Below are 112437 nucleotides of genomic sequence, written 5' to 3'. Positions count from 1 at the left end.
CGCGCTCTCAGCTTTACCCGTGCTCACATCAACATCCTCTCAACAGATCTCATTTGCCGAAGGTCCCGGCCCACTTGCGAGCCGTGCCCTCGTCGTAGGGGCGACTGAACCCGCAACTCCACGCGGCCTGCTCGCCGCCGAGTAGCTGACCACTGACCAGCAGCCGACTGCCGACCTCGAAGTAGAGCCCGGCCTCGGACATGTTCTTCGCCCACTGCGGATCAACCGGTCCCGGCACCAGGACCCGCACCTGGTCCGCAGTGCCAGCCTTGTACCAGTGGTTCACCTTGAAGGTCACCATCGTGTAGCCCCGGCGGATGAACAGACTATGCCCGGCCGACGGCTCCTCGATTGCCAGCACTGTTCCGTCGAAGGCGAAGGCCTGTTTCCTCAGCCACTCGCCTTCAGGCGCAGCCACGCAGGACTCAGCTCCACCACCCCGATAGCTGGGCGTGGGCCCAGTCGGTACGGCCGGTACGGTCGGCGCGCTCGGCTGGTTGCCTGCGACCGGTGGTGCGTCCTGCTCCGGACCCAACACGACTGCCCCGACCACAGCAACCACTGCCACCGCAGCCCCCACGCCCAAAGCCACCAAAGGCACGCGGCGCCTCGGCCGCAAGGGTCCAGCAACTGCTTCTCGTACCGCGGTCTGGGCACGGGCCAGGGTCTCCGCGCTAGGGGGCGGTACTTCGCCTGCTTTGGTCAGTGTGTCCAGGTAGTCGGTCATGAGTCGGCTCCAAGTTTGTGGTTGGTGTTCTCGTCCACTACTTGGGTCGAGTCACCTAGCCGTTCGTCCATTCGTTGCCGTGCGCGGTGGAGGCGGGAGCGGGCTGTCCCTGCAGGGATACCGAGCACCTGGCCGGCCTCTGATGGGGTTAGCTGCTCCCAGGCGACCAGGAGGAGTAGTTCGCGCTCTACTGCAGGTAGTGAGCGCAGGGCCTCTCGTAGGGCTGGGACCAGGGCAGCGGCGTCCAGGCGGGCGTCTACTGCGGCTGTTTCGTCTGTAGGGCGGTCAGCTCGGGTCAGTACGGTCCGTAGGCGGTGGCGTCGGTAGTAACTGTGCAGTACGTGCCGTGCGATCCCGAAGAGCCAGCCGCGCACACTGCCCAGCTCGGGGTCGAAGCTGCTCCGCCCGCTGAAGGCCGCCAGCCACACGTCGGCCAGTAGGTCGTCCGCGACCTCTGACGTCGAACGCCGGCTCAGGTAGGCATGCAGGTCAGCGCTGTGCAGCTCCACCAGCCTCTCGAAGTCCATCCCGTCCCCTCCTGAGCCGCCCGCCGCGGACCGCTCGCCTGTACTTCGCACGAGGAGGCTGGAGCGTTCGCGGCTACTTGGCCTCGCTGCGAGCCGCCAGGCTGAGGAACCGGGCCGCCAGGGCCTCTCCCCCGGATGGGTGGCGCGACACCACCATCACGGTGTCGTCGCCGGCGATGGTGCCGAGTACGTCATCCAGTCCCACGTGGTCGATCGCCGACGCGAAGTACTGGGCCGCACCCGGCGGGGTTCGCAGGATCACCAGGTTGGCGCTGCCCTCGGCCGAGACGAGCAGCTCGGATGCCACCCGGCCCAGCCGCGCCTCGAAGGCTGCGGCCTCCCCGGCTCGCGGCGAACGGTCGCCGCCTTCACCCGGTACGGCGTACACGAGCTGGCCGGCCGAGTCGCGGACCTTGACCGCGCCGATCTCCACCAGGTCACGCGACAGGGTGGCCTGGCCGACGACGAGTCCGGCGTCGGCGAGCAGGTCGGCCAGTTCGGTCTGCGAGCGGACCGGTTGCCGGCCGAGCAGGTCGACGATCCGCTGCTGGCGCGCGGTCTTGGTGGTCGGTACGGCCAGATTCATGAGCTGAAGTTCCTTGCCAGCAGCCACGACAGCAGCGCCTTCTGCGCATGCAGCCGATTCTCTGCCTCGTCCCAGACGACGGACTGCGGCCCGTCGAGCACCGCCGCCTCGATCTCCTTGCCCCGGTACGCCGGCAAGCAATGCAACACGATCGCGTCGTCAGCAGCCTTCGACACCAGCGCCTCCGTCACCGAGAACGGTACAAATGGCGCCTCCCGCACTGCCGCCTCGGCCTCCTGGCCCATCGAGACCCAGGTATCGGTGGCAATCACATCCGCCCCCGCCACAGCCTCCGACGGATCGGAGGTCCACGAAGCAGAACCGCCGGTGACGAGACCGATCTCAGAAGCCTTCGCAAGCACCGCGGCATCGGGCTGGTACCCCGCCGGCGAGGCGATGACGACGTGCATCCCTGCCGTCACCCCACCGAGCAAGTAGGAGTGAGCCATGTTGTTGAAGCCGTCACCGAAGAAGACGAGCTTGAGCCCTGCCGTCCGGCCCTTGTGCTGCCGGACGGTCAGCAGATCGGCCAGGATCTGACACGGGTGGAACTCGTCGGTCAGCGCGTTGATCACCGGCGCCCGCGACGCAGCCGCCATCTCCTCGATCCGGGTCTGCCCCGAGGTCCGCCAGACGATCGCGCCCACCTGCCGGTCGAGCACCCGTGCGGTGTCCGCGATCGGCTCACCACGACCCATCTGCGACGACTGCGCGTCGATGATCAGCGGCACCCCGCCCAACTCGGCGATACCGACCGCGAAGGAGATCCGGGTCCGGGTCGAGGACTTGTCGAAGATCACCGCGACGGTCTGCGGACCGGCCAACGGCTTGTGCCCGTACCGATCCGTCGCCAACTGCTGAGCCAGCGTCAGGACCTCGTCCTGCTCGGCCGGGCTGAGATCGTCGTCCCGCAGGAAGTGCCTGGTCACACGACCTCCACCTGGTCGAGCAGCGTGGGGAGCGCTGCGATGAAGCTGTCGGCATCAGCCTTGCTCAGGATGTACGGCGGTGCCAGCCGCAACGCGTCGGGGATCGGGTTGTTGATGATGAACCCGGCCTCCAGCGCAAGCGCGGCGATCTGGTCCGACACCGGCGCCGTCAGCTCGATCGCGAGCAGCAGCCCGCGGCCGCGGACCCCGGCGATCAGCGGGTGCCCGAGCGCCTCGACCGACGAGGCGAGATGGTTGCCGATGGCACTGACATTGGCGAGCAGGCCGTCCCGCTCGATCACCGTCAGCACGGCCAGCCCGGCGATCGCGGCGACCGGGTTGCCGCCGAAGGTCGTACCGTGGTTGCCCGGCTGCAGGAGGTCAGCAGCTGCGCCGAACCCGAGGCAGGCGCCGATCGGGATGCCCGCGCCGAGCCCCTTCGCCACCGTGACGATGTCGGGCGAGATCCCGTCGGCCTGAAAAGCGAACCAGTCCCCCGTCCGTCCCACGCCGGTCTGGATCTCGTCGATCCAGAGCAGCGCGCCGTGCTCGGAGGTGATCCGGCGTGCCTCGGCGAGATAGCCGGGTGGCGGTACGACGACGCCGTTCTCGCCCTGGATCGGTTCGAGCACCACGGCAGCGGTCTCGTCGTCGACAGCGGCGGCGAGCGCGGCCACATCGCCGTACGGGACGAAGGTGACGTCACCCGGCAGCGGCGCGAACTGCTCCCGGTACGCCGGTTTCCAGGTGATCGCGAGCGCGCCCATCGTCCGGCCGTGGAACGCGCCGACCGTCGAGACGATCTTGGTCCGGCCGGTCTTGCGGGTGATCTTGAAGGCCGCCTCGTTCGCCTCGGTCCCCGAGTTGGTGAAGAAGACCTTGCCGGGGGCGTCGAAAAGCGACAGCAGCTTCTCCGCCAGGGCGACCTGCGGTGCCGAGGCGAAGAAGTTGGAGACGTGCCCCAGCGTCGCGAGTTGGCTGGTGACGGCCGAGACGACGAACGGATGCGCGTGGCCGAGGCAGTTCACCGCGAGCCCGCCGAGCAGGTCGAGGTACTTCTTGCCGTCGGCATCCCACAGGTAGGCGCCTTCGCCGCGGACCAGCACCCGCTTGGGAGCGCCGAAGGTGTTCATCATGGACTGCGAGTAGCGCTCGGCGAGGGCACTCTGCGTGCCGTCGACGGTGAGCAGTTCGGTCATGACGGAATCACCTGGGTCCCACTTCCGGCGTCGGTGAAGATCTCGAGCAACAGCGAGTGCGGCACCCGGCCGTCGATGACGGTCGCCCGGGAGACGCCGGACTGGACCGCGCGCAGGCAGGCCTCCATCTTCGGCACCATCCCCGACGCCAGCGACGGCAGCAGCTCGGCCAGCTCGGCGGCGTCGATCTGGGTGATGATCTCCTCGCTCTCCGGCCAGTTCCGGTAGAGGCCGGCGACATCGGTCAGTACGACGAGCTTCGACGCGCCCAGCGCGACCGCCAGGGCCGAGGCCGCGGTGTCGGCGTTCACGTTGTGCGCCAGCCCGTCCTCGTCCGGCGCGATCGTGGACACGACCGGGATCCGGCCGGCGTCGATCAGGTCGATGACCGCCTCGGGCCGGACGTCGACGACGTCGCCGACCAGGCCGATGTCGACCGACTCGCCGTCGATCATCGCGCCCCGCCGCTCCGCGGTGAACAGGCCCGCGTCCTCGCCGGACATGCCGACGGCGAACGGTCCGTGCGCGTTCAGCAGTCCGACGAGTTCGCGGCCGACCTTGCCCACCAGGACCATGCCGACCACGTCCATCGCCTCGGGCGTCGTCACCCGCAACCCGCCGCGGAACTCGCTGTCGATGCCGAGCCGCTGCAGCATGTCGCTGATCTGCGGTCCGCCGCCGTGCACGACGACCACCCGTACGCCGCAATGCCGCAGGAACACGATGTCGGAAGCGAACGCCTGCTTCAGCTCGTCGTCGACCATGGCGTTGCCGCCGTACTTGACCACGATCGTCTTGCCGTGGAACTCCTTCAGCCAGGGCAGCGCCTCGGTCAGCACGGCAGCCTTCTCGACCGCGTGCGCCTGGCTGGTCTCGATCAAACGTGTCGTCATGGTCATGAGGAGTACGCCGAGTTCTCTTCTACGTACGCGTGCGACAAATCCGTCGTCAGCACGGTCGCCGAAGCACTGCCCGCGTGCAGGTCGATCACGACGTCGATCTCCAGTCCGCTCAGGTCGGCCTCGGACCGGTCGACGCCCTTGCCGCCGGCGATGCAGATCGCGGCGCCGTTCAAGGTGATGTCGAGCAGCGCCGGGTCGAAGGCGGTCGGCGCGTTGCCGACGGCCATCGCGATCCGGCCCCAGTTCGGGTCGGAGGCGAAGAAGGCGGTCTTGCAGAGGTTGTCCTCGGCAACGATCTTGGCGGCGGCGACCGCCTCGGCCTCGGTGGCCGCGTTCTGCACGGTGATGCTGACGTGCTTGGTGACGCCCTCGGCATCGGCCTGCAGCTGCTTGACCAGATCCGCGGCGAGCGCGGTGAGGGCCGCCTCGAACTCGTCGGCCGGGACCTTGATGCCGGACGCGCCCGAGCTGAGCAGCAGGACGGTGTCGTTGGTCGACGTGCCGCCGTCCACGTCCAGCCGGTTGAAGGTCTTGCCGACCGCGTTCCGCAGTACGTGGTCGAGGTGCGGCTGGTCGACGATCGCGTCGGTGGTGATGACGGAGAGCATGGTCGCCATGTTCGGCGCGCACATACCGGCGCCCTTGGCGAAGCCGCCGATGCTCCAGCCGTCCGCGTGCTTGAGCACGGCCTGTTTCGGGACGTTGTCCGTCGTCATCACCGCGGTCGCGGCGGACAGGCTGTGCCCAGGCGTGTCGCCCAAGGCATCGACCACGGACTTGAGACCGGGCAGCAGCTTGTCCATCGGCAGCCGCTCGCCGATCAGGCCGGTCGAGCAGACACCGATCTCGCCCGCGCCGACCCCGAGGATCGTCGCCAGCTCCTCGGCGGTCTTGTGGGTGTCCTGGAAGCCTTCCGGCCCGGTGCAGGCGTTGGCGCCGCCGGAGTTGAGCACGACAGCCTTGAGCTTGCCCGCGGTCAGCACTTGCTGCGACCACAGGACCGGCGCGGCCTTCACTTTGTTCGTGGTGAAGACGCCCGCGGCACCGTCGTACGGGCCGTCGTTGACGACCACGGTGAGGTCCGGCTTGCCGGCGGGCTTGATGCCCGCGATCACCCCGGCCGCGCGGAAGCCGGCCGGCGCGGTGACTCCGGCGCTCCGCTCGACTTGGTGCTGCACGGTTGAGGTCACGGGGCTACTCCTACGAGGGGAAGGGCCAGCGTCTCGTCGAGACCGGCGGCCAGGTTCATGCACTGCACGGCGGCGCCGGCAGTGCCCTTGGTGAGGTTGTCCATCGCGGCCACGATCACAGCGCGGCCGGTCCGCTGGTCCAGCGTGACCTGCAGCTGGACGGTGTTCGCGCCGAGCGTCGCCTGCGTCTGCGGCCACTGGCCTTCCGGCATCAGGTACACGAACGGCTCGTCCTTGTAGGCCTCTTCATAAGCCTGGCGAAGGCTCTCGGCCGTGGTGCCCTCGGTGACCGGCGCACTGCAGGTGGCGAGGATGCCGCGAGCCATCGGCGCAAGTACCGGCGTGAAGGAAACTGAGACGGCCGCGTCGGTGACGGCGCCGAGGTTCTGCTCGATCTCCGGCGTGTGCCGGTGGACGCCGCCGACGCCGTACGCCGCGGCCGAACCCATCACCTCCGCGCCATGCAGATTCGGCTTCGGCGCCTTGCCCGCTCCCGACGTCCCGCTCACCGCGACCACCACCAGTTGGCCCGGGTCGACAAGACCGCCCTGTACTGCGGGGAGCAGGGCAAGGGTCGAAACGGTGGGATAACACCCCGGTACTGCGACCCGGTTCGTCCCGCGGAGCTTCTCCCGTTGACCGGGCAGCTCAGGCAGACCGTAGGGCCAGTGACCGGCGTGCTTGCCACCGTAGAACTCCACCCACGCCTCCGCCTCGACCAACCGGAAGTCCGCGCCGCAGTCGATCACGGTGACGTCCTCGCCGAGCTGCTCGGCGATTTCGGCGGACTGCCCGTGTGGAAGGGCCAGGAACACCACGTCGTGACCCGCCAGCGTCTCCGCTGAGGTCTCGACCAGGATGCGCCCGGCCAGGGGCAGGAGGTGTGGGTGGTGGACGCCCAGCGCGGTACCGGCGCTGCCGCCCGCCGTGAGTGCGCCGATCTCGACTTCTGGATGCACCGAGAGCAGCCTCAGCAGCTCTCCCCCGGCGTACCCACTGGCTCCAGCCACCGCGACCGTCAAACTCATGTGAATGAGTATGTCAGATACCGCATGATTATCCAACCCTGAAGATCGGTAGTTCCACTCAAGCGCACTCCCGCCGGGATCGCCAGGATCATCCGTATGAACAGTGACCGACCGTCAGCGGTGCGCGAAGCGCAGGACGCCGAGGATCGCCGGGCGTCGAACAGCTACCTGGTCTTCCTCGGCTGGATCGGCATTCAGCTGGCCGGGTATGCACTGCTGGTGCTGTCGGCCTCCGATGTGAGCCCGATGGGCTGCACCGGGCTCTGCTTCAGCCCGCGGGGCACGCTGATGGTGATCGGGATGGCGTTCGTCGCACCGGTGGTCCTCGGCCAGGTGGCCATGGGGTTGCTGCTCACGGTCGTCTACAACCGCAAGCGGATGACCTCGCTGGCGACCGGCAGCCTGTCCTTCTTCGCCACCTTCGTGGTCGCACTCTTCATCGCCGGCTGCTTCCTGCAGGCCAATCGCTGACCTGCATGTCACAAACGACCTGGCGCCGCGTGTCCGGAGGGGTGACACGATAAGCGACCAGGAAGGAGTACCGCGCGCTGTGAAGATCAGTAGATTCACTCAGGTGCTGGGACGGTCCGGCGGCCACGATCGTTTGTATGCAGACCGAGTCCAAGACCAAGCAGATGTCGTCCGGCTATCTGGTGTTCCTCGGGTGGGTCGGAGTGGAGCTGGCTGGATATGCCCTGCTGGCGCTGCTCGCTTCCGACGAGCCGCCGGCCACCTGCAGCGGGCTGTGCTTCACCGACCGGGGGCTGATTCTGTTGCTCGGGATGATGTTCGGGGTGCTGACCTTGGGTGTTCAGCTGGTAGTTGGGGCGCCGCTGACCAGGATGTACGGTCGGCGCGGGATGCGGCCTCGCGGGGCCGGCAGCGCCGCCTTCTTCACGACTTTCGGGGTGATCGCGCTGGTACTCGGTGTTCTGTCGGTGGCGAACCTGTCTCATATGTGAGGTCGGCGTGAGTGGTGACGAGGAGTTGGCGGCGGAGTTCGACGAGCATCGGGCGGTGCTGGTCGGGGCGGCGTACCGGGTGGTCGGGAGTGTGGTCGACGCGGAGGACGTCGTCCAGGAGACGTGGTTGCGGTGGTCGGCCGCGGATCGGGAGGACGTGCGGGATGTCCGGGCGTACCTGATCCGGATCACGTCGCGGCTCGCGCTCAATCGGTTGCGGCAGCAGAAGACGCGGCGGGAGCAGTACGTCGGTCCTTGGCTGCCCGAGCCGATTCTGTCGACCCGCGAGGCGGACGACCCGGCTGTCGTGGCGGAGGTCGCCGACTCGGTGTCGATGGCGATGCTCGTCGTACTGGAGACGCTGTCGCCGTTGGAGCGGGCTGCGTTCGTACTGCGGGAGGTGTTCGATCTGCCGTTCGGCGAGATCGCGGGGACGCTCGGGCGGTCCGAGGCGGCGGTACGGCAGTTGGCTCATCGGGCGCGGGAGCACGTACACGCTCGGCAGCCTCGGCATCAGGTCGACAAGGCTCGGCACGTCGAGGTGACCAACCAGTTCCTGTCGGCCGCCTGGTCAGGTGATCTCGACGGGATGGTCGCGCTGCTCGCACCGGATGTCGTGCTGGTCGCCGATGGCGGCGGCAAGAAGCAGGCCGCGATCCGGCCGCTGCGCGACCCGAACAAGATCTCCCGGTGGACGATCGCGCTGCTCGCGCCCGGTCAGCCGGCGCGCGATCTGGTGGTGCGGCTGATGGAGCTCAACGGCGAGAGCGCGTTCGTCTTCTACGACGGCGACGAGGTCGACAGCGCCGGCTTCTTCGACTTCGACGAAACCGGCCGGATCAGCCAGATCTACGTCGTCCGCAACCCCGACAAACTCACCCACGTCCCCCGCCTCAGCGAACTGCCTGACTGAGCCGGTCGAGCGCACCCTGACCGGCTTGGGGAGGATCTTGTCCGGGACCGGGGAGGGCTGTACCCCAGTTCCGGGGTATTTTCCTCCCCACTCGGGCCCGGGGCAGGGGGGTCCGGTTAGCGGAGGTGGGTGGCGATGGTGCGGGCGCAGGCGAGGGATTCGGCGGCGCCGGTGTCGACCTCGAGGTCGTAGACGACGCCTTCGTGGACGGAGATCGCCTGCAGCTCCGCCATCCCGCCGGTGCGGTCGCCTCGGGCGATCTCGCGGCCGGCGGCGATTTCGGGGGCGCAGTGGACTCCTACCCAGAGGACTTCGAGGCCGTCGAGCTGTGAGCGCACTCGGGCCTGGGAGGCGGCGCCGCTCAGGAAGACGTCGTCGAGGATGATTCGGGCGCCGGCTCGGGCCATTGCGGCGATGCCGGTCATCCAGGCGGCTTCCAGCTCGCGGAAGCCGGCACCTACCTCCACCTCGCCGTGGTCACCGAAGGCGATCCCCGAGCCGGAGTCGAGCAGCCCGGGCGGCAGCGCGTCGACCAGGTCGTCGACGCCGAGGCTGATCCATGGCTGCGGCAGGACGGCCTTCAGGCAGCGCGCGATTCCGGTCTTTCCCGAGCTGGACCCGCCGTTCAAAACGATGACTTGAGTGGACACCTCAGCGATTCTGCCAGTTAGGCTTCTGCAAGTCAGTCGCATTTAGGAGGCAGCGGTGGAGTACAGAGTGATCGACCCCGAGGCCGTTTCGGACCCGGAGCTGCGCGCCGATCTGCTGGATACCTGGATCGCCGCCACCGACGCGGGCGGCAGCGTCGGGTTCACCGCGCCGGCGCCGGTGCACCTGGTCGCCGAGACGCTCGACCTCGCGCTCGAACGAGTTGCCGCGGGCAAGGACCTGCTCGGCGTCCTGCACAACGGCGACCGGTACGTCGGCATGGGACTGCTCGTCGGCAAGGACAGCGCCCTCAACCTCCACTGGCGCACCGTGCTGCGAGTCATGGTGCACCCGAAGTACCAGGGCGGTGGCGCCGGCTCCCTGCTGATGAACGGGCTGCGGCAGTCCGCGGTAGAGCTCGGGCTGGAGCAGTTGCAGCTGACCATCCGCGACGGGAACAGCCTGGAGGAGTTCTACGGCAAGCTCGGCTACCGGGTCGTCGGCAGCCACCCCCGCGCAGTACGGGTCGCCGCTGACGACTACCGCGACGAACTGATGCTGGTCACCGATCTCTAGCGGCGATGCCGGGCCCCGCCTCCCAGTGACGGGACCCGGCGGTTCCCCACTATTTTTGGCGGCCCCGGCGGGCTATGCCCAGCAAGGTGATACCCATGCCGACCAGCAACAGGGCCAGCGTGAGGAGCAGGACCGACGGGCCACCGGTGTCCGGTAGTGCGGTCCTGTCCAGGCCGGCCTGCGCGGCAAGCTGAGCCCCGATGGTCACCTTCACCTGCGAGTCCACTGTCACGCCATCCGTGTCAGTGACCCGGTACGACTGCTTCGCCGTACCGATGAAGCCCCGCTCCGGAACGAGCCTGATCGTCCCGTCGGTACCGACCGTCCACTTGCCGACGTCCGGTACGACCACCCGCTTCCCACAGGTGGCCGGCCCGGTGGCCAGGCAGACACTGCCCGGGTCCCAGGCCGCGCCCTGAGTCGCAGCGTCGTTCAGGAGGGGGTTGACGACCACCGGGTTGCCAGGGCTGCCGGTACCGCTGTCCGGGATGGCCTTCGACGCGCTGGGAGCACCCACGGTGATCTCCAGGCGTGCCGTGTCCGACGTCCCGTTCGCATCGGTCACCCGATAGGTGAGCGATCTGGTGGTACCGGCGAAGCCCTTCACCGGGGTGTATCCGACGGTGCCGTCCGGCCGGGCGGTGAAGCCGCCCTCGTCCGGGATCGTCACCGAAGTCTTGTCCTTGCCGTCCGCCGGGTCGCGCAGCACGACCGATGAGACGACCAGGGGCGCCGACGGATCGCCGGCCTTGTCATTGCCGAGCACCGGCACGCTGACCCCTTGTCCGTACTGCGTAGTCGCGCTGTCGTCGACCGCGACCGGCCGGACCGGCAGCACCGTCACCGAGACCGTCGAGCGGGCCGCGTTGCGGTCGCTGTCCTTCACCTCGTACGCCGCCGGCCGCGCGCTGCCCACAAAGGTCTTGATCGGAGTGAACGTCACCTTGCCACCGGCCACCGCGTAGGTGCCTTGCGCAGGGATCGTCACCTTGTCGACAAGGTTGCCCGAGGCATCGACCAGGAGCAGCGTGGCCGGATCGAGGGTCGCGCCGGCGCCGGGCTTGTCGTTGGCCAGCGGGTCGAAGGTGACCGCGACGTGCTGCTTGGTCTTCGCCACATCGGGCAGGGCCACCGGCTTCGCGCCGACGGTCACGGTGAGGGTCGCAGTACCGGCGCTGCCGTTCTCGTCGCTGACCTGGTACGTCACCGGCGTCGTCTGCCCGACCCAACCGCCCCGGGGCAGCAGGCGGATGCCGCCGTCCGGCTGGACCGTGTAGGTGCCTTGGCCTTCGACGCGCAGGCTCGTCACCGGGTCGCCGGTCGCGAAGTCGATCAGCCGGACGCTGGCCGGGACGAGAGGTGCGGTGGGGTCGCCGGGCTTGTCGTTGGTCAGTACGGGCACGGTGATCGGGGTGTCGAAGGCGGTCGCGGCCGTATCGTTCGCCGGATCGGGGGTGATCGGGTCGACCGTGACGGTGACCGTCGACATCGCCTTGTTCTTGGCTGTGTCCGCTACTTGGTACGCGATCGAACTCGGGCCGCTGAAGGCCGGCACCGGGTCGAAGGAGAGCTTGCCGGTGACCGGGTCGACCTTGTACGTGCCCTGGCCGCTGATCGTCGCGGTCTTGGTCCAGGCCTTGCCGTCGTAGAGCTGGACCGACGTCTTCTCGAGTTCGGCCTGGGTGCCAGGCTGGTCGTTGGCCAGTGGGTCGAGTTGGGTGTCGACGTTCTGCTTCGTGGTACCGGTGTCTGGTTTGGCCTGTGGTCCCTTGCCGACGGTGATGAAGAGCAGTCCGTCGGCCGGGGTGCCGTTGGTGTCGCTGACCCGGTAGGTCGCGGGCGTGGTCAGGCCCTGGAAGTCCTTGACCGGCGCGAACGTGATCGAGCCGTCGGGCTTGGCGGTGTAGGTGCCCTCGCCGGCTTGGGTGACAGTCTGCTGGTACTTCGTCGGGTCGGCCGGGTCCTGCAGCAACAGACTCTTGGGCACCAGCGGGGCGCTCGGGTCGCCGGGCTTGTCGTTGGTCAGCACGTTCAGCGTGATCGGCTGGTTGAACGGGGTGATCGCCGAGTCGTCGACGGTGAACGGCTGGATGCCGGTGACCTCGACCCCGAGCGTCGACGACGCCGTGTTGTGCTGCGAGTCGGTGACCTTGTACTGGACGAAGCTGGTGTGTCCGTCGAAGGCCGGGTCGGGGTCGAACTGGACCGCGCCGCTCTTCTGTACCTCGTAGGTGCCCTGGCCGGGGACGGTCAGCTTCTTCGTGAAGACGGCCGGCTTCGTCGCGGGCAGTTCTGGCGAGGCGATGACCACCGAGCCCGGGTCGAGCTTGGCGCCCGTGCCGGGTTCGTCGTTGGCGAGCACGTCGATCGTGACGGTGACGTTCTGAAGGGTGGAGGCGCTGTCGGGTTGGGCGACGGGCGGGAGGCCGACGGTGATCCACACGGTTGCTTGGGTGGTGGTCCCGTTGTCGTCGGCGACTTGGTACGTCAGCGCAGTACCGGGTCCGCTGAATCCGGCGACCGGCTCGAACACGACGACGCCGGCTCGCGCGGTGTAGACGCCTTCTTCCTTGACCGTCACCGTCGGCTTGAACAGTCCGTCCGCCGGATCTTTGAGTTGCAGGCTGCCGACGACGAGCGGCGCGCTCAGGTCGCCGGGCTTGTCGTTGGCGAGCACCTTGACCGTCGCCGTGACGCCGTACGGCGTGGTCGCGGTGTCGTCCTCGGCCTTGGGGACGATCGGCGTCACAGCGATCGTGATCGTCGAGCGAGTCGCCTGATCGAACCAGTCCGACACCCGGTACGTCAGCGTGGTCGCCGTACCGGTGAAGGCCGGGAGCGGATCGAAGCCGACCGTGCCGTCGGGATTCACGTGGTAGGTGCCCTGGTCAGCGACCGTGACGACCTTCTTCAGCGAGCCGTCGGCCGGGTCGATCAGTACGACGCTCAGCGGGTCGAGGCCGGTGCCTTGCCCGGACTCGTCGTTGGCGAGCGGGTCGATGGTGACCGGGTCGTCCTGCTTGGTGGTCGCGGTGTCCGGCTTCGCGGTCGGTGGCGGCGGTTTGGCGACGGTGACCGTGATCGTGGCCGTCGCGAGGGTGCCGTTGACGTCCGAGACGGTGTAGGTGAGCGCGGTCGCGACGCCGGTGTACGTCGGCAGCGGGTCGAACTGCACGTCGCCGTCGGCCACCACCTTGAAGGTCGCCTCGCCGTCGACGACGACGGTGGTCTTCGGTTGGTGCGTCATCGGGTCGATCAGCCTCACGCTGCTCGGCACCAGCGGCACGGCGGGGTCGCCGGCGCTGTCGTTCGCGAGCACATCCACGGTCACGTTCTGGTCGTACGCCGTACTGGCGGTGTCGTCCGTCGCGTCCGGCTGGACCTTGGTGATCTCGAGGGTCAGCGTCGCCTTGCCGATCGCGCCGTTGCCGTCGGCCACCTGGTAGGTGATCGGGGTGGCGTGGCCACTGAAGCTGGGGACCGATTCGAACAGCACTCGGCCGTCCGGCTTGACCGTGTACTTGCCCTGGCCGGCGACGACGATGCTGGTGGCCGGGTCGCCGGCGGCTGTTGCTGTCGGCATCGGCAGCGGGGTGGCGGGGGCTGGCGGCTTGGAAGGGGTCGACCGGGTTGCGGTGATCGTGGCCGGAGTCGGCGGGATCAGGCGGACAGTGCCCGGTACGAGCGCTGAGCCGGTCGGGCCGGGCTTGTCGTTGCCGAGGACCGGGACGAAGATCGAGCCGCCTTGGAGAAGTACGGCCTGGTCGGGGTTGGCGACGGGCGGGCCGGGTGCGTCGACCGAGACCGTGAGCTGGGCGCGGGCGGGGGTGCCGTTCTTGTCGAGCACTTGGTAGGTCAGCGGGGTCGTGACGCCCTGGAAACCCTGGGCGGACTCGAAGGCGACCTTGCCGTCGGACACCGTGTAGGCGCCCTGGTTCGGCACCGTGACCTGGTCGACGAGTTTGCCCGCCGGATCGACCAGCTTGAGGGTCTGTGGGTTGAGCGGGGCCTCGGGTGAGCCGGGCAGGTCGTTGTCGAGGACCGGGATCACGACGTTGGTGTCGAAGGGGGTGGTGACCGAGTCGCCGAGCGCCTTCGGGGTGATCGGGGTGACGGTGACCGCGATCGTCGACTCGGCGACCTGGCCGGTGCTGTCGGTGACCCGGTAGCCGAGGGTCGTCGCGACGCCGGTGAACTGGGGCAGCGGCAGGAAGTCGACGGTGCCGTTGGGCTTCACGACGTACGTGCCTTCGCCGGGGACGATCACCTTCTTCTTGAAGGTGTCGGCGGCTGCTGTGGTGAAGGCTGCATCGGCCGGGTCGCGCAGGACCACCGAACTGGGGTCGAGGGTGACGCCTGGTGCGGGGCGGTCGTTGGCCAGCGGGGCCAAGGGGATGCTGACGTTCTGCTGGGTGGTGGCTTTGTCGGGGACGGCTACCGGCTTCGCGGGGAGCGCGACTGTGACGGTCAGTTTTGCGGTGGCGGTGGTGCCGTTGGTGTCGGCGATTCGGTAGGTGACCGGTTTGCCTTGGCCGACGAAACCGGGGACGGGCTCGAAGGCGATGGTGCCGTCGGGCTTGGCGACGTACTTGCCTTGGGCCACGACGTTGATCATGACGCCGCACTTGCCTGCTTCTTCGAGGCAGAGCGAGCCGGGTTTGAGGGGGCTGGCCGGGTCTCCGGGGCGGTCGTTGCTCAGGACGTCGGTGGTGAGGTCCTCGTTGTAGGGCGTGGTCGCGGTGTCGTCCAGTGCGATCGGTGGGGGTGGGGGCGCGATCGCCAGGGAGTAGTCCTCTACCTCGCCGCTGTCGGCGGGGCCGGTGGGCTTCTCGACCTGGGTTGTTGTGTAGCCCGTGCGGATGCGGACGTACGTAGTACCGGCGGTTGGTTTGTCGAAGGCTGACCAGGTCAGGGTCACGGCGCTCTGGCCTGGGGTGAAGGTGGCGCAGGCTCGCTCGGTGGGGTCGAACTTTCCGTCCTTGTCGAGGTCCAGCCAGCCGCAGACCTTGCCGGGCCTGCTTGCTCCGGTGAGGGCGACTGTGGCGGCGTAGTCCTTGGCTGTGGTTGCCAGCGGTTTGAGGGTTGTGCCGTCGTCGGCCTGGTCTTGGGTTTTCGGGCCGGCGGTGCCGTTGGCGGTTGCCGCATTGTCTTCGGTCGCGTCGTCGCCGAGGCGGAGGTCGGTGAGGACCGACCAGGCTGCGCCGTACGAGGTGGGCGCGTCGCCGAAGTCCTCACCGGTGGAGGCGACGATCGAGAACGCGTCGGCGGAGGACGGTGTGTTGAACGCGGGGAGCTTGGCGTTCTTGGTGAAGACGGCGGTGAGGTCGAAGGTGATCGACTTGGCGACGCCGTTGACCTTGACCGAACCGCAGGCGGCGGTGGCGGCCGCGTCGGGGCCTTCGCCGGTGTCGGTGTTGATGCAGTTCGGGCCTGCGTCGGGGTTGAGCGCGGTGATCGTGTCGCTGCTGACGGCGAGGTTGTTGCCTTGCCCGACCTTTGTCAGGCTGAGACCGGCGGTCGTGAGTCTGAGGACCGAGTGCAGCTCGGACTGGCCGCTGGTCCGGCCGTTGGTGGTCTCGGTGGCCGCGCCGCCGAGGCCGGCGAGGTGGAGGATCGGGTCGCGGACGGGCTGCGAGAAGGTGACCGTGAGGGTGCCGCGGCTGCTGCAGGTGCCGATCGCGGCGCAGGTGCCGGTGTTGACGAGGATGTCCTGGGCGGGTGTCGTGCGCGCGATGACCGGTTCGTACGTCTTGGCGGTACTGCCACGGACGCCCGCGGTGGTTGCGTCGAGCAACTCGGTCTGGCCGGTGACGGTGATCGACTGGGTGAGCCCGGACCCGGGCATCGTCGCGGTCGCCGTGTTGCCCTGGGCAAAGGGGGCCGTCGGCACCTGGTACGCCGCGGCTGGACTCAGCGCGGTCGTTGCGACGACAGCAAGACTGAGCGAGACGCCGGTGAGGACGACCGGCAGGCGCCGGTGTGCCGGCGATCGGCGGATGGCGGGCCGGTGGCCGGTCCTCGTCATACCCACGCCCTCCCGAGCACTCACGTTTCCGCATGCGTCGGCCTCGGGGCGAGCGGGCCAGCGTAGAGCTAACGCGCTACGCCAGTCCGATGTTACGCGGGATCAGCCAGTGAGTTCGTAGATCCGGACGTGCTGCCAGGAGTGTCGGAGTACCGCAAGCTTGCCGAGGTCCGGCGACACGGGTCCGCCGAACAGATCGGCGTACACCCAGCGCACGTGGTACTGGTCGCGCAGCTTGCGCAGTACGTCGGCAGTCGGCTCGTAGATCGCCTGATTCGTCAGCTCGACGCGGTCCGGCCAGGGCGACGGCTGCTGGTTGTACCGCAGCCCACCGTCACCGTGGTGGGCCATCGCTTGCGACGTGTAGCCCCAGCCTTCGAGGAACGTCCGGCGCCCGGCGATCCCGCTGACGATGTACCCACGCGCATCACACCCCGGCCCTTGCTTGCCCGCCGGGCGACACCAGGTGTTGCTGACGACAACATCCGTCGTCTTGGAGTTCTTCGCCAGCCAGAGCGCGGCGGCTTCCTCGTCCGGATAGACCCACCAGGTAGCCGACGTAAACGTCTGCGCCTGCTTCCCGCCGTTCAAATGCAGATTCTGCTCGAAGGTCCGCGCCGACGGCACCACCAACAACGTCAGCAGCACCAACAACCCACCGAGCCCAGCCACCCGCGGCACCCGCTTCACCAGCAACAACCACACAAACATCAACGCGGCGGTAACTGCGACCACAACAAGCAGCGGCCGGGCGACAAGCGCGACCCGGCGCAGCTGCGAGCCGCTGGGCAGGGCGTCGGTGGTGAGGAGAATGAAGGCGAAGAGTGCACCAAGAAGCACCCCGGCCACGGCAATCCACAGGAGCACCCGGCGCCGCCCCGCCGGTGCACATGACCTGGTGATGGTTGCGGCTAGCCAGCCTGTGGCTGCGAGGCTGAAGGGGACTGCGGAGTGGACGAAGTAGGCCTCGGAGATTGAGGGGTGGTCTACGAGGAGGAAGCCGGCCCAGCCTGCGATCAGGGCTCCGAGCAAGAACCAGGCGATGGGGTCTAGGCGGAGGGTGCGGTTAGCCAGGAGGGCGTAGCCGGTGGCGGCTAGGAGTTGGCCTGTTAGTAGGAGGGCGCACAGGACTAGTACGCCGGCGATGGAGAGTAGGTGGCCGGAGGTTAGGGCGGGGAGGATGAGGCCGCCTTCGCCTGCGGGGGTGGTGTCGCGGGTGGCTGCTGCGTAGCCGCCTTGGGTTTTCAGGACTGCGAGGAACTGGAGTCCTGAGCCGCTGGTGCTGCCGGCGACGGTGACCATCGTGCCGATGGCGGCGGCGACCAGTAGGGAACCGGCGGCTAGGAAGCGGGGTGGTAGGCGGCGGTCGCGGATCAGGAGGAAGAGGGCGGGGAGGCCTACCGCGCCTACCAGGATCGGCAGAGTGGTTGGTTTGGAGCCGCCGCCGACTACCGCGACGGTGAAGGCCAGTAACCACAGGCCCTTGCTGGATTCGCCTTTGAAGAGCAGGTGGATCAGGAAGACGGCTGCCGCGGTACCGGCGACCATGCCGAAGGTTTGGGACGGGCTGAGCAGGCTGAGCGGCGGCGACAGATTTACAGCGGTGTCGATGAAGAGGAACAGTTGCGGGCCGGCCAGCGCGACAGCGGCCAGTACGCCGGTCCACCACGCGCGACTGACCGTCCTGGCCAGCGTGGCGCACACCAGCAGCGCGACGAGCAGTTGCGGCAGCAACCACAACCGGTAGAGCACGATGATCGGTGAGAGCTTGGTGATGTCCACCGCCGCCGCCATGTCGGCATTGGCGAACCAGTGGTACTCCAGCGACTCCCCCGACACCTGCGGCAGCTGCGGCGGTACGGAGCGAGTCAGCTCGTTCAGCATCGACAGGTGGTACAGCAGGTCTTGGTAGTACGACGTGCCGTCCGGCGGCGCCGGGTGGTACTTCATCGCCCCGAGCACTGCCCCGCCGAGCAGTACGGTCGAGGCGATCACCATCCCCCACGTCCACAGCAACGGCAGCGGCTTGGGGTCGTGGATCCGCCAGTACTTCCTGAGCCGCGGCACGGCGGCGAAGGCGACGAGCACGAGCGCCGGCCAGATCATCAGCACGCGTTGCCAGCCCAGCGCGGTGAAGATCGCCCAGCCGGCCAGCTGGTACGTCGCTCCGACGGCTGACCCGAGTCCGAAGTCCTCCGCCCAGTTGCCCGTACTCCGCCAGAGCGCGCGCAGGATCAGGATCCCCGGCAACGCGACCGCCAGAGCGAAGTACAGGCTGTACTTCGCGATCGGCATGACCGGGACGTCGAGGGAGATCAGCGCGAGAACCGTGACGACATACGGAATCAGCCACGGCGCCAGCCGCGGCAGGAAACGCGTCATCTAGCAGAGACCTCATCCAGTGGCTTGTCGATGGTCTCGTGGCCGGGGTCTTCGAGGCTGTCGTAGCCGACAAGGAACTGTGGGCGCCGCTGGCTCGACTGGAACAGGCGGGCGACGTACTCCCCCAGCAGCCCGAGGCACAGCAGCTGGATGGCGCCGATGACGCTGACGGCGAGCACGGTCGACGTCCAACCGGGAACGCTGTTGCCGGACAGCTTGATCACCAGCGCGCCGACCGCGAACATCCCGGACAGCACACCGCCGAGCAACCCGAACCATGTCGCCAGCCGCAGTGGCGCCGCCGAGAACGCGGTCACGCTGTCGAACGCCAGCCGGAACATCTTCGACCAGTTGTACTTCGTCACGCCCGCCGCCCGCTCCGCCCGGACATACGGGACCTCCGCACTCGGAAAGCCGAGCCACGGGATCACCAACCGGAAGACCCGGCCGTCCTCGGGCAGCGAGTTGACCGCGTCGATCACCCGCCGCGAGACGAGCCGGAAGTCCGCCGCGTCGAACGGAATGTCCTTGCCCACCAGGCGACACATCAGCCGGTAATACATCCGCGCCGTCGTCCGCTTCGGCCACGAGTCGCTCGAACGGTCGGAGCGCACGCCGTACACGACGTCGACGTCCTTGTCCCGGGCCGTCGCGAGCAGCTCGGCGATCACCTCGGGCGGATCCTGCAGATCGGCGTCGATGGTGACCAGGTACTTCCCCCTGGCGCGACGGAACCCGGCCGACTGGGCGGCCTGGTGGCCGGAGTTGCGGAGCAGCCGGACGACTCGGAGCTGATGCCAGTCGACCGCCGCTTCGAGCAGCATCGAGGCGGTCGCGTCCCGGCTGCCGTCGTCGACGACGAGCACCTCGTAGCTGATACCGAGGCCGTCCAGCAGGGGGCGCATCCGCTCGAAGAAGATCGGCAGCACCTCTTCCTCGTCGTACATCGGCACGACGACGGAGAGTTCGGGATCCGGCATGTCCGGTGGTCCTCCACGACTGATCTGGCTGAGCCCCGTTCGGGCGGATCGGGCGGCCGGGTGGAAAGTACAGGGGCCGAAACTAGCAGGTCACACCCCGCGGCCACCCATCCCCGTCCGCCTCGCACCGGGCGCGAGGCCGACGCCCAGCCCATCAATCCGCCCCGGTTGGCCCATCGTTGTCCTCAGCACACGCTCGTGCCGCTCCCTGGACTCGACTTGGGCTGGCGATTGATGGGCTGGCGGTCCGCACCCATCACTCCCCGGGTGGTGGGGGCGAGCCGACGTGAGGACGAGCGGTAGGCGGGGCGAGGCGGCCGGTCAGCTGGGTGGGGAGACGGCGGTGGCGCCGGTGCGGCGGGGGTCGCCTACTGCGAGGAGGCCTTCGGTGGGGTCCCAGAAGGCTGCGGCTACGCCGCCGAAGTACATGGAGTGGGGTGGCATCGGGCGGGTGGGGAGGTTTGTGGCGAAGCCGGAGACGGCGAGGTCGTCCTCGTAGTCGACGACGATGTCTTCGCGGACGCGGACGTGCAGGCGGGGGTACTCGACTGCCTCTTCGAGCGACAGGCCGCCGTGGGTGTAGAGCGCATAGACCTGGGCGATCGCGGTCGGGATCCGGTCGGAGCCGGGTGAGCTGATCGCCAGGACGGCGCCATCGCTGTCTCGGCGGGCGACGCTCGGGGCCATGTTGGAGGTGAGCCGGGTGCCGGGGGCGAGGCTGTGGGGGCCGCCGTGCACGAGTTCTTGTTCGCCGAGGGCGTTGTTGAGCCAGATGCCGGTACCGGGGGTCATCACGCCGGAGCCGTAGCCGGACGAGACGGTGATCGCGCAGGCGTCGCCCTCGTCGTCGACCACGGAGACTGTCGCAGTACTGGGTGAGCTGATCGCCCGCAGATCACCGGCGTTCGCGAGGTCGAGCAGCTTCTGGCCTTCGAGCTGGCGAACGTCTTCCTCGTCGAGCTCGGCCAGCCGGCGACCGAGCACCGCATGCTGTACCTCGATCAGCCGCTCGAGCTCGGCTGGATTCCAAGCACCCTGGCCCGGTACTCCGTCGAGCAGCGCGAGGATCGCGGCCGCCGCGACTCCGCCGACGGCCGGTGGTGGGTTGGTCGCCAGCCGCCAGCCGTTCTGGCGGATCATCAGGGCCGGGCGGACGATCGCCTCGTACGCCGCGAGGTCCGCCGCCGTCAGGATGCCGTCGTTGTCGGCCATGTCGCGGACCAGCAGCTCCGCGAGCGCGCCGGTGTAAAGCGTCTCCGCGCCTTCGCTGGCGATCAGCTCGAGCGCCTCGGCCAGCTCGGGGATCACGACGGTACTGCCCGCCTTGATCACCACGCCGTCGTCGTCATGCACGACGCCGTGGCTCGGTTGATGCCAGCCGAAGATGATCTCGTGGGTGTACCCGAGGTAGTACCCGGAGGTCCGGCTGAGCGAGAACCCGTTGCGCGCGACCTCGATCGCCGGCCGGACCACCTCACTCCAAGGCGCCTTCCCAGACCGCTCGTGCGCAAGCGCCAGCGCCTTCATCCCACCCGGCGTCGCCACGGACCCATGCCCGACAGTGGTCGTCGTACCACCGCCGTACTCCGTGGTGATGTCCCAAACCCCCTGGCCGAACTTGTGCTCCGGCAACCCACGCCCAGGCATCTCCACCCAGCCGTCGATCGTGACCGCGTCGCCACCCTTCACCTGCAAGGTGACAAACCCACCCGAGGCCGGCGACACCACCCCGATCTCATTGACCATCGTCACCAAGGTCGCGGCGATAGCAGCATCAACCGCATTGCCACCCTCGGCAGCCAACCGCACACCCGCATCAGCAGCAGCCTTGTTGGGCGCCGCCACCGCAACCCGCGGATGCCCGCTCATCGTGCACCACCCGCGCGCAGACCTCGTGCGACATTCGCCTTTCCGTCCGCCCTGTCCTCCGCTGGGACGGCGGAAGACAGCGCGGTGGAGTCGCCGATGGACTGCGCGGCCGGGGGCATCGGGGGGTCAGCCGACTCGCTGGACCGCGCCGAAGCGGTCGACGGTCACCTGGACGGCTGCTTGGCGGGCGGCGCTTACTTCGGTTTCGGTGAGGGTTCGGTCGTGGGCGCGGAAGCGGAGGGCGAAGGCGAGCGACTTCTTGCCTTCGCCGATCTGCTCGCCGGTGTAGAGGTCGAAGAGCCGGATCGACTCCAGCAGCTCCCCCGCACCTTCGACCAGCGCCGCCTCGACGTCCGCCGCGGCGACCTCGGCCCCGACGATCAGCGCGACGTCTTCCTTCGCGACCGGGTACGACGAGAACGGGTGCGCCGTCACCGACGCCGGAGCCGCGGCCATCAAAGCGTCGAGATCCAACTCGACCGCACCGGACCGGGCCGGCAGCCCGAACGCCTGACACACCTTCGGGTGCAGCTCACCGGCATGACCGATGACCTTGCCACCGACCGACACCTCGGCACACCGACCCGGATGCCACGGCGCCAGCTCGACGTTCCGCAGTACCGGCTCGACACCGACGACAGCGGCAACCGACCGAGCAACCTGTACCGCGTCCGCCCAGCTCGCGGGCCGGCCCTTGCCCCACCAACCGGTCGGCGTGCGCAAACCGGTCAGCACGACGCCGAGGTGGAGCGGCTGACTCGGCAGCGCGTCGTACAGCGCCTGGATCTCCGCATCGCTGGGACGCTGCGCGACAGACGGCAGCGGCGCGGGCTTCGATTCCGGCCGGGGCAGGAACACCAGCCCGGTCTGGAAGATCGCCAGATCAGTAGCACCGCGACCGACGTTGCGCTCGGCCGTCCGGAGCAGGGTCGGCAGCAACATCGTCTGCATCGACGGCTCTTCGTCCGAGATCGGGTTGGCCAACTTCACCGTCGTACGCCGGACGTCGTCAGCAGGCAGCCCCATCGCATCGAAGTCTGCGTCGCCCGTGAACGGGTAGGACACAACCTCGGTCAGCCCCGCCCCAACCAGCGCAGTAGCGATCCGCCGCCGACGCTGCTGCGAGGCGGTCAGCCCCTTGCCGCCCGGCGCCTTCGGCAGTACGGACGGAACGTTGTCGAACCCGAACAGCCGAATGACCTCTTCGGCGTAGTCGTTGGGGTCCCGCAGATCCGGCCGCCACGACGGCGGCGTCAGCATGAGCAACGACCCGCCGGTGCCCGCACCGGTTGTCGCGGCGCCTGCGTTTGCTTCGGCGGTGCTTGCGTCGCCGATGGCGAGGGGGGCGCCGCTCAGCGCGACCGCCTCGGCGAGCATGCTCGCCCCAGCGGCGGTGCCGGCCGTGCCGCTTTCGTTGCCTTCGACAACTTCGCAGCCCACCGCGCGGAGGTGGCGGATCGTCTCCTCCAGCGAGATCGGTGCGCCGGCGACCCGGGCCGCGTGGTCGGCGCGGATCGTCACGCGCTTGGGCAGCAGGTGGGTGTCGATGACGGTTTCGTCGGGCTGGATGGTGCCGCCGGCAAGCTCGGCCAGCAGGTCGGCGACGCGTTGGGCTGCGTACCGGGGAAGCTGCGGGTCGACCTCGCGCTCGAAGCGGCGGGAGGCCTCGGAGGAGAGTTTGTGGCGGCGCGACGAGCGGGCGATCACGATCGGGTCGAAGTGCGCCGCCTCGATCACGACGTCGGTGGTCGACGCGGAGATCTCGGTGGACGCGCCACCCATCACGCCGGCGATACCGATCGGGCCGGAGTCGTCGGTGATCAGCAGGTCCTCGGCGTCCAGCTCGCGGGTCTGATCGTCGAGCGTCATCAGCTTCTCGCCGGCCGCTGCCCGGCGTACGACGATCTCGCCGGTCAGCCGGGCCTTGTCGTAGCCGTGGATCGGCTGACCCAGCTCGAGCATCACGTAGTTGGTGACGTCGACGCCGATCGAGATCGGGCGCATGCCCGACATGACGAGCCGCTGCTGCAGCCAGCGCGGCGACGGTGCCGTCGGGTCGATACCGGTGACCGTGCGCGTCACGAAGACGCTGCAGGCCTCAGCGTCGTCGACCCGCACCGGGTAGCCCCCGGATTGCGTGCCGGTGACGGTCAGCGCGGCCGGGTCCGTCAGCTCAACGCCGTACGCCGTGGCTGCCTCGCGCGCGACTCCACGGATCGACAGGCAGTACCCGCGGTCCGGGGTGACCGCGATGTCGAGCACGTCGTCGCGCAGGCCGAGCAGCTCGATCGCGTCGGTACCGACCTCGGCCTCGCCCGGCTCCAGTACGACGATGCCGCCCGTGCCGTCGTCGCCCAGACCGAGCTCCGACGACGAGCAGATCATCCCGCTGGACACGTGCCCATAGGTCTTGCGCGCGGAGATCGCGAACCCGCCCGGCAGCACGGCACCCGGGAGTACGACGACGACCAGGTCGCCGACCTCGAAGTTGCTCGCGCCGCAGACGACCCATTGCGGCTCGTCGTTGCCGATGTCGAGCGAGCACCAGCGGACGGTCTTGCCGTTCTTCTGCGGTTCCGGCTCGTAGCTGAGCACCTTGCCGACGACGAGCGGACCGGTCAGGCCGCCGCCCGCCTCGTCGACGGTCTCCACCTCGAGGCCGGCCCGGACCAGCTTCTCGCCGACGTCGCGACCGGTGACGCCGGCCGGCAGCTCGACGTACTCACGAAGCCATGACAGTGGGACCCGCATCAGATCTCCATCCCGAACTGGCGGCTGAACCGCACATCACCCTCGACCATGTCCCGCATGTCCTCGACGCCGTTGCGGAACATCAACGTCCGCTCCAGCCCCATTCCGAACGCGAATCCGGAGTACCGGTCGGTGTCGATCCCGCAGGCCTGCAGCACGCGCGGGTTCACGACACCGCAGCCGCCCCACTCGATCCAGCCCTCGCTGCCACACGTCCGGCACGGGCGGTCGGGGTTGCCGACCGACGCGCCGCGGCAGACGAAGCACTTGAGGTCGACCTCGGCCGACGGCTCGGTGAACGGGAAGAAGTTCGGCCGCAGGCGCGCTTCGAGCCCCTCGCCGAACATCGAGACGACGAAGTGGTCGAGGGTGCCCTTGAGGTGCGCGAGCGTGATGCCTTCGTCCACGACCAGGCCCTCGACCTGGTAGAAGACCGGCGTGTGGGTCGCGTCGAGCTCGTCGGTGCGGAACACCCGGCCGGGGCAGATCACGTAGATCGGCGGCTTGCGGGTGAGCATGGATCGCGCCTGGACGGGCGAGGTGTGCGTACGAAGTACCGTGCCGGAACCGGGCGGGTCGATGAAGAACGTGTCCTGCATCTGCCGGGCCGGGTGGTCGGGCTGGAAGTTCAGCGCGTCGAAGTTCAGCCACTCGGCCTCGACCTCGGGTCCCTCGGCGACGTCCCAGCCGAGCGCGGTGAACACGTCCGCGACCTGCTCGGAGATCAGGCTCAGCGGGTGCCGCGCGCCGAGCTCCGGGCTGTGCCACGGCAGCGTCACGTCGACGCGCTCGGTGGCGAGCATCCGCTCCTCGTGCTCAGCCTCCAGTACGGCGAGCCGGCCCGCGAACGCGTCGTTGATCGCCTTCCGAGCCGACCCGATCCGCTGCCCGGCCTCCTTGCGCCCCTGCGGCGGCAGCGCACCGATCTCCCGGTTGGCCAGCGCGATCGGCGACCGCTCGCCGAGGTGAGCGACCTTCGCCTCCTGCAGCGCGCTCAGATCCCCCGCCTTCGCGAAGGCGTCCAGAGCCTCATCGCGCGTCCGTTCGACCTCGTCGGCATGCAAGGGTGTGACCTCGACGGGGTCATAATTCTGGTTCGGACCGGACATGGCTCTCTTCCCGGGGTAGCTGATACCTGAAACTGCTCAAAGCAGTCTAGGAACCCCAAGCCCCCGAGCGTGAATCGGTCGTCCACAACCACTCCCCCGCAGCCTCGGGAATTACTGGTGGAGGCCGAACCAGGGTCCTTTGGCGCGTTCTCGGTGTAGGACTTCCTGGTCGCCTGGGTTGGCTACTTGGGCGGTCAGGTCGGTGGCGCGGGCCAGTTCGAGTCGGGCGGCTTCGAATGAGCCGGTGGCGGCTAGGGAACGGGCTAGGGCTTCTCGGGCGAAGGGTTCGTCCCAGTCGGCCATCAAGGTGGGGTGGGCCAGGACCAGGGAGAGGCAGCGTTGGGCGTGTTCCAGGCCTAGGGCGGCGCGGCCTATGCGGAGGGCTGCTCTTGCGATCATGTACTCGCCTCGGGCGTGGTTGGCCTCGTTGCCGGCTTCCAGCCAGTGCAGGCAGGCGGCGTACGCGCCGTAGAGGAGGCGCTCCTGGTCGGCCAGGGGGCTGGTTTCGTCGATCTGGTCCATCAGGTCCCAGGTCTCGTTGTTGAGTTCTACGCCGAAGTAGCGGTGGAGTTCGCGGCCTTCGACCAGTTCGGAGGCGACCTTCTCCATCAGTTCGGGCCAGCTGGGCATGCCGTGTTCGCGGGCGATGGTGAGCTGGGCGTCGCGCAAGGTGAAGGTGCCCGGGTCGACTGCGTTTCCCCGGTACTCCGGGTGGTGCGCCCGGACTCGGGCGATCGCGTCCGGGCGGGCCTTGGCGACGGCCTTGCGGAGGTCCTTCGCGCGGGTGCGGAGCTGGCTCAGGCTCGCCTTGGCGGGCAGTTCGGTGGTCATCGACTGATCCTTCCGGGCAGCCTGCTCCGCTGAACCAGGCCGTCCCGAAGGGTTCGTCGGCCATCGCTCACAACCACATGATCCCAGGTGCACTCGGTGCTTGCCGCGGAGAAGAGGCGCCCTGGCGCGCGCTGCGGCCTACGCTGACACGCCTTGCTCCTCCGCGTCAATCTGCACCGGGTCGGTACGCCGGCGAGGCAGCACGACCAGAGCCACCACGGCACCAGCAGCGGCGCCCACCAACCCAACCGTCATGGCGATGGACATCGCGTCGGTGAAGGCAGTGCGGGCGGCCGAAGCGAAGCCTGGGCCGAGTGCGAAGGTTTCGGCGATGGAGCTTCGAGCGGTGGCAGGGATCGAGTCTGGGAGGGCTGCTGTGTACGCCGCCGCCAGCACACTCCCCAGTACGGCGACTGACAACGCCGCCCCCGTCTGCTGCACGGTGTCGTTCATCGCCGACCCGACGCCACGATGCTCCGCCGGTACCGCCTGCATGAGCAGCGTGTACGCCGCCGGCCCGGCCAGCCCGCCGCCGACCCCCATCACCAGCAGTCCCACGATCAGCAACCCGTACCCCGTCGAAGCGCTGATCTGCGTCAGGATCCCGAAGCTCACCGCGATCACCGCGAGCCCGATCACGATCAGCGTCCGGTCAGCCAGCTTCTTGCCCAGCGTGGCCCCCAACCCGTTGAACACCGTCGCGGCCACGGCGTACGGAATCAGCGCCAACCCGGCCTTCAGCGGGCTGTACCCGAGTACGAACTGCAGGTACTGCGTCAACGCCAGCAGCAACCCACCCGCGGTGAACGACAGCAGCACGATCGAGAAGCTCGTCCCACTGAAGTTGCGATCCCGGAAGAGCCCCAGCGGCACCATCGGATGCGCACTCCGCTTCTCCCACAAGGCAAAACCGAGCAGCCCCACGACCCCTGCCGACAACCCACCCAGCACCCGGGCAGAACCGAACCCAGCCGAAGGAATCGAGATGATCGCCCAAACCACAGCGCCCATCCCGACGATCGAGAGCAAAGCACCGACCGGATCCACGGCCCGCGCCGGACCGCGCGACTCAGGAACGAAGGCCAGCGTCCCCACGATCGCGACCACCGCGATCGGCACGTTCAGCCAGAAGATCGAACCCCACCAGAAATGGTTCAGCAGTACGCCGCCAACGGTCGGCCCGGCCACCACCCCGAGCATCGCGACCGCCGACCAGCCGGCCATCGCCTTCCGCTGCTCCTCCGGCGGGAACACGGTGAACAGCAGCGACAACGTGCTCGGCATCAGCAGCGATCCCCCGACGCCCATCAGCCCGCGGCAAGCGATCAACTGCCAGGGACTCCCGGCAAAAGTAGCGAGTAGCGACGCCGCCCCGAAGAGCACCAGACCGACCAGGAGCAATTTCCGCCGCCCGAACCGGTCGGACAGGCTTCCGGCCGTCAGCAGCAGCCCGGCGAACGCCAGGATGTAGGCGTCGATCACCCATTGGATGTCGGCCGGCGTCGCGCCCAGATCGCGCATCAGCGACGGGATCGCCAGGTTGAGCACGGTGTTGTCGACCACCAGAACCATCAGGCTCAGGCAGAGAATCAGCAGGATCCACCAGCGGCGCGGGTGTCCCGGAGCGGTTGACTCGAACGCTGTACTAGTCACTCGCACACTGTACGACAGACTCGTACGCCGTACCAGCGCGAGCTAGGATCACCCCATGGACTCGATCTGGACCCGCGAACGGCCGGCCCCCGCACGCGAGACGCTCAGCCGGGCCCAGATCGTCCAAGCCGCGGTCACCCTGCTCGACGCCGAAGGGCTCCAAGGCCTGAGCATGCGCAAGCTCGCGGCCAGGCTCGACTCAGGCGCGACCAGCCTCTACTGGCACGTCCAGACCAAGGACGACCTGATCGAGCTGGTCATCGACGAGGTCTACGGCGAGGTCGACCTGCCGGAACCCGAGCTGGCCGGCTGGCGTCCCGGCGCGATCCTGTTCGCCCACAGCCTCCGCGCGGCGATCATGCACCACACCTGGCTACCCGAGGTCATCTACACCCGGCCGAGCCTCGGCCCCAAGGCGATGTCACTCGGCGAGCGTGGACGGGTGCTGTTCGGCGCCGCCGGATTCGCCGACCGTGAGATCGACTACGCGATGGGCGCGGTGATGTCGTACGTGATCGGCGCCGCCCGCCGGGCCGGCGACATGATGCAGAACGAAGCCTTCGCCTTCGGCCTCGACAGCCTGCTCGACGGCCTCGACGCCCGCCTGAAGAAGTAGGTCGCCTGAAGAAGCAGGCGGCTAGCCCAGGTAGATCGGGTTGGTCCAGGCCCGGCCGCCGGTGGCATCCTCGATGGTGATGCGGCAGTGCCTGCCGCGGAAGAGCGCGAGTGGGAGCGAGCAGTCGGTCAGATCGGTGCCCTGGGCAACCTCTGCGCCGGGGTGGCCGCCGCTCAGCAGGATCTTCGTCGCGGGTGAGCAGTGGACCAGGACCACATCGCCTTCGATCCGTACGTCATACAGCTCGGGGCCGGTGCTGGAGTAGAAGTGGCCGGCCTTCAGCGCGGTCAGGAGTGCGTCCGGCTCGCGAGCTTCCGCGCGAACCTGGACCCAGGCCTGACACGGCGGCGGGTCCTGTGGTTGGAGGTGCGCGTCGTCGGCGGCGTACGTCGTGAGTCGGTGGCCGCGGTTCAGCAGAACGTCCGTGAGGTGCCAGCTGTCGCCACGGTTCTCCCGATCGGCGAGGGCGTTGTAGACCTCGACCGAGTGAGCCGCGTCCAGGCTCTCGGCGTCGGCTGCCGACAGCAGCGAGGCCGACGGATGCGCCATCCCGATGAACGCCCCGGCCGCCCGGGCCCGGCGCGCGAGCGATGGCCCCGTCTCCGCCTTCCCCGGCGGCTCGAAATCCAGCGGGAGGCCGACCGCCACGATGTGCCAGGACTGTCCCGCCTCGGTACGGGGCGCGTGCAACTCGGCGCCGATCAGCGTGGTGAATCCCTCCGACCGCAACATCCGCGTGTCAGTCACCGGGAAGCCGTACTCCGGCCGGAAGTGGTCGGTGATCGCCACGAAGTCGTAGCCGGCGTCGCGGTAGACGCGCGCGGTCTCGGCCGGCGACAGCGCTCCGTCGGAAACGTTCGAGTGGGTATGCAGATTCCCCCGCCAGAACCGTCCCGGGAGCCCGAACGGCAGCCCGGTCATCGACGCTGGGCGCGGGCGGAGGCGTACAGGCAGACGGCCGCCGCCGTCGCCAGGTTGAGGGATTCGGCTCGGCCGTAGATCGGCACCTTCACCGAGCGGTCGACGATGGCGTCGAAACCGTCGGGCAGGCCGTGCGCCTCGTTGCCGAACAGCCAGACGGACGGTTTGGCCAGCGTGCCGTCGTCGATGCACTCATCGAGGTCGGAGGAGCCGTAGCCGTCGGCGGCCAGGACCTGCAGGCCTTGGTCCCGCCAGGACTTGGCGGCCGTGACGATGTCGGCTTCGACCGTGATCGGCAGGTGGAAGAGGCTTCCGACGCTGGCCCGGACGGCCTTCGGGTTGTGTGGGTCGACCGACTCGGCCGACAGTACGACGGCATCCGCGCCGGCCGCGTCCGCCGTACGGATCAGCGTGCCGACGTTGCCGGGGTCGCGGACCTGGACGCCGACCGCGACCAGCCGCGCTGTGCTCAGTACGGCGTCGGACAGCGGTACGTCGACCAGCTGGCAGACCGCGACAACGCCTTGCGACGTGACGGTCTCGCTCAACGCCTCGATCGCGGCGCGGTTGACGTCGTACCACGGGACGTCAGCGATCTGGGCGAGATCGCGCAGATCGCGATGGCGGGTGGCGACGTCGGGCTCGGCGTACACCTCGACCACCAGTTCGCGGTGCTCGAGCGCCTCGCGGACGGCCTGGGGTCCTTCGGCCAGGAAGCGGCCGGTCTTGCGGCGGAACGCGCGAGTGGCGAGCCTCCGGGCCTGTTTGATCCGCACGGATTGCGCGGTCAGCAGACCTGGGCTCGCCACTCGGGGTGCTATCGGAGGGATGACGCGGCTCAGGCCGCGGCGTCGCTCTTGGCGTTGACGTCGGCCGGCAGAGCAGCCTTCGCCAGCGCGACCAGCGCCGAGAACGCCGGCGCGTCGTTGACGGCCAGGTCGGCGAGGATCTTGCGGTCGACCTCGATCTCGGCCAGGCGAAGACCCTGGATGAGACGGTTGTAGGTCAGGCCTTCGGCGCGGGCCGCGGCGTTGATCCGCTGGATCCACAGCTTGCGGAAGTCACCCTTGCGCGCCTTGCGGTCACGGTAGGCGTAGACGAGCGAGTGGGTGACCTGCTCCTTGGCCTTGCGGTACAGCCGCGAGCGCTGGCCGCGGTAACCGCTGGCCTGCTCGAGGACGACGCGACGCTTCTTGTGGGCGTTGACTGCCCGCTTCACGCGTGCCATGAGGTGTTACTCCTTGTATCTGCGCCGAGAAGGTGGTCCACCCGGCGGGGGTGTTCGGGGTGGGAAGGACTTCAGATGCCGAGCAGCTTCTTGGCCTTCTTGACGTGCGACGAAGCAACCTCAACGGTGCCCGACAGGCGGCGCTTGCGCTTGGTCGACTTCGCCTCGGCGAGGTGACGCTTGCCGGTCTGCTCGCGACGCAGCTTGCCCGAACCGGTCACCCGGACGCGCTTCTTCATCCCCGAGTGGGTCTTCATCTTCGGCATGGCTATGTACTCCTGGTTTTCTTCGTTGACTCGATCGGGGGTGAAGGCTCCGGTCTCGCGACCGGAGCGTCGTGTCACTCCGGGTCGAGGTTGTCTGCCGGACCCTTCGGCTTCTTGGTGGCGCCGGCGGCCTTCTCGGCCTCGTAGGCCTTCAGCTGCTCGGCTCGCTCCAGCCGCTCGGCCTCGAGCTCGGCCTCGTGCTCGGCCTGCTTCTTGGCCTTCTCGGCTTCCACGTCCACGCGCGCCTCGGACTTCTTCTTGTGCGGTCCGAGCACCATGATCATGTTCCGGCCGTCCTGACGCGGCGACGACTCGACGAAGCCGAGCTCGCTGACGTCCTCGGCCAGCCGCTGCAGCAGCCGGAACCCCAGCTCGGGGCGGGACTGCTCACGACCGCGGAACATGATGGTGATCTTGACCTTGTCACCGGCACGGAGGAAGCGGACGACGTGACCCTTTTTGGTCTCGTAGTCGTGCGGGTCGATCTTCGGCCGCAGCTTCATCTCTTTGATGACGGTGTTGGTCTGGTTCCGGCGAGACTCGCGCGCCTTCTGCGCGGTCTCGTACTTGTACTTGCCGAAATCCATCAGCTTGCAGACCGGCGGGCGTGCCGTGGCCGCAACCTCGACCAGGTCGAGATCGGCTTCCTGTGCCAACCGAAGTGCGTCCTCGATCCGGACGATGCCTACCTGCTCACCGTTCGGTCCGACCAGGCGCACCTCAGGAACGCGGATGCGCTCGTTGACGCGCAGTTCAATGGTGATGGGTCCTCCTGGGTTGTTCGTTTACTGGGTACCACCTCGTGTCCGCACCGGGGCCGGAACAGCAAAAAGGCCCTCGTGCGTCCACACGAAGGCCCAATTCCCAGATCGACGGCTCCGCAACCCCGTTGCCGGGAAGACGAGCCGTACAATTCGCCGCGATTCCCCGGCCGGAGCCTTGGAACCTCGACGTGACCGGGACCCGCCGACTCTTCGTCGACTGGGTGGGAGGTGGCCCTCCGCTTAGACTCGAACCGTTGGCAGTCCTTGAGTATTCCGCTCAGGGGTCACCGTCGGACCGGGTCGGTCGCCATGTAAGAGTAACAGCATGAGCGACCAAGTCTCCACTCCGCCTGCAACCACCCCCGAACCGCCCGCTGAGGAGCAGTCCACGGTGGATCCGTTGTCGACGGTATCGCGGGACATCGCCGAGGTGCCGAGCGTGGAGATCATCTCGACCGCCGCCCTGCACCTGATGAGCGCCGCCGCGGTCCACCTCGGCCTGGCCGAGGACCTGCCCGAGCACCGCGATCTCGACGAGGCCCGGTCCCTGATCGACTCGCTGGCCGGCCTGCTCGACGCGGCAGCGCCGTCGCTGGGCCACCACCACGCAGCTCCCCTGCGCGACGGCCTCCGCTCGCTGCAGCTGGCCTTCCAGGAGGCCTCGACCATCCCCGACGAGCCCGGCGCGGGCCCCGGCGAGAAGTACACCGGCGCCGTCCACCCGGCCGCCGCTTCCCGCCCGCAGTACACCCGCCCCCTCCCGATCGAGGATGTGCCGACCGACAGGTAGTGCACTCCGATACGCCGTACACAGGCTGACCGCCCACGCTCAAGTGCACTACCGCGCGTCGAGGACGTCCTGTCGATCGGCACGGAAGGCTAGTGCGGGCGCACCTGGGAGAAGAAGTCGAGGATGCCCTGCGGACTGTCGGGCGCGAAGGAGATCGCCAGGTTGTCGGCCGACCCCTGGGCAGCCGACTCGCTGCGCGGGAACAGATCCGCCTCGTACTCCGCCAGCGCCGTCTCCTGATCGGCATTGCGGGCGATCGCTTCGGCCAGCTCCGCACCGTCGAGCATCGCGAGGTTGGCGCCCTCACCGGCGAAGGGCGACATCACGTGAGCAGCGTCGCCGAGCAGCGTGACTCCAGGAACCCGATCCCAGCGATGACCGATCGGCAGCGCGTGGATCGGGCGGCCGACCAACTCCGTGTCCGCCTCAGTGACCAGCGCACGCAGGTCATCGCTCCAGCCTTCGAAGTTCTCCAGCAGGGTGAGCTTGGCTTTCTCCGTGTCCGTGAAGTCGATCGCGGTCGACCAGTCGGCCGGGACCATCAGCGCGGAGTAGATGTGCAGCGACCCGTCGGTCTCGCGGTGAGCGAGGAAGCCACGGCTGTCACCGAGCGCCATCATCATGCCCGGGCCGACCAGTGCGGCAGCCGCCGGATGACGCTCGTCGGCCTCTTCGAGGCTGAACTCGACAAAGGACAAACCGGTGTAGACAGGCACGGCATCCGACACCAGCGGCCGCACCCGCGACCAGGCGCCGTCCGCACCGATCAGCAGGTCGGTGGTGAAACTGTTGCCATCGGCAAGCGTCACTTCATGTCGTCCGTCGCCGAGCGCCCGCACCCCGGTCGCCTTCGCGCCCCAATGCACCGCCTCAGAAGGCAGCGAGTCGAGCAGCAGGTCTCGCAGGTCGCGCCGGTTGATCTCGGGGCGATCGCCCGCATCACCCTCGTCGGCGTCATCGTCGCTGGCAAGCCGGACGGTGCCCTGGCTGTCGAGGATGCGCATCGCCTGCCCGCCTTGATGAACAAGCGTGCGGAACTCGTCGTACAGGCCGGCCGCTCGCAGTGCTGCTTGGCCGGACTCGACATGCATGTCGAGCATGCCGCCCTGGCCGCGGGCAGTGGCCGAGGCGTCCAGGTCGAAGACAGCGGACTCGATGCCGTTGACGTGCAGGACACGGGCGAGCGTGAGCCCGCCGAGTCCCGCGCCGATGATCGCGATCGGGTAGTGGGTGGTCATGTCAGTCTCCTTCGGGTCGCGGGGTGGCGAGCACCCCGTTGATCAGTACGCGGAATCCCCAGCTGAGCCGCGCCTCACCAGGACCGCTCAACAAGTCATCACCATGAGCCGCCAAGTGCGGCCTGTTCTCCGACGCCCGCAGTGCCCGCACCAGCGGCCCGGCGTCGGCCTCGGGTGGGCCCTGACGCGGATCGGTCGGCGCATGCTCAGCAGCCGACGAGGTGGCGAAGTGGAGCAGGATGTCCACGCCCCAGGCTGCCTGCGCTTGCGGCACCCCACCCTCTGCGAGCAGTGCGAGCACCCCTTCGAGCAGGTCGAGGTAGTGCTCCCCCGCAGGCCGAGCCACCAGAGCCGCCTGCGCCAGACCCGGGTACTCGAAGAGCACGCCGGCGTACGACGTCAGCACCTGCTCCAACCGCTCCCGCCAATCCCCCGCAGCCGTCACCGGCTCCAGATCGACAACACCGAGCAGCTCATCCAGTACTGCGGCATGCAACTCAGCCGTATTGCGCACGTAGACGTAAAGCGACGCCGCCCCCGTGTCGAGCTCGTGCGCCAACCGCCGCATGGTCACCCGGCCAAGCCCCTCGGCTCGGACCAGCTCCACAGCCGTCGCCACAATCCCGTCCCGCGTCAATGCCGGCTTGGCAGGTCGCTCCCGCCGGCTCTTCGATTCGCTGCTCATGTCTTCGACCATACACGAACATGTTCGTAACGAACATGTTCGTCAGGTCACAAAAGCAAGCCCGCGCCGGGGAAAGGAGGCTCGGCGCGGGCTTGCTGGTCACTGGATCAGGCGAAGACCTTCACTTCGTAGATGCGGGCGGCGGGGTCGGTGCCTTGGGTGGGAGTGGTGATGTTGAGGCGGACGTAGCGGGCCGAGACGCCGGCCACCGAATGCGTGGTGACGCCAGCGGTGTTGTTGGTGACGGTGGCCCGAGTGGTCCAGGTGGAGCCGTCCGGGGACGTCTGCAGGGTGAAGCCTCGGGTGTTGTAGGAGGCGGACTCGCCGCCGGCCGAGGCGTGCGAGATCTCGACGGACCCGAGCGCTTGTGAAGTACCGAGGTCCACCTGCAGGAACTTGGTCGCGACCAGGGAGCAGAACTTGTCGGAATTGCCGCCGGAGACGCTGCCGTTGAAGGCCTTGGCGGGGCCCTCGGTGGAGGCACAGGAAGCCGAGCCGGTGGCCGGCTTGTTGAGGGCCAGGTTCGCCGGGCCGCCGGTGCCGCCCGCCATCGCCGACGTCATCTCGCGCGCCCATTGCCACGGTGCCGAAGTACCGCCCGGGTCGGAGTTGAAGTACTCCCAACCATCGACACCGCCGAAGGTCGGGTACTTCGCGACGAGCGCGGCAAGGGTGCTCTTCAGCGTCGGCAACGCGACGTACCCACCGCAGTTGGCCGAGTTCGTCACCACGCCCGCGACCACCTTCGACGCCGGGATCAGGCCGCGGTTGATGATGTTGTCGTAGCCGGTGGTGTTGGCCATCGAGCCCCAGCCGCAGTAGAACTGCGCGTTGTACCAGTCGATCTTGGCGCCGCGATCGCGTTCCAGCGTCTCGTAGTTGAAGCCCGACAGGTTGCCGCCACCGGTCAGCGCCGGCGCGACCGGCGCCAGCGTGATGATGAAGCCGGTGCCGAAGTCGGTGGTCAGCTGGTCGATCAGCCGGTTGATGCCGGCCTGCGACATGCTCTCCTCGACGTCCAGGTCGAGACCGTCCAGCCCGTACGTCGTGACCAGGTTCTTCAGCCTCGGGTAGTACGTATTGAAGTCGGTGTCGAGCCGCTGGAAGCTTCCTTGCGCCGCGCCGCCGACGAAGGCCGAGACCTTGACGCCGGCCGCCTGCATCGCGTGCAGGTCGGCCCACATCTGGGTGAACTTCGCGGCCTCGGGCGGATCGTCGTTGAGGTGCACGACGTCCGGGTCGAGGTGGATCGCCCCGACCAGGACGTTCGTGACGCCGGTGTTGTTGTCGGTCAGCGCCTTCGGCGAGACGTAGACGCCGTTGACGTACTGGGTCTGGTAGTAGACGACGACCCGCTTGCTGTCGGCCGTCGTACCGGCCTGGGCCGTGCCGGTCGACAGCACGGCTGCACCGAGCAGCACCGCAGTCGCCAAACTGATTGCCTTACGCAACATGTCGAGCTCCTTGCAATGGGCGGATTGCAAACAGTGGAACTAACCCTTCACGGCGCCCTCCTCGACGCCCTTGAAGAAGAAGCGCTGCAGGGTCGCGAACACGATCACGATCGGGATGAACGCGATCATCGTGCCCGCGGCGATCAGCCGGGGGTTGTTGCTGAAGGTGCCGGACAGGTACTGCAGCCCGACGGTCAGCGTGTACTTGTCCGGATCGGTCAGCACGATCAGCGGCCAGAGGAAGTCGTCCCAGGCGCCGATGAAGGAGAAGATCGCCACCACGCTGAGGGTTCCGCGCACACTCGGCAGCGCGATGTAGACGAACCGCTGCCAGACGTTCGCGCCGTCCACCACCGCCGCCTGGTCCACCTCGAGCGGCAGCGACCGGAACGCGTTGTACATCAGCAGCACGTTCAGCGCGCCGATCATGCCGGGCAGCGCCACCCCGAACAGGGTGTTGGCCAGTCCGAGCTCCCGCACGGTGACGTACTGCGAAATGATCGTCACCTCGCCCGGCAGCACCAGCGTCGCCAGGAACAGCCCGAGCACGATCTTGCGGAACCGGAACTCCAGCCGGGACAGCGCGAAGCCGGCCAGCGACGACCCGACGATGTTGCCGCCGATCACCAGGACCGCGACCTCGATCGAGTTGCGCATGTAGTTCCACACCGGGATGGTGTCGGCCACCTCGCCGTAGTGCGCCAGCGTCGGCTGGGACGGCAGCAACCGCGGGATCCGGGTGTAGATGTCCTCCCCCGAGCCCTTCAGCGAGGTGGACAGCTGCCACAGGAACGGCCCGATCGTGATGAGCAGCACGAACACCAGCAACAGGTACCGGACGACCTTCTCGGCCGGCGACAACGAGTTGAAGCTGAACGTCCCCCGCTTCCGCTTGCGCGGCGGCGTACCGGAGGAGTCCGGCACGGCGATCGGGCGCACAGGGTCGGTCACCGTGGTCATCGGGCCTCCCGGTCTGGACTGAGGAGCGAAGCGACAAGGGACGACCGGGAGTTCAGCCCCATGACCCGCCGAGCCGGAGGCGAGGCCAAAAGCACCGTGCTCATGAGTCGGCCGCCTTTCGGTTCATCCGGGCCAGTACGAGCATCGGTACGACGGTGACGAAGAACAGCACGATCGACAGGGCGGACGCGTAGCCGAGGTTGCCCTCGAAGCCCTGGCTGTACTGCTGGATCAGCATCACCACCGAGTTGTCCCGGCCGCCCGGACCGCCCTTGCCGCCGGACAGGATGAACAGCTCGGAGAAGACCCGCAGGGCCGACACCGAGATCAGGATCGAGATCAGCACCATCGTTCCCCGGACACCGGGAATCGTCACGTTGAGGAACCGGCGGAAGGCCGACGCGCCGTCGACCGCGGCGGCCTCGTGCAGCTCACGGCCGACGTTCCCGAGCGCGGCCAGGTAGATGATCATGTAGTACCCGAGCCCCTTCCAGATCGTCAGACTGATTGCACTGAGCAACAAAAGCCACTGGTCGGACAGGAACGGCAGCGGCCCGGAGATCACGCCGAGCTTCTCGGCCAGGCCGTTGACCAGGCCGCGGTCGTCCAGGATCCACTGCCAGATCAGCGCCACCACCACGGCCGAGGCCACCACCGGGGTGTAGAAGGCGGTCCGGAAGAAGGTGATCCCGGGCAGCTTCTTCTCCACCAGCACGGCGAGCAGCAGCGGCAGGATGGTCAGGAACGGCAGGCAGACCACCATGTAGATGACGCTGTTCAGCAGCGCCCAGCGCAACTGCTCGTCGTGCAGCAGGGCCTCGAAGTTCTTCAGCCCGACGAAGGTGCCGCCGCCGATCGGCTTGGCGTTGGTGAACGACAAGATGACGGTGTTGATCGACGGCCAGAGGTTGAACACCAGCAACCAGGCGAGTGCCGGGATCACCAGCACCCACGGCGTGAACCAGCGGTGGTAGCGCATCGATCAGGACGCGAGCAGCTGGTTGGCCTTCGCCACCGCCGCGTCGAGAGCCTGCTGGGACGTCACCTTGCCGGAGATGGCCAGCGAGATCTGCTGGTTGATGAAGTCGTTGGTCGCCCCGCTGATCACGGCCGGCTGCAGCGACTTGGCCTTGGCCAGCGACTCGAACGCGAGCACCTTGGCGTCCGACTCCGGGGTCCCGTCGCTCTTGGAGAAGTACGGGTCGTTCGCCGAGGCCTTGGTGGACGGGAAGATGTTGACGATCTTCGCGAACGCGGCCTGGTTCTCGGCGTTGGTGACGAACCGGGCCAGCGCGATCGCGGCCGCCTGGTTCTTGGTCTTGGCCGAGACGGACAGACCCTGGACGTACAGCGGCGGGGTGTCCAGCGCCGGCGACGCGACGATCTTGCCCTTCAGCGACGGGTTGTCCTTCTGCATGTCGACGATCGCGTTGCCACCGCCGGTGGTCCAGGCGACCTTGTTCTGGGTGAAGAGCTTGGAGTTGCCCAGGTACTCCTGGGTCAGGATGTCGCGCGGCAGGTAGCCGGCCTTGTAGGCGGCGGCGTACTTGTCCAGTAGCGCGACGGCCTCCGGGGTGTTGAAGGTGAACTTCTTGCCGTCGTCCGACAGCACCTTGACGCCGGCGTTGGTGAAGTCGCCGATGCCGGGCAGCCGGCTCATCATGTACTCCTTGCCGCCCGACTTGTCGTGCATCACCTTGGCCGCGGCGAGCAGTTCGTCGAAGGTCTTCGGCGGGTTCTTCGCGTCCAGCCCGACGGCCGCGAACTTGGTCGCGTTCCAGTAGTCGATGTCGGTGTTCAGGTACCACGGGTAGCCGAAGGTGCCGCTCTGCCCCTGGTACTGGTACGCCTGTACGCCGCCCTCGACGTACTCCTCGGCGATCTTCGGGTCGGCCGCGCCGACGTCGAGCAGCATCGACTGCTTGGCCAGCGGCAGCGCGAAGTCCGGCGGCAGGTTGACGACGTCGGGCAGATCGCCGGCCGAGGCCTGGCTCAGCACCTTCTTGTCGTAGCCGTCACCGGGCTGGTCGAGCCAGGTCACCTTGGTGCCCGGGTACTTCGCCTCGAAGGCCTTGATCACGCCTTCGACGTACGAGGTGAACTTCGGCTTGAGGGCCCAGGTCTGGAAGCTGACATCACCCGTCACCTGGGCGTTCGCGTCAACGGTGGGCTTGCTCCCGGACGACGTGTCGTCGGAGGAACCGAGGCCACAACCAGCAAGAGTGAGGGCCGCGACGGCAAGAGCTGCCACCCCGGTCAGACGACGACTACGCATGGAATTCTCCTGAGGTGATAAACCGGTATAGCTCCTGCACTATCCACATCGTAGAATCCGCTGTCAAGGGGACACTGAGGTAAGGGAGGCTCCCGATGGCACGACCGACGATCGCGGACATCGCCGACAAGGCGGGCGTGTCCAAGGGCGCGGTCTCGTTCGCGCTGAACGGGCGGCCCGGGGTGAGCGACGCGACCCGGGCACGGATCCTGCAGATCGCCGAGCAGATGAGCTGGCGCCCGCACAGCGCCGCCCGCGCGCTCGGCGCCTCCCGGGTGGACTCCGTCGGGCTGGTGATCGCCCGGCCGGCCCGCACGCTCGGCGTCGAGCCGTTCTTCGCCCACCTGCTCTCCGGCCTGCAGTCCGGGCTGTCCACGCACTCGATCTCACTGCAGTTGCTGATCGTCGAGAACACCGAGGCCGAGATCGAGGTCTACAAACGCTGGGCCTCCGAGCACCGCGTCGACGGCGTGATCCTGGTCGACCTGACCGTTCGCGACCCGCGGATCGACGCCCTGCGCGCGCTGGAACTGCCCGCGGTGGTGATCGGCGGCCGCGGCGGCAAGGGCGCGCTCGCCTCCGTCTGGGCCGACGACCGGGACGCGATGCTCTCGATCGTCGAGTACCTGGCCGCGCTCGGCCACCGCCGGATCGCCCACGTGGCCGGTACGCCGAACTTCCAGCACACCCAGCGCCGGATCCGGGCCGTCCGCGACGCCGCGCCGCGCCTGGGCCTGATCGACGCCCCGTCGTTGACCACCGACTTCAGCGACGCCGAGGGTGCCGCCACCACGCGCAAACTGCTCTCCCAGGCGGACCGCCCGACCGCGATCGTCTACGACAGCGACGTGATGGCCGTGGCCGGCCTGGGGGTCGCGATGGAGATGGGCGTCTCCGTCCCCGGCGACCTGTCGATCGTCGCCTTCGACGACTCGATCCTGACCCAGCTGATGCATCCGGCGCTGACCGCGCTGTCCCGCGACACCTTCGAATTCGGCCGCCAGGCGGCCGAGGTGCTACTCGAAGTGATCGCCCATCCCGCCAACGTGATCAACCTGCGCACCGCCGACCCGGTGCTGACGGTTCGCGAGTCCACCGCCCCACCCAGCTCCTGAGCGCGTGGCTGGCGGTTTTTGCTAAACCGATTTAGCATCCTTCTCATGCTCTCGGATCCCGCCACGCCCCGGTTCGGCGCGAACTACGTCCCGTCGTCGGGGTGGTTCTACAGCTGGCTCGACTACGACCCGGCGGCGGTCCGCCGGGACTTCGCCGATCTGGCCGGGCTCGGCCTCGACCACGTCCGGGTGTTCCCGATCTGGCCGTGGATCCAGCCGAACCGGGCGATCATCCGCGAGCGCGCGATCGACGACCTGCTCGACCTGATCGACGCCGCCGCCGAGCACGGCCTGACGGTCGCGGTCGACCTGATCCAGGGACACCTGTCCAGCTTCGACTTCCTGCCGTCCTGGGTGCTCACCTGGCACAGGAGCAGCCTGTTCGAGAGCGAGACGGTGCGCGACGGACTGACCGCGTACGTCGATGCCGTCGCGCGCGCGGTGGCCACCAAGCCCAACGTCTTCGCGATCACCCTGGGCAACGAGGTCAACAACCTCTGGCCGGACAGCTCGACGACGCCGGAGGCCTCGACGCGCTGGGCCCACGATCTGCTGCTGACGCTGCGGAAGGCCGCGCCCGACGTCCTCGCGCTGCACTCGGTCTTCGACGACGCCTGGTACAAGCCGGACCACCCGTTCCTCCCAGCCGACGTCGTCGACCTGGGTGATCTGAGCACCGTCCACTCGTGGGTTTTCAACGGGGTCTCACGGGTGGACGGCCCGCTCGGTCCGGCGACGCTGACGCATGCCGACTACCTGGTCGAGCTCGCGGCCGCCACCTCGCTGGACAGCTCCCGACCCGTGTGGTTGCAGGAGATCGGCGTACCGGGTCCGGACATCCCGGTCGACCTGCAGGCGGAGTTCACGCGCCGTACGGTCGAGCTGGTCGTCCACAATCCGGCGCTGTGGGGTGTCACTTGGTGGTCCTCGCACGACATCGACCGGCGGCTGCTCGATTTTCCGGATCGTGAGTACGACCTGGGCCTGTTCACGGTCGACCACCAGCGCAAGCCGGCTGCGCAGGCATTGGCCGACGTCATCGCGGAGGTGCGCGCGAACGGCGTACGGGCTCAACCAGCCACCACCTTGATGAGCCCGCTCAACCCACGCACCGAACCAGGGCGCCGCGGCGAGCTCGCGCCCGGCAGCGACTTCCACCGCAGCTGGGTCGAAGCCCGCACAACCGGACCGGTCCGCATCGCCTTCCCCACCTGACCCTGTTCAAGCCCGCCGGTCGATCAGGGCCTGGATGCCGTCGAGGATTCGGTCGAGGCCGAAGTCGAAGTCGTCGTCGAGGGTGTCCTCGTACTCCTGGTTCGTGTACATCGCCAGGAGGCGGTCGTAGCCGGCTGCCTGTAGGCGGGGCACCAGGAATTGGCCGACCGCCATCGACTCGACCGGAGCCGAATCGCTTGCGCCCAGTTGGCGGGCGAGGTTGGCGTAGCTGCGTGCGTAGCCGTCGAAGAGGACCGCGCAGCCGAGGGCGTCATGCTGGCTCAGGCCGGTGTCTTCCATCACCGCCAGCAGCGTCTCCACCCAGTGCAGCAGGTTGGGTGTGACGGGGGCGCCGCGGATGGGGACGTCGAGCAGCCATGGACGTTCGGCGTACCGGTCGACCTGGGCCTTGACCCAGGCGCGGGCTCCGGCGCGCCAGCCGGGCGCGGCGGCGATGTGCTCCGGCGCGCGGCCCCACGCCTTCTCCGCGACGAGGACGATCAGCTCGTCCTTGGAGGAGAGGTAGCGGTACATCGCGTTGGTGGAGACGCCGAGGTGGGCCGCGATCTTCTGCAGCGAGATGGCCTCGAAACCCTGCGCGTCGCCGAACTCGATCCCGGTGGCGACGATCTGGTCGACCGACAGCGCCGGCTTCGGGCCGCGGCGCTGGACCGGGTGCACGCCCCAGGACAGGGCAAGGCCGGGCGGTAGCTGCGCCGGCTCGTCTGTCATACCCCCATCCTTCCGCACCCGGGCGCGGGACGCAGGAAGGTCTGGCACCCGGCGCGTAGGGGGCCTGACACCACCGCCGGAACGGGTTCCAAGACCATCCAAGTGAAACTGTTCAGTCCCTACGCTGTTTTCCATGAACACACTCAACGCAACCCTCGGCCCGCTGGTCTCGCCCGACGAGCTGGAGCTCAGTCACACCGACAAGCAGGCGGCGCACGCCAAGATCGAGAGCGCCGCCCGGCAAGGAATCCTGTCCGCGCAGCAGGCTGCCGACCGGCACCGGCTGCTGAACGCATCCCACCGGCGCGGCGAGCTGCGCGAAGTACTGGCCGGTCTGCACGACGCGGTACCGCCGACCGGGCTGACCCTCGCGCTGCGGATCGCGGCGGTCGGCTGGCTCGCGGTCTGCGTGATCCAGTTCGTCATCTGGGTCGTGCTCGCCGCCTTCGGACACCTCGACTGGCCGTGGTGGCTGTGGTCCGACGTGGGTCTCGGGCTCGCGGTCGGGGTGTTGTGGTGGTCGAACGAGTCGTACCACCGCAAGTCCCGGCTCGATCCCCAGACTGCTCGATGAACGCGCCGGTTCAGCTCAGCGAAGTACAGAAGGTGTATGGCTCCGGGCCCGGCGCGGTGACCGCGCTGGGCGGGGTGAGCTACTCCTTTGCCCAAGGCACCTTCACCGCGGTGATGGGTCCATCCGGTTCCGGCAAGAGCACGTTGCTGCATTGTGCAGCCGGGCTGGACGAGCCCAGCTCGGGCGAGGTGCACCTGGCCGGTACGCCGTTGCGCGGCCTCGACGAGACCGCGTTGACCGAGCTCCGGCGTGAGCATGTCGCCTTCGTGTTCCAAGCGTTCAACCTGATGCCGGCGCTGACCGTGCGCCAGAACATCATCCTGCCGCAGACGCTGGCTGGGCGGACACCGGACGAGGCGTGGGTGACCGAGGTCATCAAGCGGGTCGGGCTCAGTGAGCGGACTCGGCACCGGCCGAGTGAGCTGTCAGGTGGTCAGCAGCAGCGGGTCGCGATCGCTCGGGCGCTGGCTGGGTCGGCGGCGATCACCTTCGCGGATGAGCCGACGGGTGCCCTCGACACCCAGACCGCGCTCGAAGTACTCACGCTGCTCCGCGACCAGGCCCGCGCCTCCGGCCAGACGATCGTGATGGTCACCCATGACCCGGTCGCCGCCTCGTACGCCGACAACGTCGTCTTCCTTGTCGACGGCCACATCGTCTCCGAGTCCCCCGTACCCACGGCCGAAAGCGTCGCGGCGGAACTCGCCAAGCTGTCCCGCCTTGCCCGCCGAGGCGCCGCCGCTGCCGCTGCCGGCGAGTCGACTCCGGGGGTGCTGACATGATCCGGCTCGCTCTGTCCAGCCTGCGGTTTCGTGCCGCGGCCTTCCTCGCGATCTTCGTCGCCGTGCTGCTGGGTAGCTCGCTGATGTCGGCGGCAGGCGGGCTGCTCGAGACTGGACTGCGACTCAGCGCAGCGCCACAACGCCTAGCCGGTGCGCCGATCATCGTCACCGGCCGCCCGGCCTACCACCCGCCGAACGGCTCGGGGTCCGTCGCGTACCCCGAACGCCACGGCGTCGACCCAGCTCTGGTCGCCAAGCTGGCAAACACTCCTGGCGTCGCCAAGGCGATCCCCGATGTCTCCTTCCCCGCTGTCGTTGCCCAGGACAAGGACAACGGAAGGAAAGCGGAGGAGGAAGGCGGCGGCAAGGTCGCCGAGGTGGGCAACGGCGCCGCCGCTGAGCTGGATGGCAGCGATGGCGCGGGGCTGGGCGGGCATGCCTGGGGCTCGGCGGCGCTTACGCCGTACAAACTGATCGCCGGTGCGGCGCCAGCGACCGGGCAGGTCGTCCTCGACAACCGGCTGGCGCATGGCGCCAAGCCGGGTGACAAGGTGCGCGTCATCGTCAGCGGTACGGCCCGCGAGTTCGTCCTCGCCGGGGTGGCCTCGCCGCAGCACGAGGTCGACGTACCGTCCATCTTCTTCGCCGCGGCTGACGCCGCTGCAGCCGGCGCCAGTCGCCAGGCCCTGTCCGTTCCGGCTCGCGTTGACGCTATCGGCGTCTTTCCGGCTGCCGGTACTTCGGTGCCTGAGCTGGTCAAGCGGTTGGAGCTGCCCGAGGGGGTGTCCGCGCTGACTGCGGATGATCGGGGTGCGGCCGAGTTCGCGGGGATTGCGACGAGTTTGCCGCTCATCATCTTGTCGGGCGTGTTCGGTGGCATGGTCGCGGTGGTGATGGCGCTGGTGGTGTCGGCGACGATCGGGTTGTCGGTGCGGCAGCGGCGGCGGGAGTTGGCGTTGTTGCGGGCGAGCGGGGCGACGCCTGGGCAGGTGCACAAGATGGTCGTCGCCGAGACGATGCTGGTGGCGGTCGTCGCGCTGATCGGTGGGTTGCTGCTAGGGCGCACGATGGGTCGGTGGATCTTCGGGACGCTGAGCGGGAACGGCGTCGTACCGGCTGCTCTGCGGTTTGACCAGGGCCCGCTGCCGTTCGCGGGGGCTGCCGTGCTGACGCTCGTGATTCTGCGACTCACGGTTGGGTTCGCGGCTGGGCGGGCTGCCCGGATCAGGCCGATTCAGGCGCTGACGGAGGCTGCGGTACCGCCGGTGGTGATCGGTCGGGTGCGGCTGATCATCGGGGCGGTGTTCGCCGCGGCGACGGTCGGGGTCGGGATGTCGACGATCTTCATGAGTCCGACGAACGCCGCCGCGATCGGTGGGCCGGCCGTGCTCACCGGGTCGATCGCGGTCGCCGTGCTCGGTCCGTTGGTGATTCGCGCGATGCTCACCGATCGGATCACGGCGTTCCTCGAGCGGCGGGCGGGGACGAACGGCGTACTGGCCGCGATCAATCTGCGGGTGAGGGCCGTGCAGTTCGCGGCGATCCTGGTGCCGATCACGCTGGCCACGGCGATTGCGCTGGGCAACATCTACTCGCAGACAACCCAGCAGAAGGCGGCTGTCGAGGCGTACACGGACAATCTGATCGCCGATACCGTCATCACGAGTGCGGTGGGCGGGATTCCGGCCGGGATGTTCGATCAGGTGCGGAGTGCTCCGGGGGTGACGGCGGCGTCGGAGCTGGTGCGGAGCAAGGGGTGGATCGAGGAGCCGTACGACACCACTCACACGAGCGATCCGTGGCCGTTGCTCGGGCTGAACGGGCCTGTTTACAAGGGAAAGGTTCGGGCTGGTTCGCTGGATCAGCTGACCGGTGACACGGTTGCGCTGCCGCCGGGTGCGGCCAGGCATTTGAAGGTCGGCGTCGGGGATCAGATCGGTGTGCGGCTGGGCGACGATGCGCTGGTCAAGGTGAGGATCGTGGCGCTGGTCGAGGGGACTTCGGGGTATGAGTCGATTCTGTTGCCGTCGGCGCTGTTGGCGGCGCATACGACGGCTGGGTTGCCATCGCAGATCCTGCTGAAGACGTCTCAGCCTGTCGATGTGGGTGCATGGCCGGGGACGACCGTTGGTGGGCGGGCGTTGCTCTCCGCGGAGTACGACGCCGGGCTCGGGGTCGACGCTTGGATCGCCTATCTGCTGGCGGCGATCGCGATTGCGTATACGGCAATCGCTTCGATCAACACGATTGCTGTCGCGGTGCTGGATCGGCGGCGGGAGTTCGGGTTGCAGCGGCTGACCGGGTCGACGCGCAAGCAGGTGTCGAAGATGCTCTACCTCGAGAACCTGGTGATCGCTGCTCTGGGCCTGGTGCTCGGCTTGGTCGCCGCCTGCTTCAGCGTCTTCCCGATCGCGATCGCAACCCGAGGCTGGCCGATCCCCTCCGGTCCCATCTGGGTCCTCCTCGGCTGGGTCGTCCTCGTCCTGCTCCTGGTCGTGCCAGTCACCGGCATCGCCGCCCGCCTGGCCATGCGCCCCAAGCCCATGGACGCCGTCAACTCGCCGGCCGGGTGACCCTGGGAGCCGCTCCAGCCGGTGACTTCAGTCGCCGGTGGAGATCCAGCCGTAGCCGCCGTCTTCCAGTCTGACCACCTGGAGGCCGGCGGCTATCCGGCGTACGTCGTCGGTCTCGATCACCGCTGGAGCGGGGCCAGCCACGTCGAGCACGATCGCGGCGGCCCCTTCCTGGATCGCGGCGGTCGCGACCAGCTGCGCCAGAGCGGGCATCGGCCGCGCCTCCGGACTCCAGAGCTTCAGGCTCTCGGTACTCGTGAACGCCAGCAACGCGTTCCGCCCGTCCTGCCCTTTCAGCAGCGCGACAGCCATGTCCGACGTCTTGTCATGCGCCAGCCCACGCTCGTCGTACTCGACCTCCCCCAGCATCGCCACCACCGGCACCAGCAACCGAGCCTTGGTCAACGCCGCCAGAACCGCCCCCTGATCCCGCCGGACCAGCGCCTCGCTGAGCGCAGCATCAGCTGAGCCGTCATCATCATCGAACCCGGTGAAGGCAAGCTTGCGTTCTGGTTGCACGGGTCTCATTGTCCGCTCAGCCTCCCCGGAGCACGGTTTCAGGGTGGTGTCAGGGCTGTTCCCCCCTTGGTTCGCGGCGTTCCTGTGCGAGCCTGGGTATGTGCCTGACTTCAACGATCTGACGCTGCTGCCGTTCTGTGCCGGCCTCACGCTGCTCGGCCTGATCGGTTCGTGGGCCGCCTGGCGGCGCCGCGGACTCGCTTCGGGCGTCCGCGGCGTGGCTTGGTCGCTGCTCCCGGTCTCGCTGTACCTGACCGGGCTGCTCGAGCTGATCTGGGACGTGGTGAAGTCCGTGAGCAGCTGGGTCACGCACCTGATCTTCTCCCCCACTGTGTGGGCCGGCGTGGCGCTGTTCGGCGTCTCGGTCGTGCTCTACGTCGTCTCCGGCTTGGCCAAGGGCCGGGGTGGGAACAGGGAGAAGGCACCCAAGCCCCAGTCGGCCACCCGGCCGGCCTCTGACGCGATCGGTGAACTGACCGCCGGCGGCCCCGCCCCGGCCACCGCCGCGGGGCCCGCCAAGACCCCCAAACCGGCCAAGGCCCCCAAGGCGGCGAAGGGTCAGGATTCGTCGGAGTTCGACGAGATCGAGGACATCCTGAAACGCCATGGAATCAACTAATCGCCTGACCAGCGACCCCCTGACCACCCATCCGGTGACCATCGACAGCCTGCTCGACCATGTCCAGGCGGCCCCCGCCCGGCTCGGCAAGACCCGGCTGATCAGCATCGACGGCCCGGCCGGATCCGGCAAGAGCACCCTGGCCGACCGCTTCGCCGCGCGTGCGGAGGCGCGCGGCCTGCGAACCACGGTGCTCCACATGGACGACCTGTACGCCGGCTGGGACGGCGCAGTACAGGGTTTCGCCCTCCTGCGAGACCACGTGCTCACCCGTCTGGCCGACGGCCGCGAGGGACGGTACCGGCGCTACGACTGGGCTGCCGGAGCGTACGCGGAGCTGCACCTCGTGCCGGCGACTGTCGAGCTCCTGATCGTCGAAGGCGTCACCTCCTGCGACCGCGACGCCGACACCTGGCAATCGCTGAAGATCTGGATCGAGACGACCAACGAGGTCCGCCTCGACCGTGGCATCGAGCGCGACGGCGAAGCCCTCCGTGACCAGTGGCTCGACTGGATGCGCTGGGAACGCGACCACTTCGCCACCGAGAACACCCGCACCCGCGCCAACCTGATCGTCGACGGCGACCCCACCCTGCCCCACGACCCGGACCTCGAACTCATCACCAAATCCGTCAACCTCCCCCACGACTCAGCCGCGTCCTGAGCACACTTTGTGTCCCACCTGAGCATCCAGCGGCCACCAATTCGCTCAGGTCGAGCACAAAGTGGCTCGGCCAGTAGGCGAGGATGGGCGCATGAGCGTTCTGCCGTCGGGTGAGCAATGGACCATTCGCGCCGGGGAGTACTCCGGGACCGTCGTGAGCGTGGGAGGTGGGTTGCGGGGGCTCTCGTACGCCGGACGCGAAGTCCTACTCGGCTACCCCGAGGACCAACCCGCCCGAGCAGGCATCGGCCAGCACCTGATCCCGTGGCCGAACCGGATCACCGACGGGAAGTACACGTTCCAGGGCGTCGACCAGCAGCTGTACCTGACCGAGCCGGCCCGGAGCAACGCGATCCACGGCCTGACCCGCTGGGCCAACTGGGAGCGGGTCGACGACGGCAGTGACGAGTCACTCGTCAAGGCCGGTTACCGGTTGCACGGGCAGCCGGGGTACCCGCACCAGCTCGACCTGACCCTCACCTACCAGCTCGACGCGACCAACGGTCTGACCGTCACGGCCCGCGCGGTCAACGTGGGCGCCGGCGACGCGCCGTACGGTTATGGCACCCATCCGTACCTCACCGTCGGGCGGCAGATCGACGAGTGCGAGCTCGAGTTCACGGCCGCGGACTGGCTAGAGGTCACCCCCGACCGGCTGAGCCCGATCGGACTCGCGCCGGTCGCCGGCTCGCAGTACGACTTCGGCCAGGCTCGCCGACTCCGGGACCTGGACATCGACAACGCCTTCACCAACCTGCCGACCCCTTGGGAAGTCCGGCTCACCGACCCCGCCACCGGCAACTCGGCCCGCCTGACCAGCGATACCAAGTGGATGCAGCTCTACACGGCCAACGCGATCGGCCGCGTCGGTCTGGCCGTAGAACCCATGACCTGCCCACCCGACGCCTTCATCACCGGTACCGACCTGGTCGTGCTCGAACCTGGTGACGAACACACCACCAGGTTCACCGTCAGCAGCTGAACGGGCCTACTTGGTTTCGTAGTACATCTCGTCCACGCTGTCCTCGGAGTGGCGGCAGTAGATTCTCGAGGCCGGGTTGTCGGGCACCGATCCGTTGCCCCAGACCCAGGGACCGTAGGACGTGTACCAGCCGCTGCCGACGACGCCGGAGGGGCCGCTTCGAAATGTCTAGAAATCAGGAGCCGGCTCCGTGCGAGCGGGCCACGGCCGCCAGCTCCTTGGCGGCCCGGCTTGCCCGGGCGCCTTCGGAGGCTTGGACCGCGAGGATGCCCAGGCGGTTGCCCTCGGTGTCGAAGAGCTGCAGCCAGGGGTCGCCCGAGCGGAACCGCAACGCCTTCACGTCCTGCCACGAGTACCGGTAGGTGCGGAAGACGTTGCGCACCCGCAGGCTGTCCTCGTACGCCGTGACGCGAACCGTCGCCATCCGGTACAGCAGGTAGAGCACCGTGCCGAAGAACGCGAGCAAGGTGAGCTGCTGGAAGAGGCTGAAGGTGTCGCGGGACTCGGGCGACAGCCGGAACCAGATCACCCCGAAGACGGCGACGATCGACAGTCCCATCACGCCGGCCATCACGGCGATGGCCCACGGATGGAACGTCCACAGCGCCTTGGCCGCCGGCGCCTTCGGGGTCATCGCGCTCAGATCCGGCAGGCGTGGATGTCGGTGGTCAGAATCGCGCGCGCCCCGACCTCCCAGAGCTGGTCCATGATCCGCTGTGCGTCGGCTCGGAGCACCATCACCCGGACGGCGACCCAGCCTTCCCGATGAAGCGGCGAGACCGTCGGCGACTCCAGGCCCGGCGCGACCGCGTTGGCGGCCTCGACGGCTTCGGCGCGGATGTCGTAGTCCATCATCACGTAGTTGCGCGCGACCAGGACGCCTTCCAGCCGGCGGACGAGCTGCTCCAGGCCGGCCGGCTGCTCGACACCGTGGCGGCGGATCAGCACGGCCTCGGACTTGAGGATGACGTCGCCGAACACCTCGAGGCCGGCCTGGCGGAGCGTCGTACCGGTCTCGACCACGTCGGCGATCACGTCGGCCACGCCGAGCTGTACGGCGGACTCGACCGCGCCGTCGAGCTTGATCACGGACGCCTCGACGCCGTTCTCGGCCAGGTGGTCGCCGAGGATGCCGGCGAAGCTGGTGGCGATCCGCTTGCCCTGCAGGTCCTTGACCGACTGCGCCACGCCCGGTCGGCCGGCGAACCGGAAGGTCGAGCCGCCGAAGCCGAGCTCGAGGATGGTGTCGGCGTCGGCGTGCGAGTCGAGCACCAGGTCGCGGCCGGAGATACCGACGTCGAGGGTGCCCTCACCGACGTACACGGCGATGTCGCGCGGGCGCAGGTAGTAGAACTCGACGCCGTTGTCCGGGTCGGTCAGCGAGAGGTCCTTGGTGGTCCGGCGCTGCCGGTAGCCCGCCTCGGACAGGATGGAGGTGGCGGCTTCGCTCAGCGAGCCTTTGTTGGGTACTGCGACGCGCAGCATGACTTGGGCCAATCTGTGGGAGGTGAACCGGCTCTGTGGGTGCTCCTACAGATGTCGGTACACGTCGTCGAGGCTCAGGCCGAGCGCATGCATCATCACCTGCGCGTGGTAGAGCAGCTGGCTCAGCTCCTCCGCGGCCCGCTCCTTGCCCTCGTGCTCGGCGGCCATCCAGGACTCGGCGGCCTCCTCGACCAGCTTCTTCCCGATCGCGTGCACGCCGGCATCCAGCGCCGCCACCGTCCCGGATCCCTCCGGCCGGCTCACCGCCTTCTCGCCCAACTCGGCGAACAACTCATCAAAGGTCTTCATCGCCCCTCCACCCTAAAGGTCGCCACCCGAGAGGTTGCGATCAGGTCTCGCTCCCCGGACTTCCCGGTACTACGGGACGCCGGTCTGCCCGACGATGGCGACATGAGAATCCGCGCCCTGGGCGTCACCCCCGGCTCCTTGCCGCCTGGCCAGCTGAACGCGATCACCGATGTACCCGGGGTGCTGGTCGGGCACACGACGCTGGCGACCGGGCCGGTGAATACCGGGGTCACGGCGATCGTGCCGCCTGGGTATGAGGGCGGGCAGGCTGGGTACGCCGGTGGGCTGCCGGCTGCGATTGCCGTCGGCAACGGGTATGGGAAGTTGGTGGGGTCGACCCAGGTGGACGAGCTCGGGGTTCTGGAGACGCCGGTACTTCTGACCGGGACCCTCTCGGTGTTCCGGGTCGCCGACGCGCTGGTCAGTTGGCTGCTGGAGCGGGATCCGTCGGCGATCAGCCTCAATCCGGTGGTCGGCGAGACCAACGACGGCTACCTCTCGGACATCCGCTCCCGCCCGATCACCCCCGAACACGTCTTCGCCGCCCTCGACTCAGCCACCGCGGACCTCCCCGCCGAGGGCAACGTCGGAGCAGGAACCGGCACAGTCGCCCTCGGCTTCAAAGCCGGCATCGGTACCTCGTCTCGCCAACTGACAGCTGGGGTTGTCGGGGTGTTGGTGCAGGCGAACTTCTCGGGGACTTTGACTGTTCTTGGGACTCCGGTGCTGCCGCCGGTGGAGTCGCCCGTGCCGGAGGGGAATTCTTGTGTGATCGTCGTCGCCACCGACCTGCCGCTCGACGCCCGGCAGTTGGGCCGGGTCGCCAGGCGGGCGGTGTTCGCGATGGGGCGGGTCGGGTCGGACTTCTCGCCGGGGAGTGGCGACTACGCGATCGCGTTCAGCACCAACCGGGCGACACCGCCGCAAGACCAAGCCTTGAAGGAGGTCTTCAATGCGACCACCGAAGCGACGGAGGAGGCGTTGCTCAACTCGTTGACGATGGCTGGCACCGTCACGGGCCACCACGGGCACACGCAGTACGCCGTACCGCATGAGCTGATCAGTAGAGCGCTGCGACCGACTCCGCCAGCCGTTTGAGTTCAGCGCGCAACTCGGCCGGCTCCAGCACCTCCAGAAGGTTGCCGTAGCGGATCAGGCCGGTTGCCGCGTTGCCGATGGACTCGATCGGGACCGAGACGGTGATGCTGCCGTCGGCGGCGGGCTCCACGCCAGTGTCGGCGATTGCCTTCAACAACAAGGTTGCGGACAGGTCGGCTAGGCCGGCGACCAAGCCGGCGGAGATCCGCACCAGCGCAGCGCCGGTGAAGCGTTCGGACTCGAAGCGGTCGAGGTGTTCCTGCCAGCGTTGAGCGAGGTCGAATCCATCGGGACGCGTGAAGACTTCGTCAGTGGGAGCGAGCTGCAGGATGTTGGAGACGCGGTACGTCCGCACCCCACCGGGCGCCGCGGCGACGACGTACCAGGTGCCGTTCTTCAACACGAGCCCGTACGGTTCGAGGGTGCGCTCGACCTCGCGCGGTGCCTCCCACCGGCGGTACAGCACCTTGATCCGCCGATCCTCCATCACCGCCGACGCGACCGCGGCCAAATACGGCGACTCCTCCGCGTCCCGGTACCAGGCGGGCATGTCGAGATGGAACCGATTCTTCAGCCGCCCAGCCCGATCCCGCTGATCCGGCGCCAACGCGGCAAGCAGCTTCAACTCGGCCGAACTCGTCTGCTCGGTCAATCCGAGCGCTGCCGCCGGTCCCGGCATCCCGACGAGAAACAGCGCCGCCGCCTCCCCCTCGTTGAGCCCGGTCAGCTTGGTCCGGTACCCGTCAACCAGCCGATACCCACCGGCGCGCCCCTGATCGGCATAGACCGGTACGCCGGCCGCCGCCAGCGCCTCCACATCGCGATAGATCGTCCGGAGCGACACCTCCAGCTCCGAAGCGAGCTCGCGCGCGGTCAACTGCCGCCGCGTCTGCAGCAGCAGAAGGATCTGGAGAAGCCGGCTCGAGCGCATCTCCACAGGTTAGCCGTAATCACTGACACTCACTGGCAGGTATAGGCGACAAGCTCTGGGCATGAGCACAAACGACTTCGACTTCCTCAACGGCCACTTCGACGTCGCCCACCGCGTCCTCACCCCGGCCGGCGACTGGACCGAGTTCGCCGGCACCCACAGCGGCCGCACCCATCACGGCGGCGCGGTCAGCGTCGACGAGGCACGGTTCCCGGCCAAAGCGGCGTACGGGATGTCACTTCGGCTGTACGACCCGGCCGAGCAGATCTGGACGGTCTACTGGGTCAGCAGCACGACCGGCAAGCTCCAGCCGCCGGTCCGCGGCGGCTGGTCGGACGGCGTCTGCACCCTGTACGGCGAGGACGACCTCGGCGACCGGATGATCCCCGTCCGGCTGCGCTGGTCCGACGTCACGGAGACGACCGCGCACTGGGAGCAGGCGTACTCCGAGGACGGCGGCCAGACCTGGCAGACCAACTGGACGATGGACCTGACCCGCCGGTCGACCGAGCCGCCGCCGTTGGACACTCCCAAGCTCACCGGCGACTTCGACTTCTTCGTCGGCTCCTGGAAGGTGCAGCATCGCCAGCTCCTGGCCCCGCTGACCGGCAGCGACGAGTGGCGCGAGTACGCAGGCACAGCCGAGACCTACACCCTCTTCAACGGCGCCGTGTGCATCGACGAGACCTTCTTCCCGACCGAGGACTTCGACGGGATGACGGTTCGCCTGTACGACGTGGAGGCCGGCGCATGGGCGATCTACTGGATCAGCAGCAAGCGCGGCGTCCTGGAGCCACCCGTGTACGGCGGCTTCGGGCCCGATGGCGTCGGCATCCTCGAAGGCCCGGACACGCACGACGGCCGGCCCGTCGATGTCCGATTCCGCTGGACGAAAGGCGACGTACCGGTCTGGGAACAGTCCTTCTCCGAAGACGGCGGCGCGACCTGGGAGAGCAACTGGTCGATGACCTTCACGCGGATGTTCCCCAAGGTGACGAGCGACTTCGACTTCCTCAACGGGTACTTCGATGTGCGCCACCGGACCCTGAACAAGGTGTTCGTCGGCAGCGACGACTGGCAGAGCTACGAAGGCACGTGCTCCGCGCGGACCCATTTCGACGGCGCGATCAGCATCGACGAAATGCAGTTCCCGGGCAAAGCGTCGTACGGGATGTCGGTGCGGCTGTTCGATCCGGTCGCCGAGGAGTGGACGATCTACTGGATCAACAGCACGACGATGGAGCTGTATCCGCCGGTGAAGGGCCGCTGGGCCGACGACGGCAAGTCCTGCTGGCTGACCGGGGAGGAGGAGCTCGACGGCAAGCCGATCCTGGTCAGCTACGCCTGGTCGGACATCACCGAGACGACCGCGCACTGGGAGCAGTCGTTCTCCGAGGACGGCGGGACGACCTGGGAGGTGAACTGGACGATGGACTTCACCCGGCGGCCGACCGAGCCGCCGCGGGTCGGCATCCCCAAGCCCACCAGCGATTTCGACTTCCTGGTCGGCGAATGGGACATGCACAACGAACGCCGCCGGCCGCCGCTCGGCGAGCCGTCAGAGTGGTACGAACTCGCCTCGAAGATGAAGGTCTACTCGTACTTCGACGGCGCGATCAGCTTCGACGAAGGCTGGTACCCGACCGAGGGCTTCCGCGGCGCGACCCTCAGGCTCTACAACCCCACCACCGAAACCTGGTCCATCCACTGGATCAACAGCCTCCGCGGCACCCTGGAAACCCCAGTGATCGGCGCGTTCGGCACCGACGGCCGCGGCATCTTCGAAGGCCCCGACGAATGGAACGGCCAACCCATCGACGTCCGCTTCATCTGGACCCCCGGCACCACCCAAGCCGCCTGGGAACAACTCTTCTCCACCGACCATGGCAAAACCTGGGTCAGCAACTGGAAAATGCGCCACACCCGCGCCGCCTGAGCACGGCGCGCCCCCGAGAGGTGGCGAGCCCACATCATGTGGGCTTGAACAAGCAGCGGTGGGCTTGGACAGGGTGTGCGCTGTTCAAGCCCACCGTTTGTTGTTCAAGCCCACATGATGTGGGCTCGCCACTCGGCGGTTAGAGGGTGCGGGTGGCGAGGAGGGTGGAGAGGGCTGCTTGGGCCGACTCGTAGCCCTTGTCTTCGCGGCTGTCGGGGAGGCCGGCCCGGTCGAGGGCCTGTGGGTCGTTGTCGCAGGTCAGGAGGCCGAAGCCGACTGGTACGCCGGTCTCGACGGCGACCCGCATCAGCCCTTCGGTCGCCGCCTGGCAGACGTATTCGAAGTGCGGGGTGTCACCACGAATCACCACGCCCAGCGCGACGACCGCGTCGTACCCAGCCTTGGCCGCATGCAACGCCGCGACCGGGAGCTCGAACGACCCGGGCACCCGGATCACCTTGAAATCGGTCACTCCTGAGTCGGCGAGTGCTCGTTCAGCGCCCGCCACCAGGGAGTCGGTCACCTTCGGGTGCCACTGCGCCGCGACGACCGCGACGCGTACGCCCTCGGCCTGCGGGATCTCGATGGTGGGTGCTCCACTTCCCGACATCAGATGGTTCCGTTCTCTTCGGTGCCGGTGGGCAGGTGGTGCCCCATCCGGTCGCGCTTGGTCGACAGGTACCGCAGGTTGTGCTCGGTCGGATCGATCGTGATGCCGCGGCGCTCGACGACGTCGATGCCGTAACCCTGCACGCCCGACAGCTTGGCCGGGTTGTTCGTCAGCAGCTTCACCGAGGTGATCCCCAGGTCGGCCAGGATCTGCGCGCCGGTCCCGTAGTCGCGGGCGTCGGCCGGCAGTCCGAGATCGAGGTTGGCGTCGACCGTGTCCCGGCCGGCGTCCTGCAACTCGTACGCCTGCAGCTTGTGCAGCAGGCCGATGCCGCGCCCTTCATGCCCACGCAGGTACACGACGACGCCGCCCTCGGCCGCGACCTGGCGCATCGCCTCGTCGAGCTGCGGACCGCAGTCGCACCGCTGCGAGCCGAACACGTCACCCGTCAGGCACTCCGAGTGCAGCCGCACCAGCGTCGGCCCGTCGCCGATCTCGCCACGGACCAGCGCCAGTTGCTCGGTACCGTCGATCGTGTTCCGGTAGCCGTGGGCAACGAAATCGCCGTACTGCGTCGGCAGCGTGGTGGTCGCCACCCGCTGGATCTGGGTCTCGGTCCGCTGCCTGTACCGGATCAGGTCCTCGATCGAGACGAGCACCAGCCCGTGCTCGTCGGCGAAGGTCCGCAGGTCTGTCCCGCGCTTCATCGTGCCGTCGTCGTTGACCAGCTCGGAGATCACCGCGGCCGGTCGCAGCCCCGCGAGCCGGGCCAGATCCAGCGACGCCTCGGTGTGCCCGGGCCGTACGAGGACGCCGCCCTCGCGGCCGCGCAGGGGGAAGACGTGGCCCGGCTGTACCAGGTCGTACGGCTCCGAAGCCGAGTCGGCGAGCACCCGGATCGTCCGGGCCCGGTCGGCCGCCGAGATGCCGGTGGCGATGTTGTCGCGGGCATCCACCGAGATCGTGTACGCCGTCCGCAACCGCTCACGGTTGTGCGGCGTCATCAACGGGATGCCGAGCCGGTCGAGCTCGGCCGGCTCCATCGGGACGCAGACCACGCCGGAGCTGTACCGGATCAGGAACGCCAGCAGCTCCGGCGTCGCCTTGGAGGCCGCGAAGATCAGGTCGCCCTCGTTCTCGCGGTCCTCGTCGTCGACCACGATCACCGGCCGTCCGGCCCGGATCTCGTCGATCGCATGCTCGATCGTGTCGAGCTTCAGTACCTCGCCCATCGGTCAGCCCACCGTCACTGGCTCAGGAGTGGCCGTAGCCGACTCGCGATTCTGGATCCGCCACCATGAGACGAATCCGAGGACACAGAAGAGCCCGTAGACGACGTACATCGTCGCGGACGGGTAGAACTTCGCCTGCACGAGCAGCGGTACGCCGACCACGTCGACGGCGATCCAGATCAGCCAGAACTCGACGTATCCGCGGGCCATCCCGTACGTCGCCAGGATCGACCCGGTCAGGATCCATGCGTCCCACTGCGGACCCCACGAGCCCAGCGCCTTCAGCACCGGGTAGGCGATCGCGTAGAGCACGACGCCCACGCCCAGCAGCTCGATCCGCTGGCGGGTGGTCGCCCACTTCGGTTGCACGCCCGTCGCCGCGCCACCGTGGCGGGTCTGGTACCACCGGTACCAGCCGTAGAGGCTCACCAGCGCGAAGAACACCTGGCGGCCGGCCTGGCCCCAGAGGTCCTTGTCCTGCGGGGTGTCGAACAGCCCGCCGACGAAGACCGTGAACAGCAAGACGTTGCCGATGATGCCCACCGGCCACGCCGAGACGAGCCGGCGCATCCCGAACAGCGCGCTGGCCAGGCCGAAGACGTTGCCGACGATCTCGCGGACCAGCACCGGCGAGCCGCCGATCGTGACCTGCGAGTGCAGTAACCAGTCGAAGAAGTTCATTCCTTGCCTCCAGCAACTAGCAAGCGCTCTACGTATTTGGCGATCACGTCGACCTCGAGGTTGACGGTGTCGCCGATCTTGTTCGTCCCGAGCACGGTCAGCTCGAGCGTGGTCGGGATCAGGCTGATCCCGAAGGTGCCGGTGCTGTCGTCCACGTCGGTGACGGTGAGGGAGACGCCGTCGACGGCGATCGAGCCCTTCTCGGCGACGTACTTGAGGATCTCGGCGGGAGCCGCGATCCGGACGACCTCCCAGTGCTCCGCCGGCTCGCGGCCGGCGATCGTGCCGGTGCCGTCGACGTGCCCCTGGACGATGTGTCCGCCGAGCCGGGCGTGGGCCGTGACCGCGCGCTCCAGGTTGACCCGGGAACCCTTCTCGACGCCCCCGAGGCTGGTGCGCTGCAGGGTCTCGCGCATCACGTCCGCGGTGAACGTGCCGTCGCCGTGCTCGATCACCGTGAGGCAACAGCCGTTCACCGAGATCGAGTCGCCGTGGCCGGCGTCCTCGGTCACCTTCGGCCCACGGATGGTCAGCCGGGCGGCGTCGCCGTCCAGCAGGTCGAGCGCTTCGACCGTACCGAGCTCTTCGATGATTCCGGTGAACATGGGTTATTTCCCTCCCAGGGGAGTCAGGGTGAGGCGGACGTCGTCGCCGAGGCGGGTGACGTCCGCAAGGTTGAAGCGTTTGAGCTGGTCGATCGATTCCGCGCCCAGGTCGCCGATGGCGGAGAAGCCGGAGCCGAGCAGCGCGGGAGCGACGTACGCGACGATCTGGTCGACCCAGCCGGCGCGCAGGAACGCGGCGGCCAAGGTCGGACCGCCTTCGAGCCACAGGTGCCGGATCTGGTGGTCGTCCAGCTGGCGGAGTACCTCGGCGGGGTCGTGGGTGGGGAGAATGAGCGTCTCGGCGCGGTCGTTGCGGACCTTCGCCGTGAGCGGGATCTCGCGGTCGCCGACGACGACACGTAGCGGCTGCCGGGCGGCCGGGCGGTCCTGCTCGTCGCGGACGGTCAGCTCGGGGTCGTCGGTGAGTACGGTCTGGGTGCCGACCGCTATCGCGTCACACTCGGCGCGCTTCTTGTGCACGTCGGCGCGAGCAAGCGGGCCGGTGATCCACTTGCTGGAGCGGTCCTTGGCGGCTGACCGCCCGTCGAGCGTGGTGGCGAACTTCCAGGTGACGAACGGGCGGCCCTGGCGGACGCTGTGCAGCCAGACGTGGTTGACGGCCTCGGCCTCGTCTTGCAGCACGCCTTGTTCGACGCGGATGTTCTTGGCCTGGAGCTTCTCGGCGCCGCCGGCGGCGTGCTTGTTCGGGTCCGGTACGGCGTACACGACTCTGGCGATGCCGGCCGCGATGAGTGCATCGGAGCACGGCCCGGTGCGGCCGGTGTGGTTGCACGGCTCGAGCGTCACGTACGCCGTACCGCCGCGAGCGCGATCACCGGCCATCCGGAGCGCCTCGACCTCCGCATGCGGACCGCCCGGGTAGGCGTGGTAGCCCTCGCCGACCGGGTGACCGTCACGGCCGGTGATGACACAACCGACGACCGGGTTCGGATGGGTGCTGCCGACGCCGCGCGCGGCGAGCTCGACGGCACGGCGCATCCAGGCGATGTCGATCGGCGAAGCGTTCTTCACTGACGGGTCCCTCGTTGTCACGGACGCACACCGGGGCCATGACAACCGGCGCACGCGCGGACCCGACGCCTGGAAAACGGCTCGCCTGAGCCACGTCCGGACGCCGGAGCGCACCCGCCGACCGCGTGCGCCTCCCATCCGGACTTTCACCGTCGGTCCTGGAATTCCACCAGGTCAACCGGCCGAGATACTGCTTCGACCGGGTCGCGGACTGTCACCGCCGGCTCGGAATTACACCGACCCCGGAGCACGCGAGTGGGTTCACTCGTACTACGAGTGTGCCACGCCCCCGAAACCTCGCCAGGATCTGGGTCACATCCTGATACCGGACATGGCTTGTAGTGGTTACCGGTTAAACCGGTAACATCGGGGGCATGACGATCAAGGTGGCTGTGCTGGGTGCGGGTGGCGTCGGTGGGTATTTCGGGGGGCGGTTGGCGCAGGCCGGCCATGACGTGCGGTTTGTCGCGCGGGGTGAGCACCTTGCGGCGATGCGCGGGAGCGGGCTCACGGTCGAGAGCGTGGCGGGTGACTTTGCGCTGGAGACCGTGGTGGCGACGGATGATCCGGCAGAGGTCGGGGTCGTTGACTACGTGTTGCTGGGGGTGAAGACGTGGCAGCTCGAGGCGGCTATCGCGTCGTTGGGGTCGCTGGTCGGGCCGAACACCGCGGTGGTGACTACGCAGAACGGAGTCGAGGCGCCGCAGCAGGTGGCGGACGTGGTCGGGCGGGAGGCCGTGCTTCCGGGGGCGGTCGAGGTGGTCGCGTTTCTGGATGGGCCGGGGCGGGTGCGGCACATCGGTGGGCTGGGAAAGCTCACGTTCAGCGAGTGGGACAACCAGAAGAGCGAGCGGGTCGAGCGGTTGCGGAAGGCACTGGAGGAGTCGGGGCTGACTGCAGTCGTCCCGGATGATGTCTGGGTCGCGCTCTGGAGCAAGTTTCTGGCGCTCGGGTCGTTCGGGGCGGTCGCGACACTCGCGGATTCGCCGTACGGCGTATTGCGCAGTCGCCCGGGCATGCGGCACCTGATCGTCGACAGCATGAACGAGATCAAGCAGGTCGCGAAGGCAACCGGCGTCGAACTGCCGGGTGACGCCGTCGACAAGACGCTCGCGTTCCTCGACAGCCTGCCCGAGGCGGGCACCACCTCGCTGCAGCGCGACATCAACTCCGGCAAGCCCTCGGAGCTGGAGGCGTGGACCGGCGCCGTCGTCAGGCTCGGGCGCGCGACGGGCACGCCGACCCCGATCAACGACATCCTGTACGAGCTGACCAGCGCGCGGACCCTGGCGACCTGATGCCTGTCGACCTACTCGCCTTCCCGCTCGTCGGCGGACGGCTAGCCCTCAACTTCGTCGGCACGCTCGGCAAGCGGACCACGGAAAGATTCGAGCGGATGCGTACGCCGGAGGACCTGGCCCACTGGGTGGAGCTCGCCGGCCTGGGGTCCGTCTCCACCACGGCGGAAGATCTCATGAACGCCCGCGCAGTACGAGAAGCCCTGTACTCGCTGACCCTCGCAGCCCTCAACCGAGGCCCCCTGCGCCAAGCAGACATCAACCTGGTCAACGGGTGGGCAGCCCGCGCGACGCCGGCCCCGGCGCTCGCGACTGGCGTGGGCCAGGCGGACGGCGTGCGGGCCAACGCGTTGCAGCGGCAGGATCCTGAGCCGTCGGCTTCAGGCGTACTGGCTGTTGTTGCTCGTGATGGGATCGAGCTGTTGTCGGGTCCGGAGGTCGAGGCGATTCGGGAGTGTGAAGACCCAGCCTGCACACTGCTGTTCGTGGACAGCAGCCGCGGTCGTCGCCGTCGGTGGTGCTCGATGAATTCCTGCGGCGCCCGGGCCAAGATGCGCACTCTCCGCGACCGATAGTTGCCCACTGCAAGGAAGCTCGGTCCGCACATATACCATGACTGGACTAGACATTCCGGACCCGTCTCATCCGGTGTCAGGGTGGAATTCGGTGGTCGCCGGCGGCGTTAGCGTCGTTCGGTGGGCCAACCCCACCGTTCCCGTATCGCCTGGTTCTAAGGAGACACCCGTGCGCGCCACCAGCGCCTTCCGCCGTCTTGCCGCCATCGGTACCGCCGTGACCCTCATGGTCGCGCTCGCGGCCTGTGGCAGTGACGACAAGTCCGATGCCTCCGGCCCCGATCTGGGCCTGCTCCAGAAGGGCACGCTGCGGATCGGCACGCTCACCGACGCGCCGCCGAACGTGTACGTCAAGGACGGCAAGTTCACCGGTTTCGACAACGACCTGATCAGCGCGGTCGCGGCCAAGCTGAACCTCAAGCCCGAGTTCGTCGGCACCGACTTCTCCGCCCTGCTCTCGCAGGTCAACGGCGGTCGGTTCGACCTCGGCAGCTCGTCCATCACGATCACCGAGGCCCGCAAGAAGACGGTTGCCTTCAGCAATGGCTACGACTTCGGCTACCTCGGCCTGAACACCACCAAGAGCTCCGGCATCACGAAGTTCGACCAGCTCGACGGCAAGCGCGTGGTCGTCGTCCAGGGCACTGTGCAGGACGACTATGCGACCCAGAAGAACCTCAACCCGGTCCGCGTCCCGAACTACAACGCTGCCGTCGGCCAACTGAAGGCCGGTACCGCGGACGCCTGGATCTCCCCCGCCGAGATCGGCGAGAAGATGGCCAAGGAGCAGGGCGGCGGCGTGGTCGTCCTGGCCGCCAAGGAGCTCAGCTCCGCGCCGACCGCGTTCGCGGTTGCCAAGAGCAACGACAAGCTGCGCGAGGCGGTCAACAAGGCTCTCGACGAGGTCATCGCCGACGGCACCTGGACCAAGCTCGTCGAGCAGTACTACCCCGGCCGCGCCGTACCGGCGACCTTCAAGCCTGGTAGCGGTTCTGTGAAGTTCACAGCGCCGAAGGCCAGCGCGCCTGTCGCCGGCTGATGGACGTTTGGTCCACCCTGAACGACACCTTCCTCGACTGGGGGTCGATGAAGGCAGTCCTGCCCGAGATGCTGAAGGTCGGGCTGGTCAACACCCTCGTCTTCGCGGCCGCCTCGGTCGTGCTGGGCACTGTGCTCGGCATGGTCGTGGCGGTCATGGGGCTGTCCCGCAAGTGGTGGCTGCGCTGGCCGGCGAAGATCTACACCGACATCTTCCGCGGCCTGCCGGCCATCCTGACCATCCTGCTGATCGGCCAGGGCCTGTCGCCGATCACCCGGCACTGGTGGGGCCCGAACCCGTACCCGCTGGGCATCCTCGCGCTGTCGCTGATCGCGGCGGCGTACATCGGCGAGATCTTCCGGTCCGGCATCCAGAGCGTGGAGAAGGGGCAACTCGAGGCGGCCCGAGCGCTCGGCTTCAGCCACAGCTCCGGCATGTGGCTGATCGTCATCCCGCAGGGTGTCCGGCGAGTGCTGCCCGCGTTGGTCAACCAGTTCATTGCGCTGATCAAGGAATCCAGCCTCGTGTACTTCCTGGGCCTGCTCGCCAGTCAGCGCGAGCTGTTCCGGATCGGCCAGGACGCCGCCGCGACCAACGGCAACCTGTCGCCGCTGCTGCTGGCCGGAATCTTCTACCTGATCATCACCGTGCCGTTGACCCACCTGGTCAACTATTTCGACAAGCGGCTGCGCGAAGGCCGTCCCGCCGATCTCGAGGTCGAGGAGCTCGCCCATGCCGACATTCGCTGAGGCCGCGGCGAGCCTGGAGCTCACCGGCATAGAGCTTGCCTTCGGCAACAACAAGGTACTGCGTGGCGTCGACCTCGCCGTCGCGGCCGGGAAGACCGCTTGTGTGATCGGGCCGTCCGGCTCCGGCAAGTCGACGCTGCTGCGGGCCACCAACCGGCTGCTCGAACCGGCGGCCGGCGACATCAAGCTCGGCGGCGAGTCGGTACTGCGGTCCAACCCGGACGAGTTGCGGCGGCGGATCGGGATGGTGTTCCAGCACTTCAACCTCTTCCCGCACAAGACGGTCCTGGAGAACATCACCCTGCCGCTGCGCAAGATCAAGAAGCTGACCACCGACGGGGCGGTCGAGGCGGCCCGGGTGCAGCTCGAGCTCGTCGGGCTGAAGGAGAAGGAGTCGGCGCGGCCGGGCAACCTCTCCGGTGGACAGCAGCAACGAGTGGCGATCGCCCGGGCGCTGGCGATGAAGCCCGAGGTGATGCTGTTCGACGAAGCGACCTCGGCGCTCGACCCGGAGTTGGTGAAGGGTGTCCTCGGGCTGATGGCCGACCTCGCCGGCGCCGGGATGACGATGATCGTGGTGACCCATGAGATGGGGTTCGCCCGGCAGGTGGCGGACCAGGTGGCGTTCATGGATCGCGGGGTCGTGGTCGAGTCCGGCGTACCGGAGAAGCTGTTCACGGCGGCTGAGTCGCCGCGGTTGCAGCAGTTCCTGTCGCAGGTGCTCTAGCTAAATCCGGCTCGGCGGCCGATGGTGGAGATGAGTGACTCGTCGACGCCTGGGGGTTCGGATGGCCGGCCGGATGATCAGATTGCTGGTGGCGGTCGGTCTGATCGCCATGCTGGCGGGGTGCCGTCCCCAGGCTGCCGGCAGGGCGCCGGCGGCCGCTGCTCCGCGGGGCGCGGTCGCGGCGAAGTACGTGGTGCTGACCTTTGACGACGGGCCCAGTCCGCAGTACACGGCTCAGGTGCTGGCCATTCTGCGGCGGTACGGCGTGCAGGCTACGTTCTTCGAGCTGGGGCAGAACGTGCGGAAGTACCCGTCCGTCACCCGCAAGGTCCATCAGCAGGGGCACAGCGTCCAGAACCACACGTATTCGCATCCGGATCTGCGGAAGGTGTCGGCGGCAACCTTCCGGTCGCAGATCCAGAGCGCGGATTGGTACATCCGGGCGCAGACCCGGTCGAACCCGCGGTGTCTGCGGCCGCCGTACGGCGGGGTGAACGCGACCGTCCGGCGACGAGCGGCCGCACTCCACAAGTCGATCCGATTGTGGACCGTGGATCCGCGCGACTGGTCCCGGCCGGGCACTTCGGTGATCACGCGGCGGGTGCTGTCGTCGGTACGCAACGGGTCGGTCATCCTGCTGCACGACGGCGGCGGGAATCGCAGCCAGACGGTCGCCGCGCTGCCGACGATCCTGCGGACGCTGAAGGCGCGCGGCTACACGTTCCGGTTGGCGTGCTGAGTCAGGACATCGAGGCGATCAGCGGTACGACGTCGGCGATCGACTCGACGATGCGGGTCGGGCGGTACGGGAAGCGCTCGACCTCGTGCTCGCCGGTGGAGCCGGACAGGACGAGGATGCTGCGCAGACCGGCTTCCAGGCCGCTGATGATGTCGGTGTCCATCCGGTCACCGATCATCACGGACGTCTCGGAGTGCGCCTCGATCCGGTTGAGGGCGCTGCGCATCATCAGCGGATTCGGCTTGCCCACGAAGTACGGCGCGACCCCGGTCGCCCGGGTGATCAGCGCGGCAACCGATCCGGTCGCCGGCAACGGCCCCTCGGTCGACGGCCCGGTCGGATCCGGGTTGGTCGCGATGAAGCGCGCCCCGTCGGCGATCAGCCGGATCGCCCGGGTGATCGCCTCGAACGAGTACGTCCGCGTCTCCCCCAGTACGACGTAGTCCGGTGCCCGCTCGGTCAGCACATACCCGACCTCGTGCAAGGCCGTCGTCAACCCGGCTTCACCGATCACGTACGCCGTACCGCCAGGCCGCTGATCGTCGAGGAACTGAGCGGTCGCCAACGCCGACGTCCAGATCGCCTGCTCCGGCACATCGATGCCCCCAGCAAGCAGTCGCGCCCGCAGATCCCGCGGCGTGAAGATCGAGTTGTTCGTCAGTACCAGAAACTTCTTCTCCGAAGCCTGCAACGACGCAATGAACTCACTGGCCCCCGGAATAGCCCGCTCCTCATGAACAAGCACCCCGTCCATATCGGTAAGCCAACTCTCCACCGGCTTGTGCTCACTCATCCCTGCACTCCTCGCTAGACACCTGGCAACCCACCTCGCATCGTAGACGAGCGCCCTCCTACACGGGCGAAAGCCGCACCACACCTACCCATGGGTCAGCCTCACCGGTGACCTGGACAGCGCTCACCCGCCATTGACCTGCCTGGATCGCTACGGGAGCCTCGGACGGGACGCCGTCGCCGTTCGGATACGGAACGCCGAGATCGGACCCGGCCTCAGCGGAGTCCATCAGCACTGCCGGGCCGTCCGTTGCCCAAACACCGCAATCGGTCCAGTCCGTCTCCCCATCGGACAACAGCGTCTCAGCGGCTTCGAGCAATTCCACCTCGGAATCGGCGCCGAGCCACCGTACGAAGGCCAGGTGCTCGGGGAGGTAGCAGGTGGTCGCGGGCTCATCCCCCAACACCAGCGCTTGGCGGTCGGCGACCGCGATGACACCGGCCAACTCGTCGACCCCGCAGGCGCGGTCGTAGTCGTCGACGACGGACCCGTCGCCGGCCGTTGTCCCTTGCATCGTGCCGCCATGCCAGTGGTCCAGCGCGGACACCGGGATGACGATCAACGGACCACCCATGGACTCGACCCACGCCGTGGAGTGCTCATCGTTCGGCATCCGACTCACCGTTCTGTCGTGCGACACACCGCCGGCACCCGGGTCAGTGGGTGGTGACGTCGGCGGCCAGGGTGCGGAGTTTTTCGACCATGGTGTTGGGGTCGTCGGCGTTGTAGACGGCTGAGCCGGCTACGAAGACGTCGGCGCCGGCCTCGGCGCAGCGTTCGATGGTTTCGGTGGAGATGCCGCCGTCGATCTCGATCCAGAGGTCGAGGCCGTGCTTGGCGATCAGGTCGCGGGTGCGGCGGATCTTGGGGACGCAGACGTCGAGGAACTTCTGGCCGCCGAAGCCGGGCTCGACCGTCATGATCAGGATCATGTCGAACTCGGCGAGGATGTCCTCGTAGGGCTCGATCGGGGTGGCCGGTTTGAGGGCCAACGCGGCGCGGGCGCCCTTGGCGCGGATCTCGCGGGCGGTGCGGATCGGGGCCCGGCAAGCCTCGGCGTGGAAGGTGACGCTGGAGGCGCCGGCCTCGACGTAGCCGGGGGCCCAGCGGTCGGGGTCCTCGATCATCAGGTGGCAGTCGAGCGGTTGCGAGGCGGCCTTGGCGAGCGACTCGACGATCGGCAGTCCCAGCGTCAGGTTCGGGACGAAGTGGTTGTCCATCACGTCCACGTGCAGCCAGTCGGCGTTCGACACCGCCGCCGCCTCGTCAGCCAGCCTGGCGAAGTCGGCAGTCAGGATGCTCGGCGCGATCTGAATTCCCATGAAACGACAATCTACCGGCGGTACTCCGCGCAGCTGATCACCCGGTCCAGCCCTCCACTCCACCCGCCGCCTCCAGCCAGCCGGCGATCCACCGCACCGCGCTCCGCCGTCCCCAGCCAGTCAGCCTCCGCCGTCCCAGCCAGTCGGCACCGCGCCCCGCCGTCTCCAGTCAGTTGGTGAGCCAGCGGCGTACTTCGTCGGGCGTCTCCGCCATGGCGACGCCGGGTGGGAGGGGTGGGCGTTCGATCAGTACGACCGGGATGCCCAGCTCGCGAGCCGCCGTCAGCTTGGCAGCGGTCATGTCGCCACCGCTGTTCTTGGTGACCAGTACGTCGATCCGGTGGTTCTGCAGTAGGTCCAGCTCGGCAGCCAGCTCGTACGGGCCTCGGTCCAGCAGTAGCTCGCACCAGGTGGGGAGCGGGTCGGGCGGGTCGACACAGCGTGCCAGCGTCCAGAGGCCTGTGGTGGCGAAGGCGGCCAGGCCCTGGCGGCCGATGGTTAGGAAGACTCGTCGGCCGAGCGCAGGCAGGAGTGCTGCGGCAGCTGCAACGTCGGGGGTCCAGTGCCAGATGTCGCCGGGCTGCTCGCGCCAACCGGGGCGGCGTAGTACGAGCAGGGGAAGACCGAGGGCGCTCGTGGCTGCGACCGCATGCGCAGTCATCGTTGCGGCGAAGGGGTGCGTCGCGTCGACCACCGCCTCGACCCCGTGCTCGACCAGCCACGCGGTAAGTCCGTCCACCCCGCCGAACCCACCCTGCCGAACCTCCCCCACCGGCAACCGCGCCTCTCCGATGCGCCCGGCCAACGACGACACAACGTCATGCTCAGCGGCCAATACGTCCGCCAGCCGCCGTGCCTCGCCGGTACCGCCGAGCAGCAGTACCTTCATGAGGGCGGGCCCTGGACATCAAGGTGGAAACAATTGGTCGCTGGGTGCAAGTTAGTTACCACCTTGGTCGCCAGGAGGCGATCAGGCACGGTCTCGGGTGGTCGAGTACAGGTGGCTGTCGCGGAAGGTGGTTGCTGCTAGCACCTTGCCGACCAGGATGACGGCGGTTCGGCGGATGTCGGCGGTGTGGACCAGGGCGGCGATGTCGGCGAGGGTGCCGCGGAGGATCACCTCGTCGTCGCGGGAGGCACGGGCGACCACAGCGACGGGGCAGTCGGCGCCGTAGTTGGGGGTCAGCTCGTCGACCACTCGGTCGATCTGCTGGACGGCCAGGTGGAGGACGAGGGTCGCCTGGCTCGTGCCGAGGGTGGCGAGGTCTTCGCCGGGGGGCATGGCGGTGGCTCGGCCGCCGATGCGGGTGAGGATGACGGTTTGGCCGACCTCGGGGACGGTCAGTTCGCGGGCCAGAGAGGCGGCTGCGGCCGCGTACGCCGGTACGCCGGGCGTCACGTCATACGGGATCTCCAACGCGTCGAGCCGGCGCATCTGCTCGGCCATGGCGCTGAAGACGGAGGGGTCGCCGGAGTGGAGGCGGGCTACGTCGGCGCCGGACTCGTGGGCGGTGGCGAGTTCGGCGATGATCTGGTCGAGGTTCAACTCGGCTGTGTCGACCTTGCGAGCACCGGGCGGACAGTGGTCGAGCAACTCGAGTGGGACCAGCGCACCGGCGTACAGGCAGACGGGCGAGGCGGCGATCAGGTCGCGGCCCCGCACGGTGATCAGGTCAGCGGCCCCCGGCCCGGCCCCGATGAAGTGCACAGTCACGCGACCACGCTCCGGAAGGACGGGAGCTGGGTGACCAGGCCCCGGTCGGTGCGGGGTGGCGCGGCGCTTTGGGGGTGGGTGGTCATTTGGTGAGGCTCCAGATGGTGACGGGCATCGCGGGGCGCCAGCCGGTCATGGTGCCTACGGCGGATGCTCGTTGGACGGCTAGGCGGACCAGGTCGCCGCCCAGTTCGGCGTACCAGCGGGCGATCAGGGCCTCGGTCTCCAGGGTGACGCCGTTGACTACCAGGCGACCGCCGGGGCGTAGGGCCTCCCAGCAGGTCTCGATGACGCCGGGGACGGTCGCGCCGCCGCCGACGAAGATGGCGTCGGGTGACTCCAGGCTCTCCAACGCAGCGGGCGCGGAGCCGACGACGGTGCGGACGGCGACTCCGAGGGTTGCGGCGTTGCGGTCGAGGCGTTTGGCGCGGTCGGGGTCTTGTTCGATCGCTACCGCGCGGCAGCTCGGGTGGTGCCGTAGCCACTCGATCGCGATGCTGCCCGCGCCGCCGCCGACATCCCACAGCAGCTGCCCCGGTACCGGCGCCAGCCGCGACAACGTCACCGCGCGGACCTCGCGCTTGGTCAACTGCCCGTCACTCTCGTACGCCGAATCAGGCAACCCCGGCGCCGTCGACAACAACTCCACGCCGTCGTCCGCCGCGCAGAGCACGCCGATGACGTTGAGCGCGTCGACCTCGCCACTCCATTCGTCTGCCCTGGTACTACGTACGCGCTCCTCCCCCGACCCCAACTGCTCGAGCACCGTGAACGCACTCCCGCCGTACCCGCGCTGGACCAGCAACTCCGCCACCTCGCCCGGCGTCTGCGCACCCCAACTCAAGATGACGAGCCGGCGACCCGGCTGGACGTGCGGCTGGACGAGTTCGAGTGGATGCCCGACCAGGCTGATCACCTGCACCTGATCCTGCGGCCACCCCAACCGAGCACAGGCCAGCGAAACACTCGAAGGATGCGGAATCACCCGCACCGCCTCCGCCCCCAACATCCTGGTCAGCGTCGTCCCGATCCCATGGAACGTCGGATCCCCGCTGGCCAACACACAGATCCGCCGCCCCCGATGGGTAGCCAGCAACCCAGTCAAAGACTCCGACAACGGCGAACTCCAGGCCACCCGCACCTGTCCCTCGTTCGTAGGGAGGAGGGCTAGTTGGCGGGTGCTGCCCAGGAGGACTTCGGCTGTGGTGACGGCTTGTTGGGCGGTGGGTGAGAGGCCGGGCCAGCCGTCGGCGCCTATGCCTACGACGGTGAGGGGGTCAGGCATTGCCGAGGACCTTGGTGATGGTGATCTCCAGGACTACCCGGGTTGGGTTGACGCGCGGCTGGCGGTAGCGCTCGGCGTACCGGCGTACGGCGTCGGCGACCCGCTCGGGATCGTCGCTCACCACCGCACGGCCCTCGAGCGTCGACCAGCGCCTGCCCTCGAACTGGGTCACCGCGACCGCCGCACCAGCCGACCCGGCCGCCCGGACCTGCCGGGCCTTGTGCGACCCACCCGAGCAGATCACCCGCGCGATCCCCGTCTTGAGATCCACCGTCACCCCGACCGGCGTCGCGTGCACAGTCCCGTCCGAGCGCACCGTGCTGAGCACACACAGATGCCGCTCGGTCCAGAAGTCCACGAACGACCCAGACCGTTCACTCAGCGCCAGTTCCACCCCGTGATCGTAGACACCGCCCCGGCGGGTTCAGGCAGCCACCGTGTACGTCTTCGTGACAGCCCGCCCCGACGCGTGCCCAGTCCGCCCGCAGGTGACTGCGGCGTACACGGTCTTCTTCGCCATCGCAGCGGTCAGCACCAGACCCGACTTGGTACCACTGGCAACCGCCTTGCCAGCGGAATACCACTGGTACCGGTACGACGTACAGGCCGGCGCCCAAGTCCCCGCGGACACGGTCACCGCCTTCCCAGCCTTCACCGTGCCCTTGAGCACAGGCAACACCTTCGCCACCGGAGCCAGCCCAGCAGTCACCAGTACTCCGGCAGACGTAGCAGCAGCACTTGTAGACCCGGCCCGCGAACCAGTAACCGTCACACTCAACTTGTGCCCGACCATGGCCGCCACCGGCGTATAGGTAGCCGCCGAGGCGCCCCGGATAGCCACCCCGTTGTCCCGCCATTGGTACGTATACCCCGTAGCCGCAGGCACCCACTTCCCCGGCGTAGACCGCACCACGGCACCTACCCGCACAGGCCCCACCACGGTCGGCGCACCTGCAACCGCCAATGCCTTGGGCCCAACCGTGAACGCCTTGGCCAGCGTCACGGTCTCCCCAGCAAACGACCCCACAGCAAGCGTCCGCACTCCCGGAGCCACCCCAGCCAGATTCACCGTCACTGTGGCCTTGGTCCGATCAGCCGACACCGTCTTGACCACGCCGGCCACCGCCGGCAACCCAGAAGCCGTCAACCGCACCACATCCTTCAGATGCAGCGACTTCCCGGTCACGGTCAACGTCGCCGTAGTACCTGCAGCCGCACTCGCCGGAGTCACCCCACTGACCCCGAACACAGCCCCACCACACAACGGGATGTCGCAGCCGGCGCTGAGTCTGTACTTGACCGACGTCGACTTGTCCTCCGGAAGGCTCAGCACGATGATCTGGTTCCAGCTGGGCGTGCTCCAGCCGTAACAGCTGAAGCCGCCCTGACCGTCACCGAACGAGTTGCAGTTCTCGCCGTTGGCGCTCCCGATGCCGCTGACGAACAACTCCGGCCCGCCGCTCGCCAGATTCACCGCCTGGCCGGTCAGTTGCTTGTTCGCGACCATCGGGAAGCTCGTACAGGTAGCGGTCCTGGCAGTCGTCAGCTCCCCGGTGAACGGCCCGAATCCGTAACCACTGTTGGCCACCTTCGTGCACTCCGCCGCCGGCCCGGCCGCCGTGGCGACCTTGAAGGCCTCCAGTTTGTACGCCGCCCCCGGCACCACGGCTCCACCCTGCTGGACGATCACCTGGTACGACGCGAACCCGGTGGCCAGGCAGCCCGTGCCACCGGTGAAGCGGCAGGCTTCCTGCCCGTCAGGGCCGAGCACCGTCATGCCGATGTCCCCTGTGGCGTCCCGGGTGTTCATCAGGAACTTGTCGGTGGTCGCGCCGGTGAGCTTGTGGCAGCGCACTTGCGTACGGTCGGTCGTGCCGCTCGCAGCAGTCGTCCCGACCACGGTCGAACCGACGGCGCCACACCCCTTCGCTCCGGCCGTGACGTCTCGCCGCACGGCCTGGTACGTCGACGTCGCATCGGATCCGACCAAGTAGGCCTGATAGGCGCTACCGGTGTCGAGCAGGCAGAACCTCCGCTCGTTCGCACTCTGGTTCGAGGCGCACTGCTCCCGCCCGGTGCTGTCCAGTACGAAGATCCGCGCGGTTCCGGTGCCGGCGGTCCGGTTGAACTGCACGATCTCTTCCGTACTGTGCGCGCCGGCCGGAATGGTCAGACAGGCCGCGAAGCGATCCGGCCGCAACGCCAGCGACACGCCACCGGGCGTGGTGAAGTCGCCCTGCGGGAACGCCTGGCACCCGGTCGTCTCGTCGATCCGTGGCATGGTGAAGGCATAGCTGGACGGGTTCTGGCCGACCCGGGACGTGAGCAGTGCCCGGAAGGGCGCCGTACCGGTCAGCTTGCACGGATTGTCGTCCCGCTCGCGCAGGCAGAGTTCCGCGCCGGTCGCGTCGAGCACCACTCCCGAGGTCAGGTCGGCACCGGACGGCTCGATCGGCAGCAGGACAGCACCCGCCGGAGCGTTCAGCTGCACACAGTCGAACTGCGCGTAGCTGGTCATGGTGCCCCGTACCGGCGTGAAAGCATCAGCCGGTTGCGGCACGCAGCCGTCCGTCGCGGTGACCGGGAACGCGGCGATCCGTGCGGTCTGCGGGGTGATGACGAAGTACTGGCCAGCCTGCAGCGAGCACCGCGCCAGGTTCTCGCAGGCGTGCAGCCCATCAGTCCCGTACGCCGGCTTGCGCTGCGTGACCTCGTCTCCCTGCGTCATCCCCGACTCGATCATGTACGTCGCGGGAGTCGTCACGGTCAGCTCGCGGCAACGGCTACCGTCCGGACCCGCCGGTGGTGCCACTCCGAACTTCGTCAGAGCCAAGGGTGCGCAACCAGCCGGGTTCGTCAGCCGGCCGAAGTCCAACTGGTACTCGCCGCTGTCGGAGTTCCCTGTCGACAGCACCCGGTAGGGCCCGGTGCCCTCGAGGACGCACTCCTGCTGCCCCCAGGACCGCTCACAGGTAGCAACGCCGTCGCGGTCGACGACGCGGACGCTGGCCGGATCTCCGGACCGAATCATCAGCCGGTCACCGGCCACGGCCTTGATCGGCTGGCAGTCGAGCTGGAGGGCGACCGTGTTGGGCTTGCTGAGCACCGGAAGGTTCCAGTCGGTACCCACCTCAGGAGCACAGCCACGCGTGTCCCGCAACGCGATCACCGAGGCGCCGAAGGCGAGTGCCTGGTCGCGGTAGTTGCCGATCTCCAGCAGATAGGTGCCGTCGGCCGGGATCTCGCACGAGTCCCGGCTGCTGCCGTCACACAATGATCGGCCGGCGTGGTCGTAGAAGGAGAAGGTGACCGGATCTCCGAAGCCGCCCGCCTCGGAGTACGTCCGGATCGCATGCCGGCCGGCCGACAGCGTGACCGATCGGCAGGTCGTCGCCTCGGGCGCCAGGGTGCCGCCGACGGTCGCGGTACCAGGTGTCCCGAAGGGCGCGACGGCGAGTGCCGGGCAGCCGGTCGCGTCGTTCAGCTTGGCCAGCCGCAAGGTGTAAGCGGTCTGGTTCTCCCGCGGCTGCAGCACCAGGGCGCGGTACGGCCCCGTGCCGGTCATCGTGCAACTGGTCGGCTGATAGAACCTCGAGCCGCAGACCTCGGTGGCTCCGGCGTCGTAGATCGTGACGATCTCCGTGCCGCCGCCGATCTGCACGATGTCGTCGGCTACTCCGGCGAACTGGTAGCAGTCGCCGACCGTCGTCGCCGCCAGGTCACCGGTACGACCGGGCGCCGTCGGCGAGAGGTCGGCCGCGCTCAGCGGCGTACAGGCCGAGGAGCGGATCGAGGCGACCGACAATGTGTACGCGGACGATCCGTCGCTGTCGACGGTGATCCGGTAGGTCCCAGCTTCGCCGACCGCGCACTCCCTCACGTCCGGAAACGGGCTGAAGATGCACTGTGTGCCGTCCGGGGCGGTCAGATGCCCGACGACTCGCGCGTCCGGGTTCGCCTCCGACATCCGGAACAGCAGCCGGTCAGGCGCCTCGAGGCTGGGCAGCGTGTAGGCGTGCTCCTGCCCGTCTTCGATTCCGGCGCACGAGACGACTGTGTACCAACTGATCGCTCCCCCGCAGACCTCAGCAGAGGCCTTCTTGGCAGCGCTGGTCGTCTTGGTGGCCTTCGTGGTGGCTTCGGCCGGTTTGGGAGGCGTTGCCGACGGTGTCGCCGCGGCGTTCGTGGCTACCAGCAGAGAGCCGGTCAGGGCCAGCAGTACACCGGCCACCAAGGCGGTCAGTGTGCTGCGGCGCCCAGCTCCGGGCATGCGGCTGCGGACGTACTTGCCGGTCAAAGGTCCTCCCCAGATTGCTCACCCCGAGCGCGGGGAGCGTACCAGCGCTCGGGGTGCGGGAGGAGCGGATTGCAGCTTGTTGCAAAGGGCTAGCCGATGTCTCGGCGGCGGAAGGTGGTGGCGCCGGTGAGGAGGAGGGCGGTGGCTATTGCGGCTAGGACGACTACTGGGGTTGCGGAGAAGTCGCCGCCGGGGAGGCGGGGGGTGTGGGCGTACGGGGAGATGTCCATCAGGGCTTGGGGTAGGTCGAAGAGGGGGCCGAACTGGCCCAGGAGGATGAAGGCGCCGAAGAGGGCCCAGGCTGCGGTGATGAGCTTGGGGGCCAGGCCGAAGAGGAGTACTACCAGGGCGGTGACCAGCCAGATGGCGGGGAGTTGGACTGCCGCGGCGGCCAGCATGCGTGGGAGTTGGCGGCCCATGTTGCCTAGTGAGGCGCCACTGGAGATACCGGAGCCAAGGCCGCCTACGAGGACCAGTGCGCCGGTACCGAGCAGTGCCATCAGTACATGGCTGGCGAGCCACTGGTAGCGCGTGACACCCGTTGCCAGCAACGGTTCTGCGCGTAGGGCCGTCTCCTCGGAGCGGAGGCGGAGCGCTGCCTGGATACCGAAGGCTGACGCGAGTAGGCCGAGGATGCCCATCTCGGTGGAGAGGAAGGCGTCGGTGATGCCGTTGACGCCGCCGAGCTTCTCCACCATGTCGCGAGCGCCGTCGCTGGTGACGAAGCCGTCGACGTTCGAGGCGATGTTGCCGACAACGAAGCCGAGCAGCAGGAAGGCGGCGCCCCACGCAGAGAGCGAACCGCGATGCAGCCGCCACGCCAACGCGAGCGGTGACCGCAGGGACGCCGCACCTGTCGCAGGCCCCGGCCGCGGCCGGACCAGGCCGGCGCCGACGTCGCGACGACGCAGCAGCGCGAAGGCGGCGGCGATCAGCAGCCCCAGTAAGGCCAGCGGAAGCAGCGCGACCAGCCACCGGTCACCGGCGTACGCGCGGATCTGCTGGGCCCAGCCGATCGGAGACAACCAGGAGATCCAGGCAGTACCGCCGTCGGAGGCCGAGTCGCCGGCCGCGCGGAGGATGTAGCTGACGCCCAGTACGACCGCAGTGATGCCGTTGGCCGTGCGGGCGCCTTCGGTCAGCTGCGCGGCCAGTGCACCCACGCCGGCGAAGGCGAGCCCGGCAACGATCCAGGTGAGCCCGAAGGCGAAGGATCCGGCGGCAGGGAGGCCGGTACCCATCAGGCTGAGCGCGGTCAGCAGGCCGAGGACGATCACAGTGCCGGCCGAGACGATCAGCGCTGAGGTCAACGCGGCGTACCGGCCGAGCACTCCGGCGCTGAGCAGTTCGAGCCGGCCGTTCTCCTCCTCGGCGCGGGTGTGCCGGACCACCAGCATCGCGCCGAGCAGTCCGACCAGTAGAGCGCCGAACGCGGTCAGCTTGAACAGCGACAGCTCGCCGAGCGACGAGGGGTCGAAAATCCTTCCGTACAAGGAGACCAGGGCCGGTGAGGAGTTCGAAGTGTTGGCGGCCGAGACCCGCGAGGCGACGTCCGGGTAGAGATCGATCGACGCCTTGGCGGAGCCGGCGGCCATCGAGACGAAGACCAGGATCCAGATCGGCAGCAGCACCCGGTCCCGCCGCAGCGCGAGTCGCACCAGGGTCGTAGTACCAGCGAAGTCGTTCATCGCGCGGCCGCCACCGGTTCGGGCGCTGCATCGTCCTCGTAGTGCCGCAGGAACAGCTCCTCCAGCGTCGGAGGCTGGGCGACGAGGCTCTTGATCCCGCTCGCCGCGAGCTGCTTCATCACCCCGTCGAGTTGCGCGGTATCGACCTCACAGCTCACCCGGTTGCCTTCGACATCGAGGCTGTGTACTCCGGGCAGCTGAGCCAACCCATTGGGCGAGGAGGCCAACTCCGCCTGGATCGACGTCCGGGTGAGGTGCCGTAGGTCGCCCAGCGTGCCGGTCTCGACGACCTTGCCGCGCCGGATGATGCTGATCCGGTCACACAGCGCCTCGACCTCCGACAGGATGTGGCTCGACAGCAGCACGGTGCGATCGCGGTGCCGCTCCTCCTCGATGCACTGCCGGAAGACCTCTTCCATCAGCGGGTCGAGGCCGGAGGTGGGCTCGTCGAGGATCAGCAACTCGACGTCGGAGGCGAGCGCCGCGACCAGCGCGACCTTCTGCCGGTTGCCCTTGGAGTAGGTCCGGCCCTTCTTGGTCGGGTCCAGGTCGAAGCGGCGGAGCAGGTCGTCGCGCTTCTTCGGGTCCAGCCCGCCGCGGAGCCGGCCGAGCAGGTCGATCACCTCGCCGCCGGTCAGGTTCGGCCACAGGTTCACGTCACCAGGGACGTACGCGAGCCGCCGGTGCAGCTTCGCCGCGTCGTGCCACGGATCGCCGCCGAGCAGCGACACGTCGCCCTCGTCGCCCTTCAGCAGGCCGAGCAGGACCCTGATGGTGGTCGACTTCCCGGCGCCGTTCGGGCCGAGGAAGCCATGCACCTCACCGGTCGCGACATCGAGGTCGAGACCGTCGAGGGCGTGCGTGCTGCCGTACGACTTGTGCAGTCCGGAGACCACTATGGCTGATGTCATGATTCATAACGTACACTTCATTCAGAAGTTTGTGAATCTTACTAACAGATTTCTCACGCGTCAGGTTTTTCGGTGCCGGAAGGAGATGATGGGACGGTGAGCGCAGCGATGGAGCGAGACGAAGCGGTGGTCCAGCGGTACGCCGAGCAATTCGGCAACACCCTGGCCGAGCAGGGCTGGCCGCGGATGTCGGCCAGGGCCTTCACCGCCATCCTGGCGAGCGAGGACGGCCGGCTGACCGCCGCCGAGCTGGCCGAGCGCCTCAAGGCGAGCCCGGCCGCCATCTCCGGCGCGGTGAACTATCTGCTGCAGCTGCGGCTGGCCACCCGCGAGCGGGAGCCCGGCAGCCGGCGCGATGTGTACGTGGTGATGGACGACTTCTGGTTCCAGTCGATGATGAGCCAGGACCGCGGGCTCAGCCGCTGGGAGGAGATCCTGCGCCAGATGCTCCCGTACGTCGGCGCCCGCACCGAGGCGAGCCGCCGGATCCGCGCGACGATCGGCTTCGTCGAGTTCATCCAGAACGAGGTCGATGGCCTGAGCGAGCGCTGGATCAAGCGCAAGGCGGAGATCGACGCCGAGATAGAAGCCGAAGACAACAGCTGAAAACCCCGCCTTCTCGCTCCCGCTCGAAGGCGGGGTGGGGAGAGGCCGGTGGTGAGGTGGCTGGCGCTGGTTGGGGCTGGTGGTGCGGGTGGCCGGCAGTTTGCCGGCCACCCGCAGTGTGGTTACCGCAGGGCGCTGGCTGCGACGGTGTCCATTACCTGCTGGAGGAGCGGGTTGGTCTTGGGGGCGGCTGCCTTCGACTTCGGCAGGTGCACCGATTTGCCGTCGACCGGGCCCTTGACGGCGTAGACCGAGAGGTCGCCGGGCAACGGGGTGGTGCCGCAGAACTGGTCCTTGGCGGGGAGTTCGCCGGTGAAGATGTACTTGTCGCCGATCTGCTCGGCGCACGAGGAGCGGTTGCCGAGGATGTACTGGCCGTGCTGGCCCTCGTCGTCGATCGCGACGAAGCGGGTGGCGTTCTTGGTGTCGTTGTGGGTCCGCAAAGACCCCTCGTACGCCGTGGCCGGGTCCATCTCGCTCTGCACGATCAGGATCCGCGGCGACCCGGTCAGGTCGAGCTTGCGATCCTGCGGCGCGTACTTCCAGAAGGCGCACATCGGGACGCCGTTCAGGTAGCCGAAGAAGTCGTACTTCCTGGCCATCCGATCGGCTTCCTTCAGGTAGAAGTTCGTGTCCTTGCTCCACGCCGTGTCGTTGCAGCGAACCGTCGTGCTGATCGCCCCGACGTTCACCAGCTCGTCACCCGACCTGGCGCGAGCCGCCGAGACCTTCGCGTCCGCGATGATCGACCGCAACGTGTCGACCTGCGTCGCCGCGACGGCGCTCGCCGTCGGAGTCGTCGGCGTCACGCCGTACCGGGTCCGCAGCGCCGCCAGGGTGTCGAACTTCTGCAACTCCGGCGACAACCGCGCCCACGCCGCGTCGACCTGCGCCAGCTCGATCTTGCCCGAGGCCGTCGGCGCCTTCGTGAACTCGTCATGCACCAGGACGTCCAGGGTCGCCCGGATGAAACGCGTGTTGTTGTAGATCGCGCTGTAGATCAGCCCGTCGAGGTTGTCGCCACGGACCGAGCTCTCCCCCGCCTTCACCAGCGTGGTCAGCGACGCGCGGATCCCGTTGTACTTCGCGGTGACCTGCGCCGGCGTACTCCCCAACCCGCTGATCTGGTCGGCGTGCCGGGCGATCCACGGGAAGAACTGGGTGTCGCGGCGACGCTGGCCGGAGAACGGGTCGAAGTTCACGTTGTCCCACTGGGTGTGGGTCCAGTCCATGTTCGAGTCGAGCACGAACCGGCCGACCTTCGACGGGTAGGTGTCGGCGTACCAGCCGCCGAGCCAGGTGCCGTAGCTGTAGCCGATGAAGTTGAGCTGCCGGGCCTTGAACAGCGCCCGCAGGAAGTCCATGTCGTAGACGGTCTGCTGGCTGCTGACGAACTGGCCGAACTCGGTCGCGGAGCAGGCGTCGGCGTAGAACTTCGCCTCGGCGACCTCGACCTTGTGGGTCTGCTTGGTGCGCTCCTTGTAGTCAGGAGTGACCGGGATCGCCGCGATGTCCTCGGCCGAGGCCAGGCACTGCAGCGGAGTGCTCGTCCCGAAACCACGCGGGTCGAAGCCGAACAGGTCGAAGTCGCTGAACAGCTGCGGCTTCGAGACGCCCAGGTTGGCGGTCAGGTTAAGGCCGGCGCCACCAGGTCCGCCGGGGTTGCTGGTCAGCAGGCCCTTCGAAGTACCGGTGGCCTTGCTGTACGAGACGGCGACCTGGATGTCGGGGTGCGCGTCCGGATGCGCCCAGTCCATCGGCACGTTGACCTTGGCGCAGTTGGTGGTCGGGGCCTGCGGATAGTTCCGCTTGATGGTGGCGTCGAACGCGCAGACCGACCAGTTGATCGGCTGGTCGAGGTAGCGCTGCGGGATCGCCGGCACGGCCGGATCCTGTGGCCCGGAGGCGGCGGTGGCTGCCACGGCGTTAGTGGCCGTCAGCAACGGAGCAAGCAATGCGACGGCGACGGCGGCCGCGAGTTTGCGGGGGCTGGGCACGCTGAGAACTCCCTGTGTCAGGCGGACGGGAAGTCGTCAACGTATTCGGCCGGACACCGTCGGCGACACCCATCGGCCCAACCGCAAGGGCAAACCCGCGTCTACAGCTCGTACACCGTGAAGATCGTGCAGTACACCGGCGGCGATTCGAGTCCTGGGTAATACAGCCGGCCGGCTTCGTCGGTGACCTTGAAATAAGCCGTGGACGCCCCGACCTGGGACGGCGCCTGCAGCCGCATCTTCACCGTCACGACCTCGCCCGGTACGGCGTCCGGCAGCCGGGCGCGAGACGGCGAGCGGAGCCATCCCGGCGTACCGGCTGCTCCTTGTCTGGTGAGCCAGCGGTCGTGCCAGTTGCTCTCCCCGCTGTTGCGGATCTCCCAGGTCTTGTCGAACTCCTCGTCCCGGATCACCCGGGTGCCGTCGGGCACGGTCTCGCCGACGAGCTCCGCACGATCCTCGGGATGATGGTCGGCCGGTACCGACCCGCCCAGCAGCGTCGGGTGCGGGAGCGAATCGCGGCGGCGGAGGTCCCGCATCGACATGTCCTTGCCGGCCCGTACGGCGGCGTCGAGCTCCATCAACTGGTTCACCAGAGCGCGACCGGCGCCGAAGGAGTCGTCGTACCACTCGATCAACTCGCGGCTGGGCTTGGTGTGCCCGCGCTCGACCCTCGAGAGATGGCCCTTGTCCCAGCCGGACAGCGCGGCCGCGCGGGTGAGCGGCACCTCTGCCGCCTCTCGCAACTCGCGCATCCGGCTGCCGATCACGTACCGCGCCTGTGCTGGCCTCACAGCGAACTCCCCAGTGTCACTAGTTCACGGAGACTACCTGGTTTCGGTTACTCGCTTTCGTTGCCTACTGCGACAACTCCGTGACGCTCTGATTCTGTGGGGTGTAGTGCCAGATCGCCAAGGATCCGCCCACTCCGAGCGACAGTTCACTCCCAGAAAGGCCACGACCATGCGGACCGCCCTCACCCGTACTTTCGCCAGGCTCACAGTTACCACCCTTCTCGGCGGCGTCGCCGTCCTCGGCGGCGCGGCGCTGCCGGCCCACGCCGCCACCGGCACCGTCGTGACCGATTCCGGGGCCGGGGTGACGATCCGCTCCGGCAACGCGACCACCTTCGGCGCGGTCGGCACCCAGCCCAACGGCGCGGTCCAGATCGACTGCCAGATCTACGGCGAGCCGGTGACCGGCAAGTTCGGCCGCAGCCTGGTCTGGGACCACGTCCCCGGCAAGGGCTTCATCTCCGACTCCTACGTCAACACCGGCAGCAGCGGCCTGGTCGCCCCGCTGTGCACGAGCAACCCGCGCGCCGACAACGCGATCAACTGGTACGCCGCCCGCAACGGCTCGACCGCCTTCCAGGGCTACTGCGAGATGGCCGCCGAGAACTCCTACGGCAAAACCGGCATCTGGGCCTCCGCCAAGGCCGACTGGAACGACGCCGTCGCCCGCGGTGTCGCCCACCGCGACCTGAACGCCCCCAAGGGCGCCCTGGTCTTCTGGGACCTTGCCGCCCCCTACGGCCACGTCGGCGTCTCCCGCGGCGACGGCTACTTCTGGGCGACCAGCGTCAACGGCAAGATCGGCCTGGCCAAACTCCCCTACTTCAACTCCTACCTCGGCTGGGCCTGGCCCAACTTCTGAACTCCCATCAGCCCTAGGCACGGGGGCTGAAGGGACACCAAGCACCCAGGCGCACCCGCCCCTCAAGCGCCTGGGTGCTTCTCAACGCCCGAAATCCGGCTGGCCTCCATGCGGTCCAGCCAGTCGGCGACCAGCACTTGGTAGAGCGCTGGTCGCCGTACCGGCAGGCCGTGGTCCTCCTGATCGAGGACGGCGAAGGTCGCGGTCGGGTAGTCGTCGAGCAGGGCCCACGCGTCGGCGTACCCGGTGATGGTGTCCTGCCGGCCGGTCACGATCAACGTCGGCCGCTCGAACCGTGCAGCCGGGTCTTCGCGCAAGGCATAGGTCGACGGATCGGCCTGGATCCGGTCGAGGAACTCCAGATCCGCAGCCTGCTCGGCTGGGTCGTAGTAGGCGTCGTCCTTGGCCTGTACGGCGGCGTCGAACGCGGCCGTGTGGTGAAGATAGTCGTCTGTCGGCAAGGTGCGAGCAGCCCGATCCGCGATGACGCCCGGGACGCGGAGCAACAACCCCAGCACCCGCGCCGGGTCGCGCCTGACCAGCCCCCGCGCGTGCAATGCCCCCGCGGACGTACCTGACAGAGCGAAGGTGTCATCGCCCAGAGCTTCGGCGATCGTGTCCGCGATGGCGTCGAGAATGCCGTCCTGATCGGTGATCGACGGGTCGCCAGGGCGGTGGTTGGTGCCGGGTGGGTCGACGTAGATGCGGCGCCAGCCGGTCCGGTCGGCGAAGACCGGCTCGTGGACGGCCTGGCTCTCGCCGTTGTCGCCACCCCAGCCCGGCAGGAACACGATCGGGCGACCTTCACCGAAGGATTCGTAGTACGTCACCCGATCAAGCTACCTACTCATCCACCGGATCGTCCCGCTGCTTTGCCCGTGGCAGAACGCTCGCCGGAGCCGCGTTGGATCAGCTGGCATGGGAGGACTATGCGTTGGGGTGGGCGGGTATCGGATTTAGAGGCCCGGTCGAGGAGGAGGCGGGCGGCGATCCGGCCCAGTTCGGCGATGTCGGAGGCAACGACGGTGACCGGGGTCGGGAGCATGTCGGCCAGGCGGAAGTCGTCGAAGCCGACGACCGCGGGCTCACCAAACCCGGGCTGCTTGGTGACCTCGCGGAGGGCGCGGAGTACGCCTTCGGTGAGGAAGTTGGTGGAGGCAAACAACGCCGTGGGCGGGTCGGGGCGGTGCATCAGCTCGCGGGTCGCCTTCTCGGCAGCTTCCGCGGTGCCTTCCGGGAGCTGGATGACGAGGCTTTCGTCGACCTCGACACCGGCTGCTCGGCAAGCTCGCCGGTAGCCGCGCAACCGCCGGCCGGTGGTGTAGTACGACGGGGCGAGCAGGATCGCGATCCGCTCATGTCCCTGCTGCAGAAGGTGATCCGTGGCGAGCTTGCCACCACCCTCGTTGTCGACCATCACGATGTCGGCCTCGATCCCGTGCGCCGGCCGGTCCACGAACACCACCGGTACGCCGGCACCCGCCAGGAACGAATGGTCGCCCTGGTCGGGAACGATCATCAGCCCCGCGACCTGACGCCCCACCAACTCCTGGATCGCCCGCCGCTCCCCCTCCGGGTCCTCGTCGACCGAGCCGAGCACAACGGCGAACCCGTCCTGCCCGGCCACCTCCAGCGACGCCTTGGCGATGGTCGCGTAGAACGGGTTGGTCAGGTCGCCGAGCACCAGCGCCAGGCTGGACGACTTCTTGCCCGGCCGTAGCGCTCGCGCGACCTCGTTGCGCTGGAAACCCAGTTCGTCGATCGCCACCCGGACCCGGCTCGCGGTCTCGTCGCGCACACCGGCTCCGCCGTTGACCACCCGGGAGACCGTACCCAACCCGACACCGGCCCGCTTGGCCACGTCGATCATCGTCGGCCGGGCGGACTCGGCTGGTCTTGGAAACGTTTCGGACACAGGGTTGACTTCCCTCTCAGGGCACGGCATCGTCACCTCACAGTAAACTTTGGAAACGTTACCGTCCAGGAGGCAGGATGAATCGTGACGGACGGAGTCGTGGCGGCCGGACCGGGTTCAGCCGCAACGCCGGTTCGGACACCTTGGCCGCCTACCTGTTCATCGCGCCGGCCATCATCGGATTCACCGTCTTCGTCGGCTATCCGCTGGTCCGCTCGTTCTATCTGTCGCTGACCAAGTACAACGGCCTGACCGACCCGGTCTTCGTCGGCCTGGCCAACTTCCGCCGGCTGTTCACCGTCGATCCGGCGTTCTGGCCGTCGCTGCGGGCAACGGGGTACCTGGTGGTCCTCTATGTGCCGCTCTCGCTGGCTCTCGGCCTCGCGCTGGCGATGTTCTGCAACCAGCGCTTCGCCGGCGTCCGGATCGTCCGGACCCTGGCGTACCTGCCGGTGGTACTGCCCGCCGTCGCGACCATCACGCTGTGGAAGTTCATCCTCAATCCCCAAGTGGGCTTGGCGAACACGATCCTCGACAAACTGCATCTGCCGACCAGCCTGTGGTTGCAGAGCCCAACGATGTCGATGCCGTCGATCGTGATCGTGATGCTGTGGGGCGTCGGCGGGACGATGATCATCTTCCTGGCCGCACTCCAGGCGGTGCCGACCGAGCTCTACGAGGCGGCCCGCGTCGACGGCGCCGGACCGTACTCGGTGTTCTTCCGGATCACCTTGCCGATGATCAGCCCGATCATGCTGCTCCAGGTGATCCTGCAGACGACGGCCGCGCTGCAGACCTTCAACCAGCCCAAGATCCTCACCAACGGCGGGCCTGGCTTCAGTACCAGCGTCTTGATGCTGTCGATCTACAACAACGGTTTCTCCAACCTGGGCAGGGTTCCGCAGCTCGGTTACGCCTCCGCCCAGGTGTGGGTGCTGTTCATCGTCATCATCGCCGTGATCGCCCTGACCGCGAAGTTCTCCTCGCTCTGGACGTACAGTGACAACACTCCCGACTGAGTCCCGCCGCCGGTTCGGCGGCACGACCGCCTGGTACGCGACCGCGCTGTTCATCTGCGCGGTGATGATCGTCCCGCTGCTGTGGATGATCACCATCGGCCTGAAGAGCCGCAACGCCGTCTTCGAAGTACCACCTAGGCTGCTGCCGCACGACTTCCACTGGCGCAACTTCCTCGACGGCCCGCAGGCGATCCACTTCCCGCGGCTGTTGCTCAACTCAACGATCATCACCGTGCTGAGCGTGCTCGGCGGCGTGATGACCGCGATGATGGCCGGCTACGCGCTGGCCCGGCTGCGGTTCCCGGGCCGGAAGGTGTGGTTCTATCTCTTCGTCGGCAGCATGCTGCTGCCCGGGGTGGTCGGCCTGATCCCGCTGTTCCAGTTGTACAAGTCCATCGGCTGGTACGACACCTGGCTGCCGTTGATCGTGCCGGCCTTCTTCGGCGGCAATCCGCTCTTCATCTTCCTCGCCCGGCAGTACTTCCTGGCCATCCCGTACTCGATCGACGAGGCGGCCAAGATCGACGGCGCCGGGCACCTGCGGATCTTCGTCAGCGTGATGCTGCCGTTGACCCGGCCGGCCTGGATCACGATGGCGATCCTCGCCTTCCAGGCGTCCTGGAACGACTTCCTCAATCCACTGGTCTACCTGTACTCCGCCGACAAGTGGCCGTTGTCGGTCGGCATGGCCCAGTTCGTTTCGCCCTTCGCCGGGCAGACGCCGAACTGGAGCTACTACATGGCCACCAACCTGCTCTACATGCTGCCGCCGCTGATCCTCTTCTTCGCCGCGCAGCGCTACTTCATCCAGGGCCTCGGCTCGCTGGGCAGCACGACGCAGAAGTGACTCACCCCCTGAGGAGCACAACAGTGAAAGCGATCATCGGCACCACCCTCGCCTGCGCCGGGTTGCTGACGGCAACGGCTGCCTGCAGCGGCTCGGACTCCGGCGGCAAGTCCGACGGCCCGGTCACCGTGACCGTGATGACGTGGGAAACCCCCGAGACGAACACGGCCATCAAGAAAGCGCTCGAAGGCTTCAAGGATGACAACGTCAAGGTCCAGCTCGTCGACACCCCGAGCGGCGGGTACGGCGACAAGCTCGCGTCGCTGACCCAGGCGAAGAAGCTGCCCGACCTGTTCTGGTGCGGCAACGACACCGAGCAGCAGTACACGTCCCAGGGCCTGCTGGTCGACTGGTCGAAGCGGGTCGACAGCGGTGACGGCGGCCTCAAGGCGGACGACTTCGTCGGCTCGGCGATGAAGAACTGGAAGACGAGCGACGGGCAGATGGGCGGGCTGCCGTCGCTGATGAACACCTACGGGGTCTGGTACAACGCCGACGCGTTCAAGGCGGCCGGCATCCCGGAGCCCAAGTCGGGGTGGAGCTGGGACGACATGTACTCCGCGGCCGGCAAGCTCGCGGGGAAGAACGGAGCGAAGTACGGGCTGGTCGCGGATCAGCTCACCTCGGCGGATGCGCCGTTCACGATGTCGATGTACGCGGTGTCAGCTGGTGGCGCACCGTTCACCGACGACGTGAACCACCCGACCAAGGCGGAGATCGACGGCAAGTACACCGAGGGCGTGGAGAAGCTGGCCGCGGCAATCAAGTCCGGGGCGGTGGCGCCTCCCGGGTACGACGCGTCGAACGTGCCGGCGCTGTTCTCCGGCGGCAAGGTGCCGATGATGTTCGGCGGGCAGTGGCTGGCGGCCGGGTTCCAGACGGACAAGCCGAAGATCAAGTACGGGTTCGCGCCGTTCCCGCAGGTGACGACACCGGCCACGCTGTACGACTCGGTGGGGATCTGCACTCCGCAGTACACGGCAAACGAGGACGCGACGTACAAGGTGCTCTCGTATCTGAACACCAAGGTGTGGGACGCCGTGCTGCCTGCGTCGCCCGTCGCGCCGCCTGCCTATACGCCGACGCAGGAGAGCTACTTCGGCGCGTTGACCAAGGCCGGTCAGACCACGGTCGTGGACACGGTCAAGGCTGATCTCTCGGCAGAGAAGACGGTCGGGGTGCGGTTCACGACGCAATGGGCCTCGCAGGTCGGGGATCTGACGACGGCGATGTACCAGCCGATCCTCAGTGGGAAGAAACCTGTTTCGGATCTGCAGGCGTACGTGGGGAAGATCAACGACCTGATCAAGTCGCAGGGCTAGACCGTCACCAGCGGAGGAGGCCCGGTGAGAAGGTGCAACTTCTCCCGGGTCTCCTCATCGACAGGCGTGTAGGTGACCAGCCTCGGGCGGTTGGAGCCGGGCTGGGTCCAGAGGCTGGTCGCCGACAGGCGCAGTACGCCGGCCTGCGGGTGGTGGTAGACCTTCAACTGGTTGCCGGGGCGGAGTACCTCGTGGTCGTCCCAGTACTCGGCGAACTCCGGTGATGCCGCCTGGAGTCGCTTGAGCAGCGCCTTCCAGGTGGGGTCGTCGAGATTCTCGACCATCGATGCGCGGAACTTGGCGACCATCGCGCGTTGGGTCTGCTCCAGGTCGGGCAGGGTCGCCTTCCACTGCTCGTTCAGGAAGCCGAGCCAGATCACGTTGCGATCCTCGGGCGGAACGGCGTCGAGGTCGCACATGAGCTTGCTGAACGGACGGTTGTAGGCAAGCAGGTCGTACCGGCCGTTCTGTACGCAGGCGGGCAGCGGCTCGAGCTGATCCAGCAGATCGCGCAGGGCGTCGGTGACGGGCGTGAAGGCGGCGGCCGGGCTGGGGTCGATCGCCCCGGCCAGCGCGAACAGATGCTCCCGCTCACTCTGGTCCAGCCGCAGGGTCCGGGCGATCGCGTCCAGCACCTCGGCGGAGACCTGGATGTCACGCCCCTGCTCGAGCCAGGTGTACCAAGTCGTCCCGATCGCCGCGAGCTGGGACACTTCCTCCCGCCGCAGCCCCGGAGTCCGGCGCCGCCGCCCACGCGGCAGCCCGACCTCCTCAGGCGCGATCCGCTCCCGCCGGCTCCGCAGGAAGCTCGCCAGCTCCTCCCGCCGCTGATCCGTCACGGCTACCACGATGCCGCATCGGCAATCCTGGTACAAGGTACTTCTTGTACCAGGATAAAGACGCTCTGGTACCACCCTGAGAACCCAGCGACGCTCGACCCATGACCGAAACAGCCCAATCCCCCACTGCCCACGGCGCAGCCAACCCAACCGCCGCGGGCGGGGCGGGGGTGGCAGCCGCTCCTCCCACCCCGCGGGCCGGCCGGGCCCCTGTGCTTTCCGGGGCCGGGTTGCTTGCCTTGCTGCTCTGCGCCGCCCTGCCGATCCTCGACTTCTTCATCGTCAACGTGGCCTTGCCCTCGATGGGTCGGGAGCTCCGGGCCGGGCCGGCCCTGCTGGAGTTGGTAGTGGCCGGCTATGGCGTCGCCTTCGCCGTACTGCTGGTGCTTGGTGGGCGGCTTGGCGACACCTTCGGGCGACGCCGGTTGCTGCTGATCGCGATGACCGCCTTCACACTCAGCTCGATCGCCTGCGGTTTGGCACCCAATGCAGCCGTGCTCGTCGGGGCCCGCATCCTGCAGGGCGCATCGGCCGCGCTCCTCAACCCACAGGTCCTCGCGACACTGCACGCGACCACCTCCGGCGACCGGCGCAACCGCGCTCTCAGCCTGTACGGCGCGATGGCCGGCCTCGCGATGGTGGCCGGTCAGATCCTCGGCGGCCTGCTCGTCGCCGCCGACATCGGTGGAGCCGGCTGGCGGGCCGTCTTCCTCGTCAACGGTCCCGTCGGCGTGATCGCGTTCATCCTCGCCTGGCGCACGGTCCCCGCGACCCGCTCCGATCGTCCAGCTCCGGTCGACCTCGCCGGTACCGCCCTCCTCGCGATCACCCTGACCGCCCTCCTCGTACCACTCAGCGAAGGCCGAGCGGCAGGCTGGCCGCTCTGGTCCTGGCTCTGCCTGGCCGCCTGCCCGATCGCCGCCGTCGCCCTGCTCGTCGTCGAGCGCCGGCAAGAACGCGCCGGCCGACTTCCCCTGCTCCCACCGAGTTTGTTCGGCTTCGGCGGAGTACGGCTCGGCCTCGGACTCATCGTGCCGTTCTCGATCAACTTCGGCGGCTTCATGTTCGTGATGGCGATCGCTCTGCAGCAGGGTCTGCGCTTCGGCCCGGTCCAGGCCGGTCTCACCCTGGCGCCGCTCGCGGTCACCCACCTGCTCGCGTCGCTCGTCAGCCCGCGCCTGATCGGCCGCTTCGGCAGCCGGGTCATCCAGGTGGCCGCGTCCATCCACCTGATCGCCTTGGTCGTCCTCGGTGTCACCGTCCTGCGTGGCTGGCCAGACCTGACCGCGCTCGACTTCGCTCCCGCGCTCGCCTTGTGGGGAGTCGCCTCGGGTTCGCAGATCCCGGTGTTCTTCCGGATCGTGCTGGCCGATCTCCCCGCCGACCGGGCCGGCATCGGCAGCGGCGTACTGGTCACCTTCCAGCAAGCCTCCTTCGCCCTCGGCGCTGCCGTGATCGGGACGCTCTTCCTGTCCCTGGAGACAGCACAGGGCGACCCGGGCAAAGCGCTGGCCGAAACCGTCGCCGCCCTGGCCGCCCTGGTCTTGCTGACCTTGACGCTCAGCACCCGCCTGCCGAGGCGGCTGTGATCAGACCGCCTGCCACAGCGAGAGCGCGAAGCGTTCCTCGGAGTCTGTCCACCAGGCGCCGTTGGTGAAGCCGGCCTTGTCGAGTTCGGCCTCGACGCCGTGGCGGTGGAACTTGGCGGAGACCTCGGTGCTGAGTTCCTCGCCTTCGGCGAAGTCGACCTCGAGGCCGATCTCCGGGATCAGGACCTTCATCGCCCGGTCGGCGCGCAGATGCATCTCGATCCACTCGTTCTCCGGGTCCCAGATCGCGCGGTGGCTGAAGGAGTCGACGTCGAAGTCCGCGCCGAGTTGGCGGTTCAGCACCCGCAGTACGTTCCGGTTGAACTCGGCGGTCACCCCGGCGCTGTCGTCGTACGCCGCGACGAGGGTGGCCGGGTCCTTCACGAGATCGGTGCCGAGCAGCAGCCACTCCCCTGGCTCGAGCACGTCGCGGATGGACTTGTAGAAGTCGGCGCGCTCGTCCGGCAGCAGGTTGCCGATCGTGCCGCCGAGGAACGCGACCACGCGCGGCGCCTCGCCGGGAAGTTTGTCGAGGTGCTCGGTGAAGTCGCCGACGACGCCGTGCACGGTGAGGCTCGGGTAGTCGGTGTTGATCGCGGCGGCGGCCTCGCGCAGGGCCGATTCCGAGACGTCGAGTGGTACGAACGTCGTCAGCGTGCCGTGGTCGCGCAGGCCGTCGAGCAGCAGCCGCGTCTTCTCCGACGAGCCCGAGCCGAGCTCGACCAGCGTGTGCGCGCCGGTGAGCTCGGCGATCTCGCCGGAACGGGCGTCGAGGATCTCCCGCTCCGCGCGGGTCGGGTAGTACTCCGGCAGCCTGGTGATCTCCTCGAACAGCTCGCTGCCGCGCGCGTCATAGAACCACTTCGGCGCAAGCCATTTCGGCTCAGCCGTCAGACCGTTGCGGGCATCCTCCCGCAGGGCGCGGGCGGCATAGTCCGCAGTGAGGTGGATATCGATTGAAGTCCCCTGTCCGGGGCGGTGGGGTGGGCTCAGATGTGACACTGTCGTCCTTCCAGCAAGGGGGTGACGGCTAGCGTGCTTTTGGTTGCCAGTAGCAATGAATGGTCGGGGATCTCTTCCCAGCCTTCGGTGGTCCAGGGCTCGGAGCTGACCGCAACGGAGTCGGTGGTACGGCGGACCCAGAGCGAATGCGTCCAGGTGGTGGCGACGATCTGCTCCCCATCGGTGAGCAGAAGATTGAGCCTGCTGTCGGGTGCCGCCGCAGCAACATCCCGTACTACGGAAGCCACCGCCTCAGGCGCCCCCAAATGCAAGCGGTCTTGCACAAGAGCCCACAGCAACGCCGAGTCCATCGGCGCATCGAGCGTCAACAACTCAGACACCGGCAAGGCTTCCGCCAACTTGGACACCGCCCCCGGCCAACCGCTGATCAGCCCGTTATGACTGAACAACCACTGGTCCTTGGTGTACGGCGCCACGGCGATCTCCGTGAGCGGCGCCCCCACGGTCCCATTCCGCACTGCCGCCAGCACCGCCCCCGAGCTGACCGATCCCGCCAACCCCGGCAACGACTCATCAGCCCAGATCGGCACACTCCGCCGATACCGCACAGGCAGGCGGCCAACGGACGCACCGGCCGATCGGGCCGAGCCGGCATCGTCGTCGGGGTACCAGCCGATGCCGAAGCCGTCGGCGTTGACTGAGCCGCCGCCACGCATGTCCGCCGGAGCCCAACTCTGCCGATACAGAGAGTGCGGCGGTTCCAGCACAAGTGAGGCGAGGGAGACGGGCGGGCCGAGGTACGCCAGGTGGCGGCACATCAGCAACCACCCCAGCGGGGGCGCGTGCTGCGCCGCCTACGGTGTTCGGCGATCACCGGGGCAGCTCCTCCGGGGTTGGGGTTCTGGCGCAGCGGAAGCCGGCGAAGATCTGGCGGCGGATGGGGTAGTCCCAGTTGCGGAAGGTGCCGCGGGCGACGATCTCGTCGGTGCCGAAGGAGCCGCCGCGCAGCATCTTGTAGTCGTTGCCGAAGAAGACCAGCGAGTACTCGTCGTACGGGAACGCGCGGAAACCCGGGTACGGCTTGAAGTCGCTGCTCGTCCACTCCCAGACATCGCCGATCAACTGCTCGACCCCCAGCGGCGACGCACCCGCCGGGTAGGCGCCGATCGGAGCGGGACGCAAGTGCCGCTGACCCAAGTTCGCGTGTTGCGGACCGGGGCTCTCATCACCCCACGGGAAGCGTCGCGTCCGCCCGGTCGCCGGGTCGAAGCGGGCAGCGAACTCCCACTCCTCCTCGGTCGGCAGCCGCTTGCCGGCCCACTTCGCGTACGCCTCCGCCTCGTAGAAGCAGACGTGCATCACCGGCTCGTCGAGCGGCAGCAACTCCCGATGCCCGAACCGCGTCCGCACCCAGTGGCCGTCCTCGCGCTCCCAGAACCGCGGCGCGACCAGCGACGCCTTCTGCACATGCGCCCAGCCGGCCTCCGACCACCACTGCGGATCCTGATACCCACCACCAGTGACGAACTCGAGGTAGTCGCCATTGCTCACCGGCGCCGTGTCGATCACGTACGGATCGACGTGCACCGCATGCGCCGGCCGCTCGTTGTCGAGCGCCCACGGCTCGATCGAAGTACCCATCTCGAAGACGCCCCCCGGTACGAGCACCTCGGCCTTGGCCAGCCGTCGACCGGGCGGCGGCCCCGGCGCATCGAGCACCGGAGCACCGGTCCGCAGCTGATGCGTGGCGAGCATCGTCTCGTCGTGCTGCTGCTCGTGCTGCACGATCATGCCGAACGCGAACCCGTTGTCGACCAACTCGCGGTCGCCACCGAACTTCACGTGATCCAGCACGTCGAGCACCTTGTCGCGCACCTCGACGACGTACTGCCGGGTCTCCGTCGGGCTGAGCAGCGGCAGCGACGGCCGGTCGGCCCGGGCGTGCATGAACGCGTCGTACAGCTCGTCGATGTCCTGCCGGACCGGGTCGCGGCCGCCGACGTCGCGGACCAGCCAGAGCTCTTCCTGGTTGCCGATGTGCGCGTAGTCCCAGACCAGCGGCGACATCAGCTTCGAGTGCTGCCGGATCAGGTCGTCCGTATCGACCGCGTCGGTCAGCTGGACGGTCCGGTCGCGCGAGCGCTCGAGCTGCTCGGCGACGAACGACCGCAGCCCCTCGGCGGTCAGATCTGACAACTGGTGGTTCATGAAGCTCGCCTTCTCTGGGTGTCGTCGACGATGTAGTGCAGTCGCTCGCCGGCCTCGGTGATCAGGTCGTGATCGACTCCGGTCCGGCTCAGATTGGTGGTGGCCAGGTCGACCAGATCGCGCGCGGCCTGCAGTACAGGCTTGTCGTGCAGACCTTCCCGTGCCGCGGGGAACCAGCGACCGGCCGCCGGCGCAGCAGCAGCCAGTGCCTGGTCGGTGACAGCCGGGTCGGACATCAGCGCGGACAACAGCAGGGTCGGCGTGATCCAGCCGTCGCCGTCCTGAGCATCGAGGTAGCGGACCTCCAAGTAGCCTCGCGGCCGCACCGGCGGGAAGAGCGTGGACAGGTGATATTCCAAGTCCCCATACGTCGGCCTGTCCCCCAGCGGATCACCAGTCCCGGCGCCGCTCGCCAGGCCGGTGCCGTCCAGGGCACCGTCGGCCCATGCTCCGAACGTGAGCCCTGCCGGTGCGTCCCAGCTGTCTCCCCGTCTCAGGCAGAGGACCGGTGCCTCCATCGCAGTGCGGGCCCAGGCCTCGGCGGGGTCGCCGTCGAGGGACGGGGGCTCCGTGAAGGGGGCGCAGGTGCCGAAGGTTGCCTCGGTGCGGGCGGAGGCCCAGCCGGTGTCGCTGCCTTCGCGGTGGCGCGAGTTGGCGAAGAGGGCGACCAAGGCCGGCCCGAAGTCGTGGAGTGCTCGCCAGCGCAGTGCGGTCTGGTCCGCTTCGCCTGCGTCGAGGCAGACCTGCAGACCGGCCGAGCTGCACATCATCCGGGGACCATGCGGGCCGAGCTGTGCGAAGGCTCGCTCCATCGCGGCGTACCGCGGAACGGTCAGGATGCGGCGGGGTGGGCGGAAGGCGTCGAGGCCGTGCCGTCCAGGCACGAGGCCTTGGGTGGCGAGCAGTTGCGTGAGCTGCGCGGCGTCGGCCGTCGTGTCGTCGATCAGCCTGGGGATGGAGTCCGAGGCCTGGCCGGAGATCTCCACCTGGCCACCCGGCTCGACGGTGACCAGAGAACCCCGGCCGAGTGGCAGCTGCGGGCTGTCCGGGACCAGGGTCGGGGGCGCGTGCACCCCCAGGGCGGTGCTGAGTCGAGCGGCGTCGAGAGGTCGATGCGGATCATCCGCGTGATGCACCGTCCACTCCAGCTCGACGCCGTGCAGCTGTGGAGGACCATGCTTGAAACACACCATCGCGACATAACCCTCTGCCTCCACGCGGGAGCCGATCGGGGTGGTCGCCGGAAACTCGCCGGGCGCGGTCACGTCAGCGAACCTAACCGCGCCCCTGGGCGCGTTCAACCGATAGTGGGTTACCCCTCGATGACGTGACAGCCGGGGCCGGAACCGTCCAACACTGTGTCGAATTCATGATCGACATCGTGCCTGCGGCCACCGACAATATTCGCGCGCACGGCAAGCACCCTTTTGTAGCGCTTCGGTCGTCCCCGCCGGTACGCCGTGACGAGCCGCCGCGGTCCGTTGCGCTCAGAGCGAAACCCCCTGCGTGCTGAGCGGTATCCGGACGGGTAGGAAGAGTGCATGCAGACCTATGACGTGGTCGTGATCGGGGCCGGCGCGATGGGGTCGGCTGCGGCTCGTGCACTCGCGGTGGCCGGGCGTGAGGTGCTGGTGCTGGAGCAGTACGAGCTCGGGCACGACCGGGGTGGGTCGCACGGTGGTACCAGGCTGTTCCGGTTGGCGATCGACGACGAGGGCGAGCTGTTGCGGGCGGCAAGGTCCCGGGAGCTCTGGCACGAACTGGAGAGCGCTACCGGCGTACAGATGCTGGACCTGGTCGGGGGTGTGGACCATGGCATGTCCGAGGCGCAGGTGTCGGAGTCTGCCTCGCTGCTTGGGCGGCATGGGGTGGAGCACGAGGTGCTGACGGCCGAGGCCGCTGGTGAGCGGTGGCCGGGGATGCGGTTCGACGGGTCTGTGCTGTACCAACCGGGGTCGGGGCGGGCGTTGGCTGCGCAGGCGTTGGGGGCGATTCGGGAGTCGGCGGTGGCGTTGGGGGTTGAGTTCCGGGGTGGGTGCGCGGCTCACGTAGTACGGGTTGTCGGGGATGGGGTTGAGGTAGAGACAGAGGCCGGCGTCGTACGGGCTGGGCAGTTGGTGGTGACGGCTGGGGCTTGGACTGATCGGCTGCTGGCTGGGGTGCTCGAGGTACCGGCGATCGCGGTGTCGCAGGAGCAGCCGCGGTTCTTCGCTGCACGGGACGAGTCGGCCGAGTGGCCGGTGTTCGTGCATCGGCGAGAGGAGACTCCGGCGTACGGGGTGTTCGAGGAGGGGCGCGGGGTGAAGGTCGGGCTGCATGCGACCGGGCCGGTGATCTCACTTGACCAGCGCGACTTCCAGGTGGAGCCGACGCGGGATGCGGCGCTGGTCGAGTATGTGCGGGAGTGGTTTCCGGGCGTGGATGTTGCGCGGTCGGAGGCGATCAGCTGCCTCTACGACAACACAGTGCGCGGGGACTTCGTCATCGACCGGCGCGGACCGATCAGCGTGGCGGCCGGCTTCCACGGCGAGGGCTTCAAGTTCGTACCGCTGGTGGCCCGCTACCTGACCGACCTGGTGACCGGCGCCGGAACCGTGCCTGCTGTTTTCAGCCTCTGACCCGCGGGCATCCGCCGCAGGGGTTGACGTTGGGAAGCGCGTAGACGAAGCAGCACGAAGTACGCACCTTCTGCTCCAGATCAATCCTGAATGCCTCGGCTGCCGTAGCCGCCTGCACCGCTTCCTCCGGCAGCCGAAGAGCCGCCCGCAGCTCATCCTCGACCGCACCACGCTTCTGCCGGGAACTCATCTTCACGCCGGGCCGGTAGCTGTCCGTGAACGCCCGAGTGTGCTCCTCAACCTGCCGAGCCGCCTCCTCGATGGACACCACACGCTCCGACAGCAAGGCGACTTCCATCGGATAGTGCGCCGTCGGATGCTTGCGAAAAGCAAGCGCCTCAGCCGATACGTCCGGCGAAACCCCGGTCAACGCGGTCGAGATCCCCGCCACGATCGCCGGCACCGACACGTACCACATCAACACGAACATCGCCGCGACCTGCACCGGCGGCTCGATCCCGTACTCCCGCCCATAATCATCCAGCAGATCCTGCCGCCACCCCAACGTAGGATCCCCACCCGCCAACTGCTCTTCAAGCACCTCAGCACACGAAACCCACTCAGGCCCAGGCACCGCCCCCGCCGCCCGAACAGCCAGCCAGGAAACCTCCCCATCCAGCCTGCCCGCGAGCCGCCCCACGGTGTAATCCACACCCCCACCCTACGTTCCACCCCCGGCTACACCCGTCAGCCTCCGCGGCTAACCTCCGCTGTCTCCTCGAACAACGGCAAACGCCCGCGAGAAGACCTCCCCGGCCGCCGCCGGCATGCCTTCCTCCGGCAGGGTGAACCGGATCGTCTCCAACTCGTTGACGAGCCCCGCCAGCGCCACTTCCTGCGCCCGCGTCAAACCATCCAACTTGAAGGTCAACCTCTCGAACTCGGCCACCAACTCCCCCACCGAAACCTCGCCGTCCAGGTACCGTCTCAGCAGCCCGCCGAGGTCCTCGGCTGTGGGTTGTTCACTCACTGGATCCCCCATCCAACTGGCCATACCCACCATCAGACTTTGGTCTCCAGATCGAGTGCTTTGCTCGGCTCAACGGGCTGCCCCGGTTTGTGCCTGTGCCAGATCTGATTGTGCTACTGCCCAGGGTCGGGGCATGGCCGGCACAACCCAACCGCCACCCCCGGGCCTGCGTGAACGACAGCAATAGCCGGGACCCTTTGTAGTTCTTCTCTGTAGTTCTTCAAGTCCCGGCAACCGGGCGCCCGGCACCGCCTGAACCACCGCGGCAGCCGGGACTGTTTGTTGCTCTTGTCTGTTGGGCTTGTGGGTAGGGTCGGCGCATGGGACTGGAGCGTTGGCATGTGGGGCCGTGGACGGCGCGGGGGTCGGTTCTGGGTGAGCCATTTGAGGCTGGGGTGAAGCGGACGCCGGATGAGTTGAACTTCGACGTCGTTGGGCTCTCGCGGATTCTTGGACGGCGGCAGGCTACTGCTGAGGAGATGTTGATGCGGCGGTGTCAGGGGTTGTTGCGGCCTACTGATCCGCGGGTTTGTGGGGTGCAGACGATCGAGGACGCGGAGGTTGCTCGGCAGTTGGCGGAGTTGGCTGAGGTGGCGTTCGGGTGGATTGCGGAGCAGGCGCCGGAGGGGTACGAGTTCGTTCGTACTGATGCTGTTGAGTTGCGGCCGGTGATGGACCTGGCGGCTGAGGTGGTTGCTGTGGAGGCGGTGGTGCAGGCGGCCGTTGAGCGCGGGGACGCGTTGCCGGCGGATCGGCTCGCGGCTTCTCAGGTACGCCGGTCGCGCACGGGCGACTGGTACGCCGGTGACGCGGTCTGCAACTGGTCGGGCCCCTACCCGACCGCCGAGCAAGCCGCCGACGCGGTGCGGGCCGCCCGGGTCGAGCTCGTCAACCAGCTGGCCGAAGCGGGCCACGATGACCTTGCAGCCACCGCGACCCGCTGGCCCGAAGTCGTCACGCAACAGCCCTGAGGCTTGCTACGCAACGGACCCGAGTTCCACGCCACAGGCCTGGAGTCCAGCCCACAGGCACGGGAGTCGCTACGCCGCCGTCCGGAAGCCGTGCTTGAGGCCTAGCCTCTTCAGCGAGTCCATCCCCGGGATGCCGTCGGCGTCTTTGCCGGTGAAGCCCAGTTTGCGTTGGAACTGGGCATAGGCCTTGATCGTGACCGTGCCGAACGAACCGTCCTTGGCGAAGGCCGGCGACAACAGTCCCTCAGCCACCAACGCGGCCTCCACGACCCGGACCTCCGCCGGGAACGAGGTCGCACCGTCGGGACCCGGTGCGTCCTTCTTCGCAGCAGCGACCACGCGAGCAAGCGACACCGTCGGTACGCCGGACCGCAGAGCGCTCCCGCGCCCGACCGACTTGTAGTCCGGGCGCCCGAACCCACGGATCATCGTCGCGCCACCGGTCCAGCGCCGGCTGTGCCGGAACACCCCGACGCCCGTCCTGCTGCCGTCCAAATTGGTGTTGCCCTCGATGCTTTTGACGAAGTCCCCCTCGACCCGCTCGACGAAGAAGACGTGCGCGATCCGGCCCAGATCCTTGTCGAACAGGAAGCCGACATCACCCGCCCGCGGGCTGTTGAAGAGCTTGCCGGCGTTCTTGAAGCCGGCCTGCATCGACGGGGTGAACGCGGTGTCCGTCCCCGCCACCAGCGGCACCTTGTTGATCTTCCAGCCCGCGACCAGGAACGTCGCGCACCAGGCCTGGCCGTTCGCGTGACCAGCCTTGGCCGCGTACGGGTTCTTGTTGGAACCGAGCGGCTTCTCCATCGTGCGCACCTGCGCCGCTGCCCAGGTGAGCAGCTCCCGCACCGTGCCGCTCATGAGTCGGACTCCAGCGTCGCACCGTCCACCAGGTCCTCGTCGTACTGCGGCAGCCGGGTCTGCACGACCTGGTCCTGCGCGCCGTCCTCCGGTAGCGGGTAGTTGCCCGTCTCCACCGGATTCTCCTTGTCAGGCATCCTCTTCTCCCCCTTGGAATCTCGAGGCCGGCCCGTCTCGAACCGGCCCTACCCAACAGATTCCACGAGGGCCTTCAGAAACCCTTAAAGTGCCCAGCTACGCCCATGTACAGACCTCACGACAGAGGTCGTCAGGTCACGTTTGCGGCACCTGCTTCCAACTGAACCCGTCATAGAACGGCTGCGCGCTGGGGGCCAGTTCAGCTCTGCACCCCGGGAGCATCAACTCCACCAACCTGATCCGCCGCGCCCACGCGCCGTTCCGAGGCCGGAATCGAACCGCCTTCCGGGTGAGCCGGAAGGGGTTGTGACTCGGCATGTTGATGTTCTGTACGCGGTACGCAGGTCGTGCTGACTTGGGAGTCAACTGAGTGGGCGACGTGTACGTGACCTTCGTCTTGGCGTGCATCGCGGCGTGCCCGCCGAGAGACCGGACCAATTCGAGCAGATCCTCCGCCAGCCAGCGAGAACTCGAACTGAACTCCAGCCTCCCGTCCGCGCCGGCATGGCCGTCGGAATCCATCAACCCCTGCAGCAACGCTAGCCGATCATCTTCAGATCCACGCCGATAGGCGGCTGGGATGAACTTCGTACGTGCCGTCGAACCAAGCAGGCCGAGGGCTCGAAGCTCGTTGATAATGACGTTGCCATTCTTGCCACCGCTGCCGACGATTCGCCAGTTCCCTGCCACCGCCCGCTCGTTGGCAATATGAGACTTGATGACGTGGCCAGGCGGCAGGAGGTTCTGGACGGACTGAACTATTTCTTCGTCGACATTGGTGAAATGCAGGCCGTTGCCGCTCATCCCTCCTTCACCCAGCAGCAAGCCCATGAGGTAGGGCTCGATCGGCAACTCGGCGGGCAGGTCATAGGAGATGACCGGCGGCTGAGGCAGCCGCACCCGAGCAGAGGAATTGACCAGACGGCGAAGCTCGGGTGTGTCCACGATCCGATCCTTACGACTGTCGAGATGCACTCGCCACAGATGCGCACTCTCGACTATCGCCGTGAATCCGTCTTGCCGCATCACCTGATAGCGACCGGTCATTTAGGAAGAATACCGGAGAACTGATTGTCATTAACTGCGCGAAACCGAGGGCAACGAAGCAGACTTATGCGGATTGACCCGGTGTCCAGCTCGCGACGAAATAGCCGACGCCGTACGGCGCAGCGTTGTACCCGAGCCGGCCGCGCAGACCAGGAGCCGCACCGGCCAGTACCTGCCAAGGGGCCCGGCCCGCGGCGTGGAGTTCGGTCGCGAGATCGGGGTCGAGCGCGGCGAGCGTCTCCGCGTCGGCCAACTCCAGTGCGGCGGCAACCGTACTGTCGAAGATTTCCGCGCGTGGGTGGAGATGTACCGGGGCGTGATCGCTACGTCGCGCTGAGCCATCGCCCATCACCAGCAGCGCGATCCGTTCGTTGCCATGGGCAATCTCTTGGCCCAGCGCGAGACAGGTGGCCGGAGTCTCGGCGGCAGCCACGGTGATCGAGGTCCGCGGCAGGTCGGCCGCCTTGCTCTGCTCGACGAGCCAGGTGCCGACGGCAAGGGACAGGGGCAGTACCGGCGTACCGGCGCTGGAACCGGAGGCCGAGCGCGGGCCGCCGACGGTTACCTCGGGAGCCCCATACGGACCGAAGCTGCCGAGGGCGGACGCGTCGTACCGCGTGCCAGTCAAAGGCCCCGTGCCGACGATCACCAGCGCGTCCGCATCGGCGAGCCGGTCGACGGCGGCGAAGCACGCGGCGCGGAGTGGATCGAGTTCGAAGGCTGCCCCGGAGGCGAGTTCGGGGATCAGCAGAGGTGGATGCGGGCAGACCGCGGCCGCGACGACAGGCACCCTCAGTTCCTTCCGTACCGCAGGAAGAGGTAACCGTCATCCCCGTTGAGCACATGCAAAGGCGTCAGCTGATGGACCTGCGTAGACGCGATCCCGTCCGTGATCCGCCGCGCCCCCGGCCCGGCCAGCAACGGCGACACCGTCAGACACATCTCGTCCACCAGACCCGCCGAAGTCAGCGCCCCCAGCAGATGCGGCCCACCCTCACACAAGATCTGCGGCAACCCGCGCGACACCAAGGCATCGACCGCCTCGGTCAGATCAACCACGTCATCCCCACAGACCAGTACGTCGGCAACCTCCGCCAACGCCTTGCGCTGATCCGCCGGCGACGACTCGCAGGTGATCACGATCGGCCGCACCGGCGCCTCGGTGAAGACAGAGCTCCCAGCGCTCAGATCAAGCCGCGCCGAAACAACCGCCAGCACCGGATTCTCCGGCAACCCTTGCAAGGCACGCCACTCCCGCCGCGCCTTGCCCAACTTCAAACCGTTGTACTGCTCAGCCCGCAGCGTCCCAGCCCCAACCAGCACGACATCCGCCAACTGACGCAGCAGCCCGAGCACATTCTGGTCGTCCTTCGACGACAACCCACCGGACAGCCCGTCCAGCGTCACCGCCCCGTCGATGCTCGTCACGAAGTTGGCCCGAAGCCGACGCGCCGAGCGGTCCGGTACGGCGTACGCGGCGATCAACTCCTCGCCGGTCAGCTCCTTGCCCTCGGCAGACCAGCGATGCATCAAACCAGGCTCCTTCGCGTGTACGCGGGCTGTTTCGTCCGCTGCAGAACGGCGATCAGGTCGAGCGCCTGCCGGATCCCGGCGACGTCGTGTACCCGGAAGACCCGGGCACCTAACCAAGCCATCACGCTGACCGCCGCCATCGTCGCCGGCCCCCTCCGCCCGGACGGCAGATCGAGGCTCTCACCGAGGAAGTCCTTGTTCGACGGCGCGACGAGCACCGGCCAGCCGGTCGCGGCCAGCTCGTCGACCCGGCGCGTCACCTCCAGCGAGTGCCAGGTGTTCTTGCCGAAGTCGTGGGTCGGATCGATCACGATCGCGTCCCGCCGTACGCCGGCCGCGACCGCGCGCTCGGCGAGAGCGGTCGTCGTCCGGATGACGTCGGCGACCACGTCGTCGTACGCCATCCGATGCGGATCGGTCCGCGGCGCGAGCCCTCCGACGTGACTGCAGACGAGCCCTGCGCCGACCTCAGCGGCCGCCCCGGCGAGCTCGGGATCGGAACCCGACCACGTGTCGTTGATGAGGTTCGCGCCCGCTTCGCCGACCCGCCGGGCGACTCCACTGCGGTACGTGTCCACGCTGATGATCAGTTCGGGGTGCCGCGCCCGGACCTCGGCCACGAAGTCGACCGTCCGGCGGAGCTCCTCGGTCTCGCTGACGTGCTCGCCGTACCCGGCCTTGACCCCGCCGACGTCGACCACATCGGCGCCGTCCGCGACGGCCCGGTCGATCGCCTCGAGCGCCGCCTCGGTCGCATAGGTCGCGCCGCCGTCGAAGAACGAGTCCGGCGTCCGGTTCAGGATCGCCATCACGGCGAACTCCCCCGGCCCGAAACTCCGCCCGCCGAGCCGGAGCACTCCGTCACCGGCCCCATCGCCGACCCTGCCCTCGGCCCCGTCCACGGCGCCGTGCCCGGTCCCGCCGTCAGCCTCGTCGTCAGCCACGGGGCGACTCTATCCATTGCATTTTCTTGAGCAGGTGAATTAAATGGGTCAACCAGTGCACTCTGACCCACATATCCTATAGGATCTACGGGACAGATCGGATCACTGCCAGAAACGGGTCTCTGCATGCCGCGCTTCTCCGAGGTCGAGACGTACGACGTCCGCTTCCCCACGTCGCTGGACCTGGACGGCTCCGACGCGATGAACGCCGACCCGGACTACTCCGCGGCGTACCTGATCATCCGCACCGACGCCGGCGACGGGCTGGAAGGCCACGGCTTCGCCTTCACGATCGGCCGCGGCAACGACGTCCAGACCGCCGCGATCGAGGCGCTCCGCGACCACGTCGTCGGGCTCGACGTCGACGCGACGCTCAGCGACCTCGGCGGATTCTGGAAGTCGCTGGTGCACGACTCACAACTGCGCTGGCTGGGGCCCGAGAAGGGCGTCATGCACATGGCGATCGGCGCGGTCGTCAACGCGGTCTGGGACCTGGCCGCGAAGCGGGCCGGCGTACCGCTGTGGAAGCTGTTGTCGGATCTCTCCCCCGAGCAGATCGTCGATCTGGTCGACTTCCGCTACCTCACCGACGCACTCACCCGCGACGAGGCGCTGGAGATCCTGTACGCCGCTCAGCCCGGCCGCGCCGAGCGGGAAGCGCTCCTGCGCGAGCAGGGCTACCCGGCGTACACGACCACGCCCGGCTGGCTCGGGTACGACGACGCCAAGCTGGTCCGGCTCTGCCGCGAGGCCGTCGCCGAGGGGTTCAGCCAGATCAAGCTCAAGGTCGGCGCGAACCTCGAGGACGACATCCGCCGGATGCGGCTGGCCCGGGAGACGGTCGGCCCGGACATCCGGATCGCGATCGACGCGAACCAGCGCTGGGACGTCGGCGACGCGATCGGCTGGATCGAGGCGCTGAAGCCGTTCGACGTGTGGTGGGTCGAGGAGCCGACCAGCCCGGACGACATCCTCGGGCACGCCGCGATCGCCCGCGCCGTCGCGCCGGTCCGGGTGGCGACCGGCGAGCACGTGCAGAACCGGGTCGTGTTCAAGCAGTTGCTGCAGGCGGAGTCGCTGTCGTTCGTCCAGATCGACTCGGCCCGGGTGGCCGGCGTCAACGAGAACATCGCCATCTTGCTGCTGGCGGCGAAGTTCGGCGTACCGGTGTGCCCGCACGCGGGTGGGGTAGGACTGTGTGAGCTGGTGCAGCACCTGTCGATGTTCGATCTGGTCGCGGTCAGCGGCAGTACCGAGAACCGGGTGATCGAGTTCGTCGACCATCTGCACGAGCACTTCCTGGAGCCCGTGGTGATCAAGGACGGGAACTACGTCGCGCCGCTGCGGCCGGGGTTCAGCGCCGAGATGGACGCGAAGACGCTGGACGACTACCGCTATCCGGCTGGCAAGATCTGGACCGAGCTGACAAAGGAGAGCGATCAGTGACCGATTTCGCCGGCCTGAAGGCCGTGGTGACCGGAGGAGCGTCGGGGATCGGGCTGGCGGCGGCCTCGCTGCTCGCCGCCCGGGGCGCCGAGGTGATCGTCTTCGACCTGAAGCCGGACGTGCCCGCGCCGCTGAGGGGAATCGCCGCCGATGTGAGCGACGACGCCTCGGTCCGGGACGCGGTGTCGGCCGCCGCGTTGCAGCTCGGCGGGATCGACATCCTGATCAACAACGCCGGGATCGGCGCGCAGGGGACGGTCGCGGGCAACGACGACGACGAGTGGCATCGGGTGCTTGACGTGAACGTCGTCGGGATCGCTCGGGTCACTCGCGCGACACTGCCATATCTGCGGCGATCGTCGGCCGCGGCGATCGTCAATACGTGCTCGATCGCGGCGACGGCGGGGCTGCCCAACCGCGCGTTGTACAGCGCGAGCAAGGGCGCCGTACTGGCGTTGACGATGGCGATGGCTGCGGATCACGTGCGCGAGGGGATCCGCGTCAACTGCGTCAATCCTGGTACTGCGGATACGCCTTGGGTCGGGCGGTTGCTGGATGTGGCGACCGATCCTGCCGCGGAGCGTGCTGCCCTGGAAGCCCGGCAACCGATGGGCCGCCTGGTGACGGCCTCGGAGGTCGCTGCTGCCATTGCCTACCTGGCCAGCCCCTTGGCCGGCTCGACCACCGGTACTGCGCTCGCCGTCGACGGCGGCATGCAAAACCTCCGCCTCCCGGCCGCTCCCGCCCCGACCTCGGCTCCTCGGTCATGAAGCTCTTTGCGGACGACAACCGCATCGGGCTGGGTGGCGCGCCTCTCGCCGGCCTCTTCTCCCCTGTCGCCGACGCCGAAGCGGTCGCCACCGTCCAAGCTGCCTGGGACGAGGGCTGGCGGTACTTCGACACCGCCCCGCACTACGGCCTCGGGCTGGCCGAGGAACGCCTCGGCGCCGGGCTCGCGGGCAAGCCGCGTTCGGAGTACGTGCTCTCCTCGAAGGTCGGCCGCATCATCTACGAAGCCGACACCCCCGCACCGGACGACGAAGGCTTCGCCGTCGTCTCGAATCGACGCCGCCGCTGGGACTTCACCCGCGACGGCGTCCTCCAGAGCATCGAGGACTCGCTGCGCCGCCTGGACGTCGACCGCCTCGATGTCGTCTTCGTCCACGACCCCGACCACCACTACGACGAGGCCGTCGCGACGGCGTTCCCGACGCTGATAGAACTGCGCGACCAGGGCGTGATCGGCGCCATCGGCTCCGGCATGAACCAGACCGCGATGCTGACCCGCTTCGTCGAGTCGGTCGACATCGACGTCATCATGCTCGCCGGCCGCTACACCCTGCTCGACCCCGACGGCCTCGACGACGTCCTCCCCGCCTGCCTCGCGAACGATGTCCAGGTCGTTGCCGTAGGCATCTTCAACTCCGGCCTCCTGTCCCAGCCCCGCCCCGCCCCCGACGCCACCTTCAACTACGCGCCGGCCCCACCCGCCTTGCTCGAGAAGGCGAACAAGCTCGCCGACGTCTGCGAGTCCCACGGGGTCACCCTCCCCGCCGTCGCCCTCAAGTTCCCGCTGGCCCATCCGGCCGTCGCCGGCATCGCCGTCGGGTGCCGCACGGCCGACGAGGTCCACGCCAACGCGGCCCTTGCGCGTACCGAAGTACCGGCCGAGGTCTGGTCGGACCTCAAGTCGGGGGGCCTCCTCCGCGAGGATGCGCCGACTCCGGGGTAGGAGCGACGCCCAGCCCATCAATAGGTCGAGGTCGGTCGGGCCCCAGCCCCCATTCGAGCGCGCGCCGGCCTGCCGCGCCGAGCCTTTGATGGGCTGGCGGTCGGCCCACTCGCTATCGTTCGCCCCTGAGGCACTCGACCCGGGGAGGAAGCACCGTGGGGTTCTTCGGCACGTACCTGTACGCCGGCGACCAATGGACCGAGCACGATCCGGACCAGCCGGTCAACGAGCCCGGCCCTTGGCTCCGGATCAACATCCACGACAGCGACTTCACGATCGTCACGTACAGCCCGGAGTACCAGGGCACCGGCGTCGCCTACCTGGGCTACACCCCACGCATGTACTTCGAATCCGAGGACGACGACTCCCGCACCAACCCCGCCCAGGAAGCCGCCGCCCTCACCACCTGGTGGACCAACCACACGCCGACCGCGGACCCGACCACCGCAGACTCCAAACGCGCCGAACTCCTCCCCTACCTGGCCGAAGACAAAGACACCTTCGACGAGGACGAGGACGAGGAAGACGACGAAGACCTCCCCGACGCGGAGATCTACGTCGAGGTCAAGACCGCCGACTTCCTCACCTCCCTGAACCTCCCCCTCCCACCCGCCCTCGAGCAGCTGCTCGCATGACCAGCCATCGAACCCGCGGTGGTCGTTGGAATGGCTGAGCTGGTGCTGGAGAGCTGGCCGGTCGGGGAATTGGAGACCGAGCGGCTGGTACTTCGGGAGGCGCGGGAACTCGATCGGGACGGGCTGGTCAGGTTGTTGTCGTCGGTGGAGGCGTACAGCTTGAAGCGGTGGGATGAGGAGTGGCCGGGAGCGATGGGTGGGGCGCTCGACATCGGCTACCTGCTACTGCCGGAGCACTGGGGGCAAGGGCTATGCGCAGGAGGCAGTGGGCGCTGTGTTGCGTTGGCTACCGGGCGTCGTACCGGACGAGACGGTTGTCGCGACCACTCAGTCGGCCAACGCGGCTTCGCTGCGGTTGTTGGGGAAGTTGGGGTTTGCCGAGGTGGAGCGGTTCGAGGAGTTCGGCGCCGAACAGGTTTGTGCGTCGCCGAACTGCCTCGGTGAAAGCTAGAGCGGGTCGATCTCGGTCAGTTCGTTGTGGTCGAGGTGGAGCCAGCGGGTGATGCCGATCTCCCGGAGGAAGGGGAGGTCGTGGCTGGCGATGACCAGGGCGCCGTTGTAGGAGGCCAGGGCGTCTTGGAGCTGGGCGACGCTGGCCAGGTCGAGGTTGTTGGTCGGCTCGTCGAGCATCAGGAGTTGGGGTGGAGGCTCGGCGAGTAGCAGCGCGGCGAGGGTTGCCCGGAAGCGTTCGCCGCCGGAGAGGGTGCTGACCGGTTGGTCGGCGGCCCGGCCGCGGAAGAGGAAGCGGGCCAGGCGCGAGCGGCGGTATTGGTTCTCCGTGCTCGGAGCCAGCAGGGCCAGGTTTTCCACTACGGACAAGGAATCCTGGAGCAGGTCCAGGCGCTGGGGCAGAAGGCGCCACGGGACCAGCGGCTTGTCGTCGGCGGCGATGGCGTGGAGGAGCGTGCTCTTGCCTGCGCCGTTCGGGCCGGTGAGGGCGATCCGCTCGGGACCGCGGATCTCCAGGTCGGCATGCAGTCCGGTACGGAGTACATAATCTTCCAGCCGTACTACGATCCGCCCGGCCGGCACAGTGGTCTTCGGCAGGTCGACGCGGATCGTGTCGTCGTCGTGGACCTTCTCCTCCGCCTCCGCCAGCGCGCTGGCCGCCGTGTCGAGCCGATCGCTGTGCATGCCGATGTGCTTGGCCGCCGACACCTGCGCGTTGCGTTTCAGGTTCCCCGCGACGATCTTCGGGATGCCGCCCTGCTCGAAGGCACGCTGACCCGCCGCCCGCCGGCGGTCCATCTTCATCCGCGCCTCGGCCAGCTCGCGCTTCTGCTTCTTCAGGTCGGATTCGGCCGCGCGGACCATCCGCTCGGCCGCCTCCTGCTCCGTCGCGACAGCTTCCTCGTACGCCGTGAGGTTGCCGCCGTACCAGGTCAGCTCGCCCTTGCGCAGATCCCCGATCTGGTCGACGCGATCGAGCAGCTCCCGGTCGTGGCTGACGATCAGCAACGCACCACGGAAGGCGTCGACCGCGTCGTACAGGTGTTTGCGGGCGCGCAGGTCGAGGTTGTTGGTGGGCTCGTCGAGCAGCAGTACGTCGGGACGCTTGAGCAACTCGGCGGCCAGCCCGAGCAGGATCGTCTCGCCGCCGGACAGCTCGCCGACGCTGCGGTCGAGGGTGATCGCGCCGAGCCCGAGCTTGCCGAGCATCGCGTCGGCGCGCTCCTCCACGTCCCAGCCGTCGCCGACGATCGCGAAGTTCTGCTCGGACGCGTCGCCGGCCTCGATCGCGGTGATCGCGGCCCGGATCGCGTCGATGCCGAGCGCCTGGTCGACGCGCAGCGTGGTGTCGAGGGTGAGGTCCTGCGGCAGGTACCCGAGCTCGCCGCTGACCCGGATCGCCCCGCGTTGCGGCGTGAGGCGTCCGGCGATCAGCCGCAGCAGGGTGGACTTGCCGGCGCCGTTGCGCCCGACCAGCCCGGACCGCACGGGTCCCGCCACGAAGGTCAGCCCGTCGAACAGCACGCCGCCGTCCGGCCAGGCGAAGGAGAGGTCAGTACAGGTCAAAGAGAAAGACATGGGGTGCTCCGAGATCTCGAACGAGACCGCCCACCGATCGGTGGCGATCAACCGCTACTGAAGAGAGATCTCAGTTCGACAACCCGAACCCCTGACGCCGGCAATGTGACACCGGCAAGCGTAGGCGCTCCCCCGCCCGCGCTTCAACTCCATTTCCGATCGGTTGCTCCAAGCAACAGATCGACCGGTACTGCGTACGCGGCGGACCTACTTGCGCCAAGGCATGTGCTGGAGCGTCCACGTGTTGCCGTCCGGGTCGGCGAACCAGGCGTAGAACACGCCGCCCATGTCCTCGACCGGCGCGACGTCGACGCCACGGCCGATCAGCTCCTCGCGGGCCGCCTCAATGTCCGCGACCACGAGGTGCAGACCGCGCAACGACCCGACCGGCATGTCTGCCTGCGCGATCCCGGTGCTGAGCGTGATCGAGGCGTACGACCCCGGCGGCGTGAGCTGCACGATCCGCACCCCCTCGGCCGGCGCCACGTCGACATCAACAGTGAACCCGAGCTGGTCGGCGTAGAACGCCTTCGACTTGTCGAGGTCGCTGACCGGCACCATCACCAACTCCAGCAGGAACGCTCCAGGGCGGACATCGGCGGTGGGGTTCTTCTCGGTCATCTGAGTGGTCCTTCTGCTCTGAGTGGTTGCCTGACATGCGGTACGTCGGAACCGATTCCCCGTTCTCGACACGCTCTTGTGGTTGGTTCCCCCATAGATCCCTGGCTCGTCACCTGGTGCCGGCAGGAGCTGGGCGCCACGCCGGTCGAGCGGTTGATGGTCTCGTCGCAGGTTGCCTGGAGAGCGGGGAGGAAATTGACCCGATCCGGGGGTACGACCCTCCCCAGATCCCTGATCAGCGGGCTTTGCGGAGCCAGGTTTCCACGCCGGAAATGTGGGCTGTCATCCAGGCTCGGGCGGCGTCGGTGTCGTTGGCTTCGATGGCGTCGAGGATGGCGGTGTGTTCGGCGAGGGTGCGTTCGACGGCGCCGGCCTGGGTGACGCCGCGCCAGATGCGGGCCCGCTGGGTGGCACCGGAGATGCCGTCCAGCAACGAGCAGACGACGGCGTTGCCGCTGGCCTCGGCGATTCCGCGATGGAAGCGCAGGTCGTTGGCGACCAGGTCGTCGATGGCTGCGTCAGCGGTGAGGTCACTCGTCAGCAACCGCAGTTCGGCCAGCTGTTCGCGGCTGATGCGGACGGCGGCCAGCGCGGCGACGCCGGGCTCCAGCAACCGGCGTACCTCGAAGAACTGCAGGACCGAGTCGTCCTGGTGCAGATCGACCATGAAGCTGAGCGCGTCGAGCAGGTGCGCCGAGTCCAGCGACGTCACATAGGTCCCGTCGCCGTGCCGCACGTCGAGCACGTTGACCAGGGTGAGCGCTTTCACGGCCTCCCGCAGCGAGTTGCGGGACAGCCCGAGCCGGGCCGCGAGGTCCGTCTCCTTGGGCAGCCGGTCGCCCGGCCTCAACTCCCCCGAGGTGATCATGTCCTTGATCTTGACGATCGCCTCATCCGTCAACGCCATTCGGTCAGTATGCCGCTACGCGCGGTCGCAAGGCGCCAAATCCGCCGGTTGGCACGCGGCAGTCGAGCACCGATGATCAGGGCTATGACGGACGGGTACTCCGGGAAGCCGCTTGCCACGAAGCTCGGGATCAAGCCCGAGCACACCGTGGTGCTCGACAACGCCCCACCCGGCTTCGCCATCGACGGCCTGCCGGACGGCACGAGAACACTCACCCGGCCCGGCAGGGCGGAGTACGACGTGATCCTTGCCTTCTGCCCGGATCGCGCCCGGCTCGCCGCCAGACTTCCCGTACTCCTGCCGAGAACCAGCACGGCCGGGATGATCTGGGTCGCCTGGCCGAAGCGCGCTTCCGGCGTACCGACCGATCTGGACGAGAACGGCGTCCGCGAGCTGGCCCTGCCGCTCGGCGTGGTGGATGTGAAGGTGTGTGCGATCGATGCCACCTGGTCGGGGCTCAAACTGGTCCGCCGGCTGGCCAATCGGTGAGAACTGGACTGATCCGCTGAGTGACGTTGGCCACATATGTACGGAAGAAAGTCCATCACGACCGGCGATCACCCGGCTGCATACTGTGGCCAGCAAGGCTCCCCGGACCATCGCCGGTAGACCGGAATGTCCGCCGGAACCCCACCCCTGCAACGGGTCCGGCAGTCAATCCGCCGTCAGTCCAGTTCCCGCCGCCGCGACCCGGCGGGGCGATCGCTGGAACACCTGCCACGGCAGTGTTTCAGCCCTCGATCGATCAACCGCGCGGGCGCCAACCACTCGATCGACTGGTCCGGTGATCCCGGGCTGCGGATCTGTTGCGGCAGCTATTAGCCTTGGCTCGGGAAGTCCCTCATAACTTCCCTAGTCATAACTCTGACCCGATCGGAAGAGGCGAACTGCCCAGTGGCCACCGAGCCATCAGAACCTGACCCCTTTGCAGCCTTCGGCGCGAACGAATGGCTGGCCGACGAGATGTACGAGAGCTACCTCTCCGATCCGAAGTCGGTGGACCCGGCCTGGATCAAGTACTTCGAGTCCGACAGCTTCAAGGGGAACAGCCCGGGTGATGCGAAGCCGGTGACGTCCAGCCCGGTCGACGCTCCCCGTCCGGACGCCGTGTCAGACAACAAGACCCCGGAGGCTCCGAGCCGCGGTACGGCCGCTGCCGCCCCCGCCTCCAGCCAGCCGGCTGCCCAGGCCGCGGCGCAGGCCCCCGCGCCGGCCGCACCGGCTCCGGCTGCCCCGGCGACCCCGGCCCAGCCCGCGGCGCAGGCCCAGACAGCTTCATCCCCACAGAAGGCAGCTGCTGCCGGAGGCGGCACCCCTACCGGAGGCACGGTGAACCAGCCGACCAGCGCGCAACCCAAGCCCGCACCCGCGACCGCCGCGGACGCGGAGCGCAAGATCCTGCGCGGCGCGCCCGCCCGGACCGCGCAGAACATGGAGACCAGCCTCACGGTCCCGACCGCGACCAGTGTTCGCGAGGTGCCGGTCAAGCTGCTGATCGACAACCGCATCGTCATCAACAACCACCTGCGCCGGGCGCGCGGTGGCAAGATCTCGTTCACCCACCTGGTCGGCTGGGCGCTGGTGAAGGCGCTCAAGACGCTGCCGGAGATGAACGCGTCGTACGACGTGACCGACGGCAAGCCGACCCTGGTCCAGCCCGAGCACATCAACCTCGGTCTGGCCATCGACATGTCGAAGCCCGACGGCACCCGGCAGCTGCTGGTGCCGTCGATCAAGGCCGCCGAGTCGATGACGTTCGCCCAGTTCTGGATGGCCTACGAGGACGTCGTCCGGCGGGCCCGGGACAACAAGCTCGCGCTGCCCGACTTCCAGGGCACCACGATCAGCCTGACCAACCCCGGCACGATCGGCACCCAGCACTCGGTGCCACGGCTGATGAGCGGCCAGGGCTGCATCGTCGGCGTCGGCGCGATGGACTACCCCTCGGCGTACCAGGGCGCGGCCGAGGAGACGATGGCCAAGCTCGCGGTCAGCAAGGTGATGACGCTGACCTCGACCTACGACCACCGGATCATCCAGGGCGCCCAGTCGGGTGAGTTCCTGCGCCGGCTGCACCGGCTGCTGCTCGGCGACGAGGGCTTCTACGACGAGATCTTCCAGTCGCTGCGGATCCCGTACGAGCCGATCCGCTGGGCCGCCGACCTCCCGCACAGCCACGAGGAGGACATCAGCAAGCAGGCCCGGATCCTCGAGCTGATCCACGCGTACCGGGTGCGCGGCCACATCATGGCCGACACCGACCCGCTGGAGTACAAGCAGCGCAGCCACCCGGACCTGGACGTCGCCACCCACGGCCTGACGCTGTGGGACCTGGACCGCGAGTTCGCCACCGGCTCCTTCGGCGAGCAGAGCGACCGCCGGTTCATGAAGCTGCGCGACATCCTGGGCATCCTGCGCGACTCGTACTGCCGGACCACCGGTATCGAGTACATGCACATCCAGGACCCCGAGCAGCGCAAGTGGATCCAGGAGCGGGTCGAGCGGCCGCACACCAAGCCGCCGCGCGAGGAGCAGCTCCGGATCCTGGCCAAGCTGAACGAGGCCGAGGCGTTCGAGACCTTCCTGCAGACCAAGTACGTCGGCCAGAAGCGGTTCTCGCTGGAGGGTGGCGAGACCACCATCCCGCTGCTCGACGAGCTGTGCGAGGAAGCCGCCGGAGCGGGCCTCGACGAGGTCACCATCGGGATGGCGCACCGCGGCCGGCTGAACGTGCTGGCCAACATCGTCGGCAAGTCGTACGGGCAGATCTTCCGCGAGTTCGACGGCAACATCGACCCGCGGACCGTCCAGGGCTCCGGTGACGTCAAGTACCACCTGGGCGCCGAGGGCGAGTTCGTCTCCGAGTTCGGCGACAAGATCAAGGTGTCGGTGGCGGCGAACCCGTCCCACCTGGAGACCGTCGACCCGGTCCTCGAGGGCATCGTCCGCGCGAAGCAGGACATCCTCGACCAGGGCGCGGCCTTCCCGGTCCTGCCGGTGCTGGTCCACGGTGACGCGGCGTTCGCCGGTCAGGGCGTCGTCGCCGAGACGCTCAACCTGTCGCAGCTGCGCGGGTACCGGACCGGCGGCACGATCCACGTGATCGTCAACAACCAGGTCGGTTTCACCACCTCGCCGGCCTCGTCGCGCTCGTCGATGTACTGCACCGACGTGGCCCGGATGGTCCAGGCGCCGATCTTCCACGTGAACGGCGACGACCCCGAGGCCTGCATCCGGGTCGCCGATCTGGCCTTCGAGTACCGCCAGGCGTTCAACAAGGACGTCGTCATCGACCTGGTCTGCTACCGCCGTCGCGGTCACAACGAGGGCGACGACCCGTCGTTCACGCAGCCGCTGATGTACGACCTGATCGAGCAGAAGCGGTCGGTCCGCAAGCTGTACACCGAGGCCCTGATCGGCCGTGGCGACATCACGGTCGAAGAGGCCGAGCAGGCGATGCGCGACTTCCAGCAGCGGCTCGAGCGGGTGTTCACCGAAGTACGGGAGGCGAAGAGCCAGCCGGACACGCCGGCGCCGTACGTCACCGTCCCGGTCTACCCCGACAAGCCGGAGGGTCCGGACGCGACCGCGACCACGCCCGAGGTGCTGAAGAAGATCGCCGACGCGTACACCACGCTGCCGGAGGGCTTCACCGCGCACCCGAAGGTGATGCCGCAGCTGCAGCGCCGGGCCGCCGCGATCACCCAGGGCCCGGTCGACTGGGCCTCCGCGGAGATCACCGCCTTCGGTTCGCTGCTGCTGGCCGGTCGCCCGGTCCGGCTCGCCGGTCAGGACAGCCGCCGCGGCACGTTCGTCCAGCGGTTCGCCGCGGTCATCGACCGGGTGAACGGCCAGGACTACGTCCCGCTGCAGAACCTGGACGAGCAGCAGGCCAACTTCTACGTCTACGACTCGCTGCTCAGCGAGTACGCCGCGCTCGGCTTCGAGTACGGCTACTCCGTGGCCCGGCCGGACGCACTGGTGCTGTGGGAGGCGCAGTTCGGTGACTTCGTGAACGGCGCCCAGTCCATCATCGACGAGTACATCTCGGCCGGTGAGGCGAAGTGGGGCCAGAAGTCCGGTGTCGTGCTGCTGCTGCCGCACGGCTACGAGGGCCAGGGCCCCGACCACTCGTCGGCCCGGATCGAGCGCTTCATGGCGCTGTGCGCCGAGAACGCGATGACCGTGGCCCAGCCGTCGACACCCGCGTCGTACTTCCACCTGCTGCGGCGGCACACGCTGCAGGAGGAGCACAACCCGCTGATCGTCTTCACGCCGAAGCAGCTGCTCCGGTTGAAGGCAGCGGTGTCGCAGCCGGAGGAGCTGACCAGCGGTACGTTCCACCCGGTGCTGGGCGACGCGGAGGCCGAGCAGAACCCGGCCGCCGTCGAGCGGGTCATCCTGTCCTCGGGCCGGATCATCTACGACCTGCTGGCCGAGCGGAAGAAGGCCGAGCCGGACAAGATCAGCACGGCGGTCCTGCGGATCGAGCAGCTGTACCCGCTGCCGGCCGAGGAGATCAAGGCCCAGCTGGCGAAGTACCCGAACCTGCAGGAGATCCGCTGGGTGCAAGACGAGCCGGCGAACCAGGGTCCGTGGCCGTTCATGGCACTGAACCTGACCGAGCACCTGGGCGGCAAGCCGTTCTACCGGGTGTCCCGGCCGGCCATGTCCGCCACGTCGGTCGGCTCGCACGGCGTGCACGTCGCCGAGCAGGCGACGCTGATGAAGCAGGCCTTCAGCTGACGTGTACTTCACCGACAGAGGAATCGAGGAGCTCGAGGGCCGGCGGGGCGAAGAAGAAGTCCCGCTGGCCTGGATCGCCGAGCGCCTCCGCGAGTTCGTCGACCTGAACCCCGACTTCGAAACCCCCATCGAACGCTTCGCCACCTGGCTCGCCCGCCTGGACGACGAAGACGACTGAGAACCCCTCTGGGTTTAGTTTGTGCAGATGCCCTTCGCCAGTCATCCGGTACGCCGGGTTGCCGCGGCGGAGGGCATCAGCGTGTCCCGCACCTGGCCCCACACCATCCCGGCCGTGCGCCAACTCCTGACCGACGGCCTCGACCTCGGCCCCGGCGTCACCTTCCTGGTCGGCGAGAACGGGGCGGGCAAGTCGACTCTGGTGGAGGCGATCGCCATTGCGTTCGGTATGTCGCCTGAGGGCGGGTCGACCGGTGCCAGGCTGACGACTCGTGCTTCGGAGTCGT

At 68.1% G+C, this 112437-nt stretch carries 108 protein-coding genes, 1 tRNA gene, 1 pseudogene and 1 riboswitch (2 of these 111 cut by a window edge); of the genes and pseudogenes, 40 read left to right on the top strand and 70 right to left on the bottom strand.

The window, feature by feature from the left end; all coding sequences use genetic code 11:
• The 9 genes from argH to argC all read right to left on the bottom strand — a co-directional run.
• A protein-coding gene (gene argH / locus ABD768_RS20880) for an argininosuccinate lyase (RefSeq protein ID WP_344843002.1) crosses the window boundary here: on the bottom strand, positions 1-27 show its beginning. The gene continues 1395 nt to the left of window position 1, outside the view; the window shows 27 of its 1422 coding nt (coding positions 1-27); it begins with the start codon at positions 25-27; its stop codon lies off the left edge, out of view.
• Positions 28-49: 22 nt separating this feature from the next.
• The gene (locus ABD768_RS20875; protein ID WP_344842999.1) at positions 50-727 is read right to left on the bottom strand and encodes a hypothetical protein; all 678 of its coding nucleotides are present in this window, start codon (positions 725-727) and stop codon (positions 50-52) included.
• A complete protein-coding gene (locus ABD768_RS20870) occupies positions 724-1254 on the bottom strand; it encodes an RNA polymerase sigma factor (protein WP_344842996.1) in 531 nt (176 codons plus the stop codon). The genes ABD768_RS20875 and ABD768_RS20870 overlap by 4 nt, the downstream gene beginning before the upstream one ends.
• A gap of 73 nt (positions 1255-1327) precedes the next feature.
• Positions 1328-1840 carry an arginine repressor gene (locus ABD768_RS20865; RefSeq protein WP_343964865.1) on the bottom strand — a complete coding sequence of 171 codons (513 nt, stop codon included), beginning with the start codon at positions 1838-1840 and terminating at the stop codon, positions 1328-1330.
• Positions 1837-2769 carry an ornithine carbamoyltransferase gene (gene argF, locus ABD768_RS20860; RefSeq protein WP_344842993.1) on the bottom strand — a complete coding sequence of 311 codons (933 nt, stop codon included), beginning with the start codon at positions 2767-2769 and terminating at the stop codon, positions 1837-1839. Before argF ends, ABD768_RS20865 begins: the two co-directional genes overlap by 4 nt.
• On the bottom strand, positions 2766-3968 hold the full coding sequence (locus tag ABD768_RS20855) for an acetylornithine transaminase (RefSeq protein WP_344842991.1): 1203 nt from the start codon (positions 3966-3968) through the stop codon (positions 2766-2768). The genes argF and ABD768_RS20855 overlap by 4 nt, the downstream gene beginning before the upstream one ends.
• Positions 3965-4867: an acetylglutamate kinase gene (gene argB / locus ABD768_RS20850; protein ID WP_343964859.1), complete on the bottom strand. Its 903-nt coding sequence runs from the start codon at positions 4865-4867 to the stop codon at positions 3965-3967. The genes ABD768_RS20855 and argB overlap by 4 nt, the downstream gene beginning before the upstream one ends.
• The gene (gene argJ / locus ABD768_RS20845) at positions 4864-6060 is read right to left on the bottom strand and encodes a bifunctional glutamate N-acetyltransferase/amino-acid acetyltransferase ArgJ (protein WP_344842988.1); all 1197 of its coding nucleotides are present in this window, start codon (positions 6058-6060) and stop codon (positions 4864-4866) included. The genes argB and argJ overlap by 4 nt, the downstream gene beginning before the upstream one ends.
• Positions 6057-7088 carry an N-acetyl-gamma-glutamyl-phosphate reductase gene (argC, locus tag ABD768_RS20840; RefSeq protein ID WP_344842985.1) on the bottom strand — a complete coding sequence of 344 codons (1032 nt, stop codon included), beginning with the start codon at positions 7086-7088 and terminating at the stop codon, positions 6057-6059. The genes argJ and argC overlap by 4 nt, the downstream gene beginning before the upstream one ends.
• Before the next feature lie 96 nt (positions 7089-7184).
• Between argC and ABD768_RS20835 the strand changes: the two genes are divergently transcribed.
• The 4 genes and pseudogenes from ABD768_RS20835 (at position 7185) to ABD768_RS20825 (ending at position 8896) form a co-directional block, all read left to right on the top strand.
• Positions 7185-7559: a hypothetical protein gene (locus tag ABD768_RS20835; protein ID WP_343964853.1), complete on the top strand. Its 375-nt coding sequence runs from the start codon at positions 7185-7187 to the stop codon at positions 7557-7559.
• 137 nt (positions 7560-7696) lie between these two features.
• Positions 7697-8050: a hypothetical protein gene (locus tag ABD768_RS20830; protein ID WP_344842983.1), complete on the top strand. Its 354-nt coding sequence runs from the start codon at positions 7697-7699 to the stop codon at positions 8048-8050.
• Positions 8016-8531 (top strand): annotated as a pseudogene (locus ABD768_RS43140) (sigma-70 family RNA polymerase sigma factor); the annotation flags it as partial. The gene ABD768_RS20830 and the pseudogene ABD768_RS43140, both read left to right, overlap by 35 nt.
• Positions 8532-8793: 262 nt before the next feature.
• Positions 8794-8896 (top strand) — tRNA-OTHER (locus tag ABD768_RS20825).
• Between the two features lie 183 nt (positions 8897-9079).
• Here the strand turns inward: ABD768_RS20825 and cpt are convergent.
• The gene (cpt, locus tag ABD768_RS20820) at positions 9080-9613 is read right to left on the bottom strand and encodes a chloramphenicol phosphotransferase CPT (protein WP_344842981.1); all 534 of its coding nucleotides are present in this window, start codon (positions 9611-9613) and stop codon (positions 9080-9082) included.
• Between the two features lie 55 nt (positions 9614-9668).
• Between cpt and ABD768_RS20815 the strand changes: the two genes are divergently transcribed.
• The gene (locus tag ABD768_RS20815) at positions 9669-10187 is read left to right on the top strand and encodes a GNAT family N-acetyltransferase (protein ID WP_343964847.1); all 519 of its coding nucleotides are present in this window, start codon (positions 9669-9671) and stop codon (positions 10185-10187) included.
• Between the two features lie 49 nt (positions 10188-10236).
• Here ABD768_RS20815 and ABD768_RS20810 read toward each other — a convergent pair whose 3' ends face one another.
• The 8 genes from ABD768_RS20810 to ABD768_RS20775 form a co-directional block, all read right to left on the bottom strand.
• Positions 10237-16212 (bottom strand): Ig-like domain-containing protein, encoded by a 5976-nt coding sequence (locus tag ABD768_RS20810; RefSeq protein ID WP_344842978.1) that lies wholly within the window; start codon positions 16210-16212, stop codon positions 10237-10239.
• Between the two features lie 102 nt (positions 16213-16314).
• The gene (locus ABD768_RS20805) at positions 16315-18594 is read right to left on the bottom strand and encodes a DUF2339 domain-containing protein (RefSeq protein ID WP_344842975.1); all 2280 of its coding nucleotides are present in this window, start codon (positions 18592-18594) and stop codon (positions 16315-16317) included.
• Complete coding sequence (locus ABD768_RS20800) at positions 18591-19574, bottom strand: glycosyltransferase family 2 protein (protein ID WP_344842972.1); 984 nt, start codon at positions 19572-19574, stop codon at positions 18591-18593. Before ABD768_RS20800 ends, ABD768_RS20805 begins: the two co-directional genes overlap by 4 nt.
• Before the next feature lie 321 nt (positions 19575-19895).
• A complete protein-coding gene (locus ABD768_RS20795) occupies positions 19896-21443 on the bottom strand; it encodes a gamma-glutamyltransferase (protein ID WP_344842969.1) in 1548 nt (515 codons plus the stop codon).
• 126 nt (positions 21444-21569) lie between these two features.
• Positions 21570-24194, bottom strand: coding sequence for a phenylalanine--tRNA ligase subunit beta (gene pheT, locus ABD768_RS20790; protein ID WP_344842966.1), 2625 nt, complete (start codon positions 24192-24194; stop codon positions 21570-21572).
• Entirely contained in the window at positions 24194-25303 is a 1110-nt protein-coding gene (gene pheS, locus ABD768_RS20785) for a phenylalanine--tRNA ligase subunit alpha (RefSeq protein WP_343964835.1), read from the bottom strand. The genes pheT and pheS overlap by 1 nt, the downstream gene beginning before the upstream one ends.
• A 111-nt stretch (positions 25304-25414) precedes the next feature.
• Positions 25415-26134, bottom strand: a complete 720-nt coding sequence (locus ABD768_RS20780; protein ID WP_344842964.1) for a hypothetical protein — start codon at positions 26132-26134, stop codon at positions 25415-25417.
• Between the two features lie 138 nt (positions 26135-26272).
• On the bottom strand, positions 26273-27787 hold the full coding sequence (locus tag ABD768_RS20775) for an MFS transporter (RefSeq protein WP_343964831.1): 1515 nt from the start codon (positions 27785-27787) through the stop codon (positions 26273-26275).
• Positions 27788-27842: 55 nt separating this feature from the next.
• Here ABD768_RS20775 and ABD768_RS20770 point away from each other — a divergent pair, with 55 nt between their 5' ends.
• Positions 27843-28403, top strand: coding sequence for a TetR/AcrR family transcriptional regulator C-terminal domain-containing protein (locus ABD768_RS20770; RefSeq protein WP_344842960.1), 561 nt, complete (start codon positions 27843-27845; stop codon positions 28401-28403).
• 21 nt (positions 28404-28424) lie between these two features.
• Here ABD768_RS20770 and ABD768_RS20765 read toward each other — a convergent pair whose 3' ends face one another.
• The 5 genes from ABD768_RS20765 to infC form a co-directional block, all read right to left on the bottom strand.
• Positions 28425-29324, bottom strand: a complete 900-nt coding sequence (locus tag ABD768_RS20765) for a CehA/McbA family metallohydrolase (RefSeq protein ID WP_344842957.1) — start codon at positions 29322-29324, stop codon at positions 28425-28427.
• On the bottom strand, positions 29321-30133 hold the full coding sequence (locus ABD768_RS20760; protein WP_343964825.1) for a TrmH family RNA methyltransferase: 813 nt from the start codon (positions 30131-30133) through the stop codon (positions 29321-29323). Before ABD768_RS20760 ends, ABD768_RS20765 begins: the two co-directional genes overlap by 4 nt.
• Before the next feature lie 29 nt (positions 30134-30162).
• Positions 30163-30552, bottom strand: a complete 390-nt coding sequence (rplT, locus tag ABD768_RS20755) for a 50S ribosomal protein L20 (RefSeq protein WP_328327138.1) — start codon at positions 30550-30552, stop codon at positions 30163-30165.
• A gap of 71 nt (positions 30553-30623) precedes the next feature.
• On the bottom strand, positions 30624-30818 hold the full coding sequence (gene rpmI, locus ABD768_RS20750; protein WP_328327140.1) for a 50S ribosomal protein L35: 195 nt from the start codon (positions 30816-30818) through the stop codon (positions 30624-30626).
• Between the two features lie 74 nt (positions 30819-30892).
• Entirely contained in the window at positions 30893-31582 is a 690-nt protein-coding gene (infC, locus tag ABD768_RS20745) for a translation initiation factor IF-3 (protein ID WP_343964881.1), read from the bottom strand.
• Positions 31583-31907: 325 nt separating this feature from the next.
• Between infC and ABD768_RS20740 the strand changes: the two genes are divergently transcribed.
• Positions 31908-32372, top strand: coding sequence for a DUF1844 domain-containing protein (locus ABD768_RS20740; RefSeq protein ID WP_344842953.1), 465 nt, complete (start codon positions 31908-31910; stop codon positions 32370-32372).
• An 89-nt stretch (positions 32373-32461) separates the two neighbouring features.
• Here the strand turns inward: ABD768_RS20740 and ABD768_RS20735 are convergent, their stop codons facing one another.
• The 6 genes from ABD768_RS20735 to ABD768_RS20710 all read right to left on the bottom strand — a co-directional run bounded on the left by ABD768_RS20735 (position 32462) and on the right by ABD768_RS20710 (position 38984).
• On the bottom strand, positions 32462-33610 hold the full coding sequence (locus tag ABD768_RS20735; protein WP_344842950.1) for an FAD-dependent oxidoreductase: 1149 nt from the start codon (positions 33608-33610) through the stop codon (positions 32462-32464).
• Between the two features lies 1 nt (position 33611).
• Positions 33612-34295 carry a TetR/AcrR family transcriptional regulator gene (locus ABD768_RS20730; protein ID WP_344842947.1) on the bottom strand — a complete coding sequence of 228 codons (684 nt, stop codon included), beginning with the start codon at positions 34293-34295 and terminating at the stop codon, positions 33612-33614.
• 107 nt (positions 34296-34402) lie between these two features.
• Positions 34403-35749, bottom strand: coding sequence for a galactose-binding domain-containing protein (locus ABD768_RS20725; RefSeq protein ID WP_344842944.1), 1347 nt, complete (start codon positions 35747-35749; stop codon positions 34403-34405).
• A gap of 39 nt (positions 35750-35788) precedes the next feature.
• Positions 35789-36673, bottom strand: coding sequence for a carbohydrate ABC transporter permease (locus ABD768_RS20720; RefSeq protein ID WP_425558441.1), 885 nt, complete (start codon positions 36671-36673; stop codon positions 35789-35791).
• Positions 36674-36809: 136 nt separating this feature from the next.
• Complete coding sequence (locus tag ABD768_RS20715; RefSeq protein WP_344842938.1) at positions 36810-37688, bottom strand: carbohydrate ABC transporter permease; 879 nt, start codon at positions 37686-37688, stop codon at positions 36810-36812.
• A 3-nt stretch (positions 37689-37691) separates the two neighbouring features.
• Positions 37692-38984 carry an ABC transporter substrate-binding protein gene (locus ABD768_RS20710; RefSeq protein ID WP_343964811.1) on the bottom strand — a complete coding sequence of 431 codons (1293 nt, stop codon included), beginning with the start codon at positions 38982-38984 and terminating at the stop codon, positions 37692-37694.
• A gap of 95 nt (positions 38985-39079) precedes the next feature.
• Here ABD768_RS20710 and ABD768_RS20705 point away from each other — a divergent pair, with 95 nt between their 5' ends.
• Entirely contained in the window at positions 39080-40099 is a 1020-nt protein-coding gene (locus ABD768_RS20705; RefSeq protein WP_344842935.1) for a LacI family DNA-binding transcriptional regulator, read from the top strand.
• Positions 40100-40144: 45 nt separating this feature from the next.
• A complete protein-coding gene (locus tag ABD768_RS20700; protein ID WP_344842932.1) occupies positions 40145-41314 on the top strand; it encodes a glycoside hydrolase 5 family protein in 1170 nt (389 codons plus the stop codon).
• Between the two features lie 6 nt (positions 41315-41320).
• On the opposite strand, the gene ABD768_RS20695 is transcribed toward ABD768_RS20700, so the two are convergent.
• Positions 41321-42046: a TetR/AcrR family transcriptional regulator gene (locus tag ABD768_RS20695; protein ID WP_344842929.1), complete on the bottom strand. Its 726-nt coding sequence runs from the start codon at positions 42044-42046 to the stop codon at positions 41321-41323.
• A gap of 133 nt (positions 42047-42179) precedes the next feature.
• On the opposite strand from ABD768_RS20695, the gene ABD768_RS20690 reads away from it, so the two are divergent.
• From ABD768_RS20690 to ABD768_RS20680, 3 genes are read left to right on the top strand one after another with little or no spacing between them, the layout of a single operon-like run.
• A complete protein-coding gene (locus ABD768_RS20690) occupies positions 42180-42620 on the top strand; it encodes a hypothetical protein (RefSeq protein WP_344842926.1) in 441 nt (146 codons plus the stop codon).
• Positions 42617-43402: an ABC transporter ATP-binding protein gene (locus tag ABD768_RS20685; protein WP_344842923.1), complete on the top strand. Its 786-nt coding sequence runs from the start codon at positions 42617-42619 to the stop codon at positions 43400-43402. The genes ABD768_RS20690 and ABD768_RS20685 overlap by 4 nt, the downstream gene beginning before the upstream one ends.
• Entirely contained in the window at positions 43399-45975 is a 2577-nt protein-coding gene (locus tag ABD768_RS20680; RefSeq protein WP_344842920.1) for an ABC transporter permease, read from the top strand. Before ABD768_RS20685 ends, ABD768_RS20680 begins: the two co-directional genes overlap by 4 nt.
• Positions 45976-46002: 27 nt before the next feature.
• On the opposite strand, the gene ABD768_RS20675 is transcribed toward ABD768_RS20680, so the two are convergent.
• Positions 46003-46494, bottom strand: a complete 492-nt coding sequence (locus ABD768_RS20675) for an SseB family protein (RefSeq protein WP_343964797.1) — start codon at positions 46492-46494, stop codon at positions 46003-46005.
• Between the two features lie 100 nt (positions 46495-46594).
• Between ABD768_RS20675 and ABD768_RS20670 the strand changes: the two genes are divergently transcribed.
• From ABD768_RS20670 to ABD768_RS20660, 3 genes are all read left to right on the top strand, one after another.
• A complete protein-coding gene (locus ABD768_RS20670; RefSeq protein ID WP_343964795.1) occupies positions 46595-47113 on the top strand; it encodes a hypothetical protein in 519 nt (172 codons plus the stop codon).
• Entirely contained in the window at positions 47100-47777 is a 678-nt protein-coding gene (locus ABD768_RS20665; protein WP_344842917.1) for a uridine kinase family protein, read from the top strand. Before ABD768_RS20670 ends, ABD768_RS20665 begins: the two co-directional genes overlap by 14 nt.
• A 91-nt stretch (positions 47778-47868) precedes the next feature.
• Positions 47869-48759, top strand: a complete 891-nt coding sequence (locus ABD768_RS20660) for an aldose 1-epimerase family protein (protein ID WP_344842914.1) — start codon at positions 47869-47871, stop codon at positions 48757-48759.
• A gap of 175 nt (positions 48760-48934) precedes the next feature.
• On the opposite strand, the gene ABD768_RS20655 is transcribed toward ABD768_RS20660, so the two are convergent.
• From ABD768_RS20655 to ABD768_RS20645, 3 genes are read right to left on the bottom strand one after another with little or no spacing between them, the layout of a single operon-like run.
• Entirely contained in the window at positions 48935-49393 is a 459-nt protein-coding gene (locus ABD768_RS20655; RefSeq protein ID WP_343964785.1) for a PH domain-containing protein, read from the bottom strand.
• A gap of 5 nt (positions 49394-49398) precedes the next feature.
• Positions 49399-50244, bottom strand: a complete 846-nt coding sequence (gene hisG / locus ABD768_RS20650; protein WP_344842912.1) for an ATP phosphoribosyltransferase — start codon at positions 50242-50244, stop codon at positions 49399-49401.
• 45 nt (positions 50245-50289) lie between these two features.
• Entirely contained in the window at positions 50290-50553 is a 264-nt protein-coding gene (locus tag ABD768_RS20645; RefSeq protein ID WP_343964781.1) for a phosphoribosyl-ATP diphosphatase, read from the bottom strand.
• A 102-nt stretch (positions 50554-50655) separates the two neighbouring features.
• Between ABD768_RS20645 and ABD768_RS20640 the strand changes: the two genes are divergently transcribed.
• Complete coding sequence (locus ABD768_RS20640) at positions 50656-51651, top strand: P1 family peptidase (RefSeq protein ID WP_344842910.1); 996 nt, start codon at positions 50656-50658, stop codon at positions 51649-51651.
• Here the strand turns inward: ABD768_RS20640 and ABD768_RS20635 are convergent.
• Positions 51614-52582 (bottom strand): helix-turn-helix transcriptional regulator, encoded by a 969-nt coding sequence (locus ABD768_RS20635; protein ID WP_344842907.1) that lies wholly within the window; start codon positions 52580-52582, stop codon positions 51614-51616. The genes ABD768_RS20640 and ABD768_RS20635 overlap by 38 nt on opposite strands.
• Before the next feature lie 61 nt (positions 52583-52643).
• Between ABD768_RS20635 and ABD768_RS20630 the strand changes: the two genes are divergently transcribed.
• On the top strand, positions 52644-54518 hold the full coding sequence (locus ABD768_RS20630) for a hypothetical protein (RefSeq protein ID WP_344842905.1): 1875 nt from the start codon (positions 52644-52646) through the stop codon (positions 54516-54518).
• Positions 54519-54657: 139 nt separating this feature from the next.
• Here the strand turns inward: ABD768_RS20630 and ribH are convergent, their stop codons facing one another.
• From ribH to ribD, 5 genes are read right to left on the bottom strand one after another with little or no spacing between them, the layout of a single operon-like run.
• Positions 54658-55128, bottom strand: coding sequence for a 6,7-dimethyl-8-ribityllumazine synthase (gene ribH, locus ABD768_RS20625; protein WP_343964773.1), 471 nt, complete (start codon positions 55126-55128; stop codon positions 54658-54660).
• Positions 55128-56360 (bottom strand): bifunctional 3,4-dihydroxy-2-butanone-4-phosphate synthase/GTP cyclohydrolase II, encoded by a 1233-nt coding sequence (locus ABD768_RS20620; protein WP_343964771.1) that lies wholly within the window; start codon positions 56358-56360, stop codon positions 55128-55130. Before ABD768_RS20620 ends, ribH begins: the two co-directional genes overlap by 1 nt.
• Before the next feature lie 3 nt (positions 56361-56363).
• Complete coding sequence (gene pnuC / locus ABD768_RS20615) at positions 56364-57041, bottom strand: nicotinamide riboside transporter PnuC (RefSeq protein WP_343964769.1); 678 nt, start codon at positions 57039-57041, stop codon at positions 56364-56366.
• Complete coding sequence (locus ABD768_RS20610) at positions 57038-57646, bottom strand: riboflavin synthase (RefSeq protein WP_343964768.1); 609 nt, start codon at positions 57644-57646, stop codon at positions 57038-57040. The genes pnuC and ABD768_RS20610 overlap by 4 nt, the downstream gene beginning before the upstream one ends.
• 3 nt (positions 57647-57649) lie before the next feature.
• The gene (gene ribD / locus ABD768_RS20605; protein ID WP_344842901.1) at positions 57650-58678 is read right to left on the bottom strand and encodes a bifunctional diaminohydroxyphosphoribosylaminopyrimidine deaminase/5-amino-6-(5-phosphoribosylamino)uracil reductase RibD; all 1029 of its coding nucleotides are present in this window, start codon (positions 58676-58678) and stop codon (positions 57650-57652) included.
• 122 nt (positions 58679-58800) lie between these two features.
• Positions 58801-58932, bottom strand: a riboswitch (FMN riboswitch).
• Positions 58933-59052: 120 nt separating this feature from the next.
• On the opposite strand from ribD, the gene ABD768_RS20600 reads away from it, so the two are divergent.
• From ABD768_RS20600 to ABD768_RS20575, 6 genes are all read left to right on the top strand, one after another.
• The gene (locus ABD768_RS20600) at positions 59053-59976 is read left to right on the top strand and encodes a 2-dehydropantoate 2-reductase (RefSeq protein WP_344842898.1); all 924 of its coding nucleotides are present in this window, start codon (positions 59053-59055) and stop codon (positions 59974-59976) included.
• On the top strand, positions 59976-60551 hold the full coding sequence (locus ABD768_RS20595) for a CGNR zinc finger domain-containing protein (RefSeq protein WP_344842896.1): 576 nt from the start codon (positions 59976-59978) through the stop codon (positions 60549-60551). The genes ABD768_RS20600 and ABD768_RS20595 overlap by 1 nt, the downstream gene beginning before the upstream one ends.
• 169 nt (positions 60552-60720) lie before the next feature.
• On the top strand, positions 60721-61590 hold the full coding sequence (locus ABD768_RS20590; RefSeq protein WP_344842894.1) for an ABC transporter substrate-binding protein: 870 nt from the start codon (positions 60721-60723) through the stop codon (positions 61588-61590).
• Complete coding sequence (locus ABD768_RS20585) at positions 61590-62339, top strand: amino acid ABC transporter permease (RefSeq protein WP_343964758.1); 750 nt, start codon at positions 61590-61592, stop codon at positions 62337-62339. The genes ABD768_RS20590 and ABD768_RS20585 overlap by 1 nt, the downstream gene beginning before the upstream one ends.
• A complete protein-coding gene (locus ABD768_RS20580; RefSeq protein WP_343964756.1) occupies positions 62323-63066 on the top strand; it encodes an amino acid ABC transporter ATP-binding protein in 744 nt (247 codons plus the stop codon). Before ABD768_RS20585 ends, ABD768_RS20580 begins: the two co-directional genes overlap by 17 nt.
• 34 nt (positions 63067-63100) lie before the next feature.
• Positions 63101-63805, top strand: a complete 705-nt coding sequence (locus tag ABD768_RS20575; RefSeq protein ID WP_344842890.1) for a polysaccharide deacetylase family protein — start codon at positions 63101-63103, stop codon at positions 63803-63805.
• Position 63806: 1 nt separating this feature from the next.
• On the opposite strand, the gene ABD768_RS20570 is transcribed toward ABD768_RS20575, so the two are convergent.
• The 10 genes from ABD768_RS20570 to ABD768_RS20525 form a co-directional block, all read right to left on the bottom strand.
• Complete coding sequence (locus ABD768_RS20570; RefSeq protein ID WP_343964752.1) at positions 63807-64598, bottom strand: HAD-IIA family hydrolase; 792 nt, start codon at positions 64596-64598, stop codon at positions 63807-63809.
• 58 nt (positions 64599-64656) lie between these two features.
• Complete coding sequence (locus ABD768_RS20565) at positions 64657-65211, bottom strand: Imm21 family immunity protein (RefSeq protein ID WP_344842887.1); 555 nt, start codon at positions 65209-65211, stop codon at positions 64657-64659.
• Positions 65212-65254: 43 nt separating this feature from the next.
• Positions 65255-65920: a ribulose-phosphate 3-epimerase gene (gene rpe, locus ABD768_RS20560; protein ID WP_344842884.1), complete on the bottom strand. Its 666-nt coding sequence runs from the start codon at positions 65918-65920 to the stop codon at positions 65255-65257.
• Between the two features lie 169 nt (positions 65921-66089).
• Positions 66090-66809, bottom strand: coding sequence for a cobalt-precorrin-6A reductase (locus tag ABD768_RS20555; protein ID WP_344842882.1), 720 nt, complete (start codon positions 66807-66809; stop codon positions 66090-66092).
• Positions 66810-66890: 81 nt separating this feature from the next.
• Positions 66891-67634, bottom strand: coding sequence for a precorrin-4 C(11)-methyltransferase (gene cobM, locus ABD768_RS20550; protein WP_344842880.1), 744 nt, complete (start codon positions 67632-67634; stop codon positions 66891-66893).
• Between the two features lie 82 nt (positions 67635-67716).
• On the bottom strand, positions 67717-68919 hold the full coding sequence (gene cbiE, locus ABD768_RS20545) for a precorrin-6y C5,15-methyltransferase (decarboxylating) subunit CbiE (RefSeq protein WP_344842877.1): 1203 nt from the start codon (positions 68917-68919) through the stop codon (positions 67717-67719).
• Entirely contained in the window at positions 68912-69313 is a 402-nt protein-coding gene (locus ABD768_RS20540; RefSeq protein ID WP_343964740.1) for a TIGR03618 family F420-dependent PPOX class oxidoreductase, read from the bottom strand. Before ABD768_RS20540 ends, cbiE begins: the two co-directional genes overlap by 8 nt.
• A gap of 30 nt (positions 69314-69343) precedes the next feature.
• A complete protein-coding gene (locus tag ABD768_RS20535) occupies positions 69344-73216 on the bottom strand; it encodes a hypothetical protein (RefSeq protein ID WP_344842874.1) in 3873 nt (1290 codons plus the stop codon).
• An 89-nt stretch (positions 73217-73305) separates the two neighbouring features.
• Positions 73306-74904 (bottom strand): ABC transporter permease, encoded by a 1599-nt coding sequence (locus tag ABD768_RS20530; RefSeq protein WP_344842871.1) that lies wholly within the window; start codon positions 74902-74904, stop codon positions 73306-73308.
• Positions 74901-75815 carry an ABC transporter ATP-binding protein gene (locus tag ABD768_RS20525; RefSeq protein WP_343964734.1) on the bottom strand — a complete coding sequence of 305 codons (915 nt, stop codon included), beginning with the start codon at positions 75813-75815 and terminating at the stop codon, positions 74901-74903. Before ABD768_RS20525 ends, ABD768_RS20530 begins: the two co-directional genes overlap by 4 nt.
• Before the next feature lie 96 nt (positions 75816-75911).
• On the opposite strand from ABD768_RS20525, the gene ABD768_RS20520 reads away from it, so the two are divergent.
• Entirely contained in the window at positions 75912-76421 is a 510-nt protein-coding gene (locus ABD768_RS20520) for a GbsR/MarR family transcriptional regulator (RefSeq protein WP_343964732.1), read from the top strand.
• Positions 76422-76543: 122 nt separating this feature from the next.
• On the opposite strand, the gene ABD768_RS20515 is transcribed toward ABD768_RS20520, so the two are convergent.
• Complete coding sequence (locus ABD768_RS20515; RefSeq protein ID WP_343964730.1) at positions 76544-78418, bottom strand: alpha/beta fold hydrolase; 1875 nt, start codon at positions 78416-78418, stop codon at positions 76544-76546.
• A gap of 101 nt (positions 78419-78519) precedes the next feature.
• Complete coding sequence (locus tag ABD768_RS20510) at positions 78520-79212, bottom strand: NBR1-Ig-like domain-containing protein (RefSeq protein ID WP_343964728.1); 693 nt, start codon at positions 79210-79212, stop codon at positions 78520-78522.
• Positions 79213-79381: 169 nt separating this feature from the next.
• Here ABD768_RS20510 and ABD768_RS20505 point away from each other — a divergent pair, with 169 nt between their 5' ends.
• On the top strand, positions 79382-80074 hold the full coding sequence (locus ABD768_RS20505; RefSeq protein ID WP_343964726.1) for an SH3 domain-containing protein: 693 nt from the start codon (positions 79382-79384) through the stop codon (positions 80072-80074).
• Positions 80075-80136: 62 nt separating this feature from the next.
• Here ABD768_RS20505 and ABD768_RS20500 read toward each other — a convergent pair whose 3' ends face one another.
• Both ABD768_RS20500 and ABD768_RS20495 read right to left on the bottom strand, forming a co-directional pair.
• Complete coding sequence (locus ABD768_RS20500) at positions 80137-80904, bottom strand: alpha/beta fold hydrolase (protein WP_344842865.1); 768 nt, start codon at positions 80902-80904, stop codon at positions 80137-80139.
• A gap of 17 nt (positions 80905-80921) precedes the next feature.
• Complete coding sequence (locus tag ABD768_RS20495) at positions 80922-81989, bottom strand: LacI family DNA-binding transcriptional regulator (RefSeq protein WP_343964720.1); 1068 nt, start codon at positions 81987-81989, stop codon at positions 80922-80924.
• A 77-nt stretch (positions 81990-82066) separates the two neighbouring features.
• Between ABD768_RS20495 and ABD768_RS20490 the strand changes: the two genes are divergently transcribed.
• From ABD768_RS20490 to ABD768_RS20480, 3 genes are read left to right on the top strand one after another with little or no spacing between them, the layout of a single operon-like run.
• Positions 82067-83008, top strand: a complete 942-nt coding sequence (locus ABD768_RS20490; RefSeq protein ID WP_343964718.1) for a carbohydrate ABC transporter permease — start codon at positions 82067-82069, stop codon at positions 83006-83008.
• On the top strand, positions 82989-83855 hold the full coding sequence (locus ABD768_RS20485) for a carbohydrate ABC transporter permease (RefSeq protein WP_343964716.1): 867 nt from the start codon (positions 82989-82991) through the stop codon (positions 83853-83855). The genes ABD768_RS20490 and ABD768_RS20485 overlap by 20 nt, the downstream gene beginning before the upstream one ends.
• A 23-nt stretch (positions 83856-83878) precedes the next feature.
• Complete coding sequence (locus ABD768_RS20480) at positions 83879-85177, top strand: ABC transporter substrate-binding protein (RefSeq protein WP_344842863.1); 1299 nt, start codon at positions 83879-83881, stop codon at positions 85175-85177.
• Here the strand turns inward: ABD768_RS20480 and ABD768_RS20475 are convergent.
• A complete protein-coding gene (locus tag ABD768_RS20475) occupies positions 85174-86016 on the bottom strand; it encodes a helix-turn-helix transcriptional regulator (RefSeq protein ID WP_343964712.1) in 843 nt (280 codons plus the stop codon). The two genes, ABD768_RS20480 and ABD768_RS20475, sit on opposite strands and share 4 nt — an antisense overlap.
• Positions 86017-86117: 101 nt before the next feature.
• On the opposite strand from ABD768_RS20475, the gene ABD768_RS20470 reads away from it, so the two are divergent.
• On the top strand, positions 86118-87605 hold the full coding sequence (locus tag ABD768_RS20470) for an MFS transporter (protein ID WP_344842862.1): 1488 nt from the start codon (positions 86118-86120) through the stop codon (positions 87603-87605).
• Here ABD768_RS20470 and egtD read toward each other — a convergent pair whose 3' ends face one another.
• From egtD to ABD768_RS20450, 4 genes are read right to left on the bottom strand one after another with little or no spacing between them, the layout of a single operon-like run.
• Positions 87606-88607: an L-histidine N(alpha)-methyltransferase gene (gene egtD / locus ABD768_RS20465; RefSeq protein ID WP_425552048.1), complete on the bottom strand. Its 1002-nt coding sequence runs from the start codon at positions 88605-88607 to the stop codon at positions 87606-87608. It lies immediately after the preceding gene.
• Positions 88595-89386 carry an ergothioneine biosynthesis protein EgtC gene (gene egtC, locus ABD768_RS20460; protein WP_344842860.1) on the bottom strand — a complete coding sequence of 264 codons (792 nt, stop codon included), beginning with the start codon at positions 89384-89386 and terminating at the stop codon, positions 88595-88597. The genes egtD and egtC overlap by 13 nt, the downstream gene beginning before the upstream one ends.
• A 52-nt stretch (positions 89387-89438) precedes the next feature.
• Positions 89439-90776, bottom strand: a complete 1338-nt coding sequence (gene egtB, locus ABD768_RS20455; protein WP_344842857.1) for an ergothioneine biosynthesis protein EgtB — start codon at positions 90774-90776, stop codon at positions 89439-89441.
• The gene (locus ABD768_RS20450) at positions 90773-92041 is read right to left on the bottom strand and encodes a glutamate-cysteine ligase family protein (RefSeq protein ID WP_344842855.1); all 1269 of its coding nucleotides are present in this window, start codon (positions 92039-92041) and stop codon (positions 90773-90775) included. Before ABD768_RS20450 ends, egtB begins: the two co-directional genes overlap by 4 nt.
• 276 nt (positions 92042-92317) lie before the next feature.
• Between ABD768_RS20450 and ABD768_RS20445 the strand changes: the two genes are divergently transcribed.
• Entirely contained in the window at positions 92318-93394 is a 1077-nt protein-coding gene (locus ABD768_RS20445; protein ID WP_344842852.1) for an FAD-dependent oxidoreductase, read from the top strand.
• Here ABD768_RS20445 and ABD768_RS20440 read toward each other — a convergent pair.
• The gene (locus tag ABD768_RS20440; RefSeq protein WP_344842849.1) at positions 93384-94046 is read right to left on the bottom strand and encodes a (2Fe-2S)-binding protein; all 663 of its coding nucleotides are present in this window, start codon (positions 94044-94046) and stop codon (positions 93384-93386) included. The two genes, ABD768_RS20445 and ABD768_RS20440, sit on opposite strands and share 11 nt — an antisense overlap.
• Before the next feature lie 48 nt (positions 94047-94094).
• Entirely contained in the window at positions 94095-94364 is a 270-nt protein-coding gene (locus tag ABD768_RS20435) for a hypothetical protein (RefSeq protein WP_344842846.1), read from the bottom strand.
• A gap of 320 nt (positions 94365-94684) precedes the next feature.
• Here ABD768_RS20435 and ABD768_RS20430 point away from each other — a divergent pair, with 320 nt between their 5' ends.
• Positions 94685-95335 (top strand): hypothetical protein, encoded by a 651-nt coding sequence (locus ABD768_RS20430; protein ID WP_344842843.1) that lies wholly within the window; start codon positions 94685-94687, stop codon positions 95333-95335.
• Between the two features lie 69 nt (positions 95336-95404).
• Here ABD768_RS20430 and ABD768_RS20425 read toward each other — a convergent pair whose 3' ends face one another.
• The 6 genes from ABD768_RS20425 to folP all read right to left on the bottom strand — a co-directional run bounded on the left by ABD768_RS20425 (position 95405) and on the right by folP (position 99858).
• On the bottom strand, positions 95405-96196 hold the full coding sequence (locus tag ABD768_RS20425; protein ID WP_344842840.1) for a hypothetical protein: 792 nt from the start codon (positions 96194-96196) through the stop codon (positions 95405-95407).
• Positions 96193-96333: a hypothetical protein gene (locus tag ABD768_RS20420; protein WP_343964696.1), complete on the bottom strand. Its 141-nt coding sequence runs from the start codon at positions 96331-96333 to the stop codon at positions 96193-96195. The genes ABD768_RS20425 and ABD768_RS20420 overlap by 4 nt, the downstream gene beginning before the upstream one ends.
• A 136-nt stretch (positions 96334-96469) precedes the next feature.
• Positions 96470-97381 (bottom strand): LAGLIDADG family homing endonuclease, encoded by a 912-nt coding sequence (locus tag ABD768_RS20415; protein WP_344842836.1) that lies wholly within the window; start codon positions 97379-97381, stop codon positions 96470-96472.
• A 64-nt stretch (positions 97382-97445) separates the two neighbouring features.
• Positions 97446-98171, bottom strand: a complete 726-nt coding sequence (locus ABD768_RS20410; RefSeq protein ID WP_344842834.1) for a class III extradiol dioxygenase subunit B-like domain-containing protein — start codon at positions 98169-98171, stop codon at positions 97446-97448.
• Positions 98172-98173: 2 nt separating this feature from the next.
• On the bottom strand, positions 98174-98911 hold the full coding sequence (locus ABD768_RS20405) for a pyrimidine reductase family protein (protein WP_344842831.1): 738 nt from the start codon (positions 98909-98911) through the stop codon (positions 98174-98176).
• Positions 98911-99858 (bottom strand): dihydropteroate synthase, encoded by a 948-nt coding sequence (gene folP / locus ABD768_RS20400; RefSeq protein WP_425558439.1) that lies wholly within the window; start codon positions 99856-99858, stop codon positions 98911-98913. The genes ABD768_RS20405 and folP overlap by 1 nt, the downstream gene beginning before the upstream one ends.
• A gap of 126 nt (positions 99859-99984) precedes the next feature.
• On the opposite strand from folP, the gene ABD768_RS20395 reads away from it, so the two are divergent.
• The 5 genes from ABD768_RS20395 to ABD768_RS20375 all read left to right on the top strand — a co-directional run bounded on the left by ABD768_RS20395 (position 99985) and on the right by ABD768_RS20375 (position 104122).
• Positions 99985-101304: an L-fuconate dehydratase gene (locus ABD768_RS20395; RefSeq protein ID WP_343964690.1), complete on the top strand. Its 1320-nt coding sequence runs from the start codon at positions 99985-99987 to the stop codon at positions 101302-101304.
• Entirely contained in the window at positions 101301-102074 is a 774-nt protein-coding gene (locus ABD768_RS20390) for an SDR family NAD(P)-dependent oxidoreductase (RefSeq protein WP_343964688.1), read from the top strand. The genes ABD768_RS20395 and ABD768_RS20390 overlap by 4 nt, the downstream gene beginning before the upstream one ends.
• Positions 102071-103036 carry an aldo/keto reductase gene (locus tag ABD768_RS20385; protein ID WP_344842828.1) on the top strand — a complete coding sequence of 322 codons (966 nt, stop codon included), beginning with the start codon at positions 102071-102073 and terminating at the stop codon, positions 103034-103036. Before ABD768_RS20390 ends, ABD768_RS20385 begins: the two co-directional genes overlap by 4 nt.
• 155 nt (positions 103037-103191) lie before the next feature.
• Positions 103192-103671: a hypothetical protein gene (locus ABD768_RS20380; protein WP_344842825.1), complete on the top strand. Its 480-nt coding sequence runs from the start codon at positions 103192-103194 to the stop codon at positions 103669-103671.
• 196 nt (positions 103672-103867) lie between these two features.
• Positions 103868-104122 carry a GNAT family N-acetyltransferase gene (locus tag ABD768_RS20375; RefSeq protein ID WP_344842821.1) on the top strand — a complete coding sequence of 85 codons (255 nt, stop codon included), beginning with the start codon at positions 103868-103870 and terminating at the stop codon, positions 104120-104122.
• Here the strand turns inward: ABD768_RS20375 and ABD768_RS20370 are convergent.
• The 3 genes from ABD768_RS20370 to ABD768_RS20360 form a co-directional block, all read right to left on the bottom strand.
• Positions 104119-105699: an ABC-F family ATP-binding cassette domain-containing protein gene (locus ABD768_RS20370; protein ID WP_344842819.1), complete on the bottom strand. Its 1581-nt coding sequence runs from the start codon at positions 105697-105699 to the stop codon at positions 104119-104121. The genes ABD768_RS20375 and ABD768_RS20370 overlap by 4 nt on opposite strands.
• Before the next feature lie 207 nt (positions 105700-105906).
• Positions 105907-106320 (bottom strand): VOC family protein, encoded by a 414-nt coding sequence (locus ABD768_RS20365; RefSeq protein ID WP_344842817.1) that lies wholly within the window; start codon positions 106318-106320, stop codon positions 105907-105909.
• Positions 106321-106555: 235 nt separating this feature from the next.
• Positions 106556-107227 (bottom strand): FadR/GntR family transcriptional regulator, encoded by a 672-nt coding sequence (locus ABD768_RS20360; protein WP_344842815.1) that lies wholly within the window; start codon positions 107225-107227, stop codon positions 106556-106558.
• 84 nt (positions 107228-107311) lie between these two features.
• Here ABD768_RS20360 and ABD768_RS20355 point away from each other — a divergent pair, with 84 nt between their 5' ends.
• From ABD768_RS20355 to ABD768_RS20340, 4 genes are all read left to right on the top strand, one after another.
• Positions 107312-107716 carry a DUF3052 domain-containing protein gene (locus ABD768_RS20355; protein ID WP_344842813.1) on the top strand — a complete coding sequence of 135 codons (405 nt, stop codon included), beginning with the start codon at positions 107312-107314 and terminating at the stop codon, positions 107714-107716.
• Positions 107717-108121: 405 nt separating this feature from the next.
• Positions 108122-111973, top strand: coding sequence for a multifunctional oxoglutarate decarboxylase/oxoglutarate dehydrogenase thiamine pyrophosphate-binding subunit/dihydrolipoyllysine-residue succinyltransferase subunit (locus ABD768_RS20350; protein ID WP_343964675.1), 3852 nt, complete (start codon positions 108122-108124; stop codon positions 111971-111973).
• Between the two features lies 1 nt (position 111974).
• A complete protein-coding gene (locus ABD768_RS20345) occupies positions 111975-112151 on the top strand; it encodes a DUF6104 family protein (protein ID WP_343964673.1) in 177 nt (58 codons plus the stop codon).
• A gap of 27 nt (positions 112152-112178) precedes the next feature.
• Positions 112179-112437, top strand: partial view of an AAA family ATPase gene (locus tag ABD768_RS20340; protein ID WP_343964671.1) — the beginning only. It continues 479 nt past the right edge of the window; the window shows 259 of its 738 coding nt (coding positions 1-259); its start codon is at positions 112179-112181; its stop codon lies beyond the right edge, outside the window.

Source organism: Kribbella ginsengisoli (assembly GCF_039537185.1).
GTDB classification, from domain to species: domain Bacteria; phylum Actinomycetota; class Actinomycetes; order Propionibacteriales; family Kribbellaceae; genus Kribbella; species Kribbella koreensis.
The sequence above is the reverse complement of the archived record's forward strand: the minus strand, read 5'-3'. Positions and strand labels throughout refer to the sequence as shown.

Coding starts and splice junctions, on each gene's coding strand:
- ABD768_RS20875 (WP_344842999.1), bottom strand. CDS start 727: ATGACCGACTACCTGGACACACTGACCAAAGCAGGCGAAGTACCGCCC.
- ABD768_RS20870 (WP_344842996.1), bottom strand. CDS start 1,254: ATGGACTTCGAGAGGCTGGTGGAGCTGCACAGCGCTGACCTGCATGCC.
- ABD768_RS20865 (WP_343964865.1), bottom strand. CDS start 1,840: ATGAATCTGGCCGTACCGACCACCAAGACCGCGCGCCAGCAGCGGATC.
- ABD768_RS20855 (WP_344842991.1), bottom strand. CDS start 3,968: ATGACCGAACTGCTCACCGTCGACGGCACGCAGAGTGCCCTCGCCGAG.
- argB (WP_343964859.1), bottom strand. CDS start 4,867: ATGACCATGACGACACGTTTGATCGAGACCAGCCAGGCGCACGCGGTC.
- argC (WP_344842985.1), bottom strand. CDS start 7,088: ATGAGTTTGACGGTCGCGGTGGCTGGAGCCAGTGGGTACGCCGGGGGA.
- ABD768_RS20835 (WP_343964853.1), top strand. CDS start 7,185: ATGAACAGTGACCGACCGTCAGCGGTGCGCGAAGCGCAGGACGCCGAG.
- ABD768_RS20830 (WP_344842983.1), top strand. CDS start 7,697: ATGCAGACCGAGTCCAAGACCAAGCAGATGTCGTCCGGCTATCTGGTG.
- ABD768_RS20810 (WP_344842978.1), bottom strand. CDS start 16,212: ATGACGAGGACCGGCCACCGGCCCGCCATCCGCCGATCGCCGGCACAC.
- ABD768_RS20805 (WP_344842975.1), bottom strand. CDS start 18,594: ATGACGCGTTTCCTGCCGCGGCTGGCGCCGTGGCTGATTCCGTATGTC.
- ABD768_RS20800 (WP_344842972.1), bottom strand. CDS start 19,574: ATGCCGGATCCCGAACTCTCCGTCGTCGTGCCGATGTACGACGAGGAA.
- ABD768_RS20795 (WP_344842969.1), bottom strand. CDS start 21,443: ATGAGCGGGCATCCGCGGGTTGCGGTGGCGGCGCCCAACAAGGCTGCT.
- pheT (WP_344842966.1), bottom strand. CDS start 24,194: ATGCGGGTCCCACTGTCATGGCTTCGTGAGTACGTCGAGCTGCCGGCC.
- pheS (WP_343964835.1), bottom strand. CDS start 25,303: ATGTCCGGTCCGAACCAGAATTATGACCCCGTCGAGGTCACACCCTTG.
- ABD768_RS20780 (WP_344842964.1), bottom strand. CDS start 26,134: ATGACCACCGAACTGCCCGCCAAGGCGAGCCTGAGCCAGCTCCGCACC.
- ABD768_RS20770 (WP_344842960.1), top strand. CDS start 27,843: ATGGACTCGATCTGGACCCGCGAACGGCCGGCCCCCGCACGCGAGACG.
- ABD768_RS20765 (WP_344842957.1), bottom strand. CDS start 29,324: ATGACCGGGCTGCCGTTCGGGCTCCCGGGACGGTTCTGGCGGGGGAAT.
- rplT (WP_328327138.1), bottom strand. CDS start 30,552: ATGGCACGCGTGAAGCGGGCAGTCAACGCCCACAAGAAGCGTCGCGTC.
- rpmI (WP_328327140.1), bottom strand. CDS start 30,818: ATGCCGAAGATGAAGACCCACTCGGGGATGAAGAAGCGCGTCCGGGTG.
- ABD768_RS20740 (WP_344842953.1), top strand. CDS start 31,908: ATGAGCGACCAAGTCTCCACTCCGCCTGCAACCACCCCCGAACCGCCC.
- ABD768_RS20735 (WP_344842950.1), bottom strand. CDS start 33,610: ATGACCACCCACTACCCGATCGCGATCATCGGCGCGGGACTCGGCGGG.
- ABD768_RS20730 (WP_344842947.1), bottom strand. CDS start 34,295: ATGAGCAGCGAATCGAAGAGCCGGCGGGAGCGACCTGCCAAGCCGGCA.
- ABD768_RS20725 (WP_344842944.1), bottom strand. CDS start 35,749: ATGTTGCGTAAGGCAATCAGTTTGGCGACTGCGGTGCTGCTCGGTGCA.
- ABD768_RS20715 (WP_344842938.1), bottom strand. CDS start 37,688: ATGCGCTACCACCGCTGGTTCACGCCGTGGGTGCTGGTGATCCCGGCA.
- ABD768_RS20710 (WP_343964811.1), bottom strand. CDS start 38,984: ATGCGTAGTCGTCGTCTGACCGGGGTGGCAGCTCTTGCCGTCGCGGCC.
- ABD768_RS20705 (WP_344842935.1), top strand. CDS start 39,080: ATGGCACGACCGACGATCGCGGACATCGCCGACAAGGCGGGCGTGTCC.
- ABD768_RS20700 (WP_344842932.1), top strand. CDS start 40,145: ATGCTCTCGGATCCCGCCACGCCCCGGTTCGGCGCGAACTACGTCCCG.
- ABD768_RS20695 (WP_344842929.1), bottom strand. CDS start 42,046: ATGACAGACGAGCCGGCGCAGCTACCGCCCGGCCTTGCCCTGTCCTGG.
- ABD768_RS20690 (WP_344842926.1), top strand. CDS start 42,180: ATGAACACACTCAACGCAACCCTCGGCCCGCTGGTCTCGCCCGACGAG.
- ABD768_RS20685 (WP_344842923.1), top strand. CDS start 42,617: ATGAACGCGCCGGTTCAGCTCAGCGAAGTACAGAAGGTGTATGGCTCC.
- ABD768_RS20680 (WP_344842920.1), top strand. CDS start 43,399: ATGATCCGGCTCGCTCTGTCCAGCCTGCGGTTTCGTGCCGCGGCCTTC.
- ABD768_RS20665 (WP_344842917.1), top strand. CDS start 47,100: ATGGAATCAACTAATCGCCTGACCAGCGACCCCCTGACCACCCATCCG.
- ABD768_RS20660 (WP_344842914.1), top strand. CDS start 47,869: ATGAGCGTTCTGCCGTCGGGTGAGCAATGGACCATTCGCGCCGGGGAG.
- ABD768_RS20655 (WP_343964785.1), bottom strand. CDS start 49,393: ATGACCCCGAAGGCGCCGGCGGCCAAGGCGCTGTGGACGTTCCATCCG.
- hisG (WP_344842912.1), bottom strand. CDS start 50,244: ATGCTGCGCGTCGCAGTACCCAACAAAGGCTCGCTGAGCGAAGCCGCC.
- ABD768_RS20645 (WP_343964781.1), bottom strand. CDS start 50,553: ATGAAGACCTTTGATGAGTTGTTCGCCGAGTTGGGCGAGAAGGCGGTG.
- ABD768_RS20640 (WP_344842910.1), top strand. CDS start 50,656: ATGAGAATCCGCGCCCTGGGCGTCACCCCCGGCTCCTTGCCGCCTGGC.
- ABD768_RS20635 (WP_344842907.1), bottom strand. CDS start 52,582: ATGCGCTCGAGCCGGCTTCTCCAGATCCTTCTGCTGCTGCAGACGCGG.
- ABD768_RS20630 (WP_344842905.1), top strand. CDS start 52,644: ATGAGCACAAACGACTTCGACTTCCTCAACGGCCACTTCGACGTCGCC.
- ribH (WP_343964773.1), bottom strand. CDS start 55,128: ATGTCGGGAAGTGGAGCACCCACCATCGAGATCCCGCAGGCCGAGGGC.
- ABD768_RS20620 (WP_343964771.1), bottom strand. CDS start 56,360: ATGGGCGAGGTACTGAAGCTCGACACGATCGAGCATGCGATCGACGAG.
- pnuC (WP_343964769.1), bottom strand. CDS start 57,041: ATGAACTTCTTCGACTGGTTACTGCACTCGCAGGTCACGATCGGCGGC.
- ABD768_RS20610 (WP_343964768.1), bottom strand. CDS start 57,646: ATGTTCACCGGAATCATCGAAGAGCTCGGTACGGTCGAAGCGCTCGAC.
- ABD768_RS20600 (WP_344842898.1), top strand. CDS start 59,053: ATGACGATCAAGGTGGCTGTGCTGGGTGCGGGTGGCGTCGGTGGGTAT.
- ABD768_RS20595 (WP_344842896.1), top strand. CDS start 59,976: ATGCCTGTCGACCTACTCGCCTTCCCGCTCGTCGGCGGACGGCTAGCC.
- ABD768_RS20585 (WP_343964758.1), top strand. CDS start 61,590: ATGGACGTTTGGTCCACCCTGAACGACACCTTCCTCGACTGGGGGTCG.
- ABD768_RS20580 (WP_343964756.1), top strand. CDS start 62,323: ATGCCGACATTCGCTGAGGCCGCGGCGAGCCTGGAGCTCACCGGCATA.
- ABD768_RS20570 (WP_343964752.1), bottom strand. CDS start 64,598: ATGAGTGAGCACAAGCCGGTGGAGAGTTGGCTTACCGATATGGACGGG.
- ABD768_RS20565 (WP_344842887.1), bottom strand. CDS start 65,211: ATGCCGAACGATGAGCACTCCACGGCGTGGGTCGAGTCCATGGGTGGT.
- rpe (WP_344842884.1), bottom strand. CDS start 65,920: ATGGGAATTCAGATCGCGCCGAGCATCCTGACTGCCGACTTCGCCAGG.
- ABD768_RS20555 (WP_344842882.1), bottom strand. CDS start 66,809: ATGAAGGTACTGCTGCTCGGCGGTACCGGCGAGGCACGGCGGCTGGCG.
- cbiE (WP_344842877.1), bottom strand. CDS start 68,919: ATGCCTGACCCCCTCACCGTCGTAGGCATAGGCGCCGACGGCTGGCCC.
- ABD768_RS20530 (WP_344842871.1), bottom strand. CDS start 74,904: ATGAACGACTTCGCTGGTACTACGACCCTGGTGCGACTCGCGCTGCGG.
- ABD768_RS20525 (WP_343964734.1), bottom strand. CDS start 75,815: ATGACATCAGCCATAGTGGTCTCCGGACTGCACAAGTCGTACGGCAGC.
- ABD768_RS20505 (WP_343964726.1), top strand. CDS start 79,382: ATGCGGACCGCCCTCACCCGTACTTTCGCCAGGCTCACAGTTACCACC.
- ABD768_RS20490 (WP_343964718.1), top strand. CDS start 82,067: ATGAATCGTGACGGACGGAGTCGTGGCGGCCGGACCGGGTTCAGCCGC.
- ABD768_RS20470 (WP_344842862.1), top strand. CDS start 86,118: ATGACCGAAACAGCCCAATCCCCCACTGCCCACGGCGCAGCCAACCCA.
- egtC (WP_344842860.1), bottom strand. CDS start 89,386: ATGTGCCGCCACCTGGCGTACCTCGGCCCGCCCGTCTCCCTCGCCTCA.
- egtB (WP_344842857.1), bottom strand. CDS start 90,776: ATGAACCACCAGTTGTCAGATCTGACCGCCGAGGGGCTGCGGTCGTTC.
- ABD768_RS20445 (WP_344842852.1), top strand. CDS start 92,318: ATGCAGACCTATGACGTGGTCGTGATCGGGGCCGGCGCGATGGGGTCG.
- ABD768_RS20430 (WP_344842843.1), top strand. CDS start 94,685: ATGGGACTGGAGCGTTGGCATGTGGGGCCGTGGACGGCGCGGGGGTCG.
- ABD768_RS20425 (WP_344842840.1), bottom strand. CDS start 96,196: ATGAGCGGCACGGTGCGGGAGCTGCTCACCTGGGCAGCGGCGCAGGTG.
- ABD768_RS20420 (WP_343964696.1), bottom strand. CDS start 96,333: ATGCCTGACAAGGAGAATCCGGTGGAGACGGGCAACTACCCGCTACCG.
- ABD768_RS20415 (WP_344842836.1), bottom strand. CDS start 97,381: ATGACCGGTCGCTATCAGGTGATGCGGCAAGACGGATTCACGGCGATA.
- ABD768_RS20405 (WP_344842831.1), bottom strand. CDS start 98,911: ATGCATCGCTGGTCTGCCGAGGGCAAGGAGCTGACCGGCGAGGAGTTG.
- ABD768_RS20395 (WP_343964690.1), top strand. CDS start 99,985: ATGCCGCGCTTCTCCGAGGTCGAGACGTACGACGTCCGCTTCCCCACG.
- ABD768_RS20385 (WP_344842828.1), top strand. CDS start 102,071: ATGAAGCTCTTTGCGGACGACAACCGCATCGGGCTGGGTGGCGCGCCT.
- ABD768_RS20370 (WP_344842819.1), bottom strand. CDS start 105,699: ATGTCTTTCTCTTTGACCTGTACTGACCTCTCCTTCGCCTGGCCGGAC.
- ABD768_RS20365 (WP_344842817.1), bottom strand. CDS start 106,320: ATGACCGAGAAGAACCCCACCGCCGATGTCCGCCCTGGAGCGTTCCTG.
- ABD768_RS20360 (WP_344842815.1), bottom strand. CDS start 107,227: ATGGCGTTGACGGATGAGGCGATCGTCAAGATCAAGGACATGATCACC.
- ABD768_RS20355 (WP_344842813.1), top strand. CDS start 107,312: ATGACGGACGGGTACTCCGGGAAGCCGCTTGCCACGAAGCTCGGGATC.